This is a genomic window from Halomonas sp. AOP43-D1-4 (genome assembly GCF_052446175.1).
Classification (GTDB): Bacteria; Pseudomonadota; Gammaproteobacteria; order Pseudomonadales; family Halomonadaceae; genus Vreelandella; species Vreelandella citrativorans.
The window spans coordinates 229,847-345,189 of the sequence record NZ_JBQSVY010000001.1; the positions used below are offsets into that span (position 1 = coordinate 229,847).

Sequence of the window (115,343 nt, forward strand, 5' to 3'; positions counted from 1 at the left end):
TTTGCCAGCGTCGATGCAAGCCGTGTGTTTGAGCGCGCAATGATCAGCCTTGAGCAACGTGCAGGAGCCCTCATAGCTGCCTGGGACGGTCATTCGCTGCAGCGCTTTGTGGGCTGGCTTTTGCTGTCCACGTTGATCATGGGCGTTATCGGCTTATCACAAATTACCGAGCTTACCGGCCCCAAAGGCAATCAGCCCATTGATGGCGTGCTACTGCTAGGCGCTGGCATGTTGATTTTTGGCGGTATCGCCACCGCCGCCACTCACCGCTACCGGCTAATTTCACTACTCATGCTGTCGGTGGTGGGACTTTTTGTAGCCCTTACGTTTGCACGCTTCTCTGCACCGGATCTAGCGCTGACGCAGCTTTCGGTGGAAGTGGTAACGATGATTTTGCTGATGCTGGCGCTTTTTTTCCTGCCTCAAAAGACGCCCCCCGAATCCAGCCCCAAGCGCAATCTGCGCGACATGCTGTTAGCGGGTTCATTGGGACTTGTCATCGCCAGCATTAACTATGCGGTGATGACGCGAGATACGCTGTCGATCTCTAACTTCTTTATGACCAATAGCGTTCCTGGCGGCGGCGGCCATAATGTGGTCAACGTCATTCTGGTCGATTTCCGTGGCTTCGATACCTTGGGCGAGATTACGGTGCTGGCCTTGGCGGGCTTGGCGATTTTCAAATTGCTCAACCGTTTACGCCTGTTTATCCCGCACAGCGACGGAGAAGGCCGCGTTTGGTCCCCTGATCGTTATCCGGCCATTCTGACCTCTATTTCACTAGCTCTATTGCCGTTGGCGCTGCTGGTATCGGCGTTTATTTTCTTGCGCGGCCACAATGAGCCCGGCGGCGGCTTTATCGCTGGCTTGATCACCGCGGTTGCGCTGATTCTTCTATATATGGCACGTGGTGTGGAGTGGACACAACAGCGTTTGGACTTCCCCTTCCAACCCGTTGCCATTGCGGGGGTTGCGGTGGCGACGCTAACCGGCTTGGGTAGCTGGTTGTTCGGCTACCCCTTCCTGACCTCTGCCTTCAGCTACTTTAGCCTGCCGGTAGTCGGTAAGTTTGAGCTGGCCACCGCTCTGCTGTTTGATCTCGGCGTTTATCTCGCCGTCGTCGGCGCCACGCTGATGATTCTGGCCAACCTAGGCAAGGTCACCACAACTCACCGGCCAGTGGTTAATGAGCCCAAGGGCGATGAGGTCACGCCGCCACCCGCCAAGGAGCAAAGCTGATGGAATTACTTTACGCAATCACCACCGGCGTACTGAGCACCTGTGGCCTCTATTTAACGCTTCGGGGGCGTACTTTTCCCGTAGTGGTAGGTCTAACGCTGCTTTCTTACGCCGTGAACCTGTTTTTATTTTCGATGGGTGGGCTAACCACTGACGGTGCGGCCATTGTTCATGGCGAAGGCGTTTATGCCGACCCGCTGCCTCAAGCGTTAGTGCTTACCGCCATCGTTATTGGCTTCGCAATGACCGCTTTCGTCGTGATTCTCGCGATGCGCGCCCGCAGTGAAGTGGGCAACGATCATGTAGACGGTAAGAAGGAAGACCGCGAATGATGCAACACCTGATTGTTTTTCCTATCGTCCTGCCGCTGATCGCCGGCATTATGCTGCTCTATCAGCGCCAGGGACTGGTTCGCTACAAACGTATCGTGAGCGTTGTGGCCACCGTTCTATTACTGGCCGTGGCGATAGGCCTGATTAGCCAAGCCATGCGTGGCGAGATTCTTTACTACGCATTGGGCAACTGGCAAGCGCCTTTCGGCATCGTACTGGTGCTCGACCGCCTATCTGCCTTGATGCTGTTGATCACAGCCCTGCTTGCAGTGGGTGCCGTGATATTTGCCTGTGCAGGGGATGATGAAAAAGGCAGCAATTTTCACGGCCTTTTTCAGTGGCAACTCCTGGGCATCAATGGCGCGTTTCTAACCGGCGACTTGTTCAATCTGTTCGTCTTTTTTGAAGTGCTGCTGCTCGCCTCTTACGCGCTGCTGCTACACGGTGGTGGCAAAGCACGTATCCAGGCGAGTGTGCATTACGTGGTACTCAATCTGGCAGGTTCTTCACTGTTTCTGATAGCGGTAGGTACGCTTTATGGTGCTACGGGAACGCTTAACATGGCGGATATGGCGCTGCGCGTAGCCGAACTGCCTGCTGAACGCCAAGGCCTGGTGACCGCTGGCGCATTAATGTTGTTGGTGGTATTTGGCTTGAAAGCCGCCATTTTGCCGCTCTATTTCTGGCTACCGCGCGCTTATTCAGCGGCGCCCGCCCCGGTGGCAGCTCTCTTTGCCATTATGACCAAGGTCGGTATCTACGCCATCCTGCGCGTTTATCTGCTGATTTTTGGCGAAAGCGCGGGCGCACTGACCGCACTGGAGCAGCCATGGGTATGGTGGCTCGGCTTGGCAACGCTCGTTGCCTCTGGGGTAGGCATTATGGCTGCCCGAGATCTAAAACTACTGGTCGCTTACCTGGTGTTGCTGTCGGTGGGCACGCTTCTGGTCGGTGTGGGCATGCGAACAGAGCAAGCGACTTCAGCGCTTCTTTACTATTTGATTCATACCTCCTTGATTACGGGTGGTTTATTCCTGCTGGCTGAAATGATCGGATTACAGCGCGGCAAGGCAGGGACTCGGCTGGTGAAAAGCCGCCCCATGACCCAAGGCAAGGCGTTAGGGCTACTGTTTCTTGTAGGTGCTGTCGCCGTTGTGGGCGTTCCGCCACTTTCCGGCGCCTTGGGGAAAGCACTGGTGCTCAACGCCGCTGAAGGTGCTCAGCGATTATGGCTATGGCCTACTCTACTGCTGGTGAGCTTGGCAGCCTTGATCGCTCTGTCACGCGCAGGCTCTACGATCTTCTGGCGTAGCTATCGCGGCAGTTTAGGCGGCAATGCGTTGCCACGCCGCCAATGGTTTGCCGTCATCTGGCTGCTAAGCGCGGCCCCCTTAATGACCCTGTTTGCAGGGCCCATCAGCAGCTACACCCAAGCAACGGCCGAGCAGCTATCACAGCCACAAGTCTTGATCGACACGCTGCTACTTGATGCGGGAGATGCCCCATGATTACCCCGCGCTCCTGGCTGCCGACGCCAGTTTTATCGCTATTATTACTAGGCGTCTGGCTGCTGCTTGCACGCAGTTACGCCCCCGGACAAATCGTGCTGGGCGGCATACTGGCCATTATCATCCCACTGGTGACCTATCGGTTCTGGGACACGACTCTACGCATCAAAAAACCCTGGGTGCTGCTGCGGTTTATCTTGAGGGTTTTAAAGGATATCGTCGTCGCCAATTTTGAGGTGGCTTATCTAGTGGCCAACCCTTGGCGCAGGCTAACGCCACATTTTATTGAATACCCTCTAATGCTGGAGGAGCGCTTCACCATTACGCTGCTGGCCAGCACCATCAGCCTGACGCCTGGCACAGTATCAGCCAACCTGCGCCTCGACGGTCAATCGCTATTAATCCATGCGCTGGATGTTGATGATGAAGAGGAGCTGATCAGGCAGATCCGCGAGCGGTATGAGCGTCCTCTCAAGGAGATTTACGAATGCTAAGCATTGCCTTGTACATTACCCTGGCGCTTGTCGTCATGGCGCTACTAATGAACCTCTTTAGGCTTACCGTGGGGCCAGACCTCCCGGACCGCGTACTGGCGCTGGATACCATGTACGTTAACTCCATCGCACTAATTGTTCTGCTGGGGCTATGGCTTAACAGCAAAACCTATTTCGAGTCGGCGTTGCTGATTGCCATGCTGGGCTTTATCAGCACCGTGGCCGTGTGCAAATACATTCTGCGCGGAGACATTATCGAATGAACGCATTTTCTGTCTCGTATCACCCGGAGGTGTCGCCATGTCGCTCTTTGTAGAAGCACTTATCTCCTTAATGCTTATCACCGGCGGCGTGTTCGTATTTATCGGCTCACTGGGGATGGCTCACCTACGCGATTTTTATATGCGCCTGCATGGCCCTACCAAGGCCACTACGCTGGGTATTGGCTGCATGCTGATTGCCTCAATGGGTTATTTTTGGAGCGTCGATGGTCACATTGATATTCAGGAGTTACTCATCACGCTATTTCTGTTTATTACCGCCCCTGTCAGCGCCCATTTGCTTGCCAAAACTGGCCTGCACTTGCGTTTGAGGCATGCCCAGAAAACGCAGGGCAAACCGATAGAGCTTCGCTCAGAGGAAGTCGGTGATAACCCCGTCCCCCATCCCGACAAAGGTCACGGTTAGCCGTCCGGCCATGGCCCTGTAATAAGACAAACAGTCTCTACACGGCCACGGCTTCCTAAATTTTCACAGCCCAAAACCGATAAATAAAGTGCTTAACAATGACAGAGATAGTAGTGGTCGTTAGCGCTTTCCGGTAAGCTCCACAGCGTTTTTGACCATAATGAGGTGAATGTATGTGGAGCCTCCTACGGCTGTCTGCCATTACGCTATCGCTATGTGTGTTAGCCGGTTGCTCAGACCCCAAAATAGATACCAGCTCCATGCCGGCTGCGGTTGTCTCAATTGAGAATGTACGTGAGGCGATGCCTGCTTATAAGCGTGATGAGTTTGATAAAGCGCTCGCTATCATGGCGATGCCAAACTTTGGCAGCATGGCCTTACTTAGCCCTAAGCGAATGAATGCAGCCGAGATCGCTGAATCGGCCAACGTTCGCATGCATGGTCTAACGGGCGACCAGGTAATTAAACGCGCCGACGATATTCTACGTGAGAGGCGAGCCAGAGAGCGTCAGCAGGCGCTCTCTACCCTTGCCCGGTTGACTGAAAAGCAAGCGCGGGCAGCTAAAGACCGCGAGCAACGGGAACGCTTTAGCATTGATAACGCACGCTACTATATAAGCCAAAGCCCATACGGCACGCCAGAACCGGCGCTGGATATTGAGGTGACCAATCATACGGAGCAGGCCGTCTCGCAAGTATTTTTTAGAGGTGTTTTGACCAGCGCTGATCGGTCCGCGCCTTGGGTTGATGAAACGTTTTACTATGTGATTGCGGGCGGTCTTGAAGCAGGTGAAACGGCCATGTGGCGCTTGGCACCTAATCGTCTTAGCGCTTGGGGAAACACACAAATACCCAGCGAGGTATCGCTCACGGTAACCGTAGAAGGCCTTGAAGATGCCCAGGGCAACCCGTTATGGGATTCGCCTGAACTTAGTAAGAGCGAGGTAGAAAGGCTTGAGCACTTGAACCACGAATATCAGGGCATCGCACTATCTACCACCCAGTAGTTGTCGGGTTTATAGAGCGCGTACTATTGAGTCGGTACGTTACGTACCGACTCAATAGCTGGCCGAAAAACACTTAATCCATTAGATCCGTTTGGCGATAACCAATCAGATACAGCACGGCATCAATGCCCAGTGTCGAGATCGCCTGACGCGCTTGAGCGCGCACTAACGGCTTGGCTCGAAACGCGATACCCAGTCCCGCTTTAGCCAGCATTTTCAGGTCATTGGCGCCATCACCCACCGCAATGGTCTGCTCCAACGTAAAGCCTTCGCGCAGCGCAATCTGCTCCAAAAGCTCTGCCTTGCGCTCAGCATCAACGATCGGCAACGTCACTTCACCAGTGACTTTACCGTTCTCGATCACCAGCTCATTAGCATGAATCTCATCAAAGCCGAGTTTTTCCTGTAAATGGCGGGCAAAATAGGTAAAGCCCCCGGATAGAATCACAGTACGGTAACCGAAGCGCTTTAAATTAGCCATCAAACGCTCTACACCATCCATTAACGGCAGCTCTTCGGCAATCTTGATCAGCACCGACTCATCCAGGCCTTTCAGCTTGCTCATGCGTTCGCGAAAGCTCTCCTGAAAATCCAGCTCGCCACGCATGGCCCGCTCGGTCACCTCGGCAACCTCATCACCCACCCCGTGGTGCCGGGCCAGCTCATCAATCACTTCAGCTTTGATCAGCGTGGAATCCATATCGAAACACACTAGGCGGCGATGGCGCCGCCAGATTGAGTCTTCCTGAATGGCGATATCCACGCCATGTTCGCCTCCTAGTGCCAACGCCTTTTCGCGCAGCGCTTCGATATTCGCCTCGTCGCCACGTAACCAGCACTCAACGCAGGCACCGCCGGAAGGCGCGCTACCATCCAGCGATTCACGCCCAGAAAGCCGATGAATCAGCTCAACCGTTAACCCAAACTCTGCCGTTAAAATGCCGACTTCAGCCAATATTCCTGCCGGCAAATGCGGCGCCAGCAGCGTCAAAATAAGCCGAGGCTGACTTGCTTCGTTGCTCCAGCGCCGATAATCGTCGGCGTTAACCGTAATCACCTGCACATCCAATCCTAGCGCATCGCCCGCCTCGCTGAGCATCGCCTCCAAGGCATTATCGCGTTCAAGCCCCACAAGGGCTTCCAGAGAGAGCATGCCAAACGTCACGCTTTGATTAATATCCAAAAGCTGGGCATTCGTGCGGGCCAACGCTTTCCCAAATCCCTCTAGCTGACCAGAACGCGCTATACCGGTTGCACGAATTAAACAACGTTTTGTCATGAGTTACTCTCCCGCCTCTAACCGATCAACTTTTTGGAAGCCGCGCGGCAACTTGCTGCCTCGTCGCCCTCTTTCGCCGCGATAATACGCTAAATCATCCGCTTTCAAGGTCAGCTTGCGCTTACCGGCGTGAACCAGCAGTGCGTCGCTTGCCGAGAGAACGGTAACGTCACGTACAAACTCCTCACGTCGGGCGGCTCTCGGGCCGGGAATATCGAGCATTTTGTTGCCTTTACCTTTGGTCATTTCAGGCAACTGCTCAAGCGGGAACAGCAGTAATCGGCCTTCGCTAGACACCGACGCCACCCACAGCTCTTCACCATCAGGCACTTCGATGGGCGCCATCACGCTACAGCCTTTGGGTACGCTGAGTACCGCTTTGCCAGCTTTATTTTTACCGGTAAGCGCGTCCAAGCGGGCCATAAATCCATAACCACCGTCGCTTGCCAATACAAAGCGCCGTTCGGGTGGGGCAAGCATTAACCCGGCCATTTGTGCCCCTGCCGAGACATTAGCGCGACCGGTCACCGGTTCACCCTGGCCCCGCGCGCTGGGCAAGTTATGGGCGGCCAGGGTGTAAGCGCGTCCCGTGTCGTCCAGCAGCACCAGCGGCTGATTCGTCTTGCCCCGAGCGGCCAGATGAAAGCTATCACCGGCTTTATAGGACAGTCCTTCCGGATCAATATCGTGCCCTTTGGCAGCGCGAATCCAGCCTTTATCAGACAGCACTACGGTGACCGGATCAGCCCCCAGCAGCTCAACTTCTGAAAGTGCCTTGGCTTCACTGCGCTCAATCAACGGTGAGCGGCGCTCGTCGCCGTGCTCTTTGCCCGCCGCACGAATCTCTTTCTCGATCAGCGTGGTTAGTTTTGCTTCACTGCCTAGCAAGCCCGTAAGGTACTTACGCTCTTTTTCCAGCTCGTCCTGCTCGCCGCGAATTTTCATCTCTTCGAGCTTGGCAAGGTGACGCAGGCGCAGTTCGAGAATCGCTTCAGCCTGGCGCTCAGAGAGACTAAAAGTGGCGATTAGCGAGGCTTTTGGGTCATCTTCCTCACGAATAATTCGGATCACTTCGTCAAGATCCAGATAGGCTGTCAGCAAGCCTTCCAAAATGTGCAGGCGGTCTTCCACCTTGCCCAGGCGGTGCTCCAACCGGCGGCGCACCGTGGTCCGGCGAAAGCGTAGCCATTCGCCCAGCATATCCGTTAGGGGCATGACCCGCGGGCGGCCGTCCAGGCCGATCACGTTCATATTTACCCGCACGTTCTTTTCCAGGTCCGTGGTGGCAAACAGGTGAGCCATCAGCGACTCGACATCCACGCGGCTGGAGCGCGGCTCAATCACTAGGCGCGTGGGTTCTTCATGAGTTGATTCATCACGAAGATCGGCCACCATCGGCAGTTTTTTCGCCTGCATCTGCGCGGCAATCTGCTCAAGCACCTTGGCACCGCTGACCTGGTACGGCACGGCGGTAATCACGATATTGGCGTCTTCGCGGGTATAGCGCGCACGCAGTTTTACCGAACCTCGGCCTGTCTCATAAAGCTTACGCAGGTCGGCTTGGGGCGTGATGATTTCCGCATCCGTTGGAAAATCAGGCGCAGGTACAAACGCCATCACGTCAGTTGTGGTCGCCTCAGGGTTGCGCAACAGATGGCAGGTAGCCTCGACCACTTCGCTAACATTATGGGGCGGAATGTCGGTGGCCATGCCCACGGCAATCCCGGTACCGCCATTGAGCAGTACATGAGGCAACTTGGCAGGCAGCACGAGAGGCTCCTGCATGGTGCCGTCAAAGTTGGGTGCCCAGTCGACCGTGCCCTGGCCCAGTTCGCCCAGCAGCACTTCGGCAAACTTGGAGAGCTTGGCCTCGGTGTAGCGCATGGCGGCAAACGATTTGGGGTCATCCGGACTACCCCAGTTGCCTTGGCCATCCACCAGCGGGTAGCGATAGCTGAACGGCTGGGCCATCAGCACCATGGCTTCGTAACAGGCGCTGTCGCCGTGAGGGTGGAATTTACCCAGCACGTCGCCCACGGTACGCGCTGATTTTTTGTACTTGGCATTGGCGTGTAGCGCCAATTCGCGCATGGCGTAAATAATCCGCCGCTGCACGGGCTTCATGCCGTCGCCAATGTTGGGCAGCGCACGGTCCAAGATGACGTACATCGAGTAGTCGAGGTACGCTTTTTCGGTATAGTCGCGCAAGGAGAGGCGTTCGACGTCGCCTTCCGCTACCTGAATATCCATGGTCATCGGGGGTTATACCTCAATATCTGCGAGGTTGCCGTAATCTTCCAGCCATTTCTTGCGGTCGCTGGCACGCTTCTTGGCGAGCAGCATATCCATCATTTCCATCGTGCCATCGCCCTCTTCCAGGGTGAGTTGCACTAGGCGACGGGTTTCGACCGCCATGGTGGTTTCGCGCAGCTGTAAAGGACTCATTTCGCCCAGGCCTTTAAATCGCTGAACATTGGGCGTGCCGCGTTTTTTCGCCAGTTGCTTGAGCACGGCGGCTTTTTCGCTCTCATCGAGGGCGTAGTGCACCTCTTTACCTAAATCGATGCGGTAAAGGGGCGGCATGGCGACAAACACATGGCCGGCATCGACCAGCGCCGGAAAATGGCGTACAAACAGCGCACACAGCAGCGTGGCAATGTGCAGGCCGTCGGAGTCGGCATCGGCAAGAATACATATTTTGTGGTAACGCAGCTTTTCAAGGTCGGCGTTCCCCGGGTCGGCGCCAATCGCGACCGCAATATCATGAACTTCCTGAGAGCCGTAAATATCGTGCGTCTCGACTTCCCAGGTATTCAGAATCTTGCCGCGCAGGGGCAGGATTGCTTGGGTGTCGCGGTTACGCGCCTGCTTCGCACTGCCCCCGGCCGAGTCGCCCTCGACCAGGAACAGCTCGCTAAGTGACGGGTCCTGCCCGGAGCAGTCAGCAAGCTTACCCGGAAGCGCCGGGCCTGATGTGACCTTTTTACGGGCGACCTTCTTGGCCTTTTTCTGGCGATGCTGAGCGGCGCTGATCACCAACTCCGCCAACTGCTCGGCTTGATCAATATGATGATTGAGCCACAACGAGAAGGCATCCTTCACCACGCCGGAGACAAAGCCTGCGATGGTGCGTGATGACAGCCGCTCTTTGGTTTGCCCGGCAAACTGAGGGTCGAGCATTTTCACCGAGAGCACGAAAGAGGCGCGCTCCCAAAGATCCTCAGCAGTGAGCTTGATGCCGCGCGGCAGCAGGCTGCGATATTCACAAAACTCACGTAGTGCATCCAGCAGTCCTGATCGAAAACCGTTAACGTGAGTGCCGCCTTGCGGCGTGGGAATCAGGTTAACGTAGCTTTCGAGCAGCGATTCACCGCCTTCCGGCAGCCATTGAATGGCCCAATCCACGCCATGCTCGTCGTCACTGAAGTGGCCGACAAACGGTTCGCCAGGCAGTACGTCATAGCCATCGGTGGCTTCGGCCAAATAGTCGCGCAGACCATCGGCGTAGGCCCACTCTGTCGTCGTTCCGTCTGGCTCAATCAGGGTAACGGCAAGCCCCGGGCAGAGCACCGCTTTGGCGCGCAGTAGATGTTTAAGCTTTGAAACGGCCAGTTTGGGGCTGTCGAAATAGCTCTCATCAGGCCAAAAACGCACTAAAGTTCCGGTAGCGCGTTTAGCCGCCTTGCCGATTTCATGCAGATTTTCGACTTTTTCGCCGTGCTCAAAGGCAATCGCATGGCGCGCGCCGTCACGGGTCACTTCTACTTCCAAGCGCCGTGAAAGCGCGTTAACGACTGAGACGCCAACGCCGTGAAGGCCACCAGAAAACCGATAGCTTGAAGAGGAGAACTTACCGCCTGAATGCAGTTTGGTAAGAATCAGCTCCACCCCTGAAACGCCGTGTTCGGGGTGAAGATCAATCGGCATACCTCGGCCGTCATCCTGAACCTCGATGCCCCCATCGCTGTGCAACGTGACACGAATAAAAGAGGCGTGGTCGGCCAGCGCTTCATCGACGCTGTTATCAATCACTTCCTGGGCCAGGTGATTGGGCCGTGAGGTATCGGTGTACATACCGGGACGCTTACGTACCGGCTCGAGCCCTGACAGGACTTCGATAGAACTCGCGCCGTACTGAGAGGCATCAAACTGGGTCATGTAACGTCGGTTCCTGAAGGGTAAAGCTGGCAGCCGCCTGTAACTTGTATAGGCGGCCGACAAAGATCGCTAGAATAGCAAAAAGCTGTATATCCAGCCATATCTAATACATGGCAGGAAAACTGGGAGCACGCTTTTTCATAGACGCCCGAGGCAGTTACCCATCCTGCTCGGCGGCCCAAAACGCTTCAATCAAGCCGCGGCTAGAGGCATCCATGCGGGTAATGTCGCCCTGCCCATCGATGATGCCTTGGGTATCCGTGGCAATTTTTTTGCCAAGCTCCACCCCCCACTGATCGAACGGATTGATATCCCAGATAACGGCTTGAACAAACACCTTATGCTCATACAGGGCAATCAAAGCCCCCAGCGTAGCGGGCGTTAGTGTATCCAGCAGTACCGTGGTCGATGGCTGATTGCCGCGATAGCGTTTGTGCTCTGGACGGGGGCCATCATCATCCAGCGCGTCATCGCCGAGCATCAGAACGCGGGACTGGGCAAAGCAGTTGGCAAGCGCTAGCCGGTGCTGCGCTTTGAGATGGCGGCGAGTATCTGGGTCTTCCACCTCATCATAACGCTTGAGCGGAGCGATAAAGTCACACACCACCGACTGGGTGCCTTGGTGAAGCAGCTGATAAAACGCGTGCTGAGCATTGGGGCCCAGTTGTCCCCACAGTACCGGGCAGGTCGAATAATTGACCGCCTGGCCCTGGCGGGTAACCGACTTGCCGTTGGACTCCATTTCCAGCTGTTCAAGGTAGGCAGCAAAATATTCCAACCGACCATCGTAAGGCAGGATTGAGTGGGCGCGGATATCCAGAAAATTAACGTTCCAGATGCCGGCCAAGGCCAGCAGAACCGGCAGGTTATCTTCCATGGACGCTTCACTGAAGTGGCGGTCCATGGCGTGGGCACCGGCCAGCAGCTCGCGAAAATGCGTCATGCCTACGACCAGAGCAATCGGCAAACCAATCGTGCCCCATAGCGAATAGCGCCCGCCTACCCACTCCCAGAATTTAAGCTGGTGGTCGGGCGCAATGCCCCACTCGCTCATTTTCTCGGGACTGGCCGACACGCCAATAAAGTGTTGACGCACAATAAGTTCAGCGCTTACCGGTGGAGCACTGACAAAATCGCTATGCTGAGTTAAACGGCCCAACAGCCAGTCTCTGGCCGTATTGGCGTTGGAAAGAGTATCAATGGTGGTAAACGACTTGGAGGAGAGCACAAAGAGGGTCGTTTCCGGATTTAGGCGTCCTAAATAATCGGCCAGCTGCGAGCCATCCATGGTGGAGGCAAAATGCACCTCAACGGGATGAATATCGTCAGGCCGATAGTCAGCTAGTGCGTGGGTCACCATCAACGGCCCTAAATCCGAGCCACCGACGCCCAAATTCACCACATGGCGAATGGGCTTGCCCGTGGCTCCTCGCCACTGCCCGGCGTGCAAACGGCACACCAGGCGCTCCATTTGCGCCAGGCTTTCCTGCACCCCGGCGACAATATCTTCCCCTTCAACGTTCAGCGTTGCCTCGGCCGGTAAACGCAGCGCTGTGTGCAAGGCTGGGCGGTTCTCACTAACGTTAACCCGCTTGCCGCTTAACAAAGCATCAATGGCGCTGGGCACACCCGCATCGTGCGCCAACGCTAACAGATGCTCAAGCGTATCGTCGTCCCAGCGCTGCTTGGAAAGATCCAGCGTCAGGCCTGCCTCATGGCGGGTAAAATGCGTCCATCGGCTGCTCTCCGAGCCAAATAGCGTTTTTAAATGAACGCCTTTGAGTTCATCGGCATGCTGTTTTAATGTCTGCCATGCGGGCAGTTTATCGGGGGTGGCGCGTGATGCTGAGGCCATTTGCCGTCTCCTGTGGCGTCGAACCATGCAGCTCGGGTCTGTTCTGGTCAAATCAGGGCGCGTAAACTACTCCCCCCTTTTGATGATTCCCGGCTTGCCAATGAGTAATGCATCTTACCGTGACGCTATCTTTTCGACACCCCTTGATCGAGTGGCGCGCTTCTCGTTCGATGAACAGGTAGTGGCTTGTTTTCCCGACATGGTCCGTCGCTCTATACCAGGCTACGGCCAAATCCTGGGCATGCTGAGCCTGATTGCCCAGCGTCACCTTCGCCATGGCGGGCACGTGTATGACCTGGGCTGCTCGCTCGGCGCCTCAGGCTTGGCGCTTGCGGGTGCACTCGCCCCTGACGCGTTTCGCTATACCGGCGTCGATTTATCACCAGCGATGGTATCGCGTGCTCGCCAGACCTTCACCGAAGAGTGCCCTGAACATGCCATGAGCGTGGAAGAAGCCGACATTCGCACGCTCGAGTATGCGCCATCCGGCATGATCATTCTTAACTTTACGCTACAGTTTTTGCCACCCGCCGACCGGGATGCACTATTAAGGCGACTGTTTGACGCCCTGGAGCCTGGCGGCGTGCTGGTTTTATCGGAAAAAACCGTTGATGTAGATGAGCGGGATAATGCCTGGCGAGTAGAGCGCTACCATGACTTCAAACGCGCCAACGGTTACAGCGACATGGAAATCAGCCAAAAGCGCACCGCGCTTGAAAACGTGTTGGTGCCCGATACGCTGGATGCGCTGCATCAGCGCTTACAGCAGGCAGGCTTCCCACGTACGGTAACGTGGTTTCAATACCTGAACTTTGCCTCTGTCATTGCGTTTAAGGAGAGTTAAGTGGAACTCCCTGATGATCACCGCGCACTTTATCAGGCGTTTTTAGACCAAGGCTTAACGACCTGGCTGGCTAAATTACCCGAGCAGCTGGCCAGAGGGCTTGACCGCCAACGTCATGGCGACCTGCCTGCTTGGGAAAAAGCCGTAGCCAAACTACCGGCCTTGCCGGCCGAGCGCCACGTTCAACTGGACAGCGATACGCTAACGGTAGAGCTTGCCCTAAACGATAGCCAGCAGCGCCAGTGTTTCAATTTGCTTAAAAAGCTTGCGCCCTGGCGCAAGGGGCCCTATTCGCTGGGCAGCATTCATATCGACACCGAATGGCGCTCTGATTGGAAATGGCAGCGCGTGGCGCCTCATTTAGCGCCCCTGAAATACCGCAAGGTGTTAGATGTAGGCGGTGGCAGCGGCTATCACGCGTGGCGCATGACCGGCGCTGGAGCGGCCTTCGTGCTGGTGATTGACCCTTCACCACGCTTTTACTGGCAGTTCCAAGCAGTGCGCCACTTTGTGGGCGACGCAGACGGTGGGCGCACTCAGTTTCTACCGGTCGGAATCGAGGATGTACCGGAAAACCTCGGCTTTTTTGATACGGTGTTCTCCATGGGCGTGCTGTACCACCGCGCTTCCCCTTTCGAACATCTTCAGCAGCTGAAAGCGGCCCTGGCCCCGGGTGGCGAGCTGGTACTGGAAACGCTGGTGGTGGAAGGCGACGAGCAAACGGTGTTTGTTCCCGGCGAGCGCTACGCTGCGATGCCCAACGTCTACTTCCTGCCCTCTTCTAAGGCGCTTTGCCACTGGCTTAGCCGTTGCGGCTTTACCAATATTCGCGTGGTCGATGAGGCAGTCACGACCCTGAACGAGCAGCGCTCCACCGAGTGGATGACCTATCAATCCTTGGCCGACTTTTTAGACCCCAATGATTGTACCCGCACCCTTGAAGGCTACCCGGCGCCGCAGCGGGCAGTGATTATTGCCAATAAGCCGGAACAGGCTGTAAAAACAGTTATTTAAGCCAGCACAGTCGTTAGCGTTTAGCGGCGCAAGATCACCAGCCAGCGGCCCAGGTTGAGCATGCTGGCAAGTGAAGCCGCAACATAGGTGAACGCACAAGCGGTAAGCACATGCTGGGCTCCCGGCATGTCATAAGGCGGTACGTACTCTTTTAAAAGCGGCAATGCGCGGTTGAAGCTGGCATCAAACTCCACCGGCAGCGTGACCAGATGAACCAAGGCGGCGGTACCAAAGCTGATCACCGCCATGCCAATGACTAACGCCAAACCGCCCGGCACGCGCGTCAACAAGAATAAAAACGGCGCGGCCATCATCAGAATCGCGCCCATTTTTTCTGCCTTTTGGGCAACACCCACCAAGCGGCTGCGCGCCAGCAGTGGCGCATAGCCCTGGTGATGCTGCAACGCATGGCCTACTTCATGAGCGGCAACGGTAACCGCCGTTAACGAGCAGCCATCATAATGGTCAGGCGAAAGGCGCACACAGCGCGTCTCTGGGTCGTAATGATCGCCGAATTCGGTACGCTCAACGGGAACGTCTTTAATACCCAGACGCCGTAGCAAATGCTCGGCAAGCTCGGCGCCGGTGCCAGGGTAGTCATTACATCCTCGCATATGGCGTTTTAGCACCCACTTCGCCCATACATTGGGCAGTATAAATACCGCGAGTAACAGCACGACTAATAGAACGACCATGATGACCTAACACTCAATAGGAGAAAACAGAGAAAACCTTCGTTTTATCATGGTCGGGCTAGCAACAACAGTGTTGAGGCTAGACTTCCCCTTGGGCTTCACGACGCTCTTCTTCGCGATGCGCTTTTACATCGCGCTCGACCGCTTCCAGGCCCCGCGCTGAAATATCCCCATTGGCGTGGGCGTGCTCAGCAATTAATACACTGTCGGGGGCGAGCACCAGGTCGCACTCGGAATTGACCAGCTCATCGCGAAGCCGTTGAATGGCCTTCTCGCGCTCAGGGTCTTTATCCACGCGGCGGATATAAATCGCCTTGATGCGCCCAGGATAGGCTTTCACGATCTCGGCATACACTTCCGGGTCGTGCTGTCCGCTATCGCCAATCAGGATGCACGGTAGCTCATCAAACAGCGTCAACATTCGATCAATTAACAGGCGCTTGTGAGCTTCGGCGCGGCGCGGCCAGGGGTGACGCAGCGAAATTCCCCACTCGCGTAGAAACAGGATCGGCCCCACCGGAATCCGGTTAAGCTGAAAGAACGTTTCGAGCATTTCATAAATAGCCCATGGCCCGCGGGATACATACAAAATAGGTCGCTCGCCCTTCTCACTTTCGCCCCGGTGCAGCGCCTGATAAAGCGAGGCAACGCCTGGAAACGCCGTACGCCGGTGCGGTTTACGCACAAACAGGCGATAGAGCATCTTTAGCTTTTCGGCAACGCCGGTAAACATGACCGTGTCATCAATATCGCTAATAATCAGCAGGTCTGTTTCCGGTGGCGGTACGTATACCTCAACATTAGTACGTACAGGCGACTGGTTTTCCGCATGCACCCTAATATCCGCTCGATGCCAGGACACATCGATAGGCAGCGAATGGGTAATCGGAAGGTGCGCATCAAAATAACCGTCCCGGTCGGTTGTCAGGGACAGTTCGTTTTCACCAATACGAATATCGACCTGGGCACCGGCCAAGCCCCGTCGAAAAATGCGGCGCGCTACATCAGCTGTGTCACGCAGCATCCCCCGGCGTGGGATTGCGCGGCCAAGAGCGGCTTGGCGGAATACCCGCCCCATCAAAAACACTTCACTGGACGAACCGTAACCACGGTAAGGATGAACGACCATCCCCCCGCGGCCACGATCTCGCTTCATCGGTTTTGCAACCGTGTGGACAAGCCTTTTAACAAAGCTTGCCCACGGGCTCAACCATGACATTAGGCGTGTTGACCTGAGTGGCGTCCTTCTTGCAGCTCTTCAAGGAGCTTGGCATTGAACGCTTCCAGGTCTTTGGGGGTACGGCTAGTGACCAAGGCGTTATCGCATACCACCGCTTCATCTACCCAGTTGGCACCGGCGTTACGTAAATCCTGGGCAACGCTTGCCACCGAGGTCATCTTGCGGCTATCCACAACGCCTGCATTAATGAGGATCCATGGCGCATGACAGATAGCGGCTACCGGCTTACCCGCTTGGAAGAATTCTTTTACGAAGCTAAGCGCGTCCTCGTTCATGCGCAGCTCATCGGGGTTGAACAAGCCGCCAGGCAGTACCAAGGCGTGATAATCAGATTCATTGACATCTGCTAGCGCTTTATCAGCCGAATATGTATCACCCCAATTAGTTTCTGCCCAGGCACGAATATCGTTGCCTTCAGGTGTCACGATATCAACATCAACACCGGCATTTTTGAGTGCGTCACGCGGTGAACTCAGCTCAGACTCCTCAAAGCCATCGGCCGCCACAATAGCGACGCGTTTACCCTTTAGTGTTTGGTTCATCATGCTCTCCTTTTCGTGATGAGGCGTGCGTGAAAACGCTTTATCAGTGTGGCGTATCCTGGGAGAGCGTCAAGCGAACCGACCGCTAGATTAGAGATGCTTGATTTAAGTAGATATAAAAAAGCCCGCTTAATTAAAGCGGGCTAACCTGTTGATAAAGACTATTGGTAAAGGCTATTGATAAAAAATGATTTAGCGTTTGAGCAATTGACTAATATCGTTGGCTTCCCAGTGCGGAAAGTGCTTGCGTACCAGCGCATTAAGGTCTTTCTCAAACGCTGACCAGTCCGTGGTGGGGGCTTCAGCAACACCTGCTGAACCCGCTTCACGAATCATTCCCGCTCCCACCGTTACGTTGGTCAGCCGATCGACAATAATAAAGCTTCCCGTTTTAGGGCTAACCCGATAATTATCGACGGGTACGGTGGCGGTAAGCTCGATATCACAGCGGGCAATCGCATTGAGGTTTAACGCCTGCGCTGTGTGCTTCTCAAGCGTATTAACATCAATTTGATAGTCAATAGCGCTGACCTGCCCGGAAAGATCACGGGTAGCGAGTTTAAAGTCGTAAAGCTTACCCAGGGTTAGTGGGTCTTCATGCATCCAGACCACATCCGCAGTAAACCGGTTGGAAAGCGGCACATCCGCATCGGCACTGACGAGCCAGTCGCCACGAGAAATATCGATCTCGTCTTCAAGCGTCACGGTAATCGCTTGGCCTGGATAGGCTTCGCTTAAATCACCCTCAAAAGTGACAACTCTCGCCACGGTAGAGGTTTTACCCGAAGGCAGCGCTTTTACCGCTTGGCCGGGGCGTAAGATCCCGGCGGCCAGCGTCCCGCAGTAACCACGAAAATCCAGGTTCGGCCGATTGACATACTGTACGGGCAAACGCAGATCCGTCAGGTTGTCGTCTTGGCTGATTTCGGTATTTTCGAGTAGTTCGATCAGCGTCTCGCCGCGATACCACGGCGTGTGCTCGCTACGGTTAACGACGTTATCGCCGTTGAGCGCCGACATGGGCACAAACTGGATATCGTCCACCTGCAAATTCGTTGCAAACGCACGGTACTCTGCCTTGATTTCCTCAAAGCGCTGCTCGGAAAAGCCCACTAAATCCATTTTATTGACAGCAATGACCAAGTGCTGAATACCCAACAAGTCAGCAATAAAGCTATGCCGACGCGTTTGGGTTTGCACGCCATAGCGAGCGTCGATAAGGATAATCGCAAGGCTTGCCGTAGAAGCGCCGGTGGCCATATTACGTGTGTACTGCTCATGGCCTGGCGTATCGGCAATGATAAATTTGCGTTTATCCGTCGAGAAGAACCGATAGGCGACATCAATAGTAATGCCCTGCTCACGCTCGGACTGCAGACCGTCTACCAATAGCGCCAAGTCAACCGTATCACCCGTGGTACCGCTGGTTTTGGACGCTTGAGTAATCGCTGCTAGCTGATCTTCAAAGATCATCTTGGAGTCGTGCAGCAAGCGACCAATCAGGGTCGATTTACCGTCGTCGACACTGCCGCAGGTAATAAAACGCAGCAGGTCCTTGTTTTCATGCTCGTGCAGGTACTGCTCGATGTTGTCAGCGATTAAGTTAGATTGATGAGACATTAGAAGTACCCCTCGCGCTTTTTCTTCTCCATCGAACCCACCTGGTCGCGATCAATGGCGCGACCACTGCGCTCACTGGTGCGGGTCAGCAGCATTTCCTGAATAATTTCCGGCAGCGTTGCCGCTTCGGACTCCACTGCGCCGGTTAGCGGGTAGCACCCAAGCGTTCTGAAACGCACCGACTTCTCTTCAGGCACTTCACCTGGCGCTAGCGGCAAACGATCGTCGTCTACCATCACCTGCATACCGTCGCGCTCAACCACTGGGCGCTTGGCTGCGAAGTACAGTGGCACAATCGGGATAGACTCCAGATAGATGTACTGCCAGATATCCAGCTCCGTCCAGTTGGAAAGCGGGAACACGCGAATCGACTCACCCTTGTTGACCCTGGCGTTATACATGTTCCAGAGCTCAGGACGCTGGTTTTTGGGATCCCAACGATGGTATTTGTCACGGAAGGAGTAGACCCGCTCCTTGGCCCGAGAGGCTTCCTCATCGCGCCGGGCACCGCCAAACGCAGCATCAAAACCATGCTTGTCCAGCGCCTGCTTGAGCGCTTGGGTCTTCATGATATCGGTATATTTGGCACTGCCATGCTCGAACGGGTTGATATTCGCCTCCCGCCCCTCTTCGTTGGTGTGCACGATCAGTTTCATGCCCGCCTCGGAAGCCATGCGATCACGAAACTCGATCATTTCCCGGAATTTCCAAGTGGTATCCACGTGCATCAGCGGAAACGGCGGGGTACCGGGATAAAATGCCTTCCGCGCCAGATGCAGCATCACCGAAGAGTCTTTGCCGATCGAATACATCATGACCGGGTTACTGAACTCAGCCGCCACTTCACGAATGATATGGATGGACTCGGCTTCAAGCTGTTTTAAATGAGTGAGACGCGCGGCGCTAAGTGCGCTGGGCACCTCACGCCGGGGCGTCGAAGAGAGCGGGGAGAACTGAGTCATGGTCTGCTACCTCACAAAACAAGCCAATTTTTATAAGCTTGCAGTACACGCTGAATTAAAACGTTATACGTTCGATTGTGGATAGAGTAACGCCGAGTCAATAATAACCCAAAAGAATTAATAACTATCTTTTTATTCTTTTATCGCCTAACGAACATAAAAAACATGATATCGCTATACGTCAACGCGCTCGACCCAGGTATCCCACTGCTCACCGCTAAGGTTTATCACTCGGTAACCAGGCCGTGAGGCTTCATCAATCGTAAATTCATCAGCGCCCGGCATAAACTGATCAGACATGGCTGGGCAGCCGTAAACACTCACTGAACCTGCCGCTGTTTCAATGTGCTGCGCATACGCTTGGTGAGCGTGACCAAACAGCACGACTTTCACCTGAGGATAAGCGCTTAAAACCTGCCAAAACGCTTCACGATCTTGTAGGCCGATAGCATCCATCCAGTCAGCGCCAACATCCACCGGTGGATGGTGCATGGCAATCAGCGTGGGGCGGTCATCCTCTTCCAAACGTGTCGTTAATGCCATCAACTGTTCGCTGCCCAGCTCGCCGAAGGGTTGGCCCGGCACTTGGGTATTGAGCAGCAGCAGACGCCACTGCTGCAAATCTACCTCGTCAAGCAGCGGATGCTCGGCGCACATGAATGCTACCTGGTCGTGATTGCCCGGGAGCCAAAACCACGGGCAAGGAAGGTCAGCCAACGCCTCCTTGGCCAGTGTATAGGAAGCCGCTGTTTCATCCTGACTGATGTCTCCCGTCACAACGATAACGTCCGGACGTTCAGCCGCTGCCGCCGCGAGAACACGTTGAAAATGCAGCCAAGGAACCCCCGCACGCGAACGTGTAGTAACATCAGCATGCAAGTGAGCATCGGTAATCTGTACAAGGCGCATTAGCGCATCTCCGGTAAATCGCAGGTATGACCATGGGCTAGTCCATGCGCTAACCATTCGCCTAAAAAGCGGTTTAGCTGGAGCTTTTCGTCAGGCTGATGCATCTGCGCATTAGGATATCGATAGCGGCCACTAAAGTGGCGCTGACGCTGAAAATCCGTCACCTCCGCCATACGCACGTCATGGTAAAGGTGCACGCGCATGCGCGGGCCGTCCATAACTGAATCCAACGGACCGCTTTGAGTGACCGCCACCATGGTGGTGTAAGGGGCATGTTCCAATACGGTCAGTTGCAAATCGCCAAAGTACTGCTCGTCACTGCTTAAGGCGATCTCTCGGCGCTGGCCACTCTCCATATCGCCCACCAGGCGTAATAACCGCAGGTAGTTGGCGCTGCACTCCCCCTGGAGCGACTTTAAATCGGTGACATAGGCTGTTCTTGCCATGAACACTCCTCGTGGTTTTCACTTTACGTGAGCGCTCGTTGGGATGCCGCGCGCAACGAAGCACGCTGACCAGCTAGCCAGTGCAATCCAATCAAACACATGGCGTTGTCGAGTCTTCCCTGTATCAAGAGTTCCCTCGCGGTCGGAAAAGACACCACGTGAACACGAATATCTTCATGCTCCTCATCAAGGCCATGAATACCGCCCATACCTTGAGTATCAACCAGCCCACAAAAAAGCGTTACGCGTTCGTTGCACGCGCCAGGGCTTGGGTAGTACGTATGCATTAGCGTTAACGGGCCTACCACGCAGCCCGACTCTTCCAGCGCTTCGCGCCGGGCAACCTCTTCGAGTGATTCATCTTGTTCAACCAACCCTGCAACCAGCTCTAGCTTCCAGGGCGAAACGGGATCATCGAAAGCGCCAGCACGAAACTGCTCCACCAGCACAAGCGCATCCCGTGCAGGGTCGTAAAGCAATACGCCTACCGCATCGCGACGGTGGTGCACTTCGCGATGCATGGGCTTGCTCCAACCACCTTCAAAAAGCCGGTGGCGTAGTTCCATGGCTTCCAAGCGAAAAAAGCCCTGATGAAGCGTTTTACGCTCAATCAGTTCTATATCGTCACGGCCAAAAGGCGGTGTTTCTAATGATGAAGTTTTAGCATTGAATGCCATGCGGCACTCCCAGTAATCACAATTACCCCATTATCAATGCTTGCTACCGGGAATGCCAACCTGGCCTGGGCGGGGTTACAGACGGTTTAGCATGGCTTGGGCATCGCGGCGTAACGCTTCATCGGAGAGTTCACGCTGCGCTCGTGGAGTACCGTTCACCGCGCGTTCAGCGTGCTCGCGGGCAGCGGCGGTGTCCCCTTCATCAAGCAGGAACGCGGCGTAATAGTAGTTGACGTCGATACCTTCAGGGCGAATTTCAACGGCACGCTGAAACATTTGCTGAGCTTTTTCACTGCTTCCAAAGCTAATTGGGCGCCCAGGTACGTTGTCGTAAAGTGCGCCCAGTGTGACGTAGGCAGAACCGTTTCCTCCTTGCGGATCAAGCGCAATGGCCTGTTCAAGCGCATCACGTGCATCACCAGCAATACCCAACGCGCCTAAACCACCACGTTCACGCGCATAAGAAGCCAGAATAATGCCCTGCCAAATCAGAAGCTCCGGCTGATCCGGGTTTTCGCTGGCCAACGTCGTAACTTCATCGGACAAAACGTCCAACGTGCCTTCGCGCTGGTTAGCCGGCAAGTCGCTCACCGTATGTTCCCAGCGGTTCTTCAAGGAGAACAGTTCGTTTTCATAGGCCAAGGCCGTTAAGGGTAACAGCATTAGCGTGCTGCCAAGCGCTGCGGTCATTATCAAACGAGAAAACGGGCGTGTGCGCATTATTATCTCCTGAGTTGTTTTTATATCGACATATAGACGCTGCGTTGTTAAGCGCTAATCAGCCTATCCTCACAATGTAACGAACGTTTGATTGATTCGCTAGCCGCGAGTGATGTCGCTGTGCTTTTGTTTACTTTCTCTTTACCCTACAGTCGTCTTTAACCAGCGCTATCTTTAACCAGATGAGAGTCCCTTAATGAAAGGTCGTAACATGACCCGCTGGCGCGATCCGGCAAAAGATCCGCGTCAGGCACCCAAAAGCAATTTGATTACCGCCGAGGGCGCCGCGCGTTTACGCGGAATTTTGGATCACTTATCCAGAGTCAAACGCCCCGCACTCTCAACAAAAGTAGGCGAAGCCGCTGCGCTTGGCGACCGTAGTGAAAACGCTGATTACACTTACAACAAGAAAGAGCTGAACCGTGTGATTGCGCGGATTCGCTATTTGACCCTACGTCTGGATGAGCTGCAGGTGGTTGATCGACTACCCGCAGACACCAACAAGATATTTTTTGGGGCATTTGTCGAGCTGGAGGATGAAGATGGCGAAGCGCTTAGCATACGGATTGTAGGACACGACGAAATCGATACCCAAAAGCGCTGGATCAGTATTGATGCGCCCATGGCCAAGGCACTTCTCGGCAAAGGGGTCGATGACGATGTAGAAGTGCTTACTCCGAATGGGAAGGTGTTCTACACCGTTACTGCGATCCGCTATGCCTCGCTTTAGTGCATGGGGCTTCCTAATCTTTTAAGGCATAGTCGATAGTCGTCACCACTCGGACACGCTTGATATGCGGGGTGTAGCTGTCCAAATCATCAATCGAGAAATAGCCTTGGGTTGCCTGGCGGATCTGCCCTACCTGACTCCCGGAGTCTTCTGCAAACTGCTGGGCGGCATTACGCGCGTCAGCCGTCGCCTCGGCAATCATCTCAGGCTTAATCGCCTCCAAGCCGGTAAATAGAAACTCGGTTTGGTACTCGTAACTTGGCGAGAGCAAAACCCCTTGACGTACCAGCGACGAGGTCCCGGGCATCGCCTGCATCACGCCCTCTACATCTGGCGAACGCAGCAGTAACGTGGCCTCAGCGCGGTAACGCTCATCAGGGCGCTGCCCGCCATAGAGATTACTAAACTGGTCGGTAATTCTGGGGGGTGTTGTGCTGATATGCCCGGGTTCAAATCCCTGAGACTCCAAAAAGCGACGAATCGCTTGGTCATTATTGGAAAGCTGCTGCTCCAGGTCGCTTAAGCTATTAGCGCTCACGCTGTAGTTAAACGGCCATAGCACTAAGTCGGCCGCCACCTCGCGCTCGGCTAAACCACGCACGGTGACATTGCGCGAAGACTGCTGCCACACGTCGGCCGCCTGCTTGATATAGCTACCGCCTCCGACCAACCCCAGCGCCAGCAGCCCACCTAGCACAACCGCACTACCCAATATCACGATGCTTCTACTGCTTTTAACCATCGTCTCTACCCCGCACAACGTTCATTAAACTGCCCAATGCCTATCAGCATCATAGCCGTGAAATGGGGATGCGTCGGTAGTTGAATATGGTTAGTGTGAGGAAATAGTGAGGTCGTCTTTTCCCCCTGAGCACTCCTTTGTATAGAAACCACCGCAATTAGAAAACAAGCGTAGGCAACATCAATGAAAGCGCCGGGATGAAGGTTACCAATAGCAGAATACCTACCATTACCAGCCAGAAAGGCATCACAGCACGAATAAAGGATGAAACACTAATACCTGTGATACCACAGGTCGTAAACATTACCGTGCCTAATGGGGGTGTAATCGTACCAATCGTGGCATTGATAATGAAAATGATACCAAAGTGAACGGGGTCCACACCAAACTGAGCGGCTACCGGCGCTAGCAGCGGCGAAAGCACTATCAAAATGGCGTTGCCTTCCAAAAACATGCCCAAGACCAATAACAACACGTTAGCTAGCAATAGGAAGGCGATAGCACTGCCAACCTGGGTGGACAGCATCATAGCGATCTCCTGAGGAATTTGTTCCCAGGTAAGAAAGCGTGCAAAACCTGATGCGACGGCAATGATGAAAAGCACATTAACCGATGCCAAGAGCGATTCGTTGGTCGCCAGCGCTATCGTCTTAGGCGTCATCTGCTTATAAATGAAAACACCTACGATGAGAGCATAAAACACCGCAATAGCCCCTGCCTCTGTTGGCGTAAAAACGCCAATTCGGATACCGCCAATAACAACCAAGGGCAGCATCAAAGCGATAAGGCCGGCACGCGTCACGCTAATCCACTCCTTACGCGCTACTTTCGTTCGCTGGGGTGGCTGGTAGCCGTAACGCCGACACAGGAAGGACACCAGCACCATTAGGCTGACTGCCATCAAAACGCCAGGAACCACACCGGCAAGAAAAAGTCGTCCAATGGAGACATTATTGACGTAGCCATACACGATCAAGGCGATGCCGGGCGGAATAGTCGAGGTAATGAGTGACGAAGCGGCAGTTACCGCACTAGAGAAAGGCACGGGATAGCCTTTAGCCGTCATGCTGGGTACCAAAAGCTTGGCATTCATGGCTGCGTCGGCAATATTAGAGCCAGACAGCCCGCCCATAAAAGTACTTAACAACACATTGGCTTGTGCTAATCCACCATGCATACGACGAGTCAGCAATTCAGCAAGCTTTAGCAACCGGTCGGTAATGCCAGAATGATTCATGAATACACCCGCCATAATGAAAAATGGAATAGCGAGCAAAGAGACCGACTCCAGACCACCGGCTAGACGCTGAATAAGCAGCATCATGGGTTGGTCAGCCCCTACGATGAAATAGAGAAACGTCGAGAAAAAGAGTGCAAACGCGACGGGTGTGCCTAACAGAAACAGTAAAAACAGTGCGCCAAGCGCAATACTGACAGCCATGTGGTTAGCTCCTAAGATGAATGTTGCCGAACCAACCGCACCACGCAGTGGTAAATCATTACCACCGCACTAACGGGGATCGCCACATGAATCCAGTAATAAGGAATTTGCAGCATCGGTGTACTGCGATACGCTGAATAGCTGAGTAGCTCAGTCCCCCAATAAAGCATTACTGCGGCACTCGCTAAAATGATGCCCACACTGAATATTTGCTCATTCCAATGCGCCAATCTTGGCGGCAGCTTATCGGTAACAAAACTGATAAACACATGCTCTCTACGGCGCACCAAGGCGCTAGCGCCCAGGAATGAGGCCCACACTAAAAGCATTTGAAGAATTTCTTCTGTCCAGGCTAAGGGACTGTTAAATAAATAGCGCATGAATATATTGCTAATAGCCACCAGGAAAAGTGCAAAAATGGCGGCGGTCGCGACGACTTCATCAAGACGCATGAATCGATCTATCCACGTGAATATACGCTTCATATCAGACACCTCAACGTGGTTCCCCGGCTAACCGGGGAACCACGCAATCACAGGCTGATTAGCCATTAATTATTTCGTAAACCTTGTCATACAGGCCATCGCTCCACTGAGGAAATGCGGATGGGATCTGTTGCGCAGCTCGCTCGCGGAAAGGCGTGATATCAACATCATGAATCTCTACGCCTTCACTACGTAAATGCTCTAGTGCCTGTTCGCTATTATCCGCTACCAGTTCAGAGAGATGCTCTGCCATCTGCTGACCGGTATCCGTCAGAATTTGTTGCTGCTCTTCACTGAGTTGATCCCAAAAAGATTTCCCAGTAACGAAAGGCGCTACAGTATGCATATGAGACGTCAAGCTAAGATGCTTCACCACTTCGTGGAACTTGCCCCCGTAAAGTACCGCTGCTGGATTCTCGACGCCGTCTACTATTCCCTGCGCCAGCGCAGGATAGACGTCACCCAGTGACATCGGCGTAGGGGTTGCTCCCATGGCACGTATAGCTTCTACATACATTTGCGAGTTTTGAACGCGAATACGCATACCATCAAGATCGGCAGGGTTGCTGACCGGCTCATTTGATAGCAGGTGCCGTGCCCCATATACCGCATTTGGGATAACAATGTGGTAGCCAGACCCATTTACCTTTGCCATTTGTTCTGAAAACCATTCCGAATCAAAAACCTTAAGCTTCGACTCAAAGTCTTCACTCAGATAAGGCGCATCTAACACGGCAAGGTCGGGCACTGAATCGAGAAAATTACTGTAAGCCGAAATTGAAATAATGGGCGCACCAAAACGTGCCTGTTCCATTACCTCAGTTTCCGAACCTAGTTGGCTTGCAGGAAACGCTTTCAGTTCCAGCTCACCATTACTCGCCTCACTCACCCTCTCAGCCCACTGTTTAATGGCGACATCTACCGGCTCACCGGGCTGGTTGCCGTACGCAACGCGGATTTCAGTGCTGGCATGAGCAGCCGTAACAGCCCCAAGCGTCGTTACAGTAGCAAGCGTAATTGCGATAGACAGTTTATTCAGGCGCATTGAGCACTCCTCTTTTTCTTGTGTTTAACCGTAGGTGTGGTGTCTGCTTTAAAGCAGTGTTGTTTTATCGTTAATGTTTGGAATGTTTTTCCGTTTAAGCGCATCACTCAGTCTTGGCGTCGGTACTGCGTGATTTTTCGCCATATCCACCATTGGCTGTATGCGACGGCTCAGTTTGTCATTGTGATACTGGGCAATATCTTTTAGACGATGATCTAAAAAAGGATTATCAAAACGGTCCAGTGTGCTCTGCCAGTAGGCGTTTAAATCCATATCCGGTAATTCAAGTGCCAAAACAGGTAGCACCTCTTGCTCCATAACCTCACTGAGTGCATTACGCAGCAGTGGCTCCCGCATGGCTTCTCTGACGTAGGTAACGGAACCGGTCAATTCAAGCTGGAGCCACTGATCAACCAAATAGGTATGCGCCAGATTAAGGATGTGAAGCTTGCGCAATTCATAGGGCTGTAACGAACTCACGACTTCAATAGCAGGATGCTCAAAAGGCATACTCAAACGTGGCGTTTGCTGAACGACCCAAAGCGCATAAGGCTCAGCGACCGCACCAACCGGCTCCAAGGGCGCTGAGACGATTCGGTCTACCAATGTATTGACCCAACAGCACTCGTCATTTAGCCATGTATCAAAACGGACACTGTCATAATCCTTACGTGCCAGTTCGGAGACGATATTTTGGAGCACTTGACCATTGCTACCGATTAATTCGCAGGGAAGCAACGTAAGACCCGGCTGCCCTGCGTTAAAGCGTGCATAAAGCAGCTTAGTCAACTTGCCTGGAAAGCTGGCTGGAACAGCGGCAAGACTCGTATCACCGGCTACTTCGTAACCGCTATCCCCCGTATTGGAAACCACCCAACGAGCTGTCTGAATAAAATGACGCTCTAGTGCCTCCCACTCTTCCTGTGCCACGAGGCAGCCAGCGATACTACTAATAGAGAGATGCTCCTCAATGGGTGTACCATTACGCAATCCCTTAATATGTAGCGGATAACTATCCTGCTGAGCCAAGGCAGCTGCCTTGGCTTTGCCCTCGGGACGCGCCGATGTCTGCACCACAAGTACGGCTTCACGGCTGTTTCCCTCTGCCAACGCTGCGCCTGCAAAAGCAGCGACGTGGCCGAGTAAAAAACGGCTCGTACCGAACTGAACAATGCTCGCCTGAGAGATCACAATGACACCCCTCTCTTCCAAGGAATAAAGTCCAACTGTGCAAGACGTGCAGCCTTCGATATATAACGCCCAGACGCTGTTTCAATACAGAGCGTTAGCAATTCATCGGCCAATTGGGCAATGCTCGCTTCACCGCGGATGATCGGCCCAGCATCGAAGTCGATCACATCGCTCATACGGCTTGCGAGTTCGCTATTGCTTGAAATCTTAATCACAGGCGCCACGGGGTTGCCGGTCGGTGTTCCTAGACCTGTGGTAAATAGCACCAGATTAGCGCCGGACCCAACCAGACCAGTGGTGGACTCTACATCGTTACCTGGCGTACATAGCAGGTTAAGCCCCTTACGCGTCATGGGCTCGGTGTAATCGAGCACATCAACCACGGGACTGTCTCCGCCTTTTTTTGCAGCGCCCGCTGACTTCATGGCATCGGTAATCAGGCCGTCACGCACATTGCCAGGTGAAGGGTTCATGGAAAAATCCGCGCCTACCGCGTGGGCATGGCGCTGATAAGCGGCCATTAACGTGGTGAAGCGTTCAGCCACCTGCTGGTTACGACAGCGCGCCAACAACTCGTGCTCTACACCGCATAGCTCGGGGAACTCACTTAGAATACCGCTACCACCCAGCGCCACAAGGCGATCCACAACAGCGCCTACCACGGGGTTTGCGGAAAGCCCGGAAAAGCCATCCGAACCGCCACATTCAACGCCCAAGGCAAGCTCAGAAAGCGGCGTAGGCTGCCGAGTCACTTGATTGGCCTGCTTGAGTCCATCAAAAATCGCTGTCAATGCGTCGCGAATGAGCACCTCTTCGCTTTCAGACCGCTGCTGCTCGAAGTAGCTGACTGGCTTGTGGCCGCTTGGGTCACGTTTTGAAATGGCTTCTTGCAGCATGGTGATCTGTGCTTTCTGGCAACCCAGGCTAAGCACCGTTGCGCCAGCGACATTGGGATGACAGATGTAGCCTGCGAGCAGTTCACATAGCGCGTCAGCATCACCGTCTGTGCCACCGCAGCCCTGCTGATGAACCAAAAAGCGCACGCCATCAACATTAGGAAACAGATGCTCCCCGGCGGGAGCCGCTGACTCGGCAATGTCTTGCCCATGCAACAGTTGCCTGGCCATGCGCTTATAATCATAAAAGGGGTCGTCACCCAAGGCATCGGCGACACACTGGCGCAACACTTCGATATTGCGGTTTTCACAAAAAACCAAAGGCACCACTAGCCACACGTTGGCCGTTCCTACCTTGCCATCCGGGCGATGGTAGCCAGCAAATGTCGTCTTCTCGAACGCCGTTACCTCAGGTGGCTGCCACGCTTTTTGCCTAGTCTCCGTGGATAGCTCGTCCGTTGCATGCACCACGTTTTCGGTCGTAATCGTGCCACCCGCTGCAATGGGTTGTGTTGCTTTACCCACCCTTACGCCGTACATGGTGACAACATCGCCAACCGCCATATCGCTTAGCGCAAACTTATGCTTGTGGCGAACGAAGCCAGGCAGCGTGATGTTAACGCCTTGATCCTCGATCACTGCGCCTGCTGGCAAGTCGGTCAAAGCAACTCGAACATTATCCAGTGCGTGAACACGCAGCGTGAGATGGGGCGTTTGCGTTGTAATCAAATCACTCACGGATGCGCTTCCTCAGTATCGATGGAAATCATAGCCTTGATGACCTGATTGGCGGGGTCACACCACTGAGGCATTTTTAAAGGAACATCGGCAAGCGGCGCCCGGTGAGTAATCATCGCATCGGCGTTGATAGCACCACTCTCCATTAGTGACACCACACAATCAAAGTCTTCACGCGTGGCATTGCGGCTACCCATCAGCGTTAGTTCTTTTTTATGGAAGTCAGGATCGTTAAAAGTGATATCAGCTTTCACTACGCTAACCAACACATAGCGCCCACCATGGCCTGCAAGATCGAACCCAGCCTGCATAGCACGGGGATTACCGGTGGCATCGAACACTACATCCGCTAGCGCTCCATCATTTAGATCGCTGATCTGAGCGGCAACATCAACTTCTTGTGGATTTGCGACCGCATCAGCCCCCAGCACATCACGGCAAAACGCTAATCGCGAGGCATTGGTGTCCACCATCAATGTGCGTGCACCTCGGCTTTTCGCCACCTGAAGAACACCCATGCCTATCGGGCCTGCCCCGACAATCACCGCCAACTCACCCGCTTGCAGTGCGCTACGTCTTACCGCATGGGCGCCAATCGCCATGCACTCTACTAATGCGAGCTGATCGATAGAGAGAGTTTCGGAAACTACCAAGTGTGTAGTGGGAACAGCCAGGTACTCCGCCATTCCGCCATCCTTATGTACACCAATAACCTGCATATTCTGGCAACAGTTTGTCTTACCCTGCTGGCAGGCGCGGCACTCGCCACAATGTAAATAAGGAATAACGTAAACCTGCTTGCCCAACAGATGCTGAGTTGGGCTATCCGCCACCTCAACAACCTCTCCTGCGAGCTCATGACCAAGCACGCGCGGGTATTCAAAATAGGGCTGATTACCCCCATAGGCATGGATATCCGTGCCGCAGATGCCAATGCGCCGAATGCGTACCAGGGCATGTCCTGCCGGACATTCAGGCTTAGCGTGGTGACGCAGTTCAAGGTGATGCGGCTTTGAACAAACAAGCGCTTGCATTAATGTGCTCCTTTCCGCCAAGCACAGGCCACTATCGAACCAGCCTGACAGGCGCTTTGGTCTATTGGTCAGTCCTTTGGAGGTATAAAAAACCTTCAAGGCCTGCTGCTCTCGGTAAATGAGGTATTAACGGCGAATAGAGCCGCCAATACCTATTTTCTTACTATGTGTATTTCCACTATCTATATTTCTACTATCTAAACTTTCTATGCCTGAACTACGCGCTGCGTCTGCTCGCCCAAGCCATCAATGCCTAAGCGCATGCGCTGGCCGTCCCGAAGATATACCTGGGGCTGCTGGCCCATACCTACTCCCGGAGGTGTACCGGTTGAAATAACGTCGCCCGGCTGCAGACTCATAAAGCGGCTTAGGTAACTGATTAAAAAAGGCACTTGGTACACCATGGTCTGGGTGCTGCCATCCTGATAACGCTTACCATCCACTTCAAGCCACATGCCTAATTGGTGCGGGTTCGCCACTTCGTCACGGGTTACCAGCCAAGGGCCTAACGGGCCAAACGTATCGCAGCCTTTGCCTTTATCCCAGGTGCCACTGCGCTCAAGCTGGAACGCGCGCTCAGAGACATCATTCACAACACAGTAGCCCGCCACATGAGACATGGCGTCGGCCTCGTCGATGTAACGTCCGCCCTTGCCAATAATGACGCCAAGCTCTACTTCCCAGTCGGTCTTTTCCGAGCCTCGGGGAATTTCCACATCATCGTTAGGCCCGCAGATAGCGCTGGTCCATTTATTGAAAATGACCGGTTCGGGCGGCACTTCAGCACCGGTTTCAGCGGCGTGGTCAGAATAGTTGAGACCGATGCAGATAAACTTGCCTACGCGAGCCACACAGGGGCCCAAGCGAACATCATCAGCGACTTCCGGCAACGTTGTTAAATCCATATCGCGTAGCTGCTGCAACTTACTGTCGCTCAATACGTCGCCCGCGATATCATCAACGATAGAGGAAAGATCGCGTACCTTTCCTTGGCTATCCAGAATGCCTGGCTTTTCCTGACCCGATGGTCCAAAGCGTAATAATTTCATATTGTTATACCTCCTAAAGTAATCAGTTAGCCCAGCCGCCATCAATTAACTGTGCAGTACCGGTAATGAACTGCGATTCATCGCTGGCCAGAAAAGCGGCCAAAGCAGCCACTTCCTCTACCCGCCCTAGCCTGCCCATCGGTTGACGCGCAATAAACGATGCCAGCACGTCAGACTCGCTGCGCCCTTCTCGGCGGGCTTGGTCTGCAATACGCTGTTTCAATGAGGGAGACTCGACGGTACCTGGGCAAATGGCATTGCAGCGAACACCCTGGGTCATAAAGTCGGCGGCTACCGACTTGGTAAGACCGATAACCGCCGCTTTGGAGGCCCCGTAAGCACAGCGGTTGGCAACGCCTTTAACGCTTGATGCCAGAGACGCCATATTGATAATGCTGCCCCCACCGTTTAATAACATGCCGGGTAAAAAAGCCTGAAGGGTATAAAACATTGAAGTGACGTTCAGATCCATCGACCGCTGCCAAGTCGCCTCGTCGCACTCAAGCACTGTGCCACCCGCCACCATGCCCGCACAGTTAAACAGTATGTCCAAGTCTGGCAGCGAAGCGGCAAGTTCGTTGATTGCCTGACTATCCGTTACATCCAGGCGATAGGCTTCAACGCCCGGCATCTCTTGCAAGGTAGAAATATCAATATCGGTGGCGAGTACAAGTGCGCCTTCGGCAACAAATCGCTCGACGCTTGCACGCCCAATACCGTTCGCGGCGGCAGTGATTAATGCAGTTTTATTTTTGAGTCTCATGCGGTGTCACTTCCCTAATAGCGATGGCACGCCCCTGGAAATCGTGGGAACATACTAGGGTCAGGTCATCCAGACATACAATGGCCTGACCAATGAATCGAGTATGAGCGAGAGATATTGATCTTTGCAATCCTCAAAAAGGCCAATCATGGGCTTTTGGGGATAAACTTTAGTCGCAGTTAATATTGATCGAGAATATTAAAGAAACGGATAGGAACGACCGCGAATGCCCATTCAAGCCATCCGCTCACAACGGCTTTATCGCCAGATCGCTGACCAGTTGCAGCAGTTGATCAATAATGGAGAGTTCCCCCCTGGAACCCTCCTTCCGCCCGAGCGCGAGCTTGCACAATCTCTAGGCGTCAGCCGAGCATCAGTAAGAGAAGCCTTGATTGCTTTGGAAGTGGTTGGTCAGGTTGCCGTGCGAGTCGGGCACGGTGTCGTTGTACTTGAGCCCCGTTCAATGCCTTTGGAGCCGGTGATGCGTGCGGCGGCACGTACAGAGCCGTGGGCACTGGATCCAGAATTCGAGAGTGAAATTGAGCTTAACCTGGACGAAGAAATCCCTCCGTTTTCCCTTCTACAGACACGCCGCTATCTAGAGCCGGAAATCGCGGCATTAGCAGCCACGAATGCGACCGATGACGACATAAAATCGATTCGATTAGCTCTCGAACGCAATTTTTTTGATAACGCCAACGGTAGACGTAACTGCGTCGGGGACCGATTGCTGCATATCCGCATAGCAGAAGCATCAAGCAACGCTGCCTACGCACTTATCATCAAGCACCTACTTGGCCATCAATATGGCCCTATGTTCCGTCGTCTTCAGGATCTGTACATGGAAACAGATATGCCTCAGCGCTCCCAAGGCGATCATGAGCAGATCGTCAAGGCGATTGAAAATCGTGACCCGACCGCTGCCCGCCATGCAATGGAAGCCCACTTAGACCATGTTTTAAGTGTTTTCTTTGCCGAGTAAACCGTGATTCAAAAATAAACATTAACGGCCTAATCTACTCGCCACATAGACCCGAAACCGCCGATTATCAGCAAGCGTTTCAAAGCTGCCAAAAGCCTCGGTGAGAAGGTCCGGATAAGGCAAGAACACATTGGCGACCATGATGAGACGCCCACGGTTAGCAAGATGCTTGGGCGCTTGGCGAATCAAGCGTTGGCTGGGCCCATAGCTAATGTCACGCTCTTGATGAAACGGCGGGTTACTAATAATAAAATCGTAGGTTTCACTTTCCAATGTGCTATACACATCGCTTTGCAAAGCGTGCCCATTAACCTGATTAGCCTCTAGCGTGCGGCGCGTTGCCTCTACGGCAAAAGCGCTGACATCCACGGCGGTTACCGCATGGCCCCGTTTGGCAAGCCAGGCGCTAATAATGCCATCGCCACAGCCCATATCGAGAATACGTTGAGGCGTTTTAGGCAGCTCTTTTTCCAAGCTGTCCAATAGTAGCAGCGTGCCTTCATCTACCTTGCCATGACCAAAAACGCCGGGATGGCTAACCAGCGTTAATCCCAAAGCATCAAAGCGCTGCCAAGCGTCTTCCAGGGTGTTCTCAAGCGCGATGGTGCGTGTGGCAAAGAGGGAACAGCGCCGCGCGTTATCGCGCTTGTCACACATCATCCCCCGCTCTGCGAGTACGTTAGGCACCCGTTTCACGCCGCCACTGTGCTCACCGATAATTTCAATGGCCGTGCCCGTGGGTAGCACGCTGCATAGCCACTCAAGCCACCAAATGCCTAGCTGATGCGCTTTAGGCCAGAACAACACTATCTCGCCTTTGTTAACGGCATTTTCAGGCAGCGCGAAGGGGCTAAACGCTCTCTTATCGGCAGCTTGCCACTCGCTTAGCACACCAAGATCACCGCTGATAACGCCTGCGGATTGCGCGATTAACCAGGCATCAACCGGTGGCGCTACGACCATAAGTGCCGTGTAGTCATCCTGTTGACGTTCCAGCAGTTGGCAGGCAGGTGATCGGGCACTCATTGGGAAGTCTCCGGTTTAATCAACGTGTAGAGTAAATAACGACCCAGCCGCCAGTGCGGGTCTTGTTGGCAGTACTTCTTTTCAAGCGCCAGCAGCGTTTCACGCTCTTTGTCGCTGGCGGGTGGCTGGCGTAAGTAATCCTGAAACACACGGATACCCGCAACGCTTGCCACTTCAAGACTGTTTTCCGCCCCCCACTCAACTACCTCAGCATGGGTGACCGGCGAAATAGGCGTTAAGCGCTGCCGCTTGCCCATGCCTTCCAAACGATCACTTAGCGCCTTTTCCAGATTGCCTTTCACCGCGTTGGAAAAGCGCAGCGCATCGCGGTTAAACACCATCAGGCTCAACTGCCCGCCGGGCGCGAGCAGGCTTGCCAGGCTAGCCATCGCTGAGCGCGGGTCGCCCAACCACTCAAGCACCGCATGGCAGGTAATCAACGGCCAAGGGCCCGGCGCTTGCTGGCCTAAATCCTGAAGCGGGGCATGCACGTAGGCCATCGCCTCGCTAGGCAGCCGTTTAGCTTCACTGTGCCAATGCTTGGCATACGTAAGCATATCCAGCGAGGGCTCGGCCATGGTGACCGGGTGCTGGCGTTCGGCAAACCACGCCGCCTGCTGACCTAACCCGCCGCCGACATCCAGTACGGGCTGCTGAGTTAGTTCAAGCATTTGCGGCAGCAAGTAATCCAGCATCGCCAAGCGCAGCTCGCCGCGAGGCGCCTGGTAAAGCGAGCGTGAAAACTTGTCGACCAGACCGTCAAAGTAGCGGTCTCCAGCGTCGTTTAATTCATAGGTTGGATGCATGCATAAGGCCAAGCGGCATAGTAAAGCCGCGTAGTTTACCCTGCCTAAGAGCGGAACGCTTGCAGCGGTAATTGATGCTGCCAGGCATCGTGCCGTTCCAATGCCGCAGCTAGCTGTAAGAGCTGTTTATCTTCACCAAACCGCCCGACTATTTGCACGCCTACCGGTAGGCCATTGGCGGCCATATGCAAAGGCACTGACATGGCGGGCTGGCCGGTCAGATTGGCTAATTGGGTGAACGGCGTGCGGCCAAGGGCGTCCACCGCCAGCCTCTTTAATAAGCCAGCCTTTAGCGCCAGCGATGATGCCCCGGGAATGGCCAGCACAGACATTAAGCGTTCACGTGCCGCGGATGGATAGAGCTCGCCAATTTCAGGCGCGGTATCTGCGGTGACCGGCATCACCAGCGCATCAAAGCGTTGATGAAAACGGCTCATCTGTTCAGCGGCAACGTGCCAATGGCGTTTCGCCAGCTCGTAATCCTGTGCTAATAGTTTGCTTCCTAATCGGCCGATGGCACGTGTAGAGGGTTCAATCGCCAAGCGATGAGTGGGCACACCGGTTTGCTGGCTAATCCAGCGAAGGTCCGCTGCCAAGTGGCCAAGGTAAAGTGTTAAGTAGCTATCTGCCAGAGCTTCACCATCCACCGGCGGATCGCACCACTCCACCTCATGGCCCATTTCCGTTAGCGCAGCGGCGGCTTTATTAACCGCTGTTTTAACTTCCGAGCTTAACTGCGTGCCCAAGCCACGGCTTAAAGGCTCGCCCAGCGATATAGCAATGCGTAATCGCTTAGGCGAGGACGCTAATGCCGTTACGAAGCCGGTTTCAGCGCGCACCGGGTACGGGCCGGAAGGTGCCATACCGTTCACCTGCTCCAACAGCGCCGCACTATCTCGCACGCTGCGCGTCAACGCGTGCTCAATGACCGCACCTTGCCACACCTCCCCATGGCTTGGGTCAAGCGGCATCCGCCCACGCGTAGGTTTAAAGCCAAAAAGCCCACAGTAGCTGGCAGGAATACGGATGGAGCCACCACCGTCCCCGGCCAACGCCAGCGGCACAATTCCGCTAGCTACTGCCACAGCCGCACCGCCACTGGAACCTCCAGGTGAACACCCTTCCCGCCATGGGTTAACAGGATGCGGGAAGGCTTTAGGCTCGGTAATTCCCATCAATCCCAATTCAGGCGTGGCTGTTTGCCCAATAACGACCAAACCCGCCGCTTTTGAGCGCTGGATAATCGGCGAATCCTCTTTAGAGCGCCACTGAGTTAACGCAGTACATCCGGAGGCCAAGGGTTCACCGGCCAACCCCATCAACAGATCTTTACTTAAGGTGGGCACTCCACCAAAGAGCGCGTCATCGGCGATCTCCTCACTCTCACGCCGGGCTTTCTCAAATCGCGTTCTAACGACCGCTTTCAGGGCAGGATTTAACGCTTCAATCGCCTTAAAGGCAGCCTCCAGAACGTCTGCGCGACTCACCTCCCGGCGGCGAATCAGTTCGGCAAGGCCGGTGGCATCATATTGCTGGTACTCGTGGGACTGCATTACGTTCGCCTATTATGCTTTTCTCTACATCCTAGCAGAGGCCGTCTGCTTAATTTTTCTTAACTATATGTTTTCGCCGGCTCTTCTACTGAGCCTTAAGGCGTATTGCCTTTAAACCCAAAACTTACTATGTTGGAGTCAATTGGGAACGTTCCCATTTTACTGTTTAATGGATAGCCAACATGCCCCCTGCCTCTGTGCGCGCCACACTTATTGAAGTCGCTAAACTGGCGGGCACGTCTAAAACCAGCGTATCGCGCTTTTTCGGCCCGGAGCGCGAACGGCTAACGCCCAGCCTTCAAGCGCGCATTGCCAACGCCGCCACGACGCTGGGCTACCAGCCCAATTTAATGGCACGCGGTCTCAAGGGAGGCGGCTCGCGCCTACTGGGCGTACTGGTGGCCGATATCCGTAATCCGTTCTCAGTGGCAGTTGTCCATGGCATAGAGCAAACGGCTCGGGCTCACGGTTATTCATTAATCGTCTGCAATACCGATAACGACCCAGAACGAGAACAGCAGCACCTGCGCCTGTTGACGTCGTATCAGGTAGAGGGCTTGATGATTAATGCTACCGGGCAGCCTGAAGCGCAGTTACAGGCACTCATGCATAGCGGTGTCCCCCTCGTGCTACTTGACCGCGAAGTTCACCAACTTGACGTTGATGTGATCGGGCTTGATAACGCGCTAGCGATTGATATGGCACTGAATCATCTCGTGCAACAAGGGTATCGCTCCCTTCTCTATGTCAGTGAGTCGCCTGCACATGCCAGTACCCGCCAGGAACGGCTACAGCGCTTTAACCAGCAAGCAGAGAGCTTAGGGATCAAAAGTCAGACGCTGATACTGGACAATGCAGCACCTCACATTGAAACGTTAGCCAACTTTAACCAGCACACTGCCTCATCACCAGGCGCTGTTTTATGCGCTAACGGTAACGTCACGCTCGCTATGACACGCAGTTTTCAACAGCTGGGCATCCCTTTGGGCCCTACCGGTTTAATGGGAATTGACGAACTGGATTGGTGTGAGCTGATAACGCCAGGCATCACCACCCTGGCCCAGCCTACCGATGATATCGGCCATGCTGCCGTCAGTTGCCTGCTCAACCAGCTTAACGGCTCAGCGCAGGCATCGCCCGTACGCTACCGCCATGCGCCACGTTTACAGATCCGCGGCAGTACAACGCTTTAGCCAAATCCTTAACACCCTTAAAAAGAGAATATCCTGATGGCAAATACAACGCTCTCCTCCCCACGGATACTGACTTTTGGCGAAGCCATGGCCATGCTGGTGGCGAATACAGCGGGTGATCTAGCAGAAGTCGAAAGCTTTCATCGCCGTTTAGCAGGTGCCGACAATAACGTCGCCATCGGCCTTTCGCGCCTGGGTTTTCACGTTGGCTGGTTAAGCCGGGTAGGCACCGATAGCCAAGGTCGATTTATTCAGAAGGCCTTAAAAGCCGAAGGTATCGATGATCGGTATATTCATCTTGATGAACACCACCCCACCGGGCTGATGTTCAAAGAGCGCGCAGAAAACGGTGCCGACCCACGGGTTGAGTACTTTAGGCGCGGCAGTGCCGCCAGCCACTTAAGCATTGAAGATGCCGCTTCCATCGATTTTCAGTCGCTCACTCATCTGCATGCTACCGGCATTACCCCCGCGCTTTCTAAAAGCGCCCTGGAATTAACCCGCCACTTGATGCAGCAGGCACGCGAAAGCGGCTCCAGCATTTCCTTCGACCCCAATTTACGCCCGTCACTTTGGCCCAGCGAAGCTGTCATGCGTGATACCTTAAATGAACTGGCTAGTCTTGCTGACTGGGTGCTACCGGGACTTTCCGAAGGGCAGCTTTTGACCGGCTGCGAATCGCCCGAAGCGATTGCCGACTTCTACCTTGAGCGCGGTGCCAAGGCCGTTATCATCAAGCTGGGGCCAGAGGGCAGCTATTATCGCGGCACGCTGGGAGGCTCTTTGGAAAGCATCAACGTGCCCGGCCAGTCGGTCGCCAACGTTGTTGATACCGTGGGGGCTGGCGATGGCTTTGCGGTCGGTGCGATCAGCGCACTGCTGGATGGCCTAATTGCTCGTGATGCGCTTAAACGTGGCAATCTGGTCGGCGCCCAGGCCGTACAAGTCGTCGGTGATATGGAAGGTTTGCCCACCAGGGACAAGCTGGAACAACTTGAGCACTAAGGTCACATGTAACAATCACAACACGAGGAGATAGCATGAAAAAAAGTATCATTGTGACAGGACGACTTGGCGATCCACTAAAAGAAACGCTAGCGCAACACTTTGAGCTTATTGAGCACTCAGGGCCACTTGATCCCACTCAGCAAGATGTGCTCGACATACTATCGAAGGCACACGGTATTATCGGCTCGGGACTGCCCATCACACCTGAATTACTGGATGCGGCGCCCGCGCTTGAAGTTATTTCGACAATTTCGGTGGGTTACGACAGCATCCCCGTGGATGAGTTAACCAAGCGTGGCATTATGCTGTGCAACACGCCTGATGTGCTCACTGAAACGACCGCTGATACCGGTTTTGCACTGGTGATGGCCTCAGCACGCCGGGTAACAGAACTTGCCGAATGGGTGAAAGCGGACAACTGGAAAGCCAGCCTTGGCCCTGATCACTTTGGTAACGACGTACACGGAAAAACGCTGGGCATGATAGGTTTTGGACGCATCGGCCAAGCGGTTGCCCGGCGCGGTGCGCTCGGCTTTGGCATGTCAATCCTCTACTCCAACGCGTCTCCCAAACCTGAACGCGAAGCAGAGCTAGGTGCCAAGCGCTGTGAGCTTAACGAACTGTTGGAAAAATCAGACTTTGTCTGTGTGACCGTCCCGCTAACCGCAGAGACCAAGCACCTAATCGGTGCCGACGAGTTTGCACGCATGAAGTCCTCAGGTATTTTCATCAACATTGCCCGCGGTAAAGTCGTCGATGAATCAGCGCTGATTGACGCACTTGAGAAAGGCACCATTAAAGCAGCGGGTCTGGATGTCTTCGAGCAGGAACCGCTGCCAGCCACCTCCCCTCTACTTAACATGACCAACGTCGTTGCCCTGCCCCATATTGGCTCCGCAACACATGAGACTCGCCAGGCAATGGCTCAGCGCGCCGTGGATAATATTCGCTTGGCCCTACAGGGCAAGCCTCCCATTAACCTGGTTAACGAGGACGTACGCCAATGAGCCCTGCTATGCCCAGAGCAACGACCGCCGATTACTGCCTACTGTTTGACAGCGATGGCACGCTGGTAGACAGCGAAGTACTCCTTGCAGAGGTAATGGGCGACATTCTTCCGGAGTTCGGCCTACCGTTCTCTGCGCGTCAGTATATGGAAGAGTTTCGTGGAGTACGCTTTCACACGATAGTCAATACGTTAGAAGCGCGCTTTCAGCCCCTCACAGAAGACCAGGCGGCGACGCTTGAAGCCGGTATGCGGACACGCATGGAAGCCCGCATGCGGGCAGAGCTTGAACCCATCGCTGGCATTTCAGATGCGCTTGATCAATTAAGCAGCTACGCCAAAGCCGTGGTATCTAACGGCCCCGAGCGCAAGATCCGCTGTGCCATGGAAAGCACTGGTTTAGGCCACCATTTTAAAGGGAATTTATTCAGTGCTTATACCCTGAATGTCTGGAAACCCGATCCCGAGCTTTACCGCAAGGCGGCGGCGGCAATGGGCTACGCGCCCGAGCAGTGCATTGTGATCGACGATGCGGCCGTAGGCGTAGAAGCCGGGTTGGCTGCAGGTATGCACGTTATCCATATTAACCACTTTCCTGATGAAGAGAGCACGCCCGAAGGCGCCGTTGGCATTCAGCATGCCAATGAATTGCCAGCAGCTATCGCGCGCTTAAATCTTTAATGGAAGTAGCATAGCCCCCCTCCTTTCCCATCATTCATGCTACCGCTAGGCATATTTACTCTGCCTAGCGGCGCGATTACCTGTCTACTTACTTAACCCTCTTTTTTATATCAAGACCATGGTCGCATAGCTCAAACATTGACCTGTGCAGGAATGGCGCTAAGCTTGGTCATAACTCAAATATAAAAATACATTTTATACTTGAGTTATGACGACTATGGCATAAAAAAAACATCAAAATAAAACGGAGAGCCTTCCATGCGCCTAACCCACCTGATGGCCAGCCTTGCTATCGGCTTCACGACATCTCTGCAAGCTGCTGACTTCACATTCAAATACGCTCATTCTCAAACCGATGATGCCCCGCGATCTGAGTCCATGCGTTACTTCAAAGAAGCACTTGAAGAGCGCAGTGATGGACGTATCGCGGTAGAACTCTATTTCAATGGCACGCTAGGGAAAGAGGAAGACGTACTTCAACAAGTCCAGATGGGGCTTATTCAAGGCTATCGCGGTGGCTTGTTTGCTCAAGCTAACCCCGCCTACCTGATCTATACCATGCCGTTTCTGTTCACCACGCCGGAACAGGCCATTGACGTTATGGAAGGCGAGCTGGGCCAAGCCATTAATGAAGGCGCACATGCAAATCAGCTGCATATACCGGTGACCGGAGTTGCAGGCGGCATGCGCCAGTTAACCAACAACGTTCGCGCCGTTAATCAAGTTGATGACCTCCGTGGTTTGAAAATTCGTACCCCGCCGCTGGCTCCCACGTTGCTGGCGTTTGAAGCGTTAGGAGCTTCCCCACAGCAAGTGCCTTATACCGAAACCTATATGGCAATGCGCACAGGCGTAGTCGATGGTCAGGAAAATCCGCCCTCCAATATCGCTGATATGAAATTCCATGAAGCTCAGGAGTACATGTCATTACTGAACTGGCAAATCCATCCTGACCCCTTCTTTATCAGCGCTCAGTGGTACGACCAGTTACCGGAAGACCTGCAGTCAATCGTTGACGACGTGGCTCAGGAGACGATGACGCGCTCCAACGAAATTTGGCTAGCCTCCGAAGCCAATTACCTCGACACACTTGGCGAGCACATGAGCATTAATGATATCGCCGACGAACACCGCCAAGGTTTTGTGGATGCCGTCGTTCCTGTTTGGGAGCACTTTGTTGAACGTGGTGACTTTAGCCAGGAGCAGTTAGAGCAAGTACTCACGCTGACCGATCAAGCCGAGGTATTGGAGTAATGAACCCTCCTCCACTGGCGCAACCGATGGCGGAAGATACCGTTTTGATGCGGGTAATGCGCCGCTTCGCTAGCCTATTGGAAAATCTTATTGCCGCATTAATTGCGGCGGTTTTCCTGCTCTGCTTGACACTGGTGATATTACGCTACGTATTCAGCATTGGCTTTGCCGGTGCTGAAGAGGTGATGCGCTTTCTATTTGTGTACTCCACCGCAATGGGGGCATCGGTCGCCATTTTGCGCGGCGAGCATATCCGTATCAGCGTGCTTGTGGATGCGCTGCCTACGTCAATAGCCGTCTGGCTCAACCGCTTACGCCATATACTCGTGATGGTATTCAATGGCTATTTGGCATGGCTCAGCATTAGCTGGATTGGGCAAGTGGGTCGCTTCCGCTCCGCCGTACTGGATGTGCCCAATTGGGTAGTGCAAATCAGCGTCCCTATTGGCGCGCTACTGGTCATCCTATTTTCTTTGGCGGTGCTAATGGGTGGAGAACGGCCCTCCGCTCAACGAGAAGACGCGCAGGAGAGCCAAGCATGATTTTACTGCTAGTTAGCCTAATAGTGCTTCTACTGATAGGAGTGCCCATCGCCTATTCGCTGGGGCTTTCGGGGTTGGTCTATTTTTTGATCATGCAACCAGGCTTGATTGGCGTGCTGCCCCAGCGGGTGCTGTCCGGAATGGATTTGTACACCATGATTGCCCTGCCGTTGTTTATTTTGATGGGATTGGTGATGAACGCTTCAGGCATTACCTCTCGCTTAATCGACTTCTGTTTGATGTTGGTAGGTCGTTTCCCTGGTGGTTTGGGGCACGTCAACATCTCAACATCGATGATTTTTGGGGGCATATCAGGCTCTTCTGTGTCTGATACGGCCTCGGTGGGTTCCTCCATGATTCCGGAGATGGCACGTAAAGGATATAGCGTCGAAACCGCCAGCGGTATTACCGTGGCCTCCTCCACCATGGGAATGATCATTCCACCCAGTGTACCCATGGTAATTTTCGCCGTTACCGCTCAGCAGTCTATCGGCACCATGTTTATGGCGAGCCTTGTACCTGGTTTACTGATTGGCTTGCTGATGATGGGCATTATTGCGCTAATGGCCGGTCGCCAAGGCTACCCCCGTGCCCACACAGGATTAACCTCTCAACAGCGCCGTCAGGTAATTCAACGTGCGGTACTCGCGCTATTAATTCCCCTGTTTGTCGTGGGTGCGGTGGTCGGTGGTGTCGCGACAGCCACTGAATCTGCCGCGTTAGGCGTGGGCTATGCGCTTTTTCTAGCACTGGTAGTCTTTAAAAGCCTCAAGCTGCGTGAACTGCCTGCACTATTTCGCTCTGCCGTCATGACCAGCGCCACAGTGATGATCATTATCGCCATGAGCCAGCTATACGTGTGGATTCTCTCGATGGAGCAGATTCCCCAACTATTGGCAGACTTTTTAGGCGGGCTGGATCTTACCCCGATGTTGCTCCTGCTGGTCATTGCTGCTGCCGTGCTACTGATCGGCACCTTTATTGATGTAACCCCTGCGATTTTGCTGATTACCCCAGTGGTGCTGCCGGTACTTGCCCTGGCCAATATTTCCCCCGTGCAGTTTGGCGTATTGCTGATTAGTGGCTTGGCTATTGGCTTGGTCACGCCACCGGTAGGCATGTGTCTGAACGTATGTTCATCCATTACCGGCCTCTCGATTGGACGTATTTTCCGTGGCGCTTTGCCGTTTCTCCTCGCAAACCTTCTGGTGATGCTGCTGGTAATAGCTTTTCCGCTCATCACCCTTTGGCCGCTCACACTATTCTCGTGAGCCCATTTACTTTCATCCTTTAAGGAAACTCATATGGATATTCGCCAAGCGCTTCATAGCGATCATTTTAAAACCCTCGATACTCAGGGATTGCGTGACAAAATGCTGGTTACCAAGATTATGGTGCCTGGCCAAATGTCACTAACCTATAGCCATGTTGACCGCATTATTGTTGGTGGCGCAGTACCCACTGATTCGCCGCTTACCCTGAGCGGTGGCAAAGAACTTGGCGTTGACTATTTTCTAGAGCGGCGGGAAATGGGCGTTATTAACATTGGCGCGCCCGGACGCATTACTGTCGACGGTGAAACAGTTGAGCTCGGCACCTACCACGGCCTGTATATTCCCAAAGAGAGCCGTGAGGTCAGTTTCGAGAGCCTTGATGCGAGCAAGCCTGCGCGCTTTTATATCAACTCAACGCCTGCCCATGTACGTTACCAGCTACGCCATATCCGCCCGGAAGATGCCTCGCCCACCACCCTTGGTGACCCTGAAACCGGCAATGTGCGTACCATTAATAAGTACCTGCATACCGATGTACTGGATACCTGCCAGCTATCCATGGGGCTAACCCAGTTAGAGCCCGGCAGTATGTGGAACACCATGCCCTGCCATACTCACGAACGGCGCATGGAAGTGTATTTCTACTTTGACTTGAGTGAAGACGATGTGGTGTTCCACCTGTGCGGCGAACCCCAAGAGACCCGGCATATCGTGGTTGCCAACGAACAGGCCGTGATTCACCCCAGTTGGTCGATTCACTGCGGCTTTGGCACTCGCCGCTACACCTTCATTTGGGGTATGTGCGGTGAAAACCTGACCTACGATGATATGGATTTTATCGCTTCTAAAGAGCTGCGCTAAACCACTACTCAGGGAGAGTGACCAATGACGCTATTTTCACTGAACGGCCAGGTTGCCATGGTGACTGGTTGCAACAAAGGGCTGGGGCAGGGAATTGCCATTGCACTGGCACAGGCGGGTGCCGATATCGTGGGGGTCAACCGCAGTCCTGCTGATGACACCCGCCAGCAGGTAGAGGCATTAGGGCGCCAGTTTTACGACATTACCGCTGAGCTGGGCAGTCAAGCACCTAGCGAGATTGTCTCACAGGCGATCGCACAAGCGGGCAAGGTAGATATCCTGGTCAACAATGCGGGAATTATTCGCCGAGCGGCAGCCGTTGAGTTTCCAGAGCAAGACTGGGATGACGTCATTGACGTTAATTTGAAAGCCGCTTTTTTTCTCGCGCAACAGGTGGCCAAACATCTTATCGAGCGTAAAGCGCCGGGCAAGATCGTCAATATCGCTTCATTACTGTCGTTTCAGGGCGGCATTCGTGTGCCCTCCTACACCGCCAGCAAAAGCGGTATTCTCGGTCTAACACGTCTACTCGCTAATGAGTGGGCGGGTCATGACATCAACGTGAATGCCATCGCCCCTGGCTATATGGCTACCGACAACACCCAAGCATTGCGCGACGACCCCCAGCGCCACGCTGAAATTCTTGGCCGAATCCCCGCTGGACGCTGGGGCACGCCCGAAGACTTAGCAGGTGCTGTGATATTCTTATGCTCCGATGCCGCCCGCTATGTACATGGGCATACCCTAGCAGTAGACGGCGGCTGGCTGGCACGCTAACCAAGCATTTTGGTTAATTAACATTACCATCAACGAGCGATTGGCAATTACGTAAGGAAGCTTGAATGAAGGAGAAGGCTGAAACGCAGTACCACGCCCCTGCCTTAGAAAAAGGGTTGGATATTTTGGAGCTGCTTGCTCAGTCTTCCCAGCCGTTAAGCACCCAAGCGATCGCCGAGCAGATCGGCCGTAAAACCAATGAGATGTACCGCATGCTGATGGTGCTGCGGGATCGCGGCTACGTCAGCATGGATGATAGCGGTAGCCGCTATCAGCTAACCCTAAAGATATTCGAAATGGCCCACCGCTTCCCTCCCACCAAGCGGTTAGTGCAGGCTGCGCTGCCACGCATGGAGGAGCTGTGCCATGAAATTTCCCAGTCATGTCATCTTAGTGTTGCACGTCCTGGCCATCTATTAGTTGTGGCTCAGTATGAAAACCCCGACAAGATGGGTTTTGGTCTCCGTTTAGGAGCCAAAATAGATATTTGCGGCTCCGGTTCAGGAGCCGTTATGCTGGCCTTTTTGGATGAGCCACGGCGGGCACGGGTACTGGCTGCCAGCGATGCCACGGTAGAGGAAGTGGTTAGAACACGTGCTCTATTTGACCCGATCCGTCAGCAGGGTTACCACATTGGCCCCAGCCCTCAGGTTCAAGGGCTAACCAACATCAGCTTTCCTGTCTTTGGCGTTCATGAGGTGATTGAAGCCGTTATCACCATCCCTTACCTCACGCTGATTCCAGAAGCGATGCACCGGGAAGTTCCCAGCATCGACCGCTGCCGTGAACAGTTAGGAGAACTAGCAAACGCCCTGACAATGGCTATTGGCGGGCGCCTACCAAAAGATACAACGAGCTAGAAGCAGGTAGTCAAATGCTCTTTAACGTTTAAGTCATTATCGACTAACAACAGCTGGCGCCATTTATCGAACGTTAAACAGGGGTGAGAGGCGCCAAACGCCACGATATCACCGACTTCTACATCCAGCGCCTCTTTAGGAAGCCGCACGAACGTGTGCTGATCCATGATTTTCGTCACTTCCCAATCATCCACTGACAACAGCTGTTCAGGGGTCCCGGCCTCCCTGTAGCGACGCAGGGCAATGGGCAACTGATCATGGCCGATATCACGCTTGCCTAATGCGATGATGGCAAGCCCCGGTTCAGGAAGCGACTGTACCTGGGCAAAGACCTCCAGAGCAGGCTCAAGGCCTTCCGACAAATCAGGCCGGCGTGCAAGCACAGCGGATTGCGCCTCACGATACAGCCCATGGTCGTGGACCACATAGCACCCTGGGCGTAATACGGCTGTAAATTGATCTTGAAGCGGCGCTCCTTCAAAAGCTTCTGCAATCAAATCATACCAGGCAGAACCCGATGCCGTGACAATGGGCTCAGGTTCTGAAAAGCGCTTTGCTGCCTCAAGCTCTACCGCCACATCCACTAGATATTTAGCGTAAGCACGAATACCGGCTTCTGGATCAGCACCGTGTACGACGCCTTCATAGCCTTTCAACCCCGCCAGGGAAAGCGCGGGTTCTTCAGCAATAGCCTCAGCCAGAGAGAGAATCTGTTGCTGGGTACGGCAGCCGCACCTCCCACCCGGAACACCTACCTCAATCAAAACCGGTAAGATCAGGCCTCGCTTGGCAAAAAATCGCCCAAGCTGGCGTACGTTTTCCTGGCTGTCCACAACACAGTAAAACGTCGCCCCTTGCTCTATCAGGCTAGCGACAATGGCCATATTCGACTGCCCCACCAACTGGTTAGCCATCAATAGCCGGGTGATTCCATGAGCAAAAGCTGCACGGCACTGTGGTGCAGTCGCCAAGGTAATCCCCCATGCACCCGCCTGAAGCTGACGCTGAAAAAGCGCTGGGGTCATCGTGGTTTTACCATGAGGCGCCAAACGGGCGCCGTGGGCTTCTGCAAAACGCTGCATCCACGCCACGTTATGTTCAAGCGGACCTTCATGCACCACAGCTGCAGGCAGACTGACGCCCCGCAACAGGTTAGGGCCTAGTTCCACGCTGCCTTTCTCTACTGCTGACGCCATTGAATGCATGTACCCATCTCCTAGAGTTTTAAGCGCATTTAACCGCATTAATGTTAGTTATTTTCACAACCATTGACTCAAAGATAGAAACTAACATACTTTTTAGGCAAGGCAACCATCAGGAGCTCACGGTGAGCCAAGAAATAGACATTTTGTCTCGAATAACTACTGACTTTAACGCGCTTCGCGACGCTGAACGAAAAGTCGCCGAGCTTATTTTTGCTGACATTGATTTTGTTACCGAATCAAATATCAGCGATATCGCCCAGCGCGCCGGAGTGAGTGACGCTAGCGTGACTCGCTTTGCACGCGCTATCGGCTGTACGAACGTGCGCGATTTAAAAACCCGCCTGACAAAAGCCTTAGGAGCAGGACGCCGGTTTATCCAGGAAGCCACCCCCGAAGACGGCTCCAGCGTGGTGTATGACATTGCGACCCAGACACTAGCACTCAACCGCGACTTACTCGCCCAAGCGGACGTGTCAGGCGCCGTTGAGCTGCTTGATAACGCTCGCCAGATACTCGTTTTTGGGGCGGGTGGCGGCTCAAGCATTCTTTCCCAGGAATTTCAGTTTCGCCTAGTGCGCCTTGGCTATGCGGTCTGCGCCTACCCCCAGGCGCTCTTGCCTCGCATGGTGGCGTCAACGCTTGAGCCCAATGACGTCGTGGTCGTGCTATCAGTCACTGGCTACACCCCTGAGATGGTGGAGTCGGCGCAAATTGCCAAGCAGTATGGCGCTAAGGTCATCGCTATCACCGCCATGAATTCGCCTCTCGCCACCACCTCCGACATTGTGCTGCCAATTACCTCGCGTGAAACCGACTTCATTTACCACCCTTCGGCTTCACGCTACGCCATGCTTGCCGTCATCGACGTGTTAGCACTCGAGCTTGCCATGCGACACCGCGAGCGCTCACGCACTAAATTGCGCCGACTCAAACTGAGCCTGGATGACCATCGCGGTGGTGATAATCGCCAGCCATTAGGAGACTAAGATGGTTTACGACGTATTAATTCGTAATGCCAACGTGCTGGATGGCGCTGGCACGCCGCATTTTCGTGCGGATGTCGCTATTCAAGGTGAGCGCATTTGCGCTATTGGCACGATGCCCTATGCAACGGCCACCACCGTTATTGATGCCCAAGAGCGTTATTTGGCTCCAGGCTTTATTGATGTTCACACCCACGATGATACCAATGTCATTCGTACGCCCGAAATGCTGCCAAAGCTCACCCAGGGCGTCACCACAGTAGTAGTGGGTAACTGTGGTATCAGTGCAAGCCCTGTAACACTTGCCGACAACGTCCCCGATCCAATGAACTTGCTGGGTAACCTTGAAGATTTTCGTTACCCAAGCTTTGCGGATTATGCCAATGCGGTAGACGCCGCCAAGCCGAGCATTAATGTCGCGGCCTTGGTTGGACACACCAGTTTGCGCAGCCAGGTAATGGACAGCTTTGCCCGCCCGGCCAACGCAGATGAAATCTCCGCTATGGATTCACTGCTACGCCAGGCACTGGATGAAGGCGCGCTGGGGCTTAGCTCGGGGCTTGCTTATCGCAACGCGATACATGCGCCAACCACTGAAATGGCGCCATTGGTGGCGGCAGTGGGGGAATCGGGGGGCGTATATACCACTCACCTGCGTGATGAGTTTGCGGGACTACTGAAGGCCATGGATGAGGCATTCACAACCGCTCGGGATGGTCAGGTTCCTTTAGTAATATCGCATCTTAAATGCGCAGGCGCGGGCAACTGGGGAGGCGCAGGCCAAGCATTGAGTAAACTTGAGGTAGCCGCCCAACATCAACATGCCCACTGCGACTGCTACCCCTATACGGCTGGATCTTCGACCCTGGACCTTGGCCAGGTAACGGATGAAATCGAGATCACGATCACCTGGTCAGAGCCTCATCCAGAGCAGGCGCGTCGCCCCTTGAAAGACATCGCTGCCGACTGGCATATGTCGCTTCTAGACGCTGCCAAGCAGCTACAGCCCGCCGGGGCGGTTTACCACAACATGAGCGAAGCGGATATGCAGCAAGTGCTCGCACATCCGCTCTCCATGGTGGGCTCCGACGGCCTGCCTAATGATCCGCATCCACACCCGCGGCTATGGGGCGCCTTTCCACGCGTTCTTGCCCACTACAGCCGTGATTTAAACCTAATGCCGCTTACAGAAGCGGTGCGCAAGATGACCAGCCTTTCAGCAGCCAATTTTGGTTTGACGGATCGCGGCGTCATACGCGTCGGCGCCTATGCAGATCTCACCCTTTTTGATCTTGAAGTGCTGGAAGATACAGCTAGTTACGAGGCCCCCATCGCGGCGGCTAAAGGCATCGATATGGTCGTAGTGAATGGCAAGCTTGCCTATTACCAGAGCGCTATTACCGACCAGCGTTCAGGGCGAATGTTACGCCGCACTGAGCGTATTGCTCAAAACTCCCCTCTCTCTCAACCCAAGCAGGAGAAAACATCATGAGTATTACCCGATATGGCACCGAAGGCGGCGTAGGCACCGGTGGTCAGAAACTACCTTTTGCTCGCGCCGTAGAGGCAGGTGGCTGGCTGTATGTCTCTGGCCAGACACCAATGACCGACGGTGAAGTTGTTGAAGGCGGCATTGTCGAGCAGACCCGCCTGGCATTCGACAACTGTTTAGCCATCATGCACGAGGCTGGCTACGGGGTTGAAGATGTTGTTCACGTAACGACCGTGCTGACGGACGCGCGTTATTTCACTTCTTTCAACAAGGTATTTAAGGAGATATTTGGCGACAACCCACCGGCACGTATCTGCAGCGTTCAAGACTTGGTGGTGGATTGCAAGGTCGAGGTTGACGTGAAGTGCTTCCGCGCTGATCGCGTTTAACTAACACAAAAAAGCGCCGTACCCCGGCAAGGGTACGGCACCAGATTACCGCCTGATCAAGAAAAAAAGCCCAGCGGTAATCGCCTGCATTGCTTAACGACAGCCGCGGCAACGGCTGAATAAACAACGATAAGAGGTTAGCATGAACAGTCAGATATTCCTTTCAGCCTTTATCATCTATATCGCCGTTATGATCTTGTTTGGTTGGTATATATCCCGACATAAACGAGGCAATGGCGATGATTTTCTATTGGGTGGCCGCAGTGTTCCGCTCTTCTTAACGGTTGGAACCACTGTCGCCACGATGGTGGGTACCGGCTCCAGCATGGGAGCCGTGGGTTTTGGCTATGCCAATGGCTGGGCAGGCGCGCTCTACGGTATTGGTGGCGCTATTGGGGTTCTCTTGCTTGCCGTCTGCTTTGCTCCGGTACGCAAGTTTCGCTTTATGACCATGAGCGAAGAACTGGCCTATTACGTTGGCGCTAATCGGCTGGTTCGCAATATCGTCGCGCTACTTATCTATATTGCCTGCATCGGTTGGCTGGGCGCGCATATCTTAGGTGGTGGCCTTTACCTCTCGTGGATGGCAGGTATTGACTTGACGACGGCGCGTATTCTGGTTGCTTTGGGATTTGGCATTTACTGTGTCATCGGCGGTTACTTTGCGGTTATCTGGACCGATACCATTCAAGCAGTCGTGCTTTTTGCAGGGTTTATCTTGATGGCCGTGCTGGCATTAGTAGAAGTTGGCGGCTTCTCGGGGCTAACAACAGGCATGGAGGCAGGTGCTACAAGCTTTTTAGGCATTGACCAAATCGGTGCGCTGCCTGCGCTTTCGCTTGCCGCCGTGATTGCTATTGGCGTGCTTGCAACACCCTCTTTCCGTCAGCGTATTTACTCTGGCGAATCAGTTGGGTCGGTGCGCCGCTCGTTTTTGATCACCGGCGTACTTTATATGGGGTTCTCAATCATTCCGGCAATTATCGGAATGGCAACGCATGCTCTTAATCCTGGGCTCGAAAATAGCAATTACGCCTTTCCTTTCCTGGCCACTGAAATCATGCCGCTAGGGTTGGGGCTACTACTATTGGTAGCGGGCCTTTCCGCCACTATGTCGAGCGCCAGCTCCGATGCGATCGCCGGTGTCTCCACGCTCATTCGGGATTTGTATGTGCTGGCGACGGGGCGTACACCCTCGGCCCGTAATGTGGTGCGCTTTTCACGTATTGCCTTAGTGGTAACCATTGGTTTGGCACTGCTTTTCGCACTCGCCTCGGACAACGTGATCACTTACATCACGCGTATGATCTCAACTATCCTGTCAGGGCTATTCGTTAGCGCCATGCTGGGTCGTTTCTGGCCACGCTATAATTGGCAGGGTGCCATTGCCACACTGATTTGTGCCTCGGCAACATCTTTAATAATTATCGCGAATAGCGACTGGACTGCTTTCTGGGGCAATCCAAGCATCCCCGCTGTTTTAGCGGCTCTAGTAGCGGGGGTGGTTGTCAGCTTACTGACACCAGCTTCCCGCGTCACCTCTGCCCAGGCCCTTGCGATTCTTGATCAGGAACGCCAGCGCATGGAGCAGGTGCCCGAGCCAACGCTGACTACAACGGAAGCGCCCGCTACGCCGCGGTAATCACGAATAGCTAGCATTACAAAAAAGCCCCGCTGACCCATTAAGTCAGCGGGGCTTTTTTGTCCTTATAACGATTTTGTGCTGATGGCGATGGCTTATCCGGCAGTTAGCTGGCGCACGGCGAGCTCCACGCCGCGTAGCTCAGCGAGCCCGCGCATACGGCCATAAAGCGGGTAGCCCGGCGCAGTTTTACGCTGTTGATCGTCGAGAATATGGTGGCCATGGTCGGGGCGTAATGGCAAACGCGCCCCGCCCTCTTTTTCACGGCGACGCTCCTCTTCGACCAGTGCCTGAATAACGCCGACCATATCAACGTTACCTTCCAGGTGCGGTGCTTCGTGGAATGAACGTGGGTCCACCTCGCGCTTTGTGGCACGCAGGTGGATAAAGTGAATATGCGGGGCGAAGTGGCGAGCCATGGCAACCAGGTCGTTGTCTTCACGAACACCATAAGAGCCGGTGCAAAACGTTAGGCCATTGGCCGGGCTGGGCACATGATCCACCACCCACTGCGCATCCTGATGCGTTGAAACTACCCGTGGCAAACCGAGAAGCGGCCGGGGTGGGTCATCCGGGTGGATCGCCATACGAATGCCGACTTCTTCAGCCACTGGAATAATCGCCTGTAAAAAGTAGCCAAGATTTTCGCGCAGCTTTTCAGCATCAATCTCGGCATACTCCGCCAGTACATTGCGAAACTGTTCCAGCGTATAGTGCTCTTCCGCCCCAGGCAGCCCGGCAATCAGTGTCGTCACCAGCTTGTCGCGGGCGGTCTGATCAAGCGTCTCAAGGTAGCGTTGGGCCATATGCTTATCCGCTTCGCTATACTCAGACTCGGCCCCTGGCCGCTTAAGAATATAGAGATCAAACGCCGCAAACGCGGTGTGATCAAAGCGCAGCGCCAGCGCACCATCCGGCAGTGCATGGACGAGATCGGTTCGCGTCCAGTCGAGCACCGGCATAAAGTTGTAACAAACGGTGTCGATACCGCAAGCTGCCAAATTACGTAGCGTTTGGCAGTACGTAGCAATCAACGCATCGCGCTCGGGCAGGCCCTGCTTTATCGCTTCATGGACCGGCACACTTTCAACCACCGACCAGCGAAGCCCGGCGGTCTCAATCAGGTTCTTGCGCGCTTGAATAGCCTCGACCGGCCACACTTGATGATTAGGTATTTCATGCAGTGCCGTCACAATGCCGGTCGCACCGGCCTGGCGAATTTCTTCAAGACGTATCGCATCGTTAGGGCCGAACCAGCGCCAGGTATGCTCCATAAATAACTCCCTATCCTTCGATGCCTAGCGCTGCTAACGCGGCATTTAACCCATCTTGCGTTAAGGCGCGATAGGCCGCTACTACGTCGTCGACAAACGGCTGATTGGTTGCCAACGCGGGCGGTACCACTTCGTCCATGGCTAAAAATGCGTTTACCAACGCGACCGGCTGGCCACCGTGAGTCTGATGTAGCTCAGCAAACTGTTTTGCCATGGGATCATCAACGGTATAAAGCTTGCCGTTTAGCTCTTGGCCGTCGGTATAACGAATCCACCCAGCCATTCCTAATGCAGTGCAAGGCGATACCTGCCCCGCTTGAATACGCTCAAGAGCGCCGCTCAGCCAGCGCTGGGGCAACTTCTGGCTGCCGTCCATGGCGATCTGCTGCAAACGGTGGCGCAAGCTGTCATTGGTAAAGCGTGAAAGTAGCGAATCAGCGTACACCGCAAGGTCAGTGCCTTCGGGCATATTAAGCGTCGGTGCGGCTTCTTCCAGCATGTAACGGCGCAGCAGCGCGCGCAGTGCCGGTTGGTTGATACCGTCATACACCGTTTCAACGCCTTCCAAAGCACCCAGATAGGCCAGCAGAGAGTGGCTACCGTTCAGCATTCGCAGCTTCATGGTTTCAAACGGGGCAACATCGGCGACCATTTCTACGCCGTCGGCCTCCCAGCTTGGCCGCCCGGTGGGGAAGTTGTCCTCTACCACCCACTGCGAGAATGCCTCGCCCACCACGGCATTAGGATCAGCAACACCCAAGGCAGCCAAGCGCTCAAAGTCAGCGTCGGTCATCGCAGGCACAATGCGGTCGACCATGGAGCTTGGAAACGCCACTTCGGCATCAATCCACTCGGCAAGTTCGGCGCTGCGCTGCTGGGCAAGCTTAACCACGGCTTTACGAGTACGCTGACCGTTGTCTGGCATGTTATCGCACGAAAGCACGGTAAACGGCGCCACGCCCGCGGCGTGCCGCCGAGCCAGCGCTTCAACCAGTAAGCCAGGAGCGGTCCGCGGCTCGCCGGGTGAGGCAATATCGCCCGCTACCATGGGATCGTCCAGGCGCAGCTCACCGCTGGCCGGGTTCAGGAAATACCCTTTTTCCGTCACGGTCAGCGTGACAATACGCGTCGCTGGCGCCGCCAGCCGCTCAAGCAGCGCGTCTCTATCCCGCCCCCAGTTGCCCGACGCATCGCGGCCGGAAAACAGCGTTTCTTCAATCACGCCGATCTCGCGTAGCGTCAGCGTCTGGCTGTCAGCATATTCCGCCACCTGATAGCGGTAACTCGCCTTGCGCAGGCTATCTACCAGGTCAACACTCGAGCGTAAATTGGCGCTACATACGCCCCACTCGCCATCGCCTGTGCGCTGGCGATAGCGCTCAAGATAAACCGCTTGGTGAGCACGGTGAAACGCGCCCAAGCCAAGATGGACAATGCTGATATGGCCGCTGGCTTGGCTAGCTTCGATGGTTTGCATGTTCAATGCAGTATTCTCCTTGGCGAGTTATTACACGTCGACATCGAAATAGCGCCGTGCATTATAGAAGCTGATATTGCTAACCAATTCGCCCAGCCAACGCTCATCGCTGGGAAGCTGTCCATCTTCCACCCAACGCCCTAACATACGGCACAAAAGACGCCTAAAGTATTCGTGGCGGGTAAAGGAGAGGAAACTTCGTGAGTCCGTCAACATGCCCACAAAGTGGCTTAAAAGCCCAAGCTGGGAAAGCTGGGTCATTTGCCGCTCCATACCATCCAACTGGTCGTTGAACCACCAGCCAGAACCGAATTGAACTTTACCGGGAATGCCGCTGCCCTGAAAATTACCAGCGGTAGTGGCCAGCACTTCATTAAACAGAGGGTTCACGCAATAAAGAATCGTTTTGGGCAATTGATCATTGCGATCCAAGGCATCCAAAAGCTGATTAAGCGGCGCGGCTATGGGTCTGTCATCCATGGAGTCGAAGCCAGCATCCGCGCCTATCTCCCGCCAACCGCGAGTACTGTTATTGCGTAACGGGCCCATATGGTACTGCTGTACCCAGCCACGCCGATGGTATTCGCGGCCCAGAAAGACCAGCACTGCCGTCATGAATTGCGCCTGCTCGTACTCATCAGGCAGCGTGCCATCCAGGCGGCGCTTAAGTATGCCATTTAATTCTGCATCGGTAGCCAAGGCAAACTGGACACGCTCCAAACCATGGTCGGCAATTTTGCACCCATGCGCGGTGAAGTGGTCCATCCGCTGTTCTAAAGCGCTATAGAGTGAGTTGATATCACTTATTTCTATCCCCGCTGCCTTGCCTAACTTCTCAAGATAAGAGGGATAATCAACCGCAGCCGGCTTAAATGCACGGTCAGGCCTGAAGCTTGGCAGCACTTTGACACTGAAACTTGTATCAGAGGCTATTTGTGCGTGATGGCCAAGGTCGTCAGCGGGGTCGTCCGTGGTACCCACCATGCGGACATTCATCTGCTGAAGGATACCGCGAGCGGAGAACTCAGGCTTGGACAGTAGCGAATTGCCCCGCTCCCAAATGGCATCGGCGGTGGCAGGGGACAGAAGCTGATCGGTTATTCCAAAGGGACGCCTAAGCTCAAGGTGCGTCCAGTGGTAAAGCGGATTACCCAAGGTATTAGGAACGGTAGCGGCCCAAGCTTGAAATTTTTCGTAGTCACTGGCATCGCCGGTGCAAAAACGCTCGTCCACACCGTTCCAGCGCATGGCACGCCACTTGTAGTGGTCACCTTTCAGCCAGATTTCGGTCAGGTTCTCGAAACGGCGGTCCAAGGCAATATCTTGAGGAGACAGATGGCAGTGGTAATCAAAAATGGGCTCTTTGCTTGCATAGCCGTGGTACAGACGCTTTGCCATTTCGCTATCAAGAAGAAAATCCTCGCCAAGGAATGCTGCCATGAAAACCTCCACTGCCATCGTTACGTCTTAGGGTAGAAAGAAACGAAGCTAGCCACCCCCGAATTGGTTAGGCCAAAGAGTCGACCCAGACGCACGTATTGTCAACCCTTCGCCCGCCAACTACGACGAAAGGCTCATTTAACAATCATATTGGTTAGTCCAATTTAGCAGGCTGTTCTTATCTGGCCCAATGACCACAACGTACAAATACTCTTTTAAGCAGGTTTTCAGGAGATGGGGCAACATGCATAAAGGCATAATTTCAGTCTTATCGGGCGCTCTATTCGCGCTTTCGGGCTGCTCAATGCCCTCAGAGGTGTCTTCGGGCGTTACTCAAATGAGGCTCGCTCACAACATGAGCGAGAGCCACCCTGTTCATAAATCCTTGGCATATTTCACCGAACGGGTCCGTGAAAAAAGCGGCGGAGAACTGTCGTTCCAGATTTACGCCAATGGCCAGCTTGGCTCTGAACGTGAAGTCATTGAGTTAGTTCAAACCGGCGCCGTGGATGTTACAAAAGTGAGCGCCACCGCGCTTGAGAGCTTTTCTAACATCTACTCTCTGTTCAGCATTCCTTACCTCTTTGCCAACCCTGATCACTACTATCGCGTCATGGATAGCGATATTGCCACCGATATCTACCAGCAAACCGCCGACAATGGCTTTTTTGGTCTGACCTATTACGACTCGGGCATTCGTAATGTTTATACCATTGATACGCCCGTACGGACTCCGGCCGATATGCGTGGTTTAAAGTTGCGCGTTCAGCCCAGTCAAACTGCGCTGGAAATGACTCGTTTAATGGGCGGCGCACCAACTCCCATGGCATACGGAGAAGTATACACGGCGTTACAGCAAGGGGTGATTGACGGCACCGAGAATAACGAAACAGCCTTGACGTCATCCAACCATGGAGAGGTAGCCAAGGAGTACTCCTATACCGCCCATGCCATCGTGCCCGACCTGTTGATTTTCAGCCAACACCGCTGGGAGAGTTTCACGCCACAGCAACAAACATGGCTTAGAGAAGCGGCAATTGAATCCACCGCGTTTCATAAGGAACTCTGGGCTAAAGAGATCGAACAGGCGGTCACAAAAGCGCAGGAAATGGGCGTTAACTTCCATCACGACGTGGATGTGGAAGCCTTCCGTGAATCGGTTGCCCCCATGCACGAAAGAGTTATGGAAAATCCGGTTCTGGCACCTCTTTACAAGCGCATACAAGAACTAACGGAGTCTTGAAGCCATGGTAAACACGATTAATCGCTGGCTGAGCAAAGTCATCACGGTGCTTACATCAGCAATGCTAGTTATCATGGTGCTGGTTGCACTATGGCAGGTGGTGAGCCGCTATTTGCTGAATGATCCCAGCACGTTTTCGCAGGAGTTCCTGCGCTATTCGCTTATCTGGATCACGATGATCGGAGGCGCGCTCGCCTTTCACACTAAAAAGCACATTGCGGTAGAAATGGTGACTAACCGGTTTTCTCCTGGCCTGCAGAAAGCCGCTCGGTTTGGCGTACTCGCCTTCCTGATCCTCTTTTCTATTATCGTCATGATTTATGGGGGCGTCTGGCTGGTCTCTTTAACCATGTCCCAACAGACCGTCTCTCTTGGCATACCGATGGGATATATCTATCTCTCCCTACCCATCTCGGGCGTTCTAATTCTTTGGTTTTGTATTTCAGAGCTTATTAATCCCAGCGCCGGAATCCCCCACGATTTCGATCAAACCTTAGACGTTTAATACACAATTAAGGCATTTGAGCCATGACAATTATTGCAGGTTTCAGTCTACTCATTTCTTTCTTTATCCTTCTTTTTATCGGGGTACCAATCGCCATCAGTATGGCGGGTGCCTCCATCGTAACAATGCTACTGATCGCTCCGTTTGATGTTGCGGTATTTACCTCAGCACAAAAGATGGTGACCGGTATTGATAGCTTCACGCTACTCGCCGTTCCTTTCTTTTTGCTTACCGGCATCATTATGAACCAGGGAGGGATCGCACTTCGCTTGGTCAATGTGGCAAAGCTCTTCACGGGACGCTTACCCGGTTCTCTTGCGCACACTAATATTGTCGGCAATATGCTGTTTGGCTCACTTGCAGGCTCTTCTGTGGCCTCTGCGGCGGCGATCGGTAAAGTCATGCAGCCACTGCAAGAGAAGGAAGGTTATGACCGTAAGTTCTCTGCCGCGGTTAATATTGCCTCAGCCCCCACGGGGTTAATTATCCCACCGACCGGGCTTTTCATTATTTACTCCCTGGTTAGCGGTGGCACCTCGGTGGCTGCACTATTTTTAGCAGGCTACATCCCAGGCATACTCTGGGGAATGGCAACCATGGCGGTGGCCTACATCATTGCCAAGCAAAGAGGCTATACCACGCCACATAAAGTTCCCTTGCGCGCTGCCATGAAAGTACTGTGGGACGCCGTACCCAGCCTGTTTTTAATCATCATTATTATCGGCGGTATTACAGGTGGCATATTTACCGCCACCGAGGCGTCGGCTGTGGCCGTGCTGTATGCGTTACTGCTCTCTTTCGCCTATCGCAGCTTATCGATTAAGCAACTGCCCGGCATACTCAAGGAAACAGCAGAGCTTACCGTTGTCATCATGTTCCTTATCGGCACATCCGCCATGCTGGCGCTAGTGATGGCTTTCACGGGGATTCCAGCGGCTATCAGTGAAGGTATTTTGTCGCTTACTGATAACCCCATTCTGATTCTCATAATGATCAATATTATCTTGCTATTGATCGGCACGTTTATGGATGTCACGCCGGCCATATTGATCTTTACTCCTATCTTTTTACCCGTGGTGTCGGAATTTGGCATGAGCCCAGTGCACTTTGGTGTCGTGCTCATCGTAAACTTGTGTATCGGCAACATCACGCCTCCCGGCGGCAGCGCGCTGTACGTTGGCAGCAAGGTAGGCAAAGTCAAAATGGAAGAAGTGATCAGACCTCTTTTACCGTTTTATGCGGCGGTCATCGCGGTCCTCATGCTGATAACGCTACTGCCGATTCTCAGCGAATGGCTTCCGCGCCTAGCCGGCCTCATGTAATTTTGAAGGATTGACCTCGATGAATATTCAAGAGCGCTATTGCTTTCACTTAGCCAAGACTCAGCAAAACCACCTCATCTTTGCATCAAGGGATGAAGACGTGAAGGCCCACTTCTTTATCCTTGAGGAGGGCATATTTCGCGTACTTTTTGAAAAACAAACAGGACTTGAGGTTGGTAAGACCTGGAGTATTGCGCCAGGCCAAGACGATCTTCCTCATCGTGGCCGAGACAGGTTCAGTACCGAGCACTTTAGTTTGCCAGGCTACACGCTATCTGAGGATGAACAGAGCTTTGCAATCCAAACTCGCCAGCTAAAAGCCGTCATTCAAAAGGAAGGTTTTCGAATTGACTGGTATCACACCACTCACGGCCAGTGGCAGCTGTTCGCTCAGGACAGACAGACCCAAGCGTATAACTTCAATGGCGAATTAGGCCAGGAACTCAAGCACTACCTGAAAAGAGATATTCAGGAGCAGTATTACGGTTTGGGTGAGCGATCCGGGCACCTAAACCATCATCACCGCCGCTATCGTAATATTACGATCGATGCGATGGGTTATGATGCCGAACATTCGGATCCGCTGTATAAACACATTCCTTTTTATATTACCCGCAAGCCGGAACAAGCGTTCTCCTACGGTCTTTTCTATGACAACTTAGCGCCTGGCTACTTTGATATGGGCCGCGAGCTTGATAACTATCATGGCCTTTATCGTTACTTTGAAGCCGAATCCGGTGACCTGGATTACTACATGATCGCCGGCCCTCATATGCGCGATGTAGTGACCAGTTATACCTGGATGACGGGTAATACGGCCCTGCCACCCAAATGGAGCATCGGTTACTCCGGCTCAACCATGAGCTACACCGATGCTCCCAATGCACAAGAGCAGGTGTGGGAGTTTATTGAGCAGTGTGAAAAGCACGACATTCTCTGCGATTCATTTCAGCTCTCGTCGGGTTATACCTCCATCGATGGCAAACGCTACGTCTTCAACTGGAATACGCAGAAATTTCCCGATGCTAAAAAGCTCTCGGCAGACTTCAAGCGCAAAGGTATCCGCCTTGCCGCCAATATAAAACCGGCGCTGCTCACGGACCATCCGCAGTACGCAAAACTGGAGTCGCTTGGCTATTTTCTAAAAGATGAAAGCGGTAATACAGAGCTTGCGCAGTTCTGGGATGGTGGGGGCGCACATGTCGACTTCACCAATGAGGGCGCCTATACCTGGTGGAAAGAGGAAGTAACCCGGCAGCTGCTTGAGTATGGTATCGAGACGACCTGGAACGACAACAACGAGTATGAGATTTGGAGTAAAGGCACTCAAGCAGACGGCTTCGGCGCTCGCCTTCCCTTTACACGCATTCGTGCGCTCTTCCCACTATTAATGATGAAGGCCTCTTTCGAAGCACAAACAACCTACGCTTCTGAAAAACGTCCTTTCCTCATTTCGCGCTCGGGCGCACCAGGCATGCATCGTTACGTGCAAACCTGGACCGGTGACAATCGCACCGAATGGAAAACCATCAAGTTTAATAACAAGACAGGTATTGGCTTGAGCCTTTCGGGCGTTTATAACTTCGGCCACGATGTAGGAGGCTTTGCTGGCCCTAAACCGGATTCAGAGCTTTTTATCCGCTGGGTGCAAAATGGCATCTTCCACCCTCGTTTTACCATTCACTCCTGGAACGAAGACGCAACGGTCAACGAGCCGTGGATGTATAACGAGGCCGTCGCCCCTATTCGTCAGCTGATAAAGCTACGCTCACGACTAACGCCCTATTGGTATAGCGCGTTTTACAAGGCCCATGTACATCACGAGCCAATCCTCAAACCCACCTTCTTCGATTTTGAAGAGGACACGCGCACCTGGCTTGAGAACGACGACTTTTTAGTGGGCGAATCGTTGCTCGTTGCAAGCGTTGTTGAGCCCGGCGTCTCGACTCGCGATGTCTACGCGCCTGAACACCCAGGTGGCTGGTTCGATTTTTATACGGGCAGGTTCATCGCAGGCGGCACACAAGCCACGCTCGACGCACCTCATCATCAAACACCTCTTCTCGTTAAAGCGGGCGCCATTATCCCCACCAACGAGGCTTCACGCACATTTGCCAATAAAGATGAGGACCAGCGCGGCTTTTTACTGTTCCCGCCGCGGGGAGCAAATGGCATATCTCGGTACACCCATTATGAGGATGACGGCGAAACGAGCCATTGGCGCACCGCTCATGCCTTGGTAGAGCTTCAAATGCATACTAGCGAAGATGCCATCCATGTAACGACAGACGTCATTTCTAATGGCTATCGCCTCCCCTACGAATCAGCGATCTTCATACTGGCTACCGGCGACACCCGCACGCTGTACATAAACGGTGAAGAGAAGCCGAAAAGCAACGAAGTCACTGCCTCCCTATAGCAGGAGTTAAACGCTGGGATAAGAAGCAGGCTCTAAGAGAGTAAGTGCTCTTGAAAAGTGAAGCGAGGAAAGCCCCCTCGCTTCACTCGCCGCGTTTAAGGAAAACCTGTGGGTACAAACGCTTATTACCGTTTGAATGGCCTTCTGGTTCAGCACTTTATTTAGCCTTGGAACACAAAAATGCAACTGCCTACCCCCCAACGTCTCTATCAAAAAACCGGGTTACAACTGAAAGAGCGCATCTTGTCTGGCCTTTACAGCGAGGGCAACCGGCTTCCCGCCGAGCGTGATATCGCTGAAGAGCTGGGCGTTAGCCGCACAGTGGTTCGTGAAGCGCTGATCATGCTGGAACTCCAAGGTCTAGTGGAGGTACGCAAGGGGTCAGGCATTTATGTGCTGCCGCCTCCCAAGGAGCCTATACCCAGTAAAACCGAAGACGAGGATAACGCGCTCAGCGCCGGCCCTTTCGAAATGCTCCAGGCACGCCAGATTATCGAGAGTCAGATTGCAGCGCTTGCGGCCACCCTAATTACCAAAAACGATATACTGGAACTGATGGAGATCAGCAAACAGGCGCGCGATGAAGACCGCTACCAGGATTCAGAATGGGACAAACGCTTTCATTTACAAATAGCCAAGTCGAGCCAGAACGCTGTTTTAGTCTATCTGGTCGAAAAGCTTTGGTATCAACGCGATAAAAATTTATTGTGGCAAAAACTCCATGATCGAATTGATAACCGCCAATCGCTGGATAGTTGGTGCGACGATCATGATGTTATTTTAAAAGCGCTAATTCGACGCGATGCCAGCGCCGCTCACCAAGCCATGTGGCAACATCTCGAAAATACGAAAGAGATGCTTTTTAAAGCCAGTACATTAGAGGAAGAAGACGAACTTGACTACTACCTCTTTGCCGACAAAGTGGTGTTAAAAGAGTAGCGCCGAGTTATTACCCGGCGCTCAGCAACCCATCGTGTCTTGGCACGTTTACAACGCTAGCTCTTAAAAGTCGCTTCAGCCGAGCAATAGGTTCGGCAAAAATAAAACAATATTGGGGAAGAATATAATACAGGAGACGACTACAAAAACAGCTAATACATAAGGTAGTAGCTCTCTGCTATAGTCATAAAAAGAGCAGCGTAAAATACCGCAAACCGTATACATCGAGATGCCTACAGGCGGCGTCATCCCTCCAAATGTCACCAGCGTCATCATCAACAGCCCGAAATGAACGGGGTCCACGCCAGCAGCTTTAATAACAGGCACAAGAATAGGCGTTAGCAGCATCACGACAACGGTTGCTTCAAGCAGCATCCCCATACAAATCAGCAAGAATGCAAGTACAAACAACAAAGCAGTTTGGTTAGTAAAAACGCCCAAGGTAAGTTCCGCTATTGTTTGAGGTACACGCTCGAAAGACACCACATAACCGATAATGCCGGCAAACATGATAATCAGCATGACCATCCCAATGTCTCTTACGCTGGCACGCATGGCATTGAGCAACTCTTTAACACCCATTTCTCGATGAATGACGCAGCCGATGAAGAGCGCATAAGCAACCGCAAAAGCGCCCGCCTCGGAAGGCGTAAATAACCCATAGCGGATACCCACCAATAGCCAGACCGGAAACAGTATGGCCCAAATACTTTCTCGCAGCGCTTTTAGAATCTCCTTGCCCTTCGGTAGATGAGACCTGACAGGCTGATAGCCACGATGTTTGGCCATGATATAAGTGGTGACCATAAACGCGACCATCAATAAAAAGCCAGGAACCAGTCCAGCGATAAATAGGCGCCCGATGGAGACCTCTCCTAGATACCCATACAAGATAAGACCAATACTAGGCGGGATCGTCGCAGTAATGAGACCGCCTATCGAAAGCACGGCACCTGAAAAGCCAGCAGAGTAGCCCCCCTTAATCATACTTTTACCCAAGACGCGCGACTGCATAGCGGCATCGGCTACCGCGGATCCAGACACCCCGCCCATCAAGGTGCTCAATACGATGCTCGCCTGGGCCAAACCGCCACTCATCCACCCCGCCAAGAGCGTCGAAAGGTGAACCAGCCGAGGCGTTATACCGCTGGCATTCATCAAGTGCCCGATAAAAATAAACAGCGGCACGGCTAATAGCGGAAACGACTGAGTGGACGACACAACACGCTGTACAGCGATACTGGTTGGCAGGAATGTATCCGGCAGTAAGAAATACGAAAATCCAGCAATGCCGATCGCAAAAGCCACCGGCATGCCTATCGCCATAAGCAACAACCCAAACCCCAACAATAAAGCGGCCGTCATAGTGTTTCCTCCACCGCGTTATCGTCGTCTGCAACCAGGCTTGCGATAATCCCTATCGATGTTATACGACGCAGTAGCGTTATTATCATTAAGACAGCACCAACCGGCAGCGCCAATGTGATATAGCCATAACTCAACCCGGCAACGCCCATAGGTCTTTGCCAGTTTGAAGTAGCTAAAATAAAGCCATACCAGGCAAGCAGCACGAGAAATAGCAGCATCATCCCTAGGCACAAGCTGGTAATAATTAACTGCAATTTAGCGGGTAGACGAATAACCAACGCATCTATTCTCACCTGTCCCCCATGGCGCAGCGTAATATCCGCACCCAATACAGCAGTCCAAATGAACAAAAACTGCGCAAGTTCAGCGCCACCAGCGAAAGGCTGGCCTACAGCTCTAGCGGTTGAGCTAACTAACATCGTAAGAGAGGTGCCCCCTAGAAGCGATATAGCCAGCCACTCTTCGCCCTTGTCGTACCAGCGCCACATATTGAATCCTTCCTACTAAGGGCATACGGAAAACTGAATTCAGCGGTAAAGCGAAAAAGCGCCCTTACCTTAGCGGCAAGGGCTTTAACGCTACTCTTGACTGAATAGTTGATCGCGATGCTGGTCGTAGCCCAGCTCTTCGTAAACACCGCCCACTCTTTCACGAAATAGCTCCGCGTCGACCTCTGTAAAAGTAACGCCCTCAGACTCCATACGCTCTTGCACGGCGGCCTGAGCTTCGGCTATGGCGATACTTGCCTCATTCCCTGCGCTTAAAAGCTCTTCATCGAGGATAGTGCGTAACTCTTCCGGTAGGGATTGAAACCACTGCTCAGAGGTTGCGATGCCGGTCATTAAATGAATGTGGTTTGTAAGCGCTACATGGGTTATTACCTCATGCAAATTTTGCCCCTCGGCCGCAGTTAGCTGCGCCTCTGCCCCATCAATAGAGCCTAACTGTAGGGCTGAATAAACTTCTGACCAAGGCAGCGGCGTTGCCGTTGCTCCCATCGCTTCGATCGTTTCGACCCATACGGGAGAGTTGATTGTGCGTATGCGTACACCGCTCAAATCTTCTGGCGCGTTGACCTCGCTCTGGGTCAACATTTGGCGAGATCCTTGAAACCAGTTGTAGTTAAGCAGGCGAAGACCACTTTGATCCGCCAGACTTTCTACCCAATCGCTATAAAGCGCTGAGGAGGTGATTTGGTCATAATCTCTATGATCTTCGACGAGATAAGGAGCACTCAAAATACCCAGCTCAGGCTGATATTCGGACAAGCGGCCTGCATCAATCAAAATAGCGATATTGGCGCCGCTGCGAATCTGCTCAACAACATCTTCGTCTGACCCTAGCTGACTATTAGGAAAAATCTGGATAGCCAACTCACCATTAGAGCGCTCTTCTATTTTCTCTTTTGCCGTATCCAATGCCTGGGCAATAGGGTCTTGCGGGCTTAGCGCAATTGATACGTTTAGCTGGTAGTTGGCATATGCAGAGCTACTGGCGAGTACCAACGCTATGGGAAATAATGTTTTAAGCTTCATTTTCATCTCCTTAATCTATCGTTTGTTATTGATGTTGTATTACTGAGTTGTAGACATTAGCTCTACGCCCCGCTTGACTCCATAACGTATGTTTTAACCAACATGGCGCGTTATGGGAGTAGCTGTTTCTTCAAACATGTCGTGAAACCGGTGTTCAAGTTCTGGTAAAGATTGGAGTATTTCGCGTTGGTGAAGTCTCATCGCTTTTGCTGCACCAGGCGCGTCTGCTTCAGCAATGGCGTTTACGATTGATTGATGTTGATCAGCGAGTTTTGCGATAGGCGTGGAATCAGGAATGCTTAGGTAGCGCACTCTATCTAACTGCGCTTTAGCATTTTCGATAACGTTCCACGCCATGGCTTGTCCGGTAGAAAGCGCAAGTCTTCGATGAAACATTTCGTCCAAAATAAAAAAGCGATCATGATCTTGTCTTTCGATACAACTTTTTTGGCGCAAGACAAGTTCATTCAATTCCATTATGTCAGCGGCGGGAAGTTTTGCTTTCGCAGCTTCTAGAACAATTGCCACTTCTACTGCTTCACGTATAAAGCGCGCTTCCAGCACTGCGCGTCGGGAGATCCTGACTACATAGGTACCTCGCTGCGGCCTGACCTCGACAAGTCCTGCTTCCGAAAGCCGAATAAACGTTTCGCGTACCGGTTGACGACTGATTGAGAAAGTACTCGCTACTTCTTTTTCAGACAGCGCTTTGCCCGGTGCCAATACCATTTTGATAATGGACTGGCGAAGGACATGATAAAGACGATAACGAATCGATTCCGTCTCCGGTATATCCTGCCATAGCGCTTGTAGCGTGGTACTCATATCGCTCATTTAAAATACGCCTGAGGTGAGTCGTTAAGCCATCAACTGATATAACTAGTATGGTAGAATGGCAAAAAACGTAAGCCCTGCATTCTATACTTTGGTAGCGCCTTCCAAATCGACCTTAAACCACCTATTGAACTTACACTGCAAGCAACTGAATAATAATGGATTTTATCTTCATTAAACTTTAATTCGATATTCAAAAATCGCCGAATCTACACTAATTTCGAGACTATAGTGGTATGTGGGAATCATGTTATTTACTGAAGCCATGAAGAGAGCGTGCTTTTTTTGTAATTTTCAAAGCGTTTAATGGCCTGCTTAAAGAGCTCAGCGCGCTATGAGCAATAAAAATCACAGCTCATCAGAAAATCAGCCCCTTCTCTCATTAAGCATGCGCTATCGATCAAAGGATTTGCTTGCCACGCCGCAGCAGCGTGGCGCCGATGCAATGATGGTGTTCAAAATAAAAAAGCCTGCCGGGTGCTGAAAAGCACCCGGCAGGCTCGTACACAATATGAGACGGGTTGTCGCTTTAACACATTAAACAGTTAAAGCTAGTTACTCCCCATCAGCAGATTAGGCAGCCAGAGTGAAATAGCCGGCACGTAGGTCACCAGCATCAGTACTGCCAGGTTGCATAGCAGGAAAGGGACAATTGCTCGCGCCACCGAAAGCATGGGCAGCTTGCCGATACCGGCGACGACAAACAGACACACCCCAACCGGCGGCGTGGTCAGGCCAATCATCAGGTTGAGCACGGCAATCACGGCAAAGTGCACTGGGTCGACGCCAACGCCCGTCGCCACCCCCACCAGCGCGGGGAATAGAATGATCAGCGCGGCGATGGTTTCCATAAAGGCGCCGACAAACAGCAGGATCAGGTTGAGAATCAGCAGCACAATCAGCGGGTTTTCACTGATAGAAAGAATCAGCGTGGCGATCATCTGAGGAATCTGCTCGCTGGTCAGAATCCAGCCGAACAGGTTGGCCAGGCCCACCATCAACAGCAGCGCTGACGAGGTCAAAACGGTATCGACCAGAATGCCCGGCAGTTTGCGCCAGGTAAGCCCCTTGTAGACATACATGCCTACCACCAAGGCGTAAAGACTGGCCACAATCGAGGCTTCGGTGGGCGTAAAGAAGCCGCCGATGATGCCGTACAGAATAATCACGGTCATCAACAGCGCCCAGAAGGCTGTTTTCGCTTCGCGCAGAAGCTGCAGGACCGGCACGCGCTTCTCTTTGGGATAGCCGCGACGAACAGCCAGAATGTACACCGTGACCATCATGGCCAAACCCATTAAAAGGCCAGGCACCGCACCAGCCAAAAACATCCGGCCTACGGAGATACCACTTAATGAGCCCGCAATAATCATCGGCACGCTAGGCGGAATAATCGGCCCGATGGTTGACGAGGCGGCCGTCACCGCGGCGGCAAAGGGCTTGTCGTAGCCCGAGCGCGCCATGCCCGGAATCATCACCGAGCCGATACTCGCGGAGTCCGCCACAGCGGTACCGGAAATACCGCCAAAAATCATCGAGCCGCCTACGTTGGCAAGGCCTAGCCCGCCGCGAATATGGCCAAGCAGCGCGTTGGAGAAGCGCACGATATGTTCGGTGATATTGCCCACGTTCATCAGATTACCGGCCAGCACAAAACCTGGAATACACAGTAGAACGAAGGTGTCGATACCCGCATACATACGCTGGGGCACGATAGTGAGCGAAATGCCCTCCAGCAATAGATACGATACAGAGGCGATACCAAGCGCAAACGCGATGGGCATGCCCACCACGAGAAGTATCAGAAAAACACTAAACAGAATAATAACTTCCATGCTTACGACTCCTGTTTACGGGTGGCAGAGGGACGACACATTGCGATAATTCCCTCAAGACACCCCAGCACGCTATAAGCCAGGAGTAGCGCAAAGGTGACTACCGTTGAGAAAAAGATATACAGCATGGGAATACGCAGCGTTGGCGAGGTCTGCCAGGTACCGTTCTGGGCATACTGCCAAGCATAGGGCAGCACCAGAAACGCAAATACCCCAATCATCAAGCAGATCAGCGCCTGAAACGCGGCTTTCACGCGTGGGCCAAGCATATGATGGAACAGCTCGACACTGATATTGCGGTGCTGGCGCATCACCACGCCGACCGAGAGCGCCACCATGTAGATAAACAGATAGCGCGAGAGCTCTTCTGTCCAGGCAATAGAGAACGGCAGAAATAGCCGAGAACTCACCTGCAACAGCACCGTGCCCGCAATAGCGACCAGTGCAAGCACAGCCAGGGTTAGAAAACAGGTATCCACCCAGTCAATCATGCGCCCAATAGGACCTTGCAGCCTGGGTACTACCGACATCGAATCCAAACTCTCCAACGCTTCTTGCTCAAGCGCTTTTTGATCCGAGCTCATAAACGTATCCTCATGGGATAAACCACTCTTGCAGATAGACGATGGGCTGGCACACGGCCAGCCCACCCTCATTACTAACCGACTTACAGGCCTTGAATGGCGTCGAAAATCTCACGCTGTTCAGGGGTCAATGCTTCGAGTACCGCTGGACGGGCCGCTTCAGCAAAGGCATCAACATCCACCTCAATGAACTCCATGCCCCGCTCTTGCAGTGCCTGTTCAAGACGCGTTTGGTCTTCGATAAACAGCTCCGACTCATACGCTTGCATGGTCGCTGCAGCATCACGTACCACCTGCTGAAGATCTTCAGGCATGTTTTCCAACTGGTTACGGCCAATCACAACGTAGATCCAACTGCGCACATGACCGGTCATGTTGACGTAGTCCTGCACCTCGTTGAAGCTGGCGCTTTCGATCAGGCTAAGCGGGTTTTCCTGACCTTCCAGCGTGTTCTGCTGAAGTGCGGTGAACACTTCACTGAACGCCATGGGTGTTGGGCGTGCGCCCATCGCCTGCCAGGTATCCACGAAAAGCGGCACGTTAGGGACGCGCAGGCGTAAGTCGTTTAAGTCCTCTGGCGCGCGGATCGGACGGTTGGACGTCAGCTCGCGGGGGCCACGCTCAAACCAGGCCAAGGGCACCAAGTTGGTACGCTCTGTGATCTGCTCTTCAATCTCGGTGCCGATCTCACCATTAACGGCTGCGTGCAGATGCTCGGAGTCGCGGAAGGCATAAGGCACGGCCATCATGGCCGCCTTGGGCGCCCAGTTTTGCAGGCTCTCGCCGGTAATCGTCATGTCCGCTGTGCCCAGCTGAATGCTGTTGATCACATCCATTTCATTACCCAGCTGCTCGCTGGGGTAAAGGCGAACTTCAATACGACCGTCAGAGTTGGCTTCTACTTCTTCTTTGAACTTCTCGGCCGCCTGGTGCCAGATATTCTGCTCGTTGGCCAAATGGCCAAAGCGTAGCGTGTAGTCGGCGGCCAGCGCGGATTGCGCACTGAGAAGAACCGTTCCAAGTACCGCACTGGTTAATAGCTTCTTGATCATTTTTATCGCTCCTGCACTTTGCATTGTTGGTTGTTAGTGCGCGTGGTTAATGTGAGTGGGCGTGGTCGTTAAGCACTGACTTGAATCAGCACCTTACGGGCTTCTTCAGGACGGTGATCAAGCATATCGATAGCACCCGGCATATCGCTTAGCGGTAACCGATGGCTAACCAGCGCCAACGGGTCCAGCTTGCCACTTGCCATTAACGCTAGCACCTCCGGAAACTTACGATTATTAAGCCGTGAACCGACCAGCGTCAGCTCTTTTTTGATCACTTCAAGCTGCACCAGATCGCTTGGCTGAACGCTGAACCCGAGCAGGCCAATACGGCCCGCGGGCGATGCCAGCCGCAGCATCTGGGGAAGCAACGCCGGCACACATGCAGCGTCGGCAATCAGCGGTACGCCTTCACCCTGGGTTAGAGCCAGCACCTCTTTTTCGACATCCTGCTCACGGCTGTTGAGAACGTGCGTGGCGCCCAGCGCTTTAGCGGCCTCCAGGCGCTCATTGATAACATCGGTGACGATGATCTCTTCAATGCCCAAGGCCCGAGCCATTTGCAGGATCGTCATGCCGATCACGCCTGCGCCCAAAATCAGCAGCCGATCACCGGGATGCGGCTGCATGCGGTCCAGCACGTTGGCGGCAATGGTGTAGGGCTCTACCAGGGCAGCGGCGTCCAGACTGATATGATCCGGCAGCTTGTGAACATTCGCTGCGGGCACCGCCACGAACTCTTCAAAACCGCCGTTACGGTGTACGCCAATGACTTCAAGGGCGCCGCACACGTTGGGGCGGCCAATGCGACAGGGGTAGCAGGTGCCGCAACTAATCACCGGGTCAACGCAGACGCGATCCCCCACCGAAACATCAGCTACGCCCTCGCCAACCGCGTCAATAACGCCCGCAAATTCGTGGCCTGTGATACGTGGAAAGCGCACAAAGGCGTTATCGCCGTGGATAATATGCATGTCCGAACCGCAGATACCGGCAAACGCTACGCGTACCCGTACTTCACCTGCGGCGGCGGTGGGTACTTCAACATCGGCGACCTGGTAGTCATGGGGCGCCTTGACCTGAAATGCTTTCATGGATGCAAAACTCCTTACCCGTTCGTTAGGTCACCAATGCCAAAGAGTGCCGTCTTCCAACCGGTTAACCGGCAGGCTGGCACGCTTATAGGGATATTGCTTGGCAAGCTCTTCGTCGATATCCACGCCATGCCCAGGCGTTTCGCCCACGATAAAGTGGCCATCCTCAAAACGGTAATCGTGAGGAAACACTTCATCAGTCGCGCTGGTATGCGGCATGTACTCCTGAATACCAAAGTTAGGCACCCAGGTATCAAAGTGAATAGCTGACCCCAGGCACACCGGAGAAAGATCGGTCGGCCCGTGGAAACCGGTACGCACGTGGTAAAGACCCGCTAAATCAGCAATACGGCGCACATGAGTGATGCCACCAGCGTGAGTCAACGTGGCACGAATATAGTCGATCCACTGGTTTTCGATCAGCGCTTTGGCGTCATGAATGCTATTGAATACCTCACCTACCGCTAGCGGTGTGGTGGTGTGCTGACGTATAAGGCCAAATGCTTCCTGGTTTTCAGCCGGTACGCAGTCCTCAAGCCAGAAAAGATGATAAGGCTCAACTTCCTTGCCCAAGCGGGCTGCTTCAATGGGCGTTAGGCGGTGGTGAACATCGTGCAGAATATGCAGATCATCACCAAAGCGCTCACGTACAGCGGCAAACAGTTTAGGCACGTGGTTCAAATATTTGCTGGTGCTCCAGACGTGCTCGGCGGGTAAATCGGCATCCGCAGGCTCGTAGGGCTCGCCGTCTTTCTTGGCAACGCCATAAATACTTGCGATACCCGGCACACCGGCCTGCACGCGCACGGCTTTATAGCCTTCGTCTACATGGCGGGCGACTTCTTCAAGGCACGAATCGATATCGCGCCCGGTGGCATGGCCATACACCATCACGCGGTCGCGGCTCTTGCCGCCCAGCAGTTGGTAAAGCGGCATACCCGCGAGTTTCGCTTTGATATCCCAAAGGGCCATGTCGACAGCGGCAATCGCGCTCATGGTAACCGGGCCACGGCGCCAGTAAGCGCCACGATACAAGTAGTGCCAAATGTCTTCGATGCGCTGAGGGTCACGGCCAATCAAGGCCGGGATTACATGCTCATCCAAATAGGCGACCACGGCCATTTCCCGACCGTTTAGCGTGGCATCTCCGATACCGTAGGTCCCCTGGTCGGTGACGATTTTCAAGGTAACGAAATTGCGCCCCGGCGAGGTGACAATGGTATAGGCGTGTTCGATTTTCATGGGGTTGCCTCCTCAATGAGGGATACCGTTTCCTGAGTATCGAACATCTCGGGAAACCGCTGTACTAAATCGGGAAGTGAAACAAAAATTTCACGTAAATGGCGCCGCATGGATTGCTCGGCAAGTGCTACGTCGCGGGCTTCAATCGCCGCCATGATATCGGCGTGCTGTTCAATCAAACGGGCAATCGGTGTGGTGTCAGGAACACTTAAGTAGCGTACACGGTCCAGCTGCGCCCTCACCTCTTCGATAACCTTCCAGGCGGCCTGTTGGCCAACGCCCAGCGACAGCGTTTTGTGAAAACGCTCATCAAGACGGTAGAAACGAATGGTGTCGTGCGGCTCAATACAGCGGCGCTGGCGCTCCAGCAAGTCGTGTAACTCGGTGAGCACTTCGTCGGGAAGCCCTTTGACCGTTGCCTGACGCACTACCGCTACCTCAACCGCCTCACGTACAAAGCGCGCTTCAAGCACTGCTCGCTGAGATATTCTGACCACATAAGTACCACGCTGTGGCCGGACTTCAACGAGCCCTGTTTCAGAAAGACGGATAAAGGCCTCGCGCACCGGCTGACGGCTGACCGAAAAAGCGTCCGCCACCTCTTTTTCAGACAGCGCTCGGCCAGGTTCCAACACCATTTGAATAATCGACTGGCGTAGTACCTGGTAAAGACGCTGACGCACCGACTCGGTCTCCGACGTCTCCTGCCATAGCGCTTGTAGCGTAGTGTTTGTATCACTCATCTGCCGCCGCCTGGGTAAAGGGGCATGACGCCCTTATCTGATACAACTAGTATGGTAGTATGGCGAGATAAACAAAAGCCTAAACGCCCTATACTTTGGTTGAAGGTAACGCACATGAAACGCCAGCTTTACACGGGTTCAAACTATAAGAAATCAATAAACATCAACGACCTTGAACGCATCGCCAAAAAAAGACTGCCGAACTTCGTGTTTGAATATGTGTATGGCGGAAGCGATGACGAACATACGCTGCATCATAATCGCACTGTGTTTGATCAATACCTGTTTGAACCCAGAACAATGACAAAGGTGGGTACGCGGGATTTAAGCACGACACTGTTTGGCCGCTCTTACCAAATGCCAGTAGCCATTGGCCCAACAGGCTTTAACGGTATGCTGACGCGTGATGGCGACCGAAAACTTGCCTGTGCCGCCCGCGATGCGAATATCCCGTTTGTGCTGAGCAATGTCTCTACCACCGCCATGGAAGATATCCAGGCCATTGAAGGCTTGACGGCGTGGATGCAGCTTTACTTCTATCGTGACCGAGCCTTCATAAAATCGCTTATCAAGCGCTGCCAGGACGCCCGTTTTGAAGCCATTGTGATCACTACGGATAGCGCCATTTACGGCAACCGTGAGTGGGACGTGCGCAATTTCCGGCGGCCCATGAAACCCACCTTCGCCAACCTGGCACACATGATGACCAAGCCTCGCTGGATGCTGGATGTGTTGCTGCCCGGCCTACCCACCTTTAAAAACCTGGATGAGCTTCTGCCACCGGAAAAGCGTGGCGCACAAGGCGCATCGCAAATTATCGGCGCGCAGTTGGACCCGTCGCTTAACTGGGAAGACATTGCCTGGTTACGTGAGACGTGGCCGGGCAAGATAATTCTCAAAGGGATTCTGGCGCCGGAAGAAGCCGAGCAGGCCGTAAAACTTGGCGTTGACGGTATCGTGCTTTCCAACCACGGTGGAAGGCAGCTCAATCACTCGCTCTCGCCCATGGATACCCTGGCCGACGTAAAAGCCTGCGTAGGGGAACGCTGCCATGTGTTTGTGGATAGCGGGTTTCGGCGCGGCACCGATATTATAAAAGCACTGGCGTTAGGCGCAGACGCCGTTTGGCTTGGAAGAGCGACGCTTTACGGGCTTGCGGCGGGTGGCCAAGCGGGTGCGGAGCATGCACTGAACCTGCTGAGAGGAGAAGTAGACAGAACATTAGGCCTATTGGGTCACACTAATATTGAGGATTTAACCTCAGCATGCCTGGTCAAACGACCACGTTGAATTACTTAAGCAACCTCTGATTACCTATGAACGCAATTGCGCATGCTCAGCGCTTGCAATTGCGTTTAAAAAACCAGGTTACTGACACAACAACGTTAACGATCCATACATAAAAACCCTCTCTATTACGCTATTGCCTATCTTCTTTCATGCTGCATAAACCAAGCCAGAAACATTAAAAGAAAAAGAGCAACCTGTGCCACAGGGTTTAAAAAATATTAAAGATCCTCTTCACCTACGCAAAACACCCACTTAGATCCTATTATCAAACAATGGCTAGCATCATCAACTACTTATTAAGCGTAAACGCCTTTTCCGGCTATTCTTCAAACTAATTGAGTGTAAAGGCGCATCTTCATAAAGGAGGTACTAACGTGAGTATACCGAAATTTAAAGAGTGCATCGAAGCCTGTAATATATGTGCGGTCTATTGCGATAACTGCGCGGCCTCCTGCCTTCAAGAACCCAACATTGAACACATGGCTGAATGTATTCGGTTAGATATTCAGTGTGCACAAATTTGCCGGTTGGCCGTCTCCTTTATGGCCCAGAATAGCGAATATGCTCAGGATGTCTGCCAGCTGTGTGCGGATATCTGTCAAAAGTGCGGTGATGAATGCGACCAACATGACGCAGAGCACTGCCAAGAGTGCGCCCAAGCATGTCATCTGTGCGCCAGCCTATGTGCATCAATGGTGGCATAAAAAGGCAGCGCTGCTAAACCCAGCCCTTCATTTGGAAAATAGCTGATTACGCCTAATGTATAAAGTGAGCAAGGCTTGAGCGACCCTATGCTCACTTTTTTGTAAGCCTTATTAATGAGCGGTTATCTACATCCCCTTAACGGGAGCGGCTATACGATGCAAAGCAAGGATAGCTTTATATCATGCGTTTTTCGGACCCACATGCTGCTCATTTGTGCAGTTTTCGCTTTGGCAGGTTGCCGTTATCCAGCCAATATTGAACGCCCCATGACAGAGATGCAGGGCGGGGAGCTGAACGTTGGCCTTTCCGAGAACCCGCCTTGGGTCATACATACTGACCAGGGCCCGGCAGGGCTGGAAGTCGACATCATTCGTGCGCTTGCAGAAGATATGGATGCCACCGTTAACTGGCACTGGGATAGCGAAGGAAACCTGTTAGCGGCGCTCTCCCAATACCAGCTTGACCTGGTGGCCGGAGGGCTTACTCAGGATTCAAATGTGAGCGCCCTCGCCACCCCCACCAAGGCCTACTATGAGAGCCGCTATTCAGTCGGGGTACCCAGAAGCACTTCCTTACCCAGCCATCTTGAAGGTGTTGAGGTCGCCCTTCCTGCCGTTAATCATATCGCCCATGCGCTTAAAAAAGAGGGCGCGATTCCCCGCCCCACTTCAGATATTGATGCACTAAACCAAGCGGTTGCCAACCCCTCCTGGTGGCTGCATGCGCACAACTATCAGGTTGGAGAGTGGGAAATCGCCACCGACCAGCATGTTATGGCGCTACCCAAAGGAGAAAATGCCTGGATGCTGGTCGTACAGCGCCATTTAAATAGCTACCCCGGTATTGAACAACGCCTTCAACAGCTGGAGGCTGAACAATGAAAATACGCAAGCTTTATCACCTGCCTCCAGAGAAACAGCAGGATCTCGACTATCTGATCCGCCTTGAATGGTGGAATTTAGCGTTTCGTCTTTCCATTGTAGCGGTACTGGGTTCGGTACTGGGCAGCAGCCAGGCAATGAAAGTCGCATGGCTGGAAGACATGCTTTCGCTCATTCCGCCTATCGCTTTCTTGCTGGCCGTCCGGTTGCGCAATCGCCCGCCTAATAAAACCTACCCTTATGGGTATCAACGCGCCACGATCATTGCCTTTTTATGCACCGCCACTGCACTAAGCGCGATGGGCCTGTTTTTACTAGGAGACTCGTTGCTAAAGCTTGCCCACCAGGAGCACCCCAGTATCGGCGCCATCACGCTGTTTGGTGAGACGGTATGGATGGGCTGGGTGATGGTTGGCGTGCTTATCTACAGTGTCATTCCGCCGGTTATTATCGGGCGCTTACAGACCAAAGCCGCCGCCAAAGTGCATGAAAAAACCGTCTTTGCGGATGGCAAAATGAGCAAAGCTGACTGGATGACCGGGATGGCTGCCATTGTAGGCGTGCTGGGCGTAGGGGCCGGTTTTTGGTGGGCAGACGCAGTTGCTGCGGCCATTATTGCCCTGGATGTTACCAAGGATGGCATTACCAATTTAAAAGAGGCCGTAGGCGACCTGCTTGATCGCCGCCCTCACTTTACGTCTCGCGAAAAGCCGGAGCACATGGAAGAAGCACTTGAGACCGAGCTTTGCGCCATGCCTTGGGTAGCCACCGCCTCGGTACGCTTACGTGAAGAAGGCCCCATCTTCAGCGGCGAGGCCTTTGTCACCCCGCATAGTAATGATGATTTGGCGCAGCATCTGAAAGAAGCCTCTCAACACCTTAATAATTACGACTGGCGCATTTATGAAGTTGTCGTTACCGCATGGCCCAATGAAGAGCACACACCTTCCCCCGCCAATGCCACTCCTTCATAACTGCTTTTTCATGACTCTTTTTTCATAATCCTTTTTTCATAACCCCTGTTCCAGAACCGCTTTGGTCCAGCGGATTAACGATGATCTAAACCCAAGGCCGCCTCTTTCGCATTCACCCACGGCGAAGGAGGCGGTTCGGTGCTCTTCGACTAAGCGATGTCTAACGCCTTCGCCGGGCCGAAGTGTTCGAAGTGGCGGTGTGACTCGGGCACACCCAAGCGAGTCAGGCTTTTATCCACCGCACTCATAAAGCCATGAGGCCCGACAAAGTAACAGCGCTCGCCGGACACGATATGTTTCGCCAAGAGCTCATCACTGATACGCCCCTGGTAGTCACCGCTGTCATCCTGCTCAAATACGGTGACGACGCTTAACTGCTCAGGATACGCGTGCGCCAATTCCTGTAGCGTGGTCGCAAAGGCACGGTGCTCAGCGTCTATCGCGGCATGCAGATAAGCAACCTTACGGCCTTGCTGCAGCGCCTCTTGAGCAATCGGCAGTAAGGGCGTTTGACCGATACCGCCACTCACCAACAACAGGGGCTCATCGCCCGGTACGAGTGTCATTTCACCCGCTGGCGGCAGCAGCTCAATCGTATCGCCTACGTTGAGTTGGTCATGAAAATAGCGGCTGGCAAGCCCGTGAGGTTCACGCTTGATAGACAAGCGATAAGAACGCCCATCCGGCATACCTGACAAGCTGTAATGGCGATGTACCGGCTCGCCATCAATCATAAGCTTCACGCCGATATACTGGCCGGGCGTATAGTTTGCGACTGGGCCGCCATCTTCAGGCACCAGGATGAACGAGCGAATAACGCTACTCTCCTGCTGTATTTTTTCAATACGAAAACGCCGTGTGCTGCGCCAGCCGCCAAGGCGCTGCTCGAACTCCTGGTAACGCTGCTCTTCAAGCTCGATCAACAATTCGGCAAGCTCCTGGTACAACGCCCCCCAGGCATCCGCAACTTCAGGCGTCACCGCATCGCCCAGCACCTCACCGATAGCCTCCATCAGGCACTCCCCAACAATCGGGTACTGGTGCGGCTGAATATCCAGCGAGATATGCTTATTAACCACGGTTTCCATAATGTGGCGCGCCGTTTCAGGATTCTGGCGAACCTGCACATACGCCAGAATGGAACCTGCCAGCGCCCGTGGCTGCCCGCCATTTTGCTGATGCGTCTGATTAAAAAGCGACTTTACCTCAGGATAGCGCTCAAACATTAACGGATAAAAGCGCTGGGTAATCGCATTGAGATGTTCAGCCACAACGGGGGCTGTAGCAGCAATGACCTGTTCTTGTGCCGGAGTGAGCATGGCGGCCTCTTCCCTATAGCTTAAAGATTCATTTTAAATGCACCTTTAAAATATCAGGTTTCAGCAAGCCTTGGCATGAGCTGCGTCAATAAATCGCTCCTCATGGGGAAAAGAAAAACGCCAACAACGCTGATGCCACCTATTGAACACAGAATTTAGGCAATGCACGCCCAGCGCCTTCCCTGCGATTAACAGGGCTACTTTTTATCAGCGCGTACCCGGCGTTAGATCACCGTAATGCACAGCGGTAACCGCATTTTTTGGCGAGCCATCCACCAGCTTTGTGCTATAGGTCAGATACACAAAGGTTTGTGTTTCAGTATCATGCATGCGCACTACGCGCATATTCTTGAAGAGCACCGAGCGGCGCTGGGTGAACACCACCTCTTGCGAATCTATCTCATCGGGATTAAAAACAATCTCGCCCGTTTGCCTGCAGGCCACGCTTGCTTCGCTGGCTTCTTCAGCAAGCCCAATCGCGCCTGAAATCCCACCAATCTGGGAGTAGGAAATATAACAGGAGATACCCTGCACTTTCGGGTCATCGAACCGCTCGACTTCAATGGTATTGTTAGGCCCCAGCATTCTGAACTCGGTGCGCACGCTACCAATATGCGCCTCCTGAGCCAATAACGAGGCAGGAAGCAGAGCAAGTAAACCCGCCAACGATGCACTGGCGATACGGTTAGGCGACAACATGGGCAGTGTCCTTGAGAAGCGACGAGGTAATAAGTAGGCGACGAGCATACCTGAGTGCGCCTATTCAGGGGAGCCGCATTAACCCTAATACCGAAATGGGCCAGCAAAGAGAACGCCCGCCTTGTGTATCAATCGTTTCTCAACCCTTCGGTTCGATACAGCATATTCACTTCAACAACGCGGCCTTCAACTAAATGGCAGTAATCACGTTGAGTACCACCAGATTCACGACTGCGCACTTCCCCACCCTCACGTTCGCAGTACTCAACGGCATAGCGGTGTGCTTCTTGTGCACCATCCGCCGTACCTTGCGTTGAACACCCAGCCAGTGCAATGGCTATCAAAGCCAGCAGGCCATAACGAGCCATTCGCACCTCCCTTTGCGTCAATGTGTTGAACAGCCTTCATTGGCGTCCAAGAACGCCTGCGCCTGGTTCACTATAGTCAATATTCTGGCTTTCCCGGGCCAAAGGAGAACAGCCAAGGCCGTTATACCGCCGCTGCCATCAAGGCGCTGCCCGCGCGTGACCGGTTAGGGGCGTTGATCGCTTGCGTGATCCACTCCCCCGTTCTTGCTAGCGCGTTTAAATTGATGCCTGACGCAATACCCAAACCTTCAAGCATATACACCACATCTTCGCTGGCCACATTGCCAGAAGCCCCTTTGGCATAGGGGCAGCCACCCAAACCGGCGACAGAACTATCAATAACGCTTACGCCCTCTTCCAGCACCGCATAGAGATTAGCAAGTGCTTGGCCGTAGGTATCATGAAAGTGGGCGGCCAGATTATTCACCGGTACTTGGGCGGCAACAGCCCCCAGCATACGCTTGGCTTTGGATGGCGTGCCGGTGCCAATCGTGTCGCCCAGCGACACCTCATAACAGCCCATCTGGTATAGCGCCTTGGCCACCCGCGCCACCTGTAAAGGCTCGATTTCTCCCTCATAAGGGCAGCCAAGCACGCAGGAAACATACCCTCGCACGCGCAGCCCGGCCTGGCGCGCACGGTCGACCACCGGCTCAAAGCGTTCGAGCGACTCGGCAATAGAGCAGTTTATGTTCTTGTGCGAGAAGGCTTCGCTCGCCGCACCAAATACAGCGACCTCTTCAACACCACACTCAATCGCCGCTTCCAGGCCTTTCAGGTTAGGCGTCAAGGCTGAATAGACAACGCCGGGGCGCCGCTCAACACCCTGCATTACTTCCCGGTGATCAGCCATCTGCGGCACCCAGCGAGGCGACACGAAGCTCGCCGCCTCGATATTGGCACAGCCCGCCTCCACCAGGCGCTGGATGAACGCAAGTTTCAGATGAGTCGGCACGCGCGCCTGTTCATTTTGCAAACCGTCGCGCGGGCCGACCTCGACCAGACGCACAGAGGATGGCAGGGTCATGTCTTCTCCTTATCCGTGACGCAACTGTTCAAGAAGCTGTTGGGCGATATCCACACGCACCTTACCGCCATCCACAAGCAGAGCCGCGATCCGGTCAACTTCCTCATTTTCGGCCCCGGCCATCACTGCGATATTCTTGGCGTGCAGCGCCATATGGCCTTTCTGAATACCTGTGGTTGCCAGCGCCTTCATGGCGGCAAAATTTTGCGCCAACCCTACTGCGACGATAATACGCGCCAAGCGATCCGCCGTTTTTACACCCAGAATATCCAGGCAATGCCGAGCACTGGGATGCGAGCGAGTAGCGCCGCCCACCAGGCCTACCGGCATGGGCATTTCCAGCGTACCGGTCAGGTTCCCTTCGCTATCAGCCTCCCAATGTGTCAAGGAACGGTAGCGCCCGGTACGCGCGGCGTAGGCATGCGCGCCCGCTTCCACCGCACGAGTATCGTTACCGGTTGCCAGCACAACAGCACTCACCCCGTTCATGATGCCTTTGTTGTGGGTGGCTGCCCGATAAGGGTCCTGATCAGCAAAGCGATACGCATTAAGCATGCTGTCACGTACCGACTCGCCGCCAAGATCTTCGAGCTTCCAGGTAGCACGCGCACGCGCAATGCGCCGATCTGCAAGATTGGAAAGAATACGCAGGCAACTGCGGCCACCGCTCCACTCTGCCAGAGAAGGCGCGACGGCTTCCGCCATCGAGTTGACGGCATTAGCGCCCATGGCGTCACGCACATCCACCAGCAGATGCACGATCAGCATGTTGTCGAGCACGCGCACTTCCAGCTCGCGAAAACCGCCCCCGTGCTGCAGCAACACCGGGTCGGTTGCATCGCAAATGCTTTTTACCTGCTCAAACTCGGAAAGCAGCCGGAGGCGCGCAAACTCAGGATTGGGCACATCCAGTAATTGCACCTGTGCAATCATGATGGGTTCTGACGTATCGGTATAAAACCCACCCGAGGCGCGACACTGCCTGGCCGCATTACACACAGCAGCGACCACGGAGGACTCCTCGGTCGCCATGGGCACCAGCTGTTCCTCGCCATCAATGACCAGATTGGTAGCAACCCCGATGGGCAGGTTCAGCGTACCGATAACGTTCTCGATCATGGCATCGGCAGTGGCTGACGAAATATTGCCCGTATCGGAAAAATGCGCGCGAACCTCGTTGCCAAGCCCGGCTATTTCAATGACTTTATCGAGCCGCTCGCTGGGGGGAAGTTGATAAAAACCGGGAATGCGTGATGTGCTGTGTGCCATTGATAATGCCTCTGATCAATTGAGGTTGAATAAGTAAATGTGCCTGAAGCAGGCGGTTTACCAGGACGCTGCATATGCTTCAGGCATGAACCAAACGTATTAAGCAAGCAGCCCTAAAATCCACGGTGCGGCATATAGCGTCATGAACTGCACACCGTAGTTGACGCCCCACCGGTTGAGCAGACCCGCCATCAGTGCCAGCACCATCACGCCCAAAATGCCCATTACGCCAGCATCCATATAAGCGAGCAGCATGACCAGCGAGAAGAACATCGCCAGAAACGCTTCGTGGGGAATGTGCTTGAACACAAAGATGCAGATACGCCGCGCGTACCGAACCGCAATCGGGTAAGTAATCAGCAAAGCGACACCGGCGCCCAAGATGCTGGCGATGGTAATTTCAGAAAAACTCATCAAGTGGTGAGCGTTCTGCTCAAGCGTCAGCACCGGCGGTGCGTTGAAGAAGGCATTGCCCGGACCAATCGCCATCGGGCTCATGGGAATGCCCAGCGCCGCCAAGGGAATCAAGATGCCCGCGATGTAAGAAGCATTGGTGACCGCATCCATTGACGAGAGCGCTCGGCTGGCCTTATTAACCGTGCCCTTCACCCAGCTCGACATTACTTCGCCCAGAAAGATCGTGATGCCCACTGGGCTCATGAAGAACGTAACCGAGCCCAGTACGGAGCTTGCCGCGGCCGAGGCGGTTTCCTGGCGCGTCAGGATACGAAACGGATTAGGTAGCTGCCCTTTTTCATCGTCACCGTAGATCTGGATCTGCTTGGGCTCAGACTCCACCATTTTATGGCGCTCACTGTTGACCGTAAGCTGCGCCAGATTAAACATCATCGGACCAATGGTGATGCCCAAAAAGAACGAAATGAAGACCGTCTGTCCTTCTGGAATGACGCCCATTCCCCAATACAGGTGCCGTAACCCCTGGATCAGAGCCGCCAACAGCACAATACTGATCAGACTGATGACTTTCTCCTTGCTCATCAGCGCCAGAAATACGGCACCGCCAAAGAAAATCTGGCTGGCGTACTGGCCAAGCACATCGGCTAGCGGCGTTAACAGAAAGGCGAGGAACAGGCTGATGGGTATTGCGACGAGCGTGCCGATGACCGAACCGGAGGCCATTTTACGAATCGCCAGGGTAGCGTGCCCTTCCCGCTTTAGAATCAGCGCGTGCTCGACCATAGGGGCCGACATCACCCCGCCCGGTATACCGGCTACCGAAACGGGGATAGAGTCGGTCAGCTTCTTGGCAACGATTGCCGCCATAAAGAAAGCCAGCACCACGGGAAGCGGTATACCTGCGACCACCAGCGCCAAGATTACGGGGGCCAGTACGGCGGTTTCATCAGTACCCGGCGCAACGCCAATGGCGGTATAAACGACGACAGCAATAATAGCGGCCGCCAGCATTTGAAGTAATAAGACGGGATCCATTACTACGTCTCCTCACCGGTTTGCAGCTGCCGCTTAGGGCGAAACAGCAGCGCATTGATGAAGAACCCCAGAATAGCGCCGCTTAGCCCCAGAATAAGCGGAAGCGGAGGCTGCGCCGGGGCAAGCAGATAGCCGCCTAGTGTTAACGGCGTGGAAATACACAGTGACAGCAGGAGGTCTCTCCCACTCACCGTGTCATCCCACACATTGAGAAACCGGTTCTTTTGTTCAGCCATAGCGTGTCTCCTTGAATTTATTATGGATGTTTCTTTTTTAATGCCGCTCATGATGGGTAAACTTGCTGATTACTGACAGGTACAGTTAGCGAGATTGTACGAGGTACTGTACCTATCAAAAGAGAGGTACACTGATTTCACCGGGTTGGGTTTAGCCCATTTACGGGAGGCACCTACCATGTCGAAATCCAGACGCGTGGCTGACACCATCCTCAAGGCTATCGAAGAAGGCCGCCTGGCACCCGGTGCCAGGCTCGCCTCTATACGCGAAGCCGCCCGCCAGCATGGGGTTTCGAAAAACACGATTGTTGATGCCTATGATCAGCTGATTGCACTGGGCAGGTTGCGCGCCCGGCAAGGAGCCGGTTTTTTTGTTACGCAGCCACCCGCGCTTGAAGCGCTGGAAAAGACCCACGAGCTCAATGAAGCTGTTGATAGCGTCTCGCTTTTGAGAGAGCAGTTGGTAGGTAATTTTCAGGTGCGGGTAGGCGACGGCCGAGCACCCGCTAGCTGGATGGGCGGCGCGGCGCTTGCACGGCAAGCCAAGCGGCTAACATCCATCGGCAATGATGATATCGAGTACGGTGCCCCACAAGGGTATCTCCCACTGCGTGAAACGATTGCCAGGGTATTGGCCGGGCGCTCTATTCATGCTTCCCATGAACAGGTACTGCTGACCTTCGGCGCCAATCACGCTTTCGATCTTATTATTCGCCACCTGATCGCCCCGGGTGACCGAGTTCTGGTGGAAACACCCGGCTATTACCCGTTGTTCGGCAAGCTGCGCTTGGCCAAGGCGAAGCTGATTGGCGTTTCGCGCAGCCACGAAGGGTTGGACCTTGATGACCTTGAGCGCAAAATTATTCAATACCGCCCCAATGTTTTCTTTCTACAGCCCAATGCTCACAACCCGACGGGCTCTACCCTTTCACTTAACCAGCTGTACCGGCTACTGACTCTCGCGGAGCGCTACAACCTGATACTGGTAGAAGACGACGCCTTTGCCGACCTGCTCCACCGAGGAAGCGCCCACCTGGCGGCCCTGGATGACCTGAGTCGCGTGATTTACGTAGGCACGTTTTCCAAGACGCTTTCCACCGGCATTCGCTCGGGCTATTTAGCGGCAAACCCTGCGCTGGTTAATGCACTTACCGATATCAAAATGGTCACCGTCGTTAACAGCTCTACCTTCAGCGAGCGCCTAATTCACGACATGATTAACCACGGGCGTTACCGCCGCCATCTGGTACAGCTGCGCGAACGCATTACCAAGGCCAGCGCCAGTACCATTACCGCGCTGAAAGAGGTGGGGCTTGAGAATATAGAGGGGCCAGGGGAAGGTTATTACTTATGGGCGCGCCTGCCGAACAACATTGATGCAATGCAGCTAGCCAAAAAAGCCTCGGACGAAGGTATTTTCATCGCCCCTGGCAGCATCTTTTCACTACGCCCCAATGGACCGGATGCATCGTCCATGCGTATGCATATTGCCTACGCTAATGATCATCGGTTTTTGGGGTTTCTTGAGCGTTGGTTGGGGTAGGGTTTGGCGGCTATAAGGGGCACAATTCATCACTTAAGCCACTTATAAATAAAATTTTATCTTATTATAAAAGTCTTCCGCATACCTTATCGCATACTATACGTAATGTGGTAGGGCCCTTCTATCACTCTGCTGCCGAAAAGCCATCTACTTTTCATAGGGGCTGTTACCGCCTCCTTCGCTATAAATAATCTCAGTCTAAACACTTCAGGCGCTTCCCGAACACGCTAACAAAAAAGCCTCAGCGCAATGGCCAGGGGTTCTTCGTGCTTAATGCCACTGCCTTAGCCAGCTCACCACTTCGCAGGCAACACTTTCTTTGAGCACGTTTCAAACCCTACCTTGCCATCGATAAAAGCAGGCGAGCGGGTTAGTTGGGGAATGAGAACTCCTATCGGCGAGCTTTGTGATAATGGCATGCATTAATGGATGAATCACATATTCCCCGAGCCCTATCACGAATGGAGTCAGGTAGCGGTACTACTGCAGCCGGTATTCCTATGCGGGATCAGCCTGACATCAGACCATCATAGTTCTGTCACGCCTCTGACACTTCTTATCCCTAGCCTCTTGTCCACTGAACAATGAGTAAAAGGGGCTCCAACCATGACAGACAGCGTCGTGCTTACGAACATTACCAAGAAATATGCCGACAATGTCGTTCTGAATGGCATCTCCCTCGACATCCGCCCAGGAGAATTCCTATCGCTAGTTGGCGCGTCAGGCTGCGGTAAGTCGACCCTCCTGCGTATCATCTCCGGCCTAGAGGAATCGGACAGCGGCACCATCTCTATCGGTGAGCGAAATGTTACCCATCTAGAGCCGCAGCAGCGCGATGTGGCAATGGTCTTCCAAAGTTACGCCCTCTACCCACATATGACCGTGGCCGAAAACATCGCTACTCCCCTGCGTATGTCCCGTCTGAATGCTCTCTCTCGACTGCCGCTGATCGGCATGGCCACCCCCGGACGTCGCAAGATACTGGCAGCGATCAAAGCGGAGGTCCATGCAGTAGCCGCCCAGTTGCAGATTGAGGCTCTGCTCGGGCGCAAGCCAGCTCAGCTCTCCGGCGGACAACGGCAGCGCGTGGCACTGGCTCGTGCCATGGTCCGTCGGCCAGCCGTCTTTCTTATGGACGAACCGCTCTCCAATCTAGATGCCAAGCTGCGCGTGCACATGCGTACCGAGCTCACTGAACTGCACCGCCGTCTGGACACTACCTTCATCTACGTCACCCACGACCAAGTGGAGGCGATGACCATGTCTGACCGAATCGCACTGATGGCGGACGGCAATATTCTCCAGCTCGGCACGCCCAATGAGCTCTACCACCACCCAGCCACTCTGCAAGTGGCGCAGTTCATTGGTTCGCCAGCAATCAACTGCTTCGAAGCGCCAGTTGCCAACGGCGCAGTTACGTTGCAGGGCCAGCCGATGACAGGCTTAAGCGTGGGAGAGCATCGCAGCGTGGTAGTGGCAGTACGTCCCGAAGCGCTGCGTCTGAACGCCGAACCGGGTGACATGGCACTGCACACCACCGTTCGACGCCTAGAGCTCCAAGGCGCCGACTGTTTCCTGATCGCCACGCAGAAAGATCAGGACCGCATGCTGCATGCCCGCCTCTCCCCTGAAGAAGCGGTCAAGATTGATGTCGGCCAGAAGATCATGCTTTATTTTCGTCCGGCGCTAGCGCACTTCTTCACAGAGGATGGCTTGCGCATTGAGCCTACCGTCGAAAGTCTGAAGACAGCGGCTGAAGAGTCGCGTGCCGAGGTGTTTGCATGAGCGGTATTGTCGAGACTACTGCCGTACCGGCGACACGGTTAGCAGACGCGGCGGGGCTGCCCCAGGCTCGCCGGCGCCAGCTCAAGGGCTATGCCTTCGCCACGCCGGCAGCGCTACTATTACTGTGCATTTACATCGTTCCACTGATCACCCTGCTGGTAATGAGCCTAACGGATTATCGCCTGGGCGCCGTGGTCACTCAGTTCGTCGGTCTGGATAATTTTTCGCGAGCCTTCTCAGACCCAGTGTTTCGCCGAGCTTTTACTAACACCCTGCTCTATGTGGCGATCGTAATCCCTCTTGGTGTCGGACTGGCGCTGCTTATCGCCACGCTAATCCACAGCCGCGTACGCAGCCGCTCCTTCTACGAGGTGGTCTACTTCCTACCAGTGACCTCAACTCTTGTGGCGATGGCGGCTGTGTGGCAGTTTATCCTACACCCACGCCTCGGCCCGGTTAACGCCGTCCTAAAGTCGTTCGGGATCGGCGAGATCGCCTTTCTCTCGAACCCAGCGCTAATCATCCCCACTCTCGCCATCATCGGCGTATGGCAAGTCATCGGTTTCAACATCATCCTGTTCCTCGCTGGACTATCGGCGATCCCACGCGATCTATACGACGCTGCCCGAGTAGATGGCGTGAGTCGTCCTCTTGATCGTTTCCTGACAGTCACTTGGCCTATGCTTGGCCCCACTGTGATGTTTGTCGCGGTGACCACCTCAATCACAGCCTTCAAGGTGTTTGAAACAGTAGCAGTGTTGACCCGGGGCCGAGACGGATCAGAAGTTTTGCTCTACGCACTTTATTTAGAGGGGTTCGAGTACTTTCAGATGGGCTACGCCGCAGCTTTGACTCTAATTTTCCTAGCCTTCGTGCTGTTCCTGTCCATCGGGCAGGCACTTCATCTCGACCGTAAGGTGCACTACTGATGACTGATGTTCGTCGCCCCCTAACTGGGTATGCCTGGCGCCAGCTGTTACCCCACGCGGTGCTGATGACAGGCGCTCTGTTCATACTGCTGCCTTTCTATTGGATGCTACTGACCTCGCTACGCGCACCGGCTGAAATTTTTAGCGTTAGCCTATGGCCGATCCCTCAATCCTTCCATGCTTTGGATAACTTCACTTCGGCCACACAGGCAGTGCCACTGTTCAGATTCATGCTCAACGGCGTTATCGTCTGCTGCAGCATTCTCATCGTGCAACTGCTGGTGGCTATCCCAGCCGCCTATGCCTTAGCCAAGCTGCCGTTTCCCGGCGCTAAATTGTTTTTTTCATTGGTTATCGGTGCGCTGTGCATCCCGATGCAAGTGCTGGCACTGCCGATGTTCATTGGTCTGGCATGGGCCGATCTGCTCAATACCTATTTCGCTATGATGGCTCCCTTTTTCCTCTCAGTGTTCGCCATCTTCCTTTTCCGTCAAACCTTCAAATCCTATCCAGACGAGATCATCCAGGCGGCGCGGCTCGACGGCATGAGCGAAATGAGTATTTGCTGGCGCCTTGTGGTGCCTTCAGCGCTACCGGCGATTGCAGCCTTCACCGTATTCTCCATGGTGGCGCACTGGAACGACCTCTACTGGCCAATGATTGTCATCTCCGACATGCGATTAGCCACTCCTCCACTCGGCATGCTGTTTTTCGCTGATGCCGAGGCTGGAACTAACTACGGTGCCCTCATGGCCGGAGCCACGGTACTAACCATGCCACTGGTGATCTGTTTCCTACTCGCGCGCCGCCAGTTCATCGAAGGAATCACGATGACCGGTGTGAAGTAGGCGTTATACCCAACCGCAACTGGAGATTAATTAATGAAATTTCGTTATCTCGCCGCCATGGCTACGCTAGGCACCGGCTTGGCTCAGACTGCTGCCGCCGAGACCGTCACCCTCGACGTACTGCACTGCAACGCCAGCTTTTCACGCTTTCACCAGCCCATCGCTGACGCCTTTATGGCCGAGAACCCGGACATTCATATCAACTTTCTTGCGCCCTGCGCCGACTATGACGCTGGCCATCAGCAAATGCTGCGTTTTGCGGTGACCAATAATCTGCCCGACCTCTACTTCTCAGGCTTCCACCTACTTGAGGAACTGACCCAGTCGTTGGCGGAACGTGGTCAGATACAGGATTTGCAGCCCTATCTCGACGAGCTGGGCGAGACATTCATCGCTGAAAACTACGACCCTAATATCTTGGCGTTGGGCCATGTCAATGGTTCCCAGTACGGCCTTCCGGTCAACGCCTCTTCGCCAATCATGTACTACAACATTGAGATGGTACGCGAAGCTGGCGGCGATCCCGACAACATGCCCGATAACTTTGATGACCTGATCGAACTAGCGGCCCGCATCGACGCGCTAGGCGACGATATTAGCGGCCTTTCTTACGACGTACATGGCTGGAGCGATGACTGGCTCTGGCAAGCGCTTCTCTACCAGCAAGGGGGTTCGTTACTCAACGCAGAACGCGATGGTGCCGGCTTCGATAACGAATTCGGACTCAACGCCTTGACATTAACCCAGCGCTTCGCCACTGAGGCCGGCATGGAGGTAATCGACCCAGACCAGTCACGGCAGCAGTTTGGCGCAGGACTCACCGGCATTATTTTCGATACGCCAGCCCGCCTGCAGACCCTTAACGGACTCGTAGGCGAACGTTTCGAGTTGGGCACAACAACGTTCCCTCTTAACGATAAAGAGCAAGGAGGGGTCCCCACCGGCGGCAATGCTGTTGTGGTTACATCCCAAGACGAGACACAGTTAGAAGCGGCGCGAAAATATGCATTATTCGTCACCGGTCCAGAAGCACAGGCCATCGCCGTCAAAATCACCGGCTACCTGCCAACGAACCAGCTTGCCTTGGGCGATAACTACCTGGCTCCCTACTATGAAGCCAACCCGAATGCCGCTACCGCCACCCAGCAGGCCGACCGTTCACTGCCTTGGATCGGCTATCCGGGTGGCGAGTCGGTGCGTATCTGGCGTACCCAGCGCGATATCATCAGTCAGGTGATGCGCGGCGAGGTAACTCCGGAAGAGGGTCTAGACCGCATAGTCAGTGAAACCAATGCATTGATTCGCTAAGCACGCTCTGCGCTAAGCCCGGACGGCTCGCCAAGTATTAGCTTTGGGGCGTCAGGAATCCCACAATTGGGAGCGCCAACGCTCCTCTTTATATTGAGAAGAATACTCCTATCATGAAGATTATCCAGATCACCGATACCCATTTCGTACCACCAGGGAATACACTCTATGGGCTAGATCCTGCCGCCAGCCTGCGGCGCGCTGTAGCAGATATAAATGAGCATCATGCCGATGTCGACCTCGTCGTCGTTACAGGCGACCTGGCCAACGACGGAGACGAGAGCGCCTATCGGTTGCTGTGCGATACTTTAGCTCCGTTGCCCTGCGAAGTAAGGTTGCTGCTAGGCAACCATGACAACCGCGAAAACTTCCGCCGCGTTTTCCCAGAGGCGCCGGTAGACTCTCAGGGCTTTATTCAGTCAGCACTCACTACATCAGATGGTACATTGCAGTTACTATTCCTTGATAGCCACGAGCCAGCGACTATCGGTGGAAAATACTGCCACCTGCGTCTTGATTGGCTTGCGACTGAATTAGCCAAGACCCCAGATATACCAGCGGTGATCTTCATTCACCACCCCCCCTTCGATACTGGTTTTGCGCATTTCAAGCATATCGGCTTCCATGATCCCGAAGCGCTGCTAGAGGTATTACAAAACCACCCTGCTGGTATAAGACATATGTTTTTCGGACATATTCATATCTCGCTTTCCGGTATTACCGAAGATGGTATCTCCTATACTTCGGGACGCGGCGTAAGCCACCAATTTATTGTTGAGCCCAAGGACCCAGCCCCCTATTGGACCGCTGGCACAGGCCCAAACTACACAGTCATAACCCAGCGGGGTAAGGAGCTACGCGCCATGCACGTAGATACGCTGGATGCTCAATCGCTAGTCAGGTCCAGCGAATGTTCCGGCCCCTGACATAATCCCAATGAGCACCAAGGTTTGTTAAAAAAACCGAAAAACCAGCGATAGGTGACGTTGGTCTGAATCTCGCGCATCAACTGGTGCTCACTTCGAATACCGAACAGGTAACCGATAAGCAACGCCTTGAAGAGCAGCACGCGGCCGGGCGCAGGCCGACCGTTATCTGCACAGTAGAGATGCCGCGTTTGATCAAGGATGAAACCAAAGCCAAGGACTGCCTCGATCTGACGCAGCAGATGGTTCGATGGCACGATTTCTTCAAGCGTTACCATCTCAAGCTAGTACTGATGCGGGGAGACTAGAAGAAGTGGCATAGCCCAAACGCCACTCACGGCGGCCATCGGGCCAGATCCTAAGTTCTAATCCCATGCCATCTGAGAGGGTAACAATTTTCGTGCCAGGCTTAGTTGCGTTTATCTGACGGATAGTTAGCGCCATACGGGTATACCGAGCGTCTTCGAATGGAGGTCTATACCGTACTGTATACCACTTGGAAGCGGGATTTGGAAGGAACACCGAGGAACAACGGGGAGCTAAAAATCTATGTCTTTCAGAGTATTACACTCTATTTTTGGCCTTCTCAGGACTGCTCAAGAATGGCCGTTGGCGTCCCTGGCAGGAGTCGAACCTGCGACCTGCCGCTTAGGAGGCGGCTGCTCTATCCTACTGAGCTACAGAGACTTTGCTTGCAGAAGGGGCGCACAGTATAACGTGTTACAGATAACACTCCAACCCGCCTCTGCCCTTCTTACACCCAGCCCAACAAACGCAGCGCAAAAATGCCCAGTGTTACCGAAATACTGGCCATTAAGGTGGTGATCGCAATGATGTTGGCGGCCAGGCCTGCGTTGCCGCCCATGGCTTTTACCATGACAAAGCTGGCGGCGGCGGTGGGGCTGGCAAAAAAGAGGAACAACAACCCCAACTGTTCGCCTTCAAAGCCTAACAGCCAGGCAGCTACGGTAGAGAGCACAGGTAAGACGGCCATCTTCATAATGCTGGAGCTCACCGCAATGTCGCTTTTATCTCGAATGCTGGACATCGAGAGCGTTGCGCCAATACAGATCAACGCCAACGGTAGCGTGAGCGACGCAAAATAATCCCCAGAGGTCATCACCCAACTGGGGAGCGAAATGGAAAAAGCGGTAAACGGTAAGGCCACAATCACTGAAATAATCAGCGGATTCGTCGCAATATGCTTGAGAATGCTGCGCCAGTTAGCGGCTTTTTCCGCTTGATAAGCAGCCAGTACCACCACTGAGAGCGCGTTGTACATAATAATGACCACACCAACCAACAGGCTGCCCGTTGACAGCCCATAGTTGCCGTACATGCCCGCTGCCAGCGCCAGCCCAAGGACACCGCAATTACCGCGAAAAGCTCCTTGAACATAAATCCCGCGTTCGGCATAAGGAATGCGAAAGCGTGCCCATAGCCAACTCAACACAAACTGCCCCAGTGTGGCGATGGCAAAAAACACCATTAACGAGATATCCAGCGCAACGCTAATATCAGCTTTAATCAAACTTAAAAAGATCAAGGTGGGCAGCGTGGCTTTAAATACCAACGCAGACGCGGTGGTGACAAAGGTGCGATCAATCCACCCCAAGCGCTTTAGGCCAATCCCCAGAAAAACCATGGCAAACACGGGTAAGGTGATATCAAGTGTTTGAGTAAACAATTCAAGTAGGTTCACAGTGTTGCCTCAGCCAATTCAGCGTGCCCTTACAGTTTGCGGTGGCGGGTAGTTTATCGAATGCATATCAAGAAAGGCAGACGCCGGACAGCGTAGCGTCGTGACCTAATAACGTAATCAAAGAGTTGGAAGGATCTTCTCGGTCACTGCGTTGACTACCACGCTGTTGCGCCCTTTTCCTTTCGCTTCATAGCTTGCGGCATCTGCCCGCGAAAGTGCGTCATCGACGCTGGCATCCCGCTCATCAAAACTGGTCACGCCAACACTCGGCGTTACCCGATACTCTTTGCCTGAATGGACAACCGTCACCTCACTGATCGCCTGGCGTAGTGCCTCCGCAATGGTTTGCGCCTGCCCCAGTGTACAGCTTGGCAGTAACACACCAAACTCATCGCCCCCTTGGCGGGCAACGTGGTCGCTACGCCGTACTTTCCACGCCACTATTTGAGCAATTCGGCGTAGCATCTCATCCCCCAGCGCATGGCCACCTTCATCGTTAATGGGCTTGAAACGGTCCAGATCAAACATTAACAAGGCAGCAGGTTTGCTGGTTTTTAGGAAATCGGCAAAGGCTTCTTCCAGACGACGCTCAAACCCGCGGCGGTTTAAAAGCCCCGTTAACGAGTCGTGTTCGGCCTCCCAGCGCTGAAGCGCTTCCTGCTGACGACGTTCGGTAACATCCTTCACCACCCCGACTAGACCCAGCGAATGGCCGCCCTGAGCAAGCACAACGACTCTGGCATGAATATCCAGCCACAGCATTTCGCCTTCAACGTGGGTAAATCGCATTTGGCGGATAAAGTCATTGCCATTTTTCAAGCTGTTGAGCCACATATTCCTGACGCTCTCGCGATCATAGGGGTGGATCTGATGTAACAGGGCTTCCATCGTCCAGTCAGGGGTAACGCCCAGCATTTCTAACAGCGCAGGGTTTATATAGGTAATCGTGCCATCGAAGCTGGCCACAAACATGCCTTGTGGAGCAGCGTTCAGCACGGAGTCTAAAAACGCCTGGCGCTCCTGCAGGTGGTCAACCAGGGTCTGGCGCTCCTCCTCGACGCGATTAAAGGTCGTGGCAACCTGCTGTAACTCTTGCATAGTGGTCGCAAGGCTTACGCTCTTGCGCAACCCGCTTCCCACTTCACCAATTTGAGCCTCAAGATGGTTAAGGGGCGTCAAGATACGCGCCAATATCCACCACAGTAGAGGCATGATGAGGACAGCTAAAAGTAGCCACATCCACCCTAATTTACGGATAAACCCGGAGAGCGGCAGCTGTGCCTGCTCATTAGGTAAATAAAGCCCAATGACCCAATTGGCAGGCCAAACTTGAGCATACGCCTGGAGTCCTACTCGCTCACTCAATAGGGTGCCAACGCCATCACCCTGCCAACCATCAAGCGCCAGATCCAATAACGGGTTAAGGTATTTGCGATCAATGGAGGTGTTAACAAGTTGAGAATCGGGGTGGTAGAGTATCATTTCAGAGGCGGTGACCACCGCTGCATAGCCTTGTTCGCCTAAACGTACTTTTGCCAATCGATTAAATAATCCACCCGCATCCAGGCTTAGTACGCCACTGGTAACGCCCATGAACTCTCCCCGCTCATCAATGCGAGGCACACTTACCAAAACGAGAGGCGCTTGGCTTGCACGTCCTATAAAGGGTTCACTGACATAAGGTTGCCGCGTACCGCGCAGCATTTTGAAAAACTCTGTATTCCTGTTATCAAGCCCTACGCGTCCGATTACGGCAGGCCAGTCAGCAATTATATCTCCATCACGATTGGTGACCACGATGCCTTCAAACCATGACAGTAGCGTATCGTTATTACGAAGTTCATAACTTAGCCCGCTCGGGTCATCAGCGTAACCGATAATATTGTTTAGCCGCTGCAATGCATCGAAGCGAAGCTCAACCTGCTGAGTGATCTCATCCGCCAGCAACCGTGCTTCATAACGCAGGTGGGCCATGTTGGTTTCAAGAACCATAGTCTTACCCACCTGCCAAGCCAAGCCAAGCCTAACAGCAGGGTAACCAGCAACAACAAGGTAGCCAAAAGCCCCAGCAATAGCCGGCCTTTGAGCGTCCCGAATGAAATTGTTTTTCTTAGCAGGCGAAACAGAGGCACTAACGATCCTTTTTTAAAAACTTCTCTATGCCATACAGCTCTAACACTCTGTTTCTACTACAGAACCTAATCAAAACAGAAAACCTTCTCGCACCGCATTAAATTTAATTAAAGCGATTATTAAGCTTCATGACTATAAATACAAATTTCTATAGTCATGTAAGTACTTGCCGTGACTAATTGATAAGCAGGGCTGTTTCACGTATGTTCGCTCGCCTAACTTCTTGCTCCGTTACGAATGACAATATTTATGGCAAAAAGAACAGCAGGTTATTCATCATCCGGTATTGTTAAAATTAACGCGCTCCCCGCCTTGCTGTCTGAATTTAGCCACTTTTCACGTTTACAGCCACTGCAAAAAAAACCAGATGCAGTTATTGGATGGGGCTTAAAGCCCTCTAGCCTCCGGGCGCGACGTTATGCAAAACGCCATCAGCTACCCTATATTGCCTTGGAAGACGGCTTTTTACGCTCGCTTGGCTTAGGGGTAATGGGCTACCAAAGGCATAGTCTGGTGGTCGATCACACCGGTATTTATTACGATGCTTCAAAACCTTCCGATTTAGAAAACTGGCTGAACAACGCCACTTTTACTATCGACGAAATCAACCAGGCTGAACGGTGTATTCATCAGCTTACCCGCTACCGCCTTTCAAAGTACAACCATGCGCCAGATGCTGCTTCAAGCAATTCACCCCAGGAGAGAGTGCTGGTTGTTGATCAAACCGCAGGCGATGCCTCTATTGAGTATGGGGGAGCGAATGCGGATAGTTTCGAGCAAATGCTGGCAACAGCGCTTACCGACCACCCTACGGCTGAGATTCTGGTCAAGATTCACCCGGATGTTATCGCAGGCAAAAAACAGGGCCACCTGCTCAGCGCGCAAAACCACCCCCGCTGCCGCGTGATCAGTGAAGACATTAACCCTTGGGCATTATTTGATCAGGTTGAAACTGTATATGTCGTGACCAGCCAGCTCGGTTTTGAAGCGTTGCTGGCGGGCAAGTGCGTTCACTGCTTTGGCCTGCCCTTTTATGCAGGCTGGGGGCTCACCGAAGACCGGCTAACCTGCTCGCGACGACATAAAAAGCGCACGCTTTATGAAGTATTCGCGGCAGCTTATCTGCGTTATACGCGCTATGCCAATCCGTATACGCTAAAACCTGCCACGCTAGAGGAGACCATTGCGCTAATTGCCGACCAAAAGCGCCAGCAGGAACGGCTACGCGGCAAGTGGATAGGCTGTGGTTTCTCCTCGTGGAAGCGACGCTTTATTCATGACTTTTTAGGCGGTGCCGCACAGCTTACATACCAGAAAACGCTGCCTGAGACGCCACCTTCACAAAAGCTTTTAGTGTGGTCCAGCCGTATTGATCACACCTTCGAGCAGCAGCACGCCGCACTGATGCCCCATTTATGGCGCATTGAAGATGGCTTTATCCGTTCGGTAGGCCTGGGGGTTGATCTTACTCAACCGCTTTCACTGGTCATTGATGCTCAAGGGATCTATTACGACCCAAGCCAACCCAGTGACCTGGAGTCGCTGCTTGAATATTCCGATTTTAGTGACGACCTACTAGAGCGTGCCGACCAACTACGAGAGCGTTTAGTGGCATTAAAGCTCTCCAAATATAACGTGCGCGGCCACGACACTCTTGAGCTGCCCAATAACCGGCTGATAATACTCGTACCCGGCCAGGTCGAGAGTGATGCGTCCATTGCCACTGGATCGCCGCATATTCGTACCAACAGCGCGCTTTTACGTGAGGTGCGCCGTACTCACCCCCATGCGTTTATTATTTATAAGGCACATCCCGACGTGGTCAGCGGTGCTCGCATCGGAGCACTCGAACCCGATACTAAACACCTGTATGATCTGGATGCCAGCCATGTGGAAATCACCACGCTACTTGAGCGCGTCGATGCGGTTCATACCATGAGTTCGCTGACAGGCTTCGAGGCGCTATTACGTCACCGCAAAGTACATACGTATGGCATGCCGTTTTACGCAGGCTGGGGGTTAACACAGGATGCCATGCACTGCCCGCGCCGTTCTCGTGCATTAACGCTTGAGGCGTTGGTGGCAGGCACGTTAATCCTTTATCCATGTTATGTAGACCCATTGAGCCACCAGCTTTGCAATGCGGAAACCGTCGTTAGCCTCTTAGAGCAGGCACGCACACAGCAACCGACGCTGACATGGAAGCAGCGCCTCTACCGGCTTTACCGTAATTTATTGATTGGAAGACACTGAGTTGAAGTCAAAGCGCGCATTCTTATTCTTACAAGGGGTCTGCTCGCCCTTTTATCAACGTTTAGCACGTCGCTTGACAGAGGACGGGCACCGCGTCGTAAAGGTTAACTTCAACGCTGGCGATATTGCTTACTGGCAACGTACCCACAGTGAAAGCTACCTGTTTCGTGAATCATTAAGTGAACTGCCTGACTACATAGCATCGCTCTGGCAGCGCCATGCGATTACCGACCAAGTCATGTTCGGTGACCGCCGCCCTATCCATCGGCCCGCGATAGAGAATGCCCCTGCGGCAGGGGTACGCACCCACGTGTTTGAAGAGGGCTACTTTCGCCCATTTTGGGTAACGCTTGAGCGCGACGGCGTAAATGGTCATTCGCTCTTACCCCGCGACCCCACCTGGTTTTATGAAACGGGTAAGGCGCTACCCCAACTCCCCCCACCGGTGCGTTTTAGGTCATCCTTCAAGATCCGCGCCATGCACGATGTCAGTTATCACTTGGCGGGGTTAGCCAACCCCTTGGTGGCACCACACTACCGAAACCATGCACCGATTACTGCGCCGGTTGAATATGCAGGCTATATCAAACGCTTTACGCTACTAAGGAAGTGGAAAAAGCAGGATGCCCAACGCATAAAAACCTTGATTGAAAGCGCCAAGCCCTACTTTATGTTACCGCTTCAGCTCAATACCGATGCCCAAATTCGTGATCACTCACCCTATGCCAATATGCAAGAAGTGATGGACCATGTGATGGGCTCGTTTGCCGAACATGCACCAAGCGATGCCCTGCTTTGCATCAAGAATCACCCACTGGATATGGGGCTGGTCAATTACGCCAGGGTGATTGAACAGCTTGCCCAGTTTTACGGCTTGCAAGGTCGTATCGTCTATTTGGAGTCCGGCAACCTGGACTTGCTGATTAAACATGCAGTGGGCACCGTGACGGTTAACAGTACCGTCGGCTTTGTTTCTTTGGAAAAACAGTGCCCTACGTTTGCGCTAAGCGACCCCATTTACAATCTCGCCGGGCTTACCTATGAAGGCAGCCTCGACGAGTTTTGGAATCGGCCGCCGCCGCCAAGCCAAACGTTTTTCACTTACTTCCGTAATACGGTGATGCATAGCGTTCAAGTAAACGGCGGTTTTTACTGCCAGCCTAGCATTGACCTGGCCGTTAACAATGCAGCGCGCATACTGGAAGCCTGCCCATCGCCGCTGGAGAAACTACTTTGAGTGCCGCTCCAAACCTCACCACAGCTGAGCGCTGCGTGCTGATTACAGGCGCAACCGGTGCTATAGGTGGTGCCTTGGCACGCGCCTATGCCGCCCCGCGCACTCACCTGGTGTTGCATGGCAGGCAACAAGACGCACTATCCCGCCTGGCGGATGCTTGCCAGGCGCTGGGCGCTCAGGTGACAACCAGCTCGGTTGACCTGGTCGATGAAGAAGCACTCAAGCAGTGGCTTCATACACTGCGTAAAGATCACCTGCCCGATATTGTGATCGCCACCGCTGGCAAGAACACCCATCCTCAAACAAACGGGGCATTAGAGCCCTGGGAGGATGTTCAAGCGCTTCTGGATATCAATCTGAAAACACCCATCGCCATGGCCCAGCATTTGGTGCCCGCCATGCAAAAACGAGGCAGCGGGCAGTTAGTGTTGATTAGCTCGCTCGCCGCTTGGCACGGCCTGCCTACCACTCCTACTTACAGCGCCAGCAAAGCAGGGATTAAGGCTTATGGGGAAGGCTTACGCGGGCTGCTGGCCCCTTATGGTGTGGGGGTAACGGTCGTAATGCCGGGCTATGTAACCTCGCCCATGTGCAATGCCATGCCAGGTCCCAAGCCTTTTGAATGGCCGCCAGAACGAGCTGCCAAGGTGATGAAGCGGGGCATTGAAGCGAACCGGGCTCGTATCAGCTTTCCGTTCCCACTCAATTTTGGCTCCTGGTGGCTAGCCGTACTTCCGGCCGCTATTTCACAATGGCTCATCAAACGCCTGGGCTTTAACCATACTGACCATTCGGGGAGCGATTGATATGACGACCTCGCTGCCCTTTGCGCTTTTTTGGCCATTGCTGGTTGGAGGGATGGGGACGATCATCTTCGAAGCCCTCCTTAACCCTCGCCCTCAGCCGCTTTGGCGGCGTGGTCTGGCGGCCAACTGCGTCCATTTAGGCAGCTGGCTATTGCTGTTTGGCGCGTTTATTCTGGTGCTTCAGCGGCCCTGGTTTACGGTGGTGTTTATTCTGGCGCTTCAGTTGGTGCTCGTTCAATCCAGCAATACAAAATCTCGCACACTCTGTGAGCCGTTCATCTGCCACGATTTTGAGTACTTTTGGGATGCCATTCTTCACCCTCGCCTTTATGTGCCCTTTTTTGGGACCGGCCTTGCCATAGCCGCCATTGGCGCGGGAGCCGCAGCCATCGGAGCGTTTCTGTACTGGGAACCTTCGCTCGTATCTCAGTGGGGCGGGCAACGCTTTATCACGCTCTGCGGCTTACTCGTCGCAATAGGTGCGCCGCTTATCGCCTTGGGCTGGCGGGCACTCGCTCCCACCACATTGAACCCGGTAGATGACATAAATCGTTTGGGATTATTTGCAAGCCTATGGGCCTATGGCATCGCCCTTATGCGCTCATCTCCTCCCGCGCCTGAACAATCCCCGTTTTATCTGTTAACCCAAAAGATTGAAGCCAGTCGCCTCACCGCAACATCGAACGTACGTCCTAATGTCGTACTGGTGCAAAGCGAATCCTTTTTCGACCCACGCCCCTGGCACCCTGACATTAGCGACAGCTTATTAAAGAATTTTGATGCTACGCGCTTACAAGCGCAGCTGCATGGCGAGCTGAAGGTGCCCGCATGGGGTGCTAATACCGTGCGTACCGAATGTGCTGTACTTACCGGACTTTCACCGGCCGCGTGGGGCCCGCGCCAATTTAACCCCTATCGCACGCTGTCGCGCCATCCACTGCCAAGCCTGGCCAGTGCATTTAAGGCAGCGGGGTACCGTACGGTATGCGTTCACCCCTACCCTGCCAGCTTTTATATGCGCCATAAAGTGATTCCCCCGTTAGGGTTCGACCAGTTTATCGATCTCACCGGTTTTGAGAGTAGCGACAAGCAAGGCCAGTACATCGGCGACCTGGCCGTTGCACGAAAGGTTGGACGCCTGCTTGAAGATAGCGATAATGGGCCTCTTTTTATATTTGTGATTACCATGGAAAACCATGGGCCGTTGCACCTGGAAGCACCTCACCAGGAAAGCCTCGCAGCTGCACTGCCCACAGCGCCTTGGCCGCTACCTGCACATTTACACGATTTAGCCGTGTACTTGCGCCATTTAGGCGAGGCCGACAAAATGTTGGCTAGCGTTAAAAGCACGCTGGATGAACATAAGCGGCCAGGATTGCTGGGCTGGTATGGTGATCATGTACCTATATTGCCCGAAGCGTATGAGCACTTCTCGTTACCGGCTGGCACGACGCCGTACATGATATGGTCGACGCAGACTAAAGAGTGGTCGAACGACTTTATGCCCGAACAGCATGACACGTGCGCGTTAACCGCCAGTGAACTTGGCGTCCAGCTATTTAAACAAGCGTTTGGACACGATATAAGTAGCGATGTGATCAAGGCAGAACCAGAACCTCAGGAGCAAGAATGACTAGACGCGTTGCCATTATCGGCGCCGCCCATCGTTTCCCCGGCACCACCCCTGAAACGTTCTGGCAGGACCTGCAAGCCGAAAAAGATCTGGTAACCCAAGTGGCCTCTGACCGCTGGAGCCATGAGGCTTTTTTGCACCCCGACAAGCGCCACCCAGGCACCAGCGTTACCTTTGCGGCAGGAAGCCTTGGTGACATCAGCGGATTTGATGCCGAGTTTTTTGGTATTTCGCCCCGCGAAGCGGCCAATATGGACCCACAGCAGCGCATGCTGCTAGAGCTCGCTTGGGAAACCATCGAAAGCGCCGGCATCGTCCCCAGCAGCTTACGCGGCAGCCAGTGCGGCGTGTTCCTGGGGGTCGCCAGCCTTGACTACTCGTATCGCATGGCGGATGACATGGCGGCCATTGATGCGTCAACCGCGACGGGTAACACGTCAAGTATTGCCTCCAACCGTCTCTCTTACGTGTTTGACCTGCATGGCCCAAGCATGTCGCTGGATACCGCCTGTTCGTCATCCATGGTGGCGTTCCACCAAGCCTGCCAATCCATTCGCAGCGGCGAAACGACCATGGCGCTGGCGGGGGGTATCAGCCTTCACCTACACCCTTATGGGTTCATTATATTCTCCAAGGCGAGCATGCTCTCGCCAACGGGCCGCTGCCAGGTGTTTGATGATTCAGGCGATGGCTACGTGCGCTCTGAAGGCGCGGGGCTTTTCCTGCTCAAGGATTACGACCAGGCGATCGCTGACGGCGACAATATTCTCGCGGTGGTCGCTGGCTCGGCGGTGAATACCGATGGCCATAAATCAGGCATTACGGTACCCAACCCCAGCGCACAGATTGACCTAATGCGCCGTGCCTACGAACAGGCGGGCATCAGCCCCGACGAGATCGACTATCTGGAAGCCCACGGCACGGGCACCGCCGTTGGCGACCCAATAGAAACCCGCGCCATTGGTGAAGCCTTGGGCAAGTATCGCCAGGCCCCCCTGCCGATTGGCTCTATAAAAAGTAACGTCGGCCACTTGGAAACGGCGTCAGGGGTCGCGGGGCTTGCCAAAGCGCTTTATAGTCTGCAACACCGTGAAGTGCCTGCTACCATCGGCATTCGCAAGCTTAATTCACGCATCAAATTTGATGAATGGAACCTGCATGTCGTTACCAAAGCGCAGCCTCTTAAAAAAGAGGGCCGCTTGGTCATCGGGATTAACTCGTTTGGCTTTGGTGGCGCCAATGCCCACGTTATTTTAGAAAGCGCACCCGAAAAGCCGACAGCACCTGGCCACACATCCGCTCATGCACTGCCCATCCGACTAAGTGCTAAAAGCCAGGACGCACTTACGGATAGCGCTCACTTATTAGCAGAGCATCTCATAGAAGGCAGCAGCGCTTTCTACAATGTTGCCCATACACTGTTTAACTACCGTGAACAGCACACCTTTGGCGCATTTTGCTTTGCGCAAACGCCAGAAGAAGCCGCAGCGGCGCTGAGCCAATTTGCCAAGGGCGAAGACACCCCGCATGTGATCACGCTGGAACGACTGCCCAATGCGCGTGGCCCGGTATTTGTTTATGACGGCAATGGCTGCCAGTGGGAAACCATGGGCCGTGAATTGCTCAATACAGCCCCCGTTTTTGCCGATGCTATTGACCGCGTGGACAGCCTATTTCAGCAGCACGGCGATTTCTCGCTACGTGCTGAACTTGAGGGACAGAACGGAGAGAACCGCTTCGAGCTTACCGAAATCGCTCAGCCAGCCCTGTTTGCTCTACAGGTCGCGCTAACAGAATGGCTAAAAGCGCAGGGCATTATACCTACCGCTGTGTTTGGGCATAGTGTCGGGGAAGTCGCTGCAGCCTGGGCTGCAGGCGCACTCAGTCTTGAAGACGCCGTCAAGGTCATTTATTTCCGCAGCTTTTATCAAGGCAAAACCCGCGGCAAGGGCGAAATGAGCGCCGTCGCCATGAGCGCCGAAGACATAGCGCCATGGCTTGCCAAGCCAGAATTTGACCAGGTTTGCCTCGCGGGTATTAACAGCCCTAAAGGCATCACGCTGGCAGGTAACCGCGATCAACTGGCCGAGCTTGAAGCCGCGTTAAGTGAACAAGGCACTTTCGCTAAGCGCCTACCGTTGGACTACGCCTTCCATAGCCCCGCCATGGATAGCATCCAGCAGGGGGTTATTGATGCCCTGGCCGACATTACCCCTTGTAAAACACAGCTGCCCTACTACTCAACGGTTACCGGTGAACTTAGCCTGGGCACTGAGCTTGACGCCACGTATTGGTGGAAAAACATCCGCGAACCGGTCCTGTTTGATAACGCAGCCACCGCGCTGATACAACAAGGTTATAACGTATTTGTAGAAGTTGGCGCGCATCCCATTTTGCGCCGCTACCTCAATGAAACACTGCGCCAGCAAGAGCGTAAAGGGCTGGCAATTGGCACTATTGAGCGGCACAAGCCTGGTCTTGAACAACTGCAACAAAGCGTTGGCCAGTTACTGTTGAGCGGGCTCTCATTTGATATGCGTCATGTGTTCCCCGTGGAAGGCCAACGTACCTTACTGCCCCGCTACCCATGGCAACGCACGCGGCACTGGGTCAGCAGCACACAAGACAGCCAAGGACTACTGTCACGCTATTACCAGCATCCTCTACTGGGCTACCCGCTGGCGCAGCAAGAGCACACCTGGGAAAGCCAGCTGGACATTAAACGTCAGCCTTGGCTTGCCGATCACGTGGTGGGTGAAGGCGCGGTGTTCCCCGGTGCCGGATTTGTTGAGCTAACCCTGGCCGCCGCACTACAGCAAAAAGATACCCCGCTTTTGGATATCGAAGAGCTGGAAATTCGTGCGCCCCTTTTGCTGGATGGGCCTAACGGTCGTGCTCTGCGCTTAGCGCTCAATTCGGAAGACGGCCGCATCGCCATTCACTCCCGCGAACCAGCCAATGGTCACGAATGGCAGTTAAACGCGGTAGCGCGCAATATGCACGAAAGCCGTGGCTTTCTGCTCAACCGTCGGGCACCTAAACTGCCTTCGCGCGCACCGGACTACACGCTAACGGAACACCTGCAAATGGCCGAGCGCATCGGCCTGCACTATGGCCCTGCCTTCCAGGCAATTAGCCACGGATGGATCGAAGATAACGCCGTCATCGGCGCCATCGATTTATCCAGTAACGTGCAGGCACAGCTAGCGACGCTTCACCTTCATCCCGGCATTCTGGATAGCGCCTTCCAGATGTTTATCCCCTTGCTAGCGCAGCACAGCGAATTTGCCGCACAGCTTGCGTTTGTGCCTGTTCGGGTTGGTCGTATACAGGTCAACCTCGAAGCGGGTGTGCCGGTACTGGCTCGCGCCGTGATGGGCAAACGCGCGCCCCACTCGTTTACCGCAGATTTTGAACTGTACGATGCGAATGGAAACGCCGTGGCCGTGCTGAGCCAAACACGCTTCAAGGCGATTCGTTTGAACCGCGCGCATCATCAATCGTTTAGCTATCTGGATATCGAGCTTACGCCAGCGCCGCTTGACGCCAAGCCACTGCCCCTGGCGGCCGATGCCCTAAACCGCTTGGCGCAACTAAGCGGCCACTACGCGTCATATACCGGTCAACGCTACGCCCAGGAAGTCGCTCCGTTACTCGATAGCCTAAGCGAAGCATTTACCCAGCATGGCTATGCCATTGAAGGTGACGAGGAAGCACTGGCGCCCGAAGCTATCTGGCAACTACTGGTGCAGGATTACCCCGACTATTTTGCACCGATTCACCTGGTGGGCCGCTTGGGCTTGCACCGTGATGCACTACTCAGCGGCACGACATCGCTTGAGACACTGGGCATTACCACTGAGCTAATGGCGAGGCTAAACCGTGTACTGATCGGTGAATGCGGTTGGCAAGCGCTTGCCACTGAGCTTGGCAGCCTGATCGAAGCGTCACTTTCCCTATTGGGCCAAGGCAAGCGCCTGCAACTGCTTGAAGCGGGCCCCTGCGCGCCTGCGCTGGGCCAGCGTCTGCTGGAACAGCTAGCCAATGCAGGCCAGGCAGGTAATCACCACTACCGAGTGATTACCACGCATGACAGCGCACGCCACCAGGCAGAACAGCTGCAAGAGCGCTACCCGCTTATTGATGTGCAGTCGCTGGATGATGCGCCACACACGTTAGCAAACGCAGAAAAAGCCCAGCTCGCCTTCATCAGTACCGATGCCACTCAACCTGCTCGCACGCGCCAGCTGATTGAAGCCTTGCCTGCCCAGCTGGCTCCTGGCGCCCACCTTATGGTAATGGGTATATCCCCCAGCCAGTGGCTAGACGACGTGCTGGCAACGCCAGGCATCGACCAGACGGCACTGGAACACAGCACACTAAGCGATTGGCTAAGTGCCCAAGGCTTTATGGTTTCAGCCCCTATTGAGCTTGAAGAGAGCTCGGCGGGCGCTTACCTGCTGCATGCCCAGTTGCCACTGGCATCCGTCACTCCTCAGGCGGATGAAAGCCTTGCCGACACGCCTTGCCAGTTAATCATCACCGACCCGACCAACGAGGCGCTTGCGGCGCGCTTGGCTAAAGCACTTACCGCACACCAGGCCAAGGTCCGGGTTGAGCAAAGCAACGACGCACCCGATACGCTATTGCAACATACACTCGGCGAATGGGGCGATGCTGCTCAAACGTTGAATGTGATTGACCTGCGCGACCTGGGCGGTAGCGACACCAGCGTGCAAACCTTGCGTTGCTATCGTGCCCAGCAGTGGAGCCTGGCGCTGGAAGCGGCCAAACTCAGCTCGGCAACACTATGGCTTACCACTCAAGGTGTTAGCCTGCTTTGGCACACTCAGCAAACACAGCAAGCACACGACAACGTACCCGATGATGCGGCACTTTGGGGCTTTGGTCGCTCGCTTGCCAATGAAGCCGTGGGGCATACGGCCAGCCTGCTGGATATCCCCCATGAGGTTAGTGATGCAGCGTTAAGTACATGGGCTGCATCGCTGACTATCGCGGACAGCGAAAACGAAGTCGTCATCCATGCAGGCGGTGAACGCTTTGCCACCCGCTTGCGCACCTTGCCTGCACCAGCACCTCAACGAACCGTTAGTACGCCTGCCCATCAAGCAATGACCCTCGGCTTTGCTCTACCCGGGCAGTTGCGCCAGTTACAGTGGCGCCCACGAGCGTTACCTGCGCTTAAGGCCGATGAGGTTGAGGTCAAGGTAAAAGCTACCGGGCTTAACTTCCGTGACGTGATGTACACGCTCGGCCTGCTTTCTGACGAAGCGATCGAGAACGGCTTTGCGGGGCCAACCTTGGGTCTTGAGTTCTCTGGTGAAGTTATTGCCGTGGGCGACAACGTTACTCACGTAGCCCCAGGGCAAGCCATCGTCGGCTTTGGGCCAGCCAGTTTTAGTGACCGGCTGATTGCTAGTCAGCACGCGATAGCGCCTCTTCCAGAAGGCGTGAGTTACGCCGCCGCTGCCACCATCCCGACCACGTTTTTTACCGTGTACTACGCGCTTAAACACTTGGCACGCCTGGAGCCAGGCGAAAAAGTCTTGATTCATGGTGCAGCCGGTGGTGTCGGTATTGCCGCGCTGCAAATTGCCCAATGGCTTGGCGCGGAAATTTACGCCACAGTGGGTTCGGAAGAGAAACGCGACTTTTTACGGCTAATGGGCGTGGAGCATCTTTATGATTCCCGCTCGCTCACCTTTGCTGAAGAAATTCTTGAAGATACGCAGGGCGAAGGTGTCGATATCGTACTGAACTCACTTGCTGGGGAAGCTATCAACCAAAACCTGCGCGCCCTGCGCCCCTTTGGTCGATTCCTGGAGCTGGGTAAACGCGATTTCTACGAGAATACCCACATTGGCCTGCGTCCTTTCCGCAATAACTTAAGCTATTTCGGTATCGACTCCGATCAGCTAATGAAAGTGCAGCCCGCGCTGACCCAGCGGTTGTTCGGGGAAATGATGGCGCTGTTTAACGACGGCACCCTCAGCCCGCTACCGTTTACCGCGTTCAGCCATAGCCAGGTAATTGATGCTTTCCGCTATATGCAGCAAGCGCGCCAGATCGGCAAAGTCGTCGTTACCTATGAGCAGCCTATTGCGCCGCCCAGGAACGAAGCGCTAGGCCGTGAAACGCTGAGCCTATCAAACGATGGCAGCTACCTGGTGACCGGCGGCTTGGGCGGGTTCGGCCTTAAAACCGCCCAATGGCTGGTAAGCAAAGGCGCTCGCCAACTGATTCTGCTTAGCCGCAGCGGCCCGGCCAGCGAAGAAGCACAAGCTGCGCTTGCGGATTTTAATGCTCAGGGCGTACAGGTAATGGCCGCAGCCTGCGACATTACCAACCACGACGCACTGGCCAGCGTGTTAGCTCGCGCCAAGGATGAGCTGGGCCCGCTGCGCGGTATCGTGCATGCCGCCACGGTGATAGATGACAGCTTGATCCGTAACCTGGACGCCGAGCGCATTCAAAAGGTGCTAGCGCCCAAAATAGAGGGTGCTCGCCACCTGGATGCGCTAACGCGTAATGAGCAATTGGACTTCTTCATCCTCTACTCGTCAGCGACCACGCTATTTGGCAACCCAGGTCAGGCCAATTACGTGGCCGCCAACCATTGGCTCGAAGCGTTTGCCGCTAATCGCCGTGCCGCCGGTCTTCCCGCCACGTGTGTACGCTGGGGTGCTATTGAAGATGTCGGCTTCCTGGCGCGCAACTCTCGCACGCGTGACGCGCTGCAAGAGCGTTTAGGCGGTTCAGCCCTTCGTTCAGATGATGCGCTTAACGTGCTTGAGCAGATGCTGGTATCACCCGGCCCCAGCCTTGGCGTGCTGGAGCTTGAATGGGGAGCGCTCGCCCGCTTCTTGCCGACCGCCAATGCGCCACGCTTTAACGAGATTGCCCGTGCCAGCGATGACGACAGCAGCAACGATACCGATGACGATATCAGCGCTCTGCTTGCCGACCTTTCCCCGGAAGAGCTGCATAGTACGGTCACAGAGCTGCTTCGAGCAGAGCTTGCCAGCATCCTGTTAATTGAAGAGGAAAAGATTGACGTTAATCGCTCGGTCTACGACATGGGTTTTGACTCGCTGATGGGGGTCGAGCTGATGACAGCAATCGAGAACCGCTTGGGTGTTCAGGTGCCGGTAATGATACTTAGCGAAGCCTCAACGCTTAACAAGCTGGCGGGTGTGCTGATTCAAAAGCTCCATCAGCATGACGACGATGTTGAAGAAGCACCGCAAGATGCGTTAGCCTCTCTGGCCGCTCGCCACGGGGCAGGCGGGCTCACCGAGCCAGCATCAACATCATCGACAACCGAGACACCATGACCGCTAAGCGCTCTGATTTAAAACGGCAGCTGTTGGAACAAGCACGTAAACGTACGACGCCACGCGCAACGTCCAACGCTGCCGCCCCTTCACAGGGCAACGACTCAAGCAATCCGGTGCCCGAGCGCTTTACGCGGTTTGATGCCCACCCAGGCTACCAGCAGCTTGCCATGCTGCGCCAGGGTGCTGAACAGTTGGGGTTAAAAGACCCCTTCTTTAAGGTGCATGAAGGCATTGCCGGAGCAACCAGCGTTATTCAGGGGCAACCGTGCATTAACTTCGCCAGCTACAATTACCTTGGCTACTCGGGTGACCCGCGCGTTAACCAAGCCGCTTGCGAGGCGGTGACGCGTTACGGCAGCTCCGTATCGGCCAGCCGAGTCGTTTCTGGTGAGCGCCCTATTCATCGGGAGCTGGAACACGCCATTGCCAAGGTGTATCAGGTCGATGATGCGGTCGCGTTTGTAAGCGGGCATGCCACTAACGTATCAACGCTTGGCTATCTGCTTGGGCCTAAAGACCTCGTGCTACATGACGAGTATATTCACAACAGCTCACTGGTTGGCGCGCAGCTTTCCGGCGCCAAACGCATATCGTTTTCGCATAACGACCCCGATGCCCTCGACGCCTTGCTTAGCCGTCATCGGCATCAATTTGAACGGGTGATTGTCGTCATCGAAGGGCTTTACAGCATGGATGGCGACATTCCTGATCTGCCCCGCTTTATCGAGCTCAAAAAGCGGCACCAGGTATGGCTAATGGTTGATGAAGCACACTCCTTCGGCGTTATGGGTAATAACGGCTTAGGGCTTCATGAGTACTTTGCCATCGACCCACGTGATGTGGATATCTGGATGGGCACGATGAGCAAAACGCTCTCCGGCTGCGGCGGGTACATTGCGGGCACTAAAGCGCTGGTTGAAACGCTGCGCTACTTTGCGCCCGGTTTCTTGTACAGTGTGGGGATGCCCGCCCAGGTCGCCGCCCCCTCTCTCAAAGTGCTAGCGCTTATGCAGCAAGAGCCTGAACGGGTGGAAAAGCTTCACTCGATCTCGCGCTACTTCCTGCAGCAAGCCAAAAAGCACGGCATGGATACCGGGCACAGCATCGGCGCCGCCGTTGTTCCCATCATTGTGGGCAGTTCACCGCTGGCAGCACACCTCTCTCACACGCTGCTTGAACAGTACCACATCAATGTTCAGCCGATTCTTTACCCAGCCGTACCGGAAAAGAGCGCCCGGCTACGCTTTTTCCTTGCCTATGATCATACTCAGGCACATATCGACCAAACCCTAGAAGCGCTAGCTACACTGCTCGCCCAGGCACAGAGCTAACGGCATGGAACCCACTGACCTAGAGCTAACCACTTCCGAGACCAGCATTGAAGAGCGCGCCCTGCCCAACTGGTACGTTATTCAGTGCAAAGGCAGCGAATCATTCCGTGCGGCCGAACACCTCGCTCACCAGGGTTATGAGGTGTTTCATCCAGTACTGAATGTACAACGCAAGCGCCAGGGCAAGCTTGCCACGGTGAGCGAACCGCTGTTTCCCTATTACCTGTTTATTCGTTTAGACTTGGTTGTCAGCAATTGGCGCCCCATTCGCTCTACCCGTGGTGTATTACGCCTGCTGACGTTTGGCAATACGCCCATTAGCGTGCCCAATACACTGGTGGAGACGCTTCGCGCCCAACCTCACCGCTTAGAAGGGAGTCATACCTATTTCTGCGCGGGCGAAAAAGTCACCATTACTGACGGCCCCTTTAAAGACCTCGATGCTATATTCGAGCGCTGCAAGGGCGAAGAGCGCGCCATTGTGTTGCTGAATGTACTCCAGCGCCCGCAACACCTTAACGTGCCGATTGAACTGTTGCGTAAGCCCTGAAAGGTGAGCCCCCCAACGGTTCGCTGCGGCCTGCTTCGCCTAGGGATTGTACGAAAAGTCGCTGAGCGAAGACCAGACAAGGCAAAAATCAGCGAAAAAACGGAGTTTACATGGGTAAATAAATAAGGTAATCCCCCGGCTTTGCCGGGGGACTACCCGAGGTTTGACCGTGTGATGCGGTCAAAGGGAACCTCCAATCTCAGCCAAGAGATAGGAAGTTCCCAATGAGAGAGTACCAGAGTCTTGCTCACACAACATGGAACTGCAGGTATCATGTCGTGTTCATCCCCAAAAAGCGAAAGAAGGCGATCTTTGGTGGTATCCGAAAACACCTTGGTGAGGTGTTCCATGAGCTGGCAAGACAGAAGGAGTGCCAGATTGTAGAGGGGCACCTGATGCGTGATCACGTTCACATGTGTATCAGCATCCCTCCGAAGCACTCGGTGTCACATGTGGTTGGCTACATCAAAGGGAAGAGTGCGATATCTATAGCCAGAAATTTCATGGGCAGATCGCGAAATTTCTCTGGTGAAAGCTTCTGGGCGAGAGGTTATTTCGTCTCGACAGTAGGGCTTGATGAAGGAATGGTAAGGGCCTATATCCGGAATCAGGAAAAGGTGGATGAGCATTATGATCAGCTCAAATTTGGAATGTGAGGCAGCCGCCTTCAGGCGGCTCAGATTCTTGCCCCTTTGAGGGGCTAACAATATAAAGCCCCCGGCTTTGCCGGGGGATACTTACTGAGTATTTTGAGCTGATTTTTAACGCCGTATGGTCGAGCGCAAGCAGTTTTCGTACAAAGCCTAATACGTAATCAAGGCTATCAGAAGACGTTCATAAGATTATCCTGCTAATGTTGAGCCCTACAGTGGCCTGCTTGGCATATCGTACAAGGATAATTCAATGAACCTCGACCCTCATTACTACCCGGCCGCCTCCCGACGCATGGTGACGTTGGGTAAGCGCGGCATGGTCGCCACCTCCCAAACGCTTGCCGCCCAAGTGGGTGCCGATATTCTGCGTAATGGCGGCAACGCGATTGACGCGGCGATTGCAACAGCCGCCGCACTTACCGTGGTTGAACCCACCTCCAACGGTATTGGCAGCGATGCATTTGCCCTAGTATGGGTGAAGGATACATTACACGGCCTTAATGCCAGCGGCAGAGCCCCAATGGGGATTAGTATTGACGCCGTACGAGAGCTTGGCCTGGATGCAATGCCCGCCCACGGACTAACCCCAGTGACCGTACCCGGCGCCCCCGCTGCCTGGGCCACGCTTTCTGAGCGCTTTGGCACGCTTCCCCTTGCGACACTGCTGGCCCCGGCGATTACCCTGGCCGAAGAGGGCTTTGCGGTTTCTCCCGTGGTGAGTCAGCTATGGCACAAAGCCTTCACCCGTTACAAGCAGTACAACCGCCCTGAGTTTGCCCCCTGGTTTGAGCATTTTACACCACACGGCCATGCCCCAAAAGCGGGCGACATTTGGCATTCACCCGACATGACCAACACGCTACGCGCGATAGCTGAAAGCGGCGCCAATGCGTTCTACGAAGGCGTGCTAGCCGATGCCATGGATGCTTTTTCGCGCCAGCATGGGGGCTTTCTACGCAAGGAAGATCTTGCTGCCTTCACGCCGGAATGGGTTGACCCTATTAGCACTCGCTATCGCGGTCATGATATCTGGGAAACTCCGCCCAACGGCAGCGGTTTAATCGCGCTACAGGCACTCGGCATGCTGGAAGCACTGGGCGATGAGCCACGCGATGCGGTTGAGTCGCTGCATCGCCGCATCGAAGCGACCAAGCTGGGCTATGTGGATGGGCTGCGTTATATCACCGAGCGAGAAGACATGGCACCAAGCGTCGAACAGATGCTCTCACCGGCCTACTTGGCACAGCGCAGTAAGCTGATCGGAAACGAAGCCATTGACCCTGTACACGGCAATCCACTTCTGGGCGGCACGGTGTACCTCGCAACAGCAGATGACGAAGGCAATATGGTCTCGTTTATCCAAAGCAACTTTGAAGGCTTCGGTTCAGGTATTGTCGTGCCAGGCACCGGTATCAGCCTGCAAAACCGAGGCTGGTCATTCTCGCTTAACGAAGAAGACGCTAACGTGTTGCGCCCCGGCAAGCGCACCTACCACACCATTATCCCCGGCTTTATCACCAAGGATAATCAAGCGGTCGGCCCCTTCGGCGTGATGGGCGGTTACATGCAGCCTCAAGGCCACGTACAGGTAGTTACCAGCCTACTGGAAGACAGGCTCAACCCACAGGCGGCACTGGACCTACCGCGCTGGAAATGGGTAGCAGGCAAAACCGTTGCGGTGGAACCCGGCTTTCCCGACCACCTCGCCCAAGCATTAGAACGGCGCGGGCATCACATCGTCAGGACGAACGATGCGCTGACCTTTGGCCGCGGGCAAATCATCCTACGCAACGCCGCCACCGGCACATTCCAGGGCGGCACCGAACCCCGCACAGACGGCGCCGCCCTGCCCATATAGCGCCGGTAAACGCCATTACCGCGCCCGATGGTTAAGCCTCGCCACACCAACATGGCAATTGTAGCGCGCGGTAACGCAGGCGAGGAACGAGCCTGCGGCACCCGCGAAAGGCGGCGCCAGCTGCCCGGGTGTGCCGCCCCGGCCTGGAGCCGCACCCAACCCTAACCCCGGCAGCGCGGGGCGCTGCTTTTGCGGGTGCGCTTCGCTTACCGCGCACTACGATTGAGCCACACCGTGAATCACCACCACGATAATAAATGCCGCGCCCGATGGTTGAATCACGCCACAACAGCATGGCAATTGTAGCGCGCGGTAACGCAGGCGAGGAACGAGCCTGCGGCACCCGCGAAAGGCGGCGCCAGCCGCCCGAATGTGCCACCTAGGCCTGGAACCGCACGCAACCCCGGCAGCGCGGTGCGCTGCTTTGCGCCGGGCCGCCGCTGCGGGTGCGCTTCGCTTACACCGCACTACGGTTACAGCACTCTGCATCGACATACGCAGAATTGTAGCGCGCGGTAACGCAGGCGAGGAACGAGCCTGCGGCACCCGCGAAAGGCGGCGCCAGCCGCCCTAGTGTGCCGCCTTGGCCCAGAGCCGCACCCAACCCTAACCCCGGCAGCGCAGGGCGCTGCTTTTGCGGGTGCGCTTCGCTTACACCGCACTACGGTTGCAGCACTCTGCATCGATATGCGCAGAATCGTAGCGCGCGGTAACGCAGGCGAGGAACGAGCCTGCGGCACCCGCGAAAGGCGGCGCCAGCCGCCCGGGTGTGCCGCTCAAGCCTGGAACCGCGCCCAACCCTCACCCCGGCAGCGCGATGCGCTGCTTTTGCGCCGGGCCGCCGCTGCGGGTGCGCTTCGCTTACACCGCACTACGATTGAGCCTCACCAGCATGGCAATGAATACTGACGCTACGCACCGCATTACGTTTAAACATCGTTTAACTGACTTTGTTAATATTCTGCTTTTTTAAGCAAAACACTGCGACTTTGGTCTAAATTCCACTATTTTTTTACTCATTCCGAAACGACATAGGGTATGCAAGAAAGCGCATTCCTCGTTTAATGTCCCTCAAATAGCTGACCAGCTAACAACGTCTTTAGTAATTACACATGGTATTTTTTCATGCCCTACGTTCACGATACGCTGTCCCGTTTAAAGCTTAGCAGTCCCGCTCAGGTTGAATTTTATCAAGCGGCAGAAGAAGTATTAGAGTGCTTGCGTCCTCTGTTTGAGCGTCAGCCGCACTACCTACAGCACAGCATTATTGAACGTATGGTCGAACCAGAGCGCCAAATCATGTTCCGCGTTTGCTGGTTAGATGATGCTGGCCGCGTACAGGTCAACAAAGGCTATCGTATTCAGTTCAACTCAGCCCTTGGGCCCTACAAAGGCGGCTTACGCTTTCACCCAAGCGTTACGGCAGGCACCATCAAGTTTTTAGGATTTGAGCAAATTTTCAAAAACGCCTTAACCGGACTGCCTATCGGCGGCGGCAAAGGTGGCTCTGACTTCGACCCCAAGGGTAAGTCAGACAACGAAATAATGCGTTTTTGCCAAGCCTTCATGTCAGAGCTTTACCGCCACATCGGCCCTACCCGCGATGTACCGGCTGGCGACATTGGGGTTGGCGCGCGTGAAATCGGCTATATGTATGGGCAGTACAAACGCCTGACAGGTCGCTATGAAGGCGTATTAACCGGCAAAGGCCTTAATTGGGGCGGCTCGCTTGGCCGTAAAGAAGCCACCGGATACGGCGCTGTTTACTTCGCGCAAAACATGCTGGCGGCACGCGGCGAGACCCTGGAAGGCAAAACCTGCCTGGTATCTGGCGCGGGGAACGTGTCCATTTACACCATCGAAAAACTGTATGAGCTGGGCGCCACCCCCATCACCTGTAGCGACTCACGCGGCACAGTCCACGATCCAAAGGGTATCGACCTCGGGCTTCTTAAGCAGCTTAAAGAAGTTAAACGGGTATCGCTTGAAGAGTACCTAAGCGAGCACCCTGACGCGCACTACATTAGCGCACGGGATTATCCACAAGGTGGGCATGCAGTTTGGCACATTCAGGCAGACGCCGCTTTCCCCTGCGCCACCCAAAACGAGCTAACCGAGCTTGATGCCAAAACGCTTCTCGCCAATCAGATTACCTGCGTGAGCGAAGGCGCCAACATGCCTTCAACCACCGAGGCTGTTGACTGCTTCCTGGCCGCTAAAATTGCCTATGGCCCAGGTAAAGCCGCTAATGCCGGCGGCGTAGCGACAAGCCAGCTGGAGATGGCACAGAACAGCAGCATGGAGCAGTGGCCCATGGAAAAAGTTGACCAAAAACTCAAAGAGATAATGGCCAATATTTACCAGCAGTGCGCCACCACAGCGGAAGAGTTTGGCGACCCCACCAACCTGGTACTAGGCGCTAATATTGCCGGGTTCAGAAAGGTGGCGGATGCCATGATTGAGCAAGGAGTAATGTAATCGCCTTCCTCTGCTAGATCGCTTACACTGGTCATGGTGAACAGTCCTCCCTTTTCGGGGAGGACTGTTTTTATTGACAGCTATAAAATCGTTTATTTACTGTAAAATAAAAGTATCCGATTGATTTCATTGCTTTCCAAGGAGAGTGACCATGGGACAACGTCCTCCCATTATTATTAACCGTCTTGATGCAGAGCGCTTGCAGCGCTTGATTGATAACGCTACGGATAAAGAGCTTGCCGTGGCCACGCTGCTTGAGGAAGAGCTATCCCGCGGGGAAGTGATTGATCCTCAGGAAATCCCCGACAACGTGGCCAGCATGAACAGCCAAATCCGTTTCACTGACTTAACCCGCGGGCGCCAAATGGTGCGTACACTGGTTTACCCCCATGCACTCAGCACGGTTGAGGACGGCATTTCGGTAATGGCACCCATTGGCGCGGGCCTTATCGGCCTTAAAGTAGGCGATATTATTGATTGGCCTTTACCCAATAACTCCGAAGTCCGCCTACGTATCGACGCCATCTTGTGGCAGCCCGAACGCGAAAAGCAGCACCATCGTTAAACGCTCTTACCGCCTTTTGGCACCATCGCGGGCGCGTCCAAAGCCCTGCCGCGCACTACATTCACACCTTGTAATGTGGCGTAAGCGTTAGCGCACCCGCGAGCAAAGTGCCCTCAAGATGACATACACCTCATAAGCCATTAACCTTACCTCGTAATATTTATAATATTTTAAAGGAAGGCAGTAATGGCAATCTATCGGCGAGCCTACGTGCCCGGAGGCAGCTATTTCTTTACGGTCGTGACTCATTCACGCCAGCCGCTGCTCGCCGATCAACTCAATATCAATGCGCTTGGGAGAGCTTTTCGTCGAGTACGCGAGGAGCAACCTTTTGTGATGGAGGCTTTTGTACTCCTCCCCGATCACCTCCACTGCCTTTGGACCCTCCCGGAAGATGATTCTGATTACTCTTCTCGTTGGAGAGATATCAAAAAGTATGCATCGAAAG

At 54.0% G+C, this 115,343-nt stretch carries 102 protein-coding genes, 1 tRNA gene and 1 pseudogene (2 of these 104 running past the window's edge); 54 read left to right on the forward strand and 50 right to left on the reverse strand.

Annotated elements, in window-relative coordinates:
* The 7 genes from ACT3RQ_RS01080 to ACT3RQ_RS01110 all read left to right on the forward strand — a co-directional run.
* Positions 1 to 1,239, forward strand: the 3' end of a protein-coding gene (locus tag ACT3RQ_RS01080; RefSeq protein ID WP_444638798.1) for a monovalent cation/H+ antiporter subunit A. 1,593 nt of this gene lie to the left of the window's left edge; 1,239 of the gene's 2,832 nt are visible here — the last part of the coding sequence; its start codon lies off the left edge, out of view; the stop codon is at positions 1,237 to 1,239.
* Complete coding sequence (locus ACT3RQ_RS01085) at positions 1,239 to 1,571, forward strand: Na+/H+ antiporter subunit C (protein WP_087109531.1); 333 nt, start codon at positions 1,239 to 1,241, stop codon at positions 1,569 to 1,571. Before ACT3RQ_RS01080 ends, ACT3RQ_RS01085 begins: the two co-directional genes overlap by 1 nt.
* Positions 1,568 to 3,079 (forward strand): monovalent cation/H+ antiporter subunit D, encoded by a 1,512-nt coding sequence (locus tag ACT3RQ_RS01090; protein WP_444638797.1) that lies wholly within the window; start codon positions 1,568 to 1,570, stop codon positions 3,077 to 3,079. The genes ACT3RQ_RS01085 and ACT3RQ_RS01090 overlap by 4 nt, the downstream gene beginning before the upstream one ends.
* Positions 3,076 to 3,573: a Na+/H+ antiporter subunit E gene (locus ACT3RQ_RS01095; protein WP_172116262.1), complete on the forward strand. Its 498-nt coding sequence runs from the start codon at positions 3,076 to 3,078 to the stop codon at positions 3,571 to 3,573. The genes ACT3RQ_RS01090 and ACT3RQ_RS01095 overlap by 4 nt, the downstream gene beginning before the upstream one ends.
* Positions 3,567 to 3,836, forward strand: coding sequence for a K+/H+ antiporter subunit F (locus ACT3RQ_RS01100; RefSeq protein ID WP_087109537.1), 270 nt, complete (start codon positions 3,567 to 3,569; stop codon positions 3,834 to 3,836). The genes ACT3RQ_RS01095 and ACT3RQ_RS01100 overlap by 7 nt, the downstream gene beginning before the upstream one ends.
* Before the next feature lie 37 nt (positions 3,837 to 3,873).
* Positions 3,874 to 4,260 carry a Na+/H+ antiporter subunit G gene (locus ACT3RQ_RS01105; protein ID WP_444638796.1) on the forward strand — a complete coding sequence of 129 codons (387 nt, stop codon included), beginning with the start codon at positions 3,874 to 3,876 and terminating at the stop codon, positions 4,258 to 4,260.
* Between the two features lie 173 nt (positions 4,261 to 4,433).
* Positions 4,434 to 5,267 carry a DUF6694 family lipoprotein gene (locus tag ACT3RQ_RS01110; protein WP_444638795.1) on the forward strand — a complete coding sequence of 278 codons (834 nt, stop codon included), beginning with the start codon at positions 4,434 to 4,436 and terminating at the stop codon, positions 5,265 to 5,267.
* A 73-nt stretch (positions 5,268 to 5,340) separates the two neighbouring features.
* Here the strand turns inward: ACT3RQ_RS01110 and serB are convergent, their stop codons facing one another.
* The 4 genes from serB to pgi form a co-directional block, all read right to left on the reverse strand.
* Positions 5,341 to 6,546, reverse strand: coding sequence for a phosphoserine phosphatase SerB (serB, locus tag ACT3RQ_RS01115; RefSeq protein ID WP_444638793.1), 1,206 nt, complete (start codon positions 6,544 to 6,546; stop codon positions 5,341 to 5,343).
* A 3-nt stretch (positions 6,547 to 6,549) separates the two neighbouring features.
* The gene (gene parC, locus ACT3RQ_RS01120; RefSeq protein WP_172116259.1) at positions 6,550 to 8,802 is read right to left on the reverse strand and encodes a DNA topoisomerase IV subunit A; all 2,253 of its coding nucleotides are present in this window, start codon (positions 8,800 to 8,802) and stop codon (positions 6,550 to 6,552) included.
* A gap of 6 nt (positions 8,803 to 8,808) precedes the next feature.
* On the reverse strand, positions 8,809 to 10,704 hold the full coding sequence (gene parE / locus ACT3RQ_RS01125; RefSeq protein WP_193056266.1) for a DNA topoisomerase IV subunit B: 1,896 nt from the start codon (positions 10,702 to 10,704) through the stop codon (positions 8,809 to 8,811).
* Between the two features lie 157 nt (positions 10,705 to 10,861).
* Positions 10,862 to 12,559 (reverse strand): glucose-6-phosphate isomerase, encoded by a 1,698-nt coding sequence (gene pgi, locus ACT3RQ_RS01130; protein WP_444638792.1) that lies wholly within the window; start codon positions 12,557 to 12,559, stop codon positions 10,862 to 10,864.
* Positions 12,560 to 12,659: 100 nt separating this feature from the next.
* On the opposite strand from pgi, the gene cmoA reads away from it, so the two are divergent.
* Together cmoA and cmoB are read left to right on the forward strand one after the other, a co-directional pair.
* Positions 12,660 to 13,403, forward strand: coding sequence for a carboxy-S-adenosyl-L-methionine synthase CmoA (cmoA, locus tag ACT3RQ_RS01135; RefSeq protein WP_087109693.1), 744 nt, complete (start codon positions 12,660 to 12,662; stop codon positions 13,401 to 13,403).
* Complete coding sequence (gene cmoB, locus ACT3RQ_RS01140) at positions 13,404 to 14,417, forward strand: tRNA 5-methoxyuridine(34)/uridine 5-oxyacetic acid(34) synthase CmoB (RefSeq protein ID WP_444638791.1); 1,014 nt, start codon at positions 13,404 to 13,406, stop codon at positions 14,415 to 14,417. It begins immediately after the preceding gene.
* 20 nt (positions 14,418 to 14,437) lie between these two features.
* On the opposite strand, the gene ACT3RQ_RS01145 is transcribed toward cmoB, so the two are convergent.
* The 9 genes from ACT3RQ_RS01145 to ACT3RQ_RS01185 all read right to left on the reverse strand — a co-directional run bounded on the left by ACT3RQ_RS01145 (position 14,438) and on the right by ACT3RQ_RS01185 (position 22,228).
* Entirely contained in the window at positions 14,438 to 15,112 is a 675-nt protein-coding gene (locus ACT3RQ_RS01145) for a zinc metallopeptidase (protein WP_444679780.1), read from the reverse strand.
* A 79-nt stretch (positions 15,113 to 15,191) separates the two neighbouring features.
* On the reverse strand, positions 15,192 to 16,331 hold the full coding sequence (locus tag ACT3RQ_RS01150; protein WP_444679781.1) for an App1 family protein: 1,140 nt from the start codon (positions 16,329 to 16,331) through the stop codon (positions 15,192 to 15,194).
* Entirely contained in the window at positions 16,331 to 16,894 is a 564-nt protein-coding gene (locus ACT3RQ_RS01155; RefSeq protein ID WP_193053846.1) for a type 1 glutamine amidotransferase domain-containing protein, read from the reverse strand. Before ACT3RQ_RS01155 ends, ACT3RQ_RS01150 begins: the two co-directional genes overlap by 1 nt.
* Before the next feature lie 192 nt (positions 16,895 to 17,086).
* Positions 17,087 to 18,514: a sulfate adenylyltransferase subunit CysN gene (gene cysN, locus ACT3RQ_RS01160; protein WP_444679782.1), complete on the reverse strand. Its 1,428-nt coding sequence runs from the start codon at positions 18,512 to 18,514 to the stop codon at positions 17,087 to 17,089.
* Complete coding sequence (gene cysD / locus ACT3RQ_RS01165; RefSeq protein ID WP_172116252.1) at positions 18,514 to 19,476, reverse strand: sulfate adenylyltransferase subunit CysD; 963 nt, start codon at positions 19,474 to 19,476, stop codon at positions 18,514 to 18,516. Before cysD ends, cysN begins: the two co-directional genes overlap by 1 nt.
* Before the next feature lie 174 nt (positions 19,477 to 19,650).
* Positions 19,651 to 20,385: a metallophosphoesterase gene (locus ACT3RQ_RS01170; protein ID WP_172116251.1), complete on the reverse strand. Its 735-nt coding sequence runs from the start codon at positions 20,383 to 20,385 to the stop codon at positions 19,651 to 19,653.
* Positions 20,385 to 20,831, reverse strand: coding sequence for a DUF1249 domain-containing protein (locus tag ACT3RQ_RS01175; protein WP_172116250.1), 447 nt, complete (start codon positions 20,829 to 20,831; stop codon positions 20,385 to 20,387). Before ACT3RQ_RS01175 ends, ACT3RQ_RS01170 begins: the two co-directional genes overlap by 1 nt.
* Positions 20,832 to 20,854: 23 nt before the next feature.
* Positions 20,855 to 21,508 carry an NUDIX domain-containing protein gene (locus tag ACT3RQ_RS01180; protein WP_444679783.1) on the reverse strand — a complete coding sequence of 218 codons (654 nt, stop codon included), beginning with the start codon at positions 21,506 to 21,508 and terminating at the stop codon, positions 20,855 to 20,857.
* A 75-nt stretch (positions 21,509 to 21,583) separates the two neighbouring features.
* Complete coding sequence (locus ACT3RQ_RS01185) at positions 21,584 to 22,228, reverse strand: hypothetical protein (RefSeq protein ID WP_444679784.1); 645 nt, start codon at positions 22,226 to 22,228, stop codon at positions 21,584 to 21,586.
* Between the two features lie 196 nt (positions 22,229 to 22,424).
* On the opposite strand from ACT3RQ_RS01185, the gene greB reads away from it, so the two are divergent.
* Entirely contained in the window at positions 22,425 to 22,958 is a 534-nt protein-coding gene (greB, locus tag ACT3RQ_RS01190) for a transcription elongation factor GreB (RefSeq protein WP_172116247.1), read from the forward strand.
* Positions 22,959 to 22,971: 13 nt separating this feature from the next.
* Here the strand turns inward: greB and ACT3RQ_RS01195 are convergent, their stop codons facing one another.
* The 9 genes from ACT3RQ_RS01195 to ACT3RQ_RS01235 form a co-directional block, all read right to left on the reverse strand.
* Entirely contained in the window at positions 22,972 to 23,700 is a 729-nt protein-coding gene (locus tag ACT3RQ_RS01195) for an SIMPL domain-containing protein (RefSeq protein WP_192526282.1), read from the reverse strand.
* 157 nt (positions 23,701 to 23,857) lie between these two features.
* Complete coding sequence (locus ACT3RQ_RS01200) at positions 23,858 to 25,141, reverse strand: TRAP transporter large permease (protein ID WP_444679785.1); 1,284 nt, start codon at positions 25,139 to 25,141, stop codon at positions 23,858 to 23,860.
* Positions 25,142 to 25,152: 11 nt separating this feature from the next.
* Positions 25,153 to 25,626: a TRAP transporter small permease gene (locus tag ACT3RQ_RS01205; protein WP_444630044.1), complete on the reverse strand. Its 474-nt coding sequence runs from the start codon at positions 25,624 to 25,626 to the stop codon at positions 25,153 to 25,155.
* Positions 25,627 to 25,684: 58 nt separating this feature from the next.
* Entirely contained in the window at positions 25,685 to 26,671 is a 987-nt protein-coding gene (locus ACT3RQ_RS01210) for a C4-dicarboxylate TRAP transporter substrate-binding protein (RefSeq protein WP_444679786.1), read from the reverse strand.
* 48 nt (positions 26,672 to 26,719) lie between these two features.
* Complete coding sequence (locus tag ACT3RQ_RS01215) at positions 26,720 to 27,862, reverse strand: mannitol dehydrogenase (RefSeq protein ID WP_444679787.1); 1,143 nt, start codon at positions 27,860 to 27,862, stop codon at positions 26,720 to 26,722.
* Positions 27,859 to 29,496 (reverse strand): UxaA family hydrolase, encoded by a 1,638-nt coding sequence (locus ACT3RQ_RS01220; RefSeq protein WP_444679788.1) that lies wholly within the window; start codon positions 29,494 to 29,496, stop codon positions 27,859 to 27,861. The genes ACT3RQ_RS01215 and ACT3RQ_RS01220 overlap by 4 nt, the downstream gene beginning before the upstream one ends.
* The gene (locus ACT3RQ_RS01225; protein ID WP_444679789.1) at positions 29,493 to 30,530 is read right to left on the reverse strand and encodes a zinc-binding alcohol dehydrogenase family protein; all 1,038 of its coding nucleotides are present in this window, start codon (positions 30,528 to 30,530) and stop codon (positions 29,493 to 29,495) included. Before ACT3RQ_RS01225 ends, ACT3RQ_RS01220 begins: the two co-directional genes overlap by 4 nt.
* A 206-nt stretch (positions 30,531 to 30,736) precedes the next feature.
* Positions 30,737 to 31,579, reverse strand: coding sequence for a fumarylacetoacetate hydrolase family protein (locus tag ACT3RQ_RS01230; RefSeq protein WP_444679790.1), 843 nt, complete (start codon positions 31,577 to 31,579; stop codon positions 30,737 to 30,739).
* A 22-nt stretch (positions 31,580 to 31,601) separates the two neighbouring features.
* Positions 31,602 to 32,342, reverse strand: a complete 741-nt coding sequence (locus ACT3RQ_RS01235) for an SDR family oxidoreductase (protein ID WP_444679791.1) — start codon at positions 32,340 to 32,342, stop codon at positions 31,602 to 31,604.
* A gap of 226 nt (positions 32,343 to 32,568) precedes the next feature.
* On the opposite strand from ACT3RQ_RS01235, the gene ACT3RQ_RS01240 reads away from it, so the two are divergent.
* Positions 32,569 to 33,324: a FadR/GntR family transcriptional regulator gene (locus tag ACT3RQ_RS01240; protein WP_444679792.1), complete on the forward strand. Its 756-nt coding sequence runs from the start codon at positions 32,569 to 32,571 to the stop codon at positions 33,322 to 33,324.
* 21 nt (positions 33,325 to 33,345) lie between these two features.
* Here ACT3RQ_RS01240 and ACT3RQ_RS01245 read toward each other — a convergent pair whose 3' ends face one another.
* From ACT3RQ_RS01245 to ACT3RQ_RS01255, 3 genes are read right to left on the reverse strand one after another with little or no spacing between them, the layout of a single operon-like run.
* On the reverse strand, positions 33,346 to 34,350 hold the full coding sequence (locus ACT3RQ_RS01245) for a methyltransferase (RefSeq protein ID WP_444679793.1): 1,005 nt from the start codon (positions 34,348 to 34,350) through the stop codon (positions 33,346 to 33,348).
* Positions 34,347 to 35,156, reverse strand: coding sequence for a methyltransferase domain-containing protein (locus tag ACT3RQ_RS01250; protein ID WP_444679794.1), 810 nt, complete (start codon positions 35,154 to 35,156; stop codon positions 34,347 to 34,349). Before ACT3RQ_RS01250 ends, ACT3RQ_RS01245 begins: the two co-directional genes overlap by 4 nt.
* 44 nt (positions 35,157 to 35,200) lie before the next feature.
* Positions 35,201 to 36,709 (reverse strand): amidase, encoded by a 1,509-nt coding sequence (locus ACT3RQ_RS01255; RefSeq protein ID WP_444679795.1) that lies wholly within the window; start codon positions 36,707 to 36,709, stop codon positions 35,201 to 35,203.
* A gap of 182 nt (positions 36,710 to 36,891) precedes the next feature.
* Here ACT3RQ_RS01255 and ACT3RQ_RS01260 point away from each other — a divergent pair, with 182 nt between their 5' ends.
* The 10 genes from ACT3RQ_RS01260 (at position 36,892) to ACT3RQ_RS01305 (ending at position 46,165) form a co-directional block, all read left to right on the forward strand.
* Positions 36,892 to 37,902 carry a LacI family DNA-binding transcriptional regulator gene (locus ACT3RQ_RS01260; protein ID WP_444679796.1) on the forward strand — a complete coding sequence of 337 codons (1,011 nt, stop codon included), beginning with the start codon at positions 36,892 to 36,894 and terminating at the stop codon, positions 37,900 to 37,902.
* A gap of 36 nt (positions 37,903 to 37,938) precedes the next feature.
* A complete protein-coding gene (locus ACT3RQ_RS01265) occupies positions 37,939 to 38,907 on the forward strand; it encodes a sugar kinase (protein ID WP_444679797.1) in 969 nt (322 codons plus the stop codon).
* A 35-nt stretch (positions 38,908 to 38,942) separates the two neighbouring features.
* Positions 38,943 to 39,917: a 2-hydroxyacid dehydrogenase gene (locus ACT3RQ_RS01270; RefSeq protein WP_444679798.1), complete on the forward strand. Its 975-nt coding sequence runs from the start codon at positions 38,943 to 38,945 to the stop codon at positions 39,915 to 39,917.
* Between the two features lie 8 nt (positions 39,918 to 39,925).
* Complete coding sequence (locus ACT3RQ_RS01275) at positions 39,926 to 40,597, forward strand: HAD family hydrolase (RefSeq protein ID WP_444679799.1); 672 nt, start codon at positions 39,926 to 39,928, stop codon at positions 40,595 to 40,597.
* A 258-nt stretch (positions 40,598 to 40,855) separates the two neighbouring features.
* Positions 40,856 to 41,851: a TRAP transporter substrate-binding protein gene (locus tag ACT3RQ_RS01280; protein WP_444679800.1), complete on the forward strand. Its 996-nt coding sequence runs from the start codon at positions 40,856 to 40,858 to the stop codon at positions 41,849 to 41,851.
* The gene (locus ACT3RQ_RS01285) at positions 41,851 to 42,393 is read left to right on the forward strand and encodes a TRAP transporter small permease (protein ID WP_444630030.1); all 543 of its coding nucleotides are present in this window, start codon (positions 41,851 to 41,853) and stop codon (positions 42,391 to 42,393) included. Before ACT3RQ_RS01280 ends, ACT3RQ_RS01285 begins: the two co-directional genes overlap by 1 nt.
* Positions 42,390 to 43,664, forward strand: coding sequence for a TRAP transporter large permease (locus ACT3RQ_RS01290; RefSeq protein WP_444679801.1), 1,275 nt, complete (start codon positions 42,390 to 42,392; stop codon positions 43,662 to 43,664). The genes ACT3RQ_RS01285 and ACT3RQ_RS01290 overlap by 4 nt, the downstream gene beginning before the upstream one ends.
* A 33-nt stretch (positions 43,665 to 43,697) precedes the next feature.
* Entirely contained in the window at positions 43,698 to 44,528 is an 831-nt protein-coding gene (gene kduI, locus ACT3RQ_RS01295; protein ID WP_444679802.1) for a 5-dehydro-4-deoxy-D-glucuronate isomerase, read from the forward strand.
* A 24-nt stretch (positions 44,529 to 44,552) separates the two neighbouring features.
* Positions 44,553 to 45,305: a 2-dehydro-3-deoxy-D-gluconate 5-dehydrogenase KduD gene (kduD, locus tag ACT3RQ_RS01300; RefSeq protein WP_444679803.1), complete on the forward strand. Its 753-nt coding sequence runs from the start codon at positions 44,553 to 44,555 to the stop codon at positions 45,303 to 45,305.
* A gap of 65 nt (positions 45,306 to 45,370) precedes the next feature.
* A complete protein-coding gene (locus tag ACT3RQ_RS01305) occupies positions 45,371 to 46,165 on the forward strand; it encodes an IclR family transcriptional regulator (RefSeq protein ID WP_087109597.1) in 795 nt (264 codons plus the stop codon).
* Here the strand turns inward: ACT3RQ_RS01305 and ACT3RQ_RS01310 are convergent.
* A complete protein-coding gene (locus ACT3RQ_RS01310; RefSeq protein ID WP_444679804.1) occupies positions 46,162 to 47,370 on the reverse strand; it encodes an amino acid deaminase in 1,209 nt (402 codons plus the stop codon). The genes ACT3RQ_RS01305 and ACT3RQ_RS01310 overlap by 4 nt on opposite strands.
* 122 nt (positions 47,371 to 47,492) lie before the next feature.
* Here ACT3RQ_RS01310 and ACT3RQ_RS01315 point away from each other — a divergent pair, with 122 nt between their 5' ends.
* From ACT3RQ_RS01315 to ACT3RQ_RS01330, 4 genes are all read left to right on the forward strand, one after another.
* Positions 47,493 to 48,356: a MurR/RpiR family transcriptional regulator gene (locus ACT3RQ_RS01315; RefSeq protein WP_444638765.1), complete on the forward strand. Its 864-nt coding sequence runs from the start codon at positions 47,493 to 47,495 to the stop codon at positions 48,354 to 48,356.
* Between the two features lies 1 nt (position 48,357).
* Positions 48,358 to 49,845, forward strand: coding sequence for an N-acyl-D-amino-acid deacylase family protein (locus ACT3RQ_RS01320; protein ID WP_444679805.1), 1,488 nt, complete (start codon positions 48,358 to 48,360; stop codon positions 49,843 to 49,845).
* Positions 49,842 to 50,234 carry a RidA family protein gene (locus tag ACT3RQ_RS01325; protein WP_126949383.1) on the forward strand — a complete coding sequence of 131 codons (393 nt, stop codon included), beginning with the start codon at positions 49,842 to 49,844 and terminating at the stop codon, positions 50,232 to 50,234. Before ACT3RQ_RS01320 ends, ACT3RQ_RS01325 begins: the two co-directional genes overlap by 4 nt.
* A gap of 142 nt (positions 50,235 to 50,376) precedes the next feature.
* Positions 50,377 to 51,876 (forward strand): sodium:solute symporter family protein, encoded by a 1,500-nt coding sequence (locus ACT3RQ_RS01330; protein ID WP_444638762.1) that lies wholly within the window; start codon positions 50,377 to 50,379, stop codon positions 51,874 to 51,876.
* 95 nt (positions 51,877 to 51,971) lie between these two features.
* On the opposite strand, the gene uxuA is transcribed toward ACT3RQ_RS01330, so the two are convergent.
* Genes uxuA through uxaC form a run of 3 tightly spaced genes read right to left on the reverse strand, consistent with a single transcriptional unit; the run spans position 51,972 to position 56,067 of the window.
* The gene (uxuA, locus tag ACT3RQ_RS01335; protein WP_444679806.1) at positions 51,972 to 53,150 is read right to left on the reverse strand and encodes a mannonate dehydratase; all 1,179 of its coding nucleotides are present in this window, start codon (positions 53,148 to 53,150) and stop codon (positions 51,972 to 51,974) included.
* A 10-nt stretch (positions 53,151 to 53,160) separates the two neighbouring features.
* Positions 53,161 to 54,627 carry a mannitol dehydrogenase family protein gene (locus ACT3RQ_RS01340; protein ID WP_444679868.1) on the reverse strand — a complete coding sequence of 489 codons (1,467 nt, stop codon included), beginning with the start codon at positions 54,625 to 54,627 and terminating at the stop codon, positions 53,161 to 53,163.
* 30 nt (positions 54,628 to 54,657) lie between these two features.
* Complete coding sequence (gene uxaC / locus ACT3RQ_RS01345; protein WP_444679807.1) at positions 54,658 to 56,067, reverse strand: glucuronate isomerase; 1,410 nt, start codon at positions 56,065 to 56,067, stop codon at positions 54,658 to 54,660.
* A gap of 244 nt (positions 56,068 to 56,311) precedes the next feature.
* On the opposite strand from uxaC, the gene ACT3RQ_RS01350 reads away from it, so the two are divergent.
* The 5 genes from ACT3RQ_RS01350 (at position 56,312) to ACT3RQ_RS01370 (ending at position 62,495) form a co-directional block, all read left to right on the forward strand.
* Positions 56,312 to 57,310, forward strand: a complete 999-nt coding sequence (locus tag ACT3RQ_RS01350; protein ID WP_444679808.1) for a TRAP transporter substrate-binding protein — start codon at positions 56,312 to 56,314, stop codon at positions 57,308 to 57,310.
* A 4-nt stretch (positions 57,311 to 57,314) separates the two neighbouring features.
* A complete protein-coding gene (locus tag ACT3RQ_RS01355; protein ID WP_444679809.1) occupies positions 57,315 to 57,815 on the forward strand; it encodes a TRAP transporter small permease in 501 nt (166 codons plus the stop codon).
* 23 nt (positions 57,816 to 57,838) lie between these two features.
* Positions 57,839 to 59,137, forward strand: coding sequence for a TRAP transporter large permease (locus ACT3RQ_RS01360; RefSeq protein WP_444630021.1), 1,299 nt, complete (start codon positions 57,839 to 57,841; stop codon positions 59,135 to 59,137).
* A 19-nt stretch (positions 59,138 to 59,156) separates the two neighbouring features.
* Positions 59,157 to 61,556 (forward strand): TIM-barrel domain-containing protein, encoded by a 2,400-nt coding sequence (locus tag ACT3RQ_RS01365; RefSeq protein ID WP_444679810.1) that lies wholly within the window; start codon positions 59,157 to 59,159, stop codon positions 61,554 to 61,556.
* A 180-nt stretch (positions 61,557 to 61,736) separates the two neighbouring features.
* Positions 61,737 to 62,495 carry a GntR family transcriptional regulator gene (locus tag ACT3RQ_RS01370; protein ID WP_444631553.1) on the forward strand — a complete coding sequence of 253 codons (759 nt, stop codon included), beginning with the start codon at positions 61,737 to 61,739 and terminating at the stop codon, positions 62,493 to 62,495.
* A gap of 75 nt (positions 62,496 to 62,570) precedes the next feature.
* On the opposite strand, the gene ACT3RQ_RS01375 is transcribed toward ACT3RQ_RS01370, so the two are convergent.
* The 4 genes from ACT3RQ_RS01375 to ACT3RQ_RS01390 all read right to left on the reverse strand — a co-directional run bounded on the left by ACT3RQ_RS01375 (position 62,571) and on the right by ACT3RQ_RS01390 (position 66,232).
* Positions 62,571 to 63,860, reverse strand: coding sequence for a TRAP transporter large permease (locus ACT3RQ_RS01375; protein ID WP_444638756.1), 1,290 nt, complete (start codon positions 63,858 to 63,860; stop codon positions 62,571 to 62,573).
* A complete protein-coding gene (locus ACT3RQ_RS01380; RefSeq protein WP_444631555.1) occupies positions 63,857 to 64,351 on the reverse strand; it encodes a TRAP transporter small permease in 495 nt (164 codons plus the stop codon). The genes ACT3RQ_RS01375 and ACT3RQ_RS01380 overlap by 4 nt, the downstream gene beginning before the upstream one ends.
* A 90-nt stretch (positions 64,352 to 64,441) precedes the next feature.
* Positions 64,442 to 65,398, reverse strand: a complete 957-nt coding sequence (locus ACT3RQ_RS01385) for a C4-dicarboxylate TRAP transporter substrate-binding protein (protein WP_444679811.1) — start codon at positions 65,396 to 65,398, stop codon at positions 64,442 to 64,444.
* Between the two features lie 93 nt (positions 65,399 to 65,491).
* Positions 65,492 to 66,232 (reverse strand): GntR family transcriptional regulator, encoded by a 741-nt coding sequence (locus ACT3RQ_RS01390; protein ID WP_444679812.1) that lies wholly within the window; start codon positions 66,230 to 66,232, stop codon positions 65,492 to 65,494.
* 334 nt (positions 66,233 to 66,566) lie between these two features.
* On the opposite strand from ACT3RQ_RS01390, the gene ACT3RQ_RS01395 reads away from it, so the two are divergent.
* Entirely contained in the window at positions 66,567 to 66,716 is a 150-nt protein-coding gene (locus ACT3RQ_RS01395) for a hypothetical protein (RefSeq protein ID WP_444638752.1), read from the forward strand.
* A gap of 67 nt (positions 66,717 to 66,783) precedes the next feature.
* Here the strand turns inward: ACT3RQ_RS01395 and ACT3RQ_RS01400 are convergent, their stop codons facing one another.
* The 6 genes from ACT3RQ_RS01400 to ACT3RQ_RS01425 form a co-directional block, all read right to left on the reverse strand.
* Positions 66,784 to 68,067: a TRAP transporter large permease gene (locus tag ACT3RQ_RS01400; RefSeq protein WP_192526273.1), complete on the reverse strand. Its 1,284-nt coding sequence runs from the start codon at positions 68,065 to 68,067 to the stop codon at positions 66,784 to 66,786.
* 2 nt (positions 68,068 to 68,069) lie between these two features.
* The gene (locus ACT3RQ_RS01405) at positions 68,070 to 68,651 is read right to left on the reverse strand and encodes a TRAP transporter small permease (RefSeq protein ID WP_444679813.1); all 582 of its coding nucleotides are present in this window, start codon (positions 68,649 to 68,651) and stop codon (positions 68,070 to 68,072) included.
* An 83-nt stretch (positions 68,652 to 68,734) separates the two neighbouring features.
* Positions 68,735 to 69,703: a TRAP transporter substrate-binding protein gene (locus ACT3RQ_RS01410; RefSeq protein WP_444679814.1), complete on the reverse strand. Its 969-nt coding sequence runs from the start codon at positions 69,701 to 69,703 to the stop codon at positions 68,735 to 68,737.
* A 68-nt stretch (positions 69,704 to 69,771) separates the two neighbouring features.
* On the reverse strand, positions 69,772 to 70,794 hold the full coding sequence (locus tag ACT3RQ_RS01415; RefSeq protein WP_444631561.1) for a Zn-dependent oxidoreductase: 1,023 nt from the start codon (positions 70,792 to 70,794) through the stop codon (positions 69,772 to 69,774).
* Between the two features lie 30 nt (positions 70,795 to 70,824).
* Positions 70,825 to 72,036 (reverse strand): D-mannonate dehydratase ManD, encoded by a 1,212-nt coding sequence (gene manD / locus ACT3RQ_RS01420; RefSeq protein WP_192526269.1) that lies wholly within the window; start codon positions 72,034 to 72,036, stop codon positions 70,825 to 70,827.
* Positions 72,033 to 72,779 carry a GntR family transcriptional regulator gene (locus tag ACT3RQ_RS01425; RefSeq protein WP_172116231.1) on the reverse strand — a complete coding sequence of 249 codons (747 nt, stop codon included), beginning with the start codon at positions 72,777 to 72,779 and terminating at the stop codon, positions 72,033 to 72,035. The genes manD and ACT3RQ_RS01425 overlap by 4 nt, the downstream gene beginning before the upstream one ends.
* A gap of 114 nt (positions 72,780 to 72,893) precedes the next feature.
* Here ACT3RQ_RS01425 and ACT3RQ_RS01430 point away from each other — a divergent pair, with 114 nt between their 5' ends.
* The 4 genes from ACT3RQ_RS01430 to ACT3RQ_RS01445 all read left to right on the forward strand — a co-directional run bounded on the left by ACT3RQ_RS01430 (position 72,894) and on the right by ACT3RQ_RS01445 (position 76,629).
* On the forward strand, positions 72,894 to 74,069 hold the full coding sequence (locus ACT3RQ_RS01430) for an alpha-hydroxy acid oxidase (protein WP_444679815.1): 1,176 nt from the start codon (positions 72,894 to 72,896) through the stop codon (positions 74,067 to 74,069).
* 374 nt (positions 74,070 to 74,443) lie between these two features.
* Entirely contained in the window at positions 74,444 to 74,773 is a 330-nt protein-coding gene (locus ACT3RQ_RS01435; protein WP_192528543.1) for a four-helix bundle copper-binding protein, read from the forward strand.
* Between the two features lie 267 nt (positions 74,774 to 75,040).
* The gene (locus tag ACT3RQ_RS01440) at positions 75,041 to 75,655 is read left to right on the forward strand and encodes a transporter substrate-binding domain-containing protein (RefSeq protein WP_444638747.1); all 615 of its coding nucleotides are present in this window, start codon (positions 75,041 to 75,043) and stop codon (positions 75,653 to 75,655) included.
* Positions 75,652 to 76,629: a cation diffusion facilitator family transporter gene (locus tag ACT3RQ_RS01445; protein ID WP_444638746.1), complete on the forward strand. Its 978-nt coding sequence runs from the start codon at positions 75,652 to 75,654 to the stop codon at positions 76,627 to 76,629. Before ACT3RQ_RS01440 ends, ACT3RQ_RS01445 begins: the two co-directional genes overlap by 4 nt.
* 149 nt (positions 76,630 to 76,778) lie before the next feature.
* Here ACT3RQ_RS01445 and hmpA read toward each other — a convergent pair whose 3' ends face one another.
* The 7 genes from hmpA to ACT3RQ_RS01480 all read right to left on the reverse strand — a co-directional run bounded on the left by hmpA (position 76,779) and on the right by ACT3RQ_RS01480 (position 82,999).
* Positions 76,779 to 77,948: an NO-inducible flavohemoprotein gene (gene hmpA, locus ACT3RQ_RS01450; RefSeq protein ID WP_444638745.1), complete on the reverse strand. Its 1,170-nt coding sequence runs from the start codon at positions 77,946 to 77,948 to the stop codon at positions 76,779 to 76,781.
* 207 nt (positions 77,949 to 78,155) lie between these two features.
* Positions 78,156 to 78,647 (reverse strand): CreA family protein, encoded by a 492-nt coding sequence (locus tag ACT3RQ_RS01455; protein WP_444638744.1) that lies wholly within the window; start codon positions 78,645 to 78,647, stop codon positions 78,156 to 78,158.
* Between the two features lie 128 nt (positions 78,648 to 78,775).
* Positions 78,776 to 79,015, reverse strand: a complete 240-nt coding sequence (locus ACT3RQ_RS01460; protein ID WP_193056252.1) for a DUF333 domain-containing protein — start codon at positions 79,013 to 79,015, stop codon at positions 78,776 to 78,778.
* A gap of 121 nt (positions 79,016 to 79,136) precedes the next feature.
* Positions 79,137 to 80,042: a hydroxymethylglutaryl-CoA lyase gene (locus tag ACT3RQ_RS01465; RefSeq protein WP_444638743.1), complete on the reverse strand. Its 906-nt coding sequence runs from the start codon at positions 80,040 to 80,042 to the stop codon at positions 79,137 to 79,139.
* Positions 80,043 to 80,051: 9 nt separating this feature from the next.
* On the reverse strand, positions 80,052 to 81,311 hold the full coding sequence (locus ACT3RQ_RS01470; RefSeq protein WP_444638742.1) for a hydroxymethylglutaryl-CoA reductase, degradative: 1,260 nt from the start codon (positions 81,309 to 81,311) through the stop codon (positions 80,052 to 80,054).
* A gap of 99 nt (positions 81,312 to 81,410) precedes the next feature.
* The gene (locus ACT3RQ_RS01475; protein ID WP_192528551.1) at positions 81,411 to 82,763 is read right to left on the reverse strand and encodes a tripartite tricarboxylate transporter permease; all 1,353 of its coding nucleotides are present in this window, start codon (positions 82,761 to 82,763) and stop codon (positions 81,411 to 81,413) included.
* Positions 82,764 to 82,765: 2 nt separating this feature from the next.
* Entirely contained in the window at positions 82,766 to 82,999 is a 234-nt protein-coding gene (locus ACT3RQ_RS01480; RefSeq protein ID WP_193053870.1) for a hypothetical protein, read from the reverse strand.
* A 178-nt stretch (positions 83,000 to 83,177) separates the two neighbouring features.
* On the opposite strand from ACT3RQ_RS01480, the gene ACT3RQ_RS01485 reads away from it, so the two are divergent.
* The 6 genes from ACT3RQ_RS01485 to ACT3RQ_RS01510 all read left to right on the forward strand — a co-directional run bounded on the left by ACT3RQ_RS01485 (position 83,178) and on the right by ACT3RQ_RS01510 (position 90,338).
* On the forward strand, positions 83,178 to 84,542 hold the full coding sequence (locus ACT3RQ_RS01485; protein WP_444638740.1) for an aminotransferase-like domain-containing protein: 1,365 nt from the start codon (positions 83,178 to 83,180) through the stop codon (positions 84,540 to 84,542).
* 606 nt (positions 84,543 to 85,148) lie between these two features.
* Positions 85,149 to 86,327 carry an ABC transporter ATP-binding protein gene (locus ACT3RQ_RS01490; protein ID WP_444638739.1) on the forward strand — a complete coding sequence of 393 codons (1,179 nt, stop codon included), beginning with the start codon at positions 85,149 to 85,151 and terminating at the stop codon, positions 86,325 to 86,327.
* Positions 86,324 to 87,256, forward strand: a complete 933-nt coding sequence (locus ACT3RQ_RS01495; RefSeq protein WP_444638738.1) for a carbohydrate ABC transporter permease — start codon at positions 86,324 to 86,326, stop codon at positions 87,254 to 87,256. Before ACT3RQ_RS01490 ends, ACT3RQ_RS01495 begins: the two co-directional genes overlap by 4 nt.
* Positions 87,256 to 88,104, forward strand: a complete 849-nt coding sequence (locus ACT3RQ_RS01500) for a carbohydrate ABC transporter permease (protein WP_444638736.1) — start codon at positions 87,256 to 87,258, stop codon at positions 88,102 to 88,104. Before ACT3RQ_RS01495 ends, ACT3RQ_RS01500 begins: the two co-directional genes overlap by 1 nt.
* Before the next feature lie 33 nt (positions 88,105 to 88,137).
* On the forward strand, positions 88,138 to 89,412 hold the full coding sequence (locus ACT3RQ_RS01505; RefSeq protein ID WP_444638734.1) for an ABC transporter substrate-binding protein: 1,275 nt from the start codon (positions 88,138 to 88,140) through the stop codon (positions 89,410 to 89,412).
* Positions 89,413 to 89,525: 113 nt separating this feature from the next.
* Entirely contained in the window at positions 89,526 to 90,338 is an 813-nt protein-coding gene (locus ACT3RQ_RS01510) for a phosphodiesterase (RefSeq protein ID WP_444638733.1), read from the forward strand.
* Between the two features lie 32 nt (positions 90,339 to 90,370).
* Here ACT3RQ_RS01510 and ACT3RQ_RS01515 read toward each other — a convergent pair.
* From ACT3RQ_RS01515 to ACT3RQ_RS01530, 4 genes and pseudogenes are all read right to left on the reverse strand, one after another.
* Positions 90,371 to 90,616, reverse strand: a pseudogene (locus ACT3RQ_RS01515) (transposase); the annotation flags it as partial.
* Positions 90,617 to 90,948: 332 nt separating this feature from the next.
* Positions 90,949 to 91,025, reverse strand: a tRNA-Arg gene (locus ACT3RQ_RS01520).
* A 67-nt stretch (positions 91,026 to 91,092) separates the two neighbouring features.
* Complete coding sequence (locus tag ACT3RQ_RS01525) at positions 91,093 to 92,040, reverse strand: AEC family transporter (protein WP_444679816.1); 948 nt, start codon at positions 92,038 to 92,040, stop codon at positions 91,093 to 91,095.
* A gap of 117 nt (positions 92,041 to 92,157) precedes the next feature.
* Positions 92,158 to 94,032, reverse strand: a complete 1,875-nt coding sequence (locus ACT3RQ_RS01530; protein WP_444679817.1) for a diguanylate cyclase — start codon at positions 94,030 to 94,032, stop codon at positions 92,158 to 92,160.
* Between the two features lie 390 nt (positions 94,033 to 94,422).
* On the opposite strand from ACT3RQ_RS01530, the gene ACT3RQ_RS01535 reads away from it, so the two are divergent.
* The 13 genes from ACT3RQ_RS01535 to ACT3RQ_RS01595 all read left to right on the forward strand — a co-directional run.
* The gene (locus tag ACT3RQ_RS01535) at positions 94,423 to 96,426 is read left to right on the forward strand and encodes a capsular polysaccharide biosynthesis protein (RefSeq protein ID WP_444679818.1); all 2,004 of its coding nucleotides are present in this window, start codon (positions 94,423 to 94,425) and stop codon (positions 96,424 to 96,426) included.
* Between the two features lies 1 nt (position 96,427).
* Positions 96,428 to 97,663, forward strand: a complete 1,236-nt coding sequence (locus ACT3RQ_RS01540; protein ID WP_444679819.1) for a capsule biosynthesis protein — start codon at positions 96,428 to 96,430, stop codon at positions 97,661 to 97,663.
* Entirely contained in the window at positions 97,660 to 98,469 is an 810-nt protein-coding gene (locus ACT3RQ_RS01545) for an SDR family NAD(P)-dependent oxidoreductase (RefSeq protein ID WP_444679820.1), read from the forward strand. The genes ACT3RQ_RS01540 and ACT3RQ_RS01545 overlap by 4 nt, the downstream gene beginning before the upstream one ends.
* Before the next feature lies 1 nt (position 98,470).
* Positions 98,471 to 100,102: an LTA synthase family protein gene (locus ACT3RQ_RS01550; RefSeq protein ID WP_444679821.1), complete on the forward strand. Its 1,632-nt coding sequence runs from the start codon at positions 98,471 to 98,473 to the stop codon at positions 100,100 to 100,102.
* Positions 100,099 to 107,457: an SDR family NAD(P)-dependent oxidoreductase gene (locus tag ACT3RQ_RS01555; RefSeq protein WP_444679822.1), complete on the forward strand. Its 7,359-nt coding sequence runs from the start codon at positions 100,099 to 100,101 to the stop codon at positions 107,455 to 107,457. Before ACT3RQ_RS01550 ends, ACT3RQ_RS01555 begins: the two co-directional genes overlap by 4 nt.
* Complete coding sequence (locus tag ACT3RQ_RS01560) at positions 107,454 to 108,791, forward strand: aminotransferase class I/II-fold pyridoxal phosphate-dependent enzyme (protein WP_444679823.1); 1,338 nt, start codon at positions 107,454 to 107,456, stop codon at positions 108,789 to 108,791. Before ACT3RQ_RS01555 ends, ACT3RQ_RS01560 begins: the two co-directional genes overlap by 4 nt.
* A 4-nt stretch (positions 108,792 to 108,795) precedes the next feature.
* Positions 108,796 to 109,341: a transcription/translation regulatory transformer protein RfaH gene (gene rfaH / locus ACT3RQ_RS01565; RefSeq protein ID WP_444638717.1), complete on the forward strand. Its 546-nt coding sequence runs from the start codon at positions 108,796 to 108,798 to the stop codon at positions 109,339 to 109,341.
* A 224-nt stretch (positions 109,342 to 109,565) separates the two neighbouring features.
* On the forward strand, positions 109,566 to 109,997 hold the full coding sequence (tnpA, locus tag ACT3RQ_RS01570; protein ID WP_087721126.1) for an IS200/IS605 family transposase: 432 nt from the start codon (positions 109,566 to 109,568) through the stop codon (positions 109,995 to 109,997).
* Positions 109,998 to 110,244: 247 nt separating this feature from the next.
* Complete coding sequence (locus ACT3RQ_RS01575) at positions 110,245 to 111,852, forward strand: gamma-glutamyltransferase family protein (RefSeq protein ID WP_444638715.1); 1,608 nt, start codon at positions 110,245 to 110,247, stop codon at positions 111,850 to 111,852.
* A 573-nt stretch (positions 111,853 to 112,425) separates the two neighbouring features.
* The gene (locus ACT3RQ_RS01580; protein ID WP_444679824.1) at positions 112,426 to 112,761 is read left to right on the forward strand and encodes a hypothetical protein; all 336 of its coding nucleotides are present in this window, start codon (positions 112,426 to 112,428) and stop codon (positions 112,759 to 112,761) included.
* 216 nt (positions 112,762 to 112,977) lie between these two features.
* Entirely contained in the window at positions 112,978 to 114,330 is a 1,353-nt protein-coding gene (gdhA, locus tag ACT3RQ_RS01585) for an NADP-specific glutamate dehydrogenase (RefSeq protein WP_444621966.1), read from the forward strand.
* A 151-nt stretch (positions 114,331 to 114,481) separates the two neighbouring features.
* Positions 114,482 to 114,895, forward strand: a complete 414-nt coding sequence (gene rnk, locus ACT3RQ_RS01590) for a nucleoside diphosphate kinase regulator (RefSeq protein WP_444679825.1) — start codon at positions 114,482 to 114,484, stop codon at positions 114,893 to 114,895.
* Between the two features lie 186 nt (positions 114,896 to 115,081).
* Positions 115,082 to 115,343, forward strand: partial view of an REP-associated tyrosine transposase gene (locus ACT3RQ_RS01595; protein WP_444638711.1) — the 5' portion only. Its footprint extends 248 nt past the window's final position; the window shows 262 of its 510 coding nt (coding positions 1-262); its start codon is at positions 115,082 to 115,084; its stop codon lies off the right edge, out of view.

Coding starts and splice junctions, on each gene's coding strand:
- ACT3RQ_RS01465 (WP_444638743.1), bottom strand. CDS start 80,042: ATGACCCTGCCATCCTCTGTGCGTCTGGTCGAGGTCGGCCCGCGCGAC.
- ACT3RQ_RS01085 (WP_087109531.1), top strand. CDS start 1,239: ATGGAATTACTTTACGCAATCACCACCGGCGTACTGAGCACCTGTGGC.
- ACT3RQ_RS01475 (WP_192528551.1), bottom strand. CDS start 82,763: ATGGATCCCGTCTTATTACTTCAAATGCTGGCGGCCGCTATTATTGCT.
- ACT3RQ_RS01235 (WP_444679791.1), bottom strand. CDS start 32,342: ATGAGACTCAAAAATAAAACTGCATTAATCACTGCCGCCGCGAACGGT.
- ACT3RQ_RS01455 (WP_444638744.1), bottom strand. CDS start 78,647: ATGTTGTCGCCTAACCGTATCGCCAGTGCATCGTTGGCGGGTTTACTT.
- ACT3RQ_RS01395 (WP_444638752.1), top strand. CDS start 66,567: ATGAGCAATAAAAATCACAGCTCATCAGAAAATCAGCCCCTTCTCTCA.
- greB (WP_172116247.1), top strand. CDS start 22,425: ATGAAAGGTCGTAACATGACCCGCTGGCGCGATCCGGCAAAAGATCCG.
- ACT3RQ_RS01360 (WP_444630021.1), top strand. CDS start 57,839: ATGACAATTATTGCAGGTTTCAGTCTACTCATTTCTTTCTTTATCCTT.
- ACT3RQ_RS01480 (WP_193053870.1), bottom strand. CDS start 82,999: ATGGCTGAACAAAAGAACCGGTTTCTCAATGTGTGGGATGACACGGTG.
- tnpA (WP_087721126.1), top strand. CDS start 109,566: ATGAGAGAGTACCAGAGTCTTGCTCACACAACATGGAACTGCAGGTAT.
- ACT3RQ_RS01210 (WP_444679786.1), bottom strand. CDS start 26,671: ATGCGCCTGAATAAACTGTCTATCGCAATTACGCTTGCTACTGTAACG.
- ACT3RQ_RS01535 (WP_444679818.1), top strand. CDS start 94,423: ATGGCAAAAAGAACAGCAGGTTATTCATCATCCGGTATTGTTAAAATT.
- ACT3RQ_RS01095 (WP_172116262.1), top strand. CDS start 3,076: ATGATTACCCCGCGCTCCTGGCTGCCGACGCCAGTTTTATCGCTATTA.
- ACT3RQ_RS01370 (WP_444631553.1), top strand. CDS start 61,737: ATGCAACTGCCTACCCCCCAACGTCTCTATCAAAAAACCGGGTTACAA.
- ACT3RQ_RS01155 (WP_193053846.1), bottom strand. CDS start 16,894: ATGAACCAAACACTAAAGGGTAAACGCGTCGCTATTGTGGCGGCCGAT.
- ACT3RQ_RS01415 (WP_444631561.1), bottom strand. CDS start 70,794: ATGAAAGCATTTCAGGTCAAGGCGCCCCATGACTACCAGGTCGCCGAT.
- ACT3RQ_RS01185 (WP_444679784.1), bottom strand. CDS start 22,228: ATGCGCACACGCCCGTTTTCTCGTTTGATAATGACCGCAGCGCTTGGC.
- ACT3RQ_RS01100 (WP_087109537.1), top strand. CDS start 3,567: ATGCTAAGCATTGCCTTGTACATTACCCTGGCGCTTGTCGTCATGGCG.
- ACT3RQ_RS01330 (WP_444638762.1), top strand. CDS start 50,377: ATGAACAGTCAGATATTCCTTTCAGCCTTTATCATCTATATCGCCGTT.
- ACT3RQ_RS01105 (WP_444638796.1), top strand. CDS start 3,874: ATGTCGCTCTTTGTAGAAGCACTTATCTCCTTAATGCTTATCACCGGC.
- ACT3RQ_RS01440 (WP_444638747.1), top strand. CDS start 75,041: ATGACAGAGATGCAGGGCGGGGAGCTGAACGTTGGCCTTTCCGAGAAC.
- ACT3RQ_RS01310 (WP_444679804.1), bottom strand. CDS start 47,370: ATGCATTCAATGGCGTCAGCAGTAGAGAAAGGCAGCGTGGAACTAGGC.
- uxaC (WP_444679807.1), bottom strand. CDS start 56,067: ATGGCAGCATTCCTTGGCGAGGATTTTCTTCTTGATAGCGAAATGGCA.
- ACT3RQ_RS01575 (WP_444638715.1), top strand. CDS start 110,245: ATGAACCTCGACCCTCATTACTACCCGGCCGCCTCCCGACGCATGGTG.
- ACT3RQ_RS01365 (WP_444679810.1), top strand. CDS start 59,157: ATGAATATTCAAGAGCGCTATTGCTTTCACTTAGCCAAGACTCAGCAA.
- ACT3RQ_RS01145 (WP_444679780.1), bottom strand. CDS start 15,112: ATGGTCGTTCTATTAGTCGTGCTGTTACTCGCGGTATTTATACTGCCC.
- kduD (WP_444679803.1), top strand. CDS start 44,553: ATGACGCTATTTTCACTGAACGGCCAGGTTGCCATGGTGACTGGTTGC.
- gdhA (WP_444621966.1), top strand. CDS start 112,978: ATGCCCTACGTTCACGATACGCTGTCCCGTTTAAAGCTTAGCAGTCCC.
- ACT3RQ_RS01205 (WP_444630044.1), bottom strand. CDS start 25,626: ATGAAGCGTATATTCACGTGGATAGATCGATTCATGCGTCTTGATGAA.
- ACT3RQ_RS01255 (WP_444679795.1), bottom strand. CDS start 36,709: ATGCAGTCCCACGAGTACCAGCAATATGATGCCACCGGCCTTGCCGAA.
- ACT3RQ_RS01500 (WP_444638736.1), top strand. CDS start 87,256: ATGACTGATGTTCGTCGCCCCCTAACTGGGTATGCCTGGCGCCAGCTG.
- ACT3RQ_RS01470 (WP_444638742.1), bottom strand. CDS start 81,311: ATGGCACACAGCACATCACGCATTCCCGGTTTTTATCAACTTCCCCCC.
- ACT3RQ_RS01385 (WP_444679811.1), bottom strand. CDS start 65,398: ATGAAGCTTAAAACATTATTTCCCATAGCGTTGGTACTCGCCAGTAGC.
- ACT3RQ_RS01510 (WP_444638733.1), top strand. CDS start 89,526: ATGAAGATTATCCAGATCACCGATACCCATTTCGTACCACCAGGGAAT.
- serB (WP_444638793.1), bottom strand. CDS start 6,546: ATGACAAAACGTTGTTTAATTCGTGCAACCGGTATAGCGCGTTCTGGT.
- ACT3RQ_RS01290 (WP_444679801.1), top strand. CDS start 42,390: ATGATTTTACTGCTAGTTAGCCTAATAGTGCTTCTACTGATAGGAGTG.
- ACT3RQ_RS01550 (WP_444679821.1), top strand. CDS start 98,471: ATGACGACCTCGCTGCCCTTTGCGCTTTTTTGGCCATTGCTGGTTGGA.
- uxuA (WP_444679806.1), bottom strand. CDS start 53,150: ATGGAGCATACCTGGCGCTGGTTCGGCCCTAACGATGCGATACGTCTT.
- ACT3RQ_RS01180 (WP_444679783.1), bottom strand. CDS start 21,508: ATGGCATTCAATGCTAAAACTTCATCATTAGAAACACCGCCTTTTGGC.
- ACT3RQ_RS01490 (WP_444638739.1), top strand. CDS start 85,149: ATGACAGACAGCGTCGTGCTTACGAACATTACCAAGAAATATGCCGAC.
- manD (WP_192526269.1), bottom strand. CDS start 72,036: ATGAAAATCGAACACGCCTATACCATTGTCACCTCGCCGGGGCGCAAT.
- ACT3RQ_RS01355 (WP_444679809.1), top strand. CDS start 57,315: ATGGTAAACACGATTAATCGCTGGCTGAGCAAAGTCATCACGGTGCTT.
- ACT3RQ_RS01410 (WP_444679814.1), bottom strand. CDS start 69,703: ATGATCAAGAAGCTATTAACCAGTGCGGTACTTGGAACGGTTCTTCTC.
- ACT3RQ_RS01325 (WP_126949383.1), top strand. CDS start 49,842: ATGAGTATTACCCGATATGGCACCGAAGGCGGCGTAGGCACCGGTGGT.
- ACT3RQ_RS01505 (WP_444638734.1), top strand. CDS start 88,138: ATGAAATTTCGTTATCTCGCCGCCATGGCTACGCTAGGCACCGGCTTG.
- ACT3RQ_RS01495 (WP_444638738.1), top strand. CDS start 86,324: ATGAGCGGTATTGTCGAGACTACTGCCGTACCGGCGACACGGTTAGCA.
- ACT3RQ_RS01560 (WP_444679823.1), top strand. CDS start 107,454: ATGACCGCTAAGCGCTCTGATTTAAAACGGCAGCTGTTGGAACAAGCA.
- ACT3RQ_RS01110 (WP_444638795.1), top strand. CDS start 4,434: ATGTGGAGCCTCCTACGGCTGTCTGCCATTACGCTATCGCTATGTGTG.
- ACT3RQ_RS01270 (WP_444679798.1), top strand. CDS start 38,943: ATGAAAAAAAGTATCATTGTGACAGGACGACTTGGCGATCCACTAAAA.
- ACT3RQ_RS01275 (WP_444679799.1), top strand. CDS start 39,926: ATGCCCAGAGCAACGACCGCCGATTACTGCCTACTGTTTGACAGCGAT.
- rfaH (WP_444638717.1), top strand. CDS start 108,796: ATGGAACCCACTGACCTAGAGCTAACCACTTCCGAGACCAGCATTGAA.
- ACT3RQ_RS01375 (WP_444638756.1), bottom strand. CDS start 63,860: ATGACGGCCGCTTTATTGTTGGGGTTTGGGTTGTTGCTTATGGCGATA.
- ACT3RQ_RS01090 (WP_444638797.1), top strand. CDS start 1,568: ATGATGCAACACCTGATTGTTTTTCCTATCGTCCTGCCGCTGATCGCC.
- cmoA (WP_087109693.1), top strand. CDS start 12,660: ATGAGTAATGCATCTTACCGTGACGCTATCTTTTCGACACCCCTTGAT.
- ACT3RQ_RS01280 (WP_444679800.1), top strand. CDS start 40,856: ATGCGCCTAACCCACCTGATGGCCAGCCTTGCTATCGGCTTCACGACA.
- ACT3RQ_RS01230 (WP_444679790.1), bottom strand. CDS start 31,579: ATGAAATTATTACGCTTTGGACCATCGGGTCAGGAAAAGCCAGGCATT.
- ACT3RQ_RS01170 (WP_172116251.1), bottom strand. CDS start 20,385: ATGCGCCTTGTACAGATTACCGATGCTCACTTGCATGCTGATGTTACT.
- rnk (WP_444679825.1), top strand. CDS start 114,482: ATGGGACAACGTCCTCCCATTATTATTAACCGTCTTGATGCAGAGCGC.
- ACT3RQ_RS01390 (WP_444679812.1), bottom strand. CDS start 66,232: ATGAGCGATATGAGTACCACGCTACAAGCGCTATGGCAGGATATACCG.
- ACT3RQ_RS01445 (WP_444638746.1), top strand. CDS start 75,652: ATGAAAATACGCAAGCTTTATCACCTGCCTCCAGAGAAACAGCAGGAT.
- ACT3RQ_RS01340 (WP_444679868.1), bottom strand. CDS start 54,627: ATGCAAACCATCGAAGCTAGCCAAGCCAGCGGCCATATCAGCATTGTC.
- ACT3RQ_RS01485 (WP_444638740.1), top strand. CDS start 83,178: ATGTCGAAATCCAGACGCGTGGCTGACACCATCCTCAAGGCTATCGAA.
- ACT3RQ_RS01265 (WP_444679797.1), top strand. CDS start 37,939: ATGGCAAATACAACGCTCTCCTCCCCACGGATACTGACTTTTGGCGAA.
- ACT3RQ_RS01400 (WP_192526273.1), bottom strand. CDS start 68,067: ATGGAAGTTATTATTCTGTTTAGTGTTTTTCTGATACTTCTCGTGGTG.
- pgi (WP_444638792.1), bottom strand. CDS start 12,559: ATGGCCTCAGCATCACGCGCCACCCCCGATAAACTGCCCGCATGGCAG.
- ACT3RQ_RS01240 (WP_444679792.1), top strand. CDS start 32,569: ATGCCCATTCAAGCCATCCGCTCACAACGGCTTTATCGCCAGATCGCT.
- ACT3RQ_RS01285 (WP_444630030.1), top strand. CDS start 41,851: ATGAACCCTCCTCCACTGGCGCAACCGATGGCGGAAGATACCGTTTTG.
- ACT3RQ_RS01425 (WP_172116231.1), bottom strand. CDS start 72,779: ATGAGTGATACAAACACTACGCTACAAGCGCTATGGCAGGAGACGTCG.
- ACT3RQ_RS01195 (WP_192526282.1), bottom strand. CDS start 23,700: ATGGTTAAAAGCAGTAGAAGCATCGTGATATTGGGTAGTGCGGTTGTG.
- hmpA (WP_444638745.1), bottom strand. CDS start 77,948: ATGCTCACTCCGGCACAAGAACAGGTCATTGCTGCTACAGCCCCCGTT.
- ACT3RQ_RS01260 (WP_444679796.1), top strand. CDS start 36,892: ATGCCCCCTGCCTCTGTGCGCGCCACACTTATTGAAGTCGCTAAACTG.
- ACT3RQ_RS01150 (WP_444679781.1), bottom strand. CDS start 16,331: ATGTCATGGTTGAGCCCGTGGGCAAGCTTTGTTAAAAGGCTTGTCCAC.
- kduI (WP_444679802.1), top strand. CDS start 43,698: ATGGATATTCGCCAAGCGCTTCATAGCGATCATTTTAAAACCCTCGAT.
- parC (WP_172116259.1), bottom strand. CDS start 8,802: ATGACCATGGATATTCAGGTAGCGGAAGGCGACGTCGAACGCCTCTCC.
- ACT3RQ_RS01305 (WP_087109597.1), top strand. CDS start 45,371: ATGAAGGAGAAGGCTGAAACGCAGTACCACGCCCCTGCCTTAGAAAAA.
- ACT3RQ_RS01250 (WP_444679794.1), bottom strand. CDS start 35,156: ATGCATCCAACCTATGAATTAAACGACGCTGGAGACCGCTACTTTGAC.
- ACT3RQ_RS01405 (WP_444679813.1), bottom strand. CDS start 68,651: ATGAGCTCGGATCAAAAAGCGCTTGAGCAAGAAGCGTTGGAGAGTTTG.
- ACT3RQ_RS01175 (WP_172116250.1), bottom strand. CDS start 20,831: ATGGCAAGAACAGCCTATGTCACCGATTTAAAGTCGCTCCAGGGGGAG.
- ACT3RQ_RS01460 (WP_193056252.1), bottom strand. CDS start 79,015: ATGGCTCGTTATGGCCTGCTGGCTTTGATAGCCATTGCACTGGCTGGG.
- ACT3RQ_RS01225 (WP_444679789.1), bottom strand. CDS start 30,530: ATGCAAGCGCTTGTTTGTTCAAAGCCGCATCACCTTGAACTGCGTCAC.
- ACT3RQ_RS01380 (WP_444631555.1), bottom strand. CDS start 64,351: ATGTGGCGCTGGTACGACAAGGGCGAAGAGTGGCTGGCTATATCGCTT.
- ACT3RQ_RS01350 (WP_444679808.1), top strand. CDS start 56,312: ATGCATAAAGGCATAATTTCAGTCTTATCGGGCGCTCTATTCGCGCTT.
- ACT3RQ_RS01430 (WP_444679815.1), top strand. CDS start 72,894: ATGAAACGCCAGCTTTACACGGGTTCAAACTATAAGAAATCAATAAAC.
- ACT3RQ_RS01320 (WP_444679805.1), top strand. CDS start 48,358: ATGGTTTACGACGTATTAATTCGTAATGCCAACGTGCTGGATGGCGCT.
- ACT3RQ_RS01530 (WP_444679817.1), bottom strand. CDS start 94,032: ATGGTTCTTGAAACCAACATGGCCCACCTGCGTTATGAAGCACGGTTG.
- ACT3RQ_RS01200 (WP_444679785.1), bottom strand. CDS start 25,141: ATGGCTGTCAGTATTGCGCTTGGCGCACTGTTTTTACTGTTTCTGTTA.
- cysD (WP_172116252.1), bottom strand. CDS start 19,476: ATGACTCAGTTCTCCCCGCTCTCTTCGACGCCCCGGCGTGAGGTGCCC.
- ACT3RQ_RS01245 (WP_444679793.1), bottom strand. CDS start 34,350: ATGAGTGCCCGATCACCTGCCTGCCAACTGCTGGAACGTCAACAGGAT.
- cysN (WP_444679782.1), bottom strand. CDS start 18,514: ATGTCTCATCAATCTAACTTAATCGCTGACAACATCGAGCAGTACCTG.
- parE (WP_193056266.1), bottom strand. CDS start 10,704: ATGACCCAGTTTGATGCCTCTCAGTACGGCGCGAGTTCTATCGAAGTC.
- ACT3RQ_RS01555 (WP_444679822.1), top strand. CDS start 100,099: ATGACTAGACGCGTTGCCATTATCGGCGCCGCCCATCGTTTCCCCGGC.